Annotated in this window: 115 protein-coding genes (2 of these 115 cut by a window edge); 70 read left to right on the top strand and 45 right to left on the bottom strand. The window is 64.5% G+C overall.

What is annotated here, in order from left to right; translation table 11 throughout:
* Positions 1-256, bottom strand: the 5' portion of a protein-coding gene (locus K414_RS0125250; RefSeq protein WP_027498457.1) for a DUF1206 domain-containing protein. It extends 521 nt beyond the left edge of the window; the window shows 256 of its 777 coding nt (coding positions 1-256); the start codon lies at positions 254-256; its stop codon lies off the left edge, out of view.
* A 499-nt stretch (positions 257-755) separates the two neighbouring features.
* Here K414_RS0125250 and K414_RS0125240 point away from each other — a divergent pair, with 499 nt between their 5' ends.
* From K414_RS0125240 to K414_RS0125220, 5 genes are all read left to right on the top strand, one after another.
* Positions 756-2,411 (top strand): FAD-dependent oxidoreductase, encoded by a 1,656-nt coding sequence (locus tag K414_RS0125240; protein WP_027498456.1) that lies wholly within the window; start codon positions 756-758, stop codon positions 2,409-2,411.
* Positions 2,408-3,841, top strand: coding sequence for an ATP-binding protein (locus tag K414_RS0125235; protein ID WP_027498455.1), 1,434 nt, complete (start codon positions 2,408-2,410; stop codon positions 3,839-3,841). Before K414_RS0125240 ends, K414_RS0125235 begins: the two co-directional genes overlap by 4 nt.
* On the top strand, positions 3,838-4,182 hold the full coding sequence (locus K414_RS0125230; RefSeq protein WP_027498454.1) for a UBP-type zinc finger domain-containing protein: 345 nt from the start codon (positions 3,838-3,840) through the stop codon (positions 4,180-4,182). Before K414_RS0125235 ends, K414_RS0125230 begins: the two co-directional genes overlap by 4 nt.
* Positions 4,183-4,262: 80 nt before the next feature.
* Positions 4,263-4,940 carry a GPP34 family phosphoprotein gene (locus K414_RS0125225; RefSeq protein WP_027498453.1) on the top strand — a complete coding sequence of 226 codons (678 nt, stop codon included), beginning with the start codon at positions 4,263-4,265 and terminating at the stop codon, positions 4,938-4,940.
* A gap of 8 nt (positions 4,941-4,948) precedes the next feature.
* Positions 4,949-5,551 (top strand): DJ-1/PfpI family protein, encoded by a 603-nt coding sequence (locus K414_RS0125220; protein ID WP_027498452.1) that lies wholly within the window; start codon positions 4,949-4,951, stop codon positions 5,549-5,551.
* On the opposite strand, the gene K414_RS0125215 is transcribed toward K414_RS0125220, so the two are convergent.
* Positions 5,531-5,878 carry a DoxX family protein gene (locus K414_RS0125215; protein WP_027498451.1) on the bottom strand — a complete coding sequence of 116 codons (348 nt, stop codon included), beginning with the start codon at positions 5,876-5,878 and terminating at the stop codon, positions 5,531-5,533. The genes K414_RS0125220 and K414_RS0125215 overlap by 21 nt on opposite strands.
* A gap of 79 nt (positions 5,879-5,957) precedes the next feature.
* Here K414_RS0125215 and K414_RS0125210 point away from each other — a divergent pair, with 79 nt between their 5' ends.
* The gene (locus K414_RS0125210) at positions 5,958-6,287 is read left to right on the top strand and encodes a helix-turn-helix domain-containing protein (RefSeq protein ID WP_027498450.1); all 330 of its coding nucleotides are present in this window, start codon (positions 5,958-5,960) and stop codon (positions 6,285-6,287) included.
* Between the two features lie 49 nt (positions 6,288-6,336).
* Here K414_RS0125210 and K414_RS0125205 read toward each other — a convergent pair whose 3' ends face one another.
* Positions 6,337-8,199 carry a BCCT family transporter gene (locus K414_RS0125205; protein ID WP_027498449.1) on the bottom strand — a complete coding sequence of 621 codons (1,863 nt, stop codon included), beginning with the start codon at positions 8,197-8,199 and terminating at the stop codon, positions 6,337-6,339.
* A 289-nt stretch (positions 8,200-8,488) separates the two neighbouring features.
* Here K414_RS0125205 and K414_RS0125200 point away from each other — a divergent pair, with 289 nt between their 5' ends.
* A complete protein-coding gene (locus K414_RS0125200) occupies positions 8,489-9,406 on the top strand; it encodes a serine/threonine-protein kinase (protein WP_027498448.1) in 918 nt (305 codons plus the stop codon).
* Between the two features lie 65 nt (positions 9,407-9,471).
* Here the strand turns inward: K414_RS0125200 and K414_RS0125195 are convergent, their stop codons facing one another.
* Complete coding sequence (locus K414_RS0125195) at positions 9,472-10,953, bottom strand: amino acid permease (protein WP_027498447.1); 1,482 nt, start codon at positions 10,951-10,953, stop codon at positions 9,472-9,474.
* Between the two features lie 406 nt (positions 10,954-11,359).
* Here K414_RS0125195 and groL point away from each other — a divergent pair, with 406 nt between their 5' ends.
* On the top strand, positions 11,360-12,985 hold the full coding sequence (groL, locus tag K414_RS0125190; RefSeq protein WP_008713461.1) for a chaperonin GroEL: 1,626 nt from the start codon (positions 11,360-11,362) through the stop codon (positions 12,983-12,985).
* 66 nt (positions 12,986-13,051) lie between these two features.
* Here the strand turns inward: groL and K414_RS0125185 are convergent, their stop codons facing one another.
* On the bottom strand, positions 13,052-13,405 hold the full coding sequence (locus tag K414_RS0125185) for a VOC family protein (protein WP_027498446.1): 354 nt from the start codon (positions 13,403-13,405) through the stop codon (positions 13,052-13,054).
* A gap of 92 nt (positions 13,406-13,497) precedes the next feature.
* On the opposite strand from K414_RS0125185, the gene K414_RS0125180 reads away from it, so the two are divergent.
* Positions 13,498-14,286, top strand: a complete 789-nt coding sequence (locus K414_RS0125180; protein ID WP_027498445.1) for an RsiV family protein — start codon at positions 13,498-13,500, stop codon at positions 14,284-14,286.
* 30 nt (positions 14,287-14,316) lie between these two features.
* A complete protein-coding gene (locus K414_RS0125175; RefSeq protein ID WP_027498444.1) occupies positions 14,317-15,219 on the top strand; it encodes an alpha/beta hydrolase in 903 nt (300 codons plus the stop codon).
* Here K414_RS0125175 and K414_RS0125170 read toward each other — a convergent pair whose 3' ends face one another.
* From K414_RS0125170 to K414_RS0125155, 4 genes are all read right to left on the bottom strand, one after another.
* Positions 15,220-15,543 (bottom strand): putative quinol monooxygenase, encoded by a 324-nt coding sequence (locus tag K414_RS0125170; protein ID WP_027498443.1) that lies wholly within the window; start codon positions 15,541-15,543, stop codon positions 15,220-15,222.
* A 61-nt stretch (positions 15,544-15,604) separates the two neighbouring features.
* On the bottom strand, positions 15,605-16,630 hold the full coding sequence (locus K414_RS0125165) for an NAD(P)-dependent alcohol dehydrogenase (protein WP_027498442.1): 1,026 nt from the start codon (positions 16,628-16,630) through the stop codon (positions 15,605-15,607).
* 5 nt (positions 16,631-16,635) lie between these two features.
* Positions 16,636-17,415, bottom strand: a complete 780-nt coding sequence (locus tag K414_RS27985) for an iron-sulfur cluster assembly protein (protein ID WP_051365282.1) — start codon at positions 17,413-17,415, stop codon at positions 16,636-16,638.
* A 1-nt stretch (position 17,416) separates the two neighbouring features.
* Positions 17,417-18,460, bottom strand: coding sequence for an amidohydrolase family protein (locus tag K414_RS0125155; RefSeq protein ID WP_027498441.1), 1,044 nt, complete (start codon positions 18,458-18,460; stop codon positions 17,417-17,419).
* Positions 18,461-18,610: 150 nt separating this feature from the next.
* Between K414_RS0125155 and K414_RS0125150 the strand changes: the two genes are divergently transcribed.
* Positions 18,611-20,077, top strand: coding sequence for a GAF domain-containing protein (locus K414_RS0125150; protein ID WP_051365423.1), 1,467 nt, complete (start codon positions 18,611-18,613; stop codon positions 20,075-20,077).
* A gap of 72 nt (positions 20,078-20,149) precedes the next feature.
* Positions 20,150-21,097, top strand: coding sequence for a non-homologous end-joining DNA ligase (gene ligD / locus K414_RS0125145; protein ID WP_027498439.1), 948 nt, complete (start codon positions 20,150-20,152; stop codon positions 21,095-21,097).
* A gap of 68 nt (positions 21,098-21,165) precedes the next feature.
* Here ligD and argG read toward each other — a convergent pair whose 3' ends face one another.
* Positions 21,166-22,581 carry an argininosuccinate synthase gene (gene argG, locus K414_RS0125140; protein ID WP_027498438.1) on the bottom strand — a complete coding sequence of 472 codons (1,416 nt, stop codon included), beginning with the start codon at positions 22,579-22,581 and terminating at the stop codon, positions 21,166-21,168.
* 22 nt (positions 22,582-22,603) lie between these two features.
* Positions 22,604-23,308: a FadR/GntR family transcriptional regulator gene (locus tag K414_RS0125135; RefSeq protein ID WP_027498437.1), complete on the bottom strand. Its 705-nt coding sequence runs from the start codon at positions 23,306-23,308 to the stop codon at positions 22,604-22,606.
* A 102-nt stretch (positions 23,309-23,410) separates the two neighbouring features.
* Between K414_RS0125135 and aspA the strand changes: the two genes are divergently transcribed.
* Genes aspA through K414_RS0125115 form a run of 4 tightly spaced genes read left to right on the top strand, consistent with a single transcriptional unit; the run spans position 23,411 to position 27,580 of the window.
* Positions 23,411-24,850, top strand: coding sequence for an aspartate ammonia-lyase (gene aspA / locus K414_RS0125130; protein ID WP_027498436.1), 1,440 nt, complete (start codon positions 23,411-23,413; stop codon positions 24,848-24,850).
* Positions 24,851-24,854: 4 nt separating this feature from the next.
* Positions 24,855-26,288: an amino acid permease gene (locus tag K414_RS0125125; RefSeq protein WP_027498435.1), complete on the top strand. Its 1,434-nt coding sequence runs from the start codon at positions 24,855-24,857 to the stop codon at positions 26,286-26,288.
* Positions 26,281-27,201: an asparaginase gene (locus K414_RS0125120; protein ID WP_051365281.1), complete on the top strand. Its 921-nt coding sequence runs from the start codon at positions 26,281-26,283 to the stop codon at positions 27,199-27,201. Before K414_RS0125125 ends, K414_RS0125120 begins: the two co-directional genes overlap by 8 nt.
* 58 nt (positions 27,202-27,259) lie before the next feature.
* The gene (locus K414_RS0125115; protein WP_027498433.1) at positions 27,260-27,580 is read left to right on the top strand and encodes a hypothetical protein; all 321 of its coding nucleotides are present in this window, start codon (positions 27,260-27,262) and stop codon (positions 27,578-27,580) included.
* On the opposite strand, the gene K414_RS0125110 is transcribed toward K414_RS0125115, so the two are convergent.
* A complete protein-coding gene (locus K414_RS0125110) occupies positions 27,545-28,351 on the bottom strand; it encodes an MOSC N-terminal beta barrel domain-containing protein (protein WP_027498432.1) in 807 nt (268 codons plus the stop codon). The genes K414_RS0125115 and K414_RS0125110 overlap by 36 nt on opposite strands.
* Before the next feature lie 21 nt (positions 28,352-28,372).
* On the opposite strand from K414_RS0125110, the gene K414_RS0125105 reads away from it, so the two are divergent.
* Positions 28,373-28,945: an isochorismatase family protein gene (locus K414_RS0125105; protein ID WP_027498431.1), complete on the top strand. Its 573-nt coding sequence runs from the start codon at positions 28,373-28,375 to the stop codon at positions 28,943-28,945.
* Between the two features lie 12 nt (positions 28,946-28,957).
* Here the strand turns inward: K414_RS0125105 and K414_RS0125100 are convergent, their stop codons facing one another.
* Positions 28,958-29,560 (bottom strand): hypothetical protein, encoded by a 603-nt coding sequence (locus K414_RS0125100; protein WP_027498430.1) that lies wholly within the window; start codon positions 29,558-29,560, stop codon positions 28,958-28,960.
* A 49-nt stretch (positions 29,561-29,609) separates the two neighbouring features.
* On the opposite strand from K414_RS0125100, the gene K414_RS0125095 reads away from it, so the two are divergent.
* Positions 29,610-31,022 (top strand): glucose-6-phosphate dehydrogenase (NADP(+)), encoded by a 1,413-nt coding sequence (locus tag K414_RS0125095; RefSeq protein ID WP_027498429.1) that lies wholly within the window; start codon positions 29,610-29,612, stop codon positions 31,020-31,022.
* Between the two features lie 162 nt (positions 31,023-31,184).
* Positions 31,185-31,340, top strand: coding sequence for a hypothetical protein (locus K414_RS29230; RefSeq protein ID WP_155288427.1), 156 nt, complete (start codon positions 31,185-31,187; stop codon positions 31,338-31,340).
* 80 nt (positions 31,341-31,420) lie between these two features.
* Here K414_RS29230 and K414_RS0125085 read toward each other — a convergent pair whose 3' ends face one another.
* Positions 31,421-31,627, bottom strand: a complete 207-nt coding sequence (locus tag K414_RS0125085) for a PspC domain-containing protein (protein ID WP_027498428.1) — start codon at positions 31,625-31,627, stop codon at positions 31,421-31,423.
* 281 nt (positions 31,628-31,908) lie between these two features.
* On the opposite strand from K414_RS0125085, the gene ppk2 reads away from it, so the two are divergent.
* From ppk2 to K414_RS0125055, 3 genes are all read left to right on the top strand, one after another.
* Entirely contained in the window at positions 31,909-32,853 is a 945-nt protein-coding gene (ppk2, locus tag K414_RS0125080) for a polyphosphate kinase 2 (RefSeq protein ID WP_045840630.1), read from the top strand.
* Positions 32,854-33,937: 1,084 nt separating this feature from the next.
* Positions 33,938-34,771, top strand: a complete 834-nt coding sequence (locus K414_RS0125060) for an alpha/beta fold hydrolase (protein WP_027498426.1) — start codon at positions 33,938-33,940, stop codon at positions 34,769-34,771.
* 169 nt (positions 34,772-34,940) lie between these two features.
* Positions 34,941-35,915, top strand: a complete 975-nt coding sequence (locus tag K414_RS0125055) for an alpha/beta hydrolase family protein (RefSeq protein WP_343294197.1) — start codon at positions 34,941-34,943, stop codon at positions 35,913-35,915.
* A gap of 2 nt (positions 35,916-35,917) precedes the next feature.
* Here K414_RS0125055 and K414_RS0125050 read toward each other — a convergent pair whose 3' ends face one another.
* Positions 35,918-37,987, bottom strand: coding sequence for a prolyl oligopeptidase family serine peptidase (locus K414_RS0125050; protein ID WP_027498424.1), 2,070 nt, complete (start codon positions 37,985-37,987; stop codon positions 35,918-35,920).
* A gap of 114 nt (positions 37,988-38,101) precedes the next feature.
* Here K414_RS0125050 and lpdA point away from each other — a divergent pair, with 114 nt between their 5' ends.
* The gene (gene lpdA, locus K414_RS0125045) at positions 38,102-39,517 is read left to right on the top strand and encodes a dihydrolipoyl dehydrogenase (RefSeq protein ID WP_027498423.1); all 1,416 of its coding nucleotides are present in this window, start codon (positions 38,102-38,104) and stop codon (positions 39,515-39,517) included.
* Positions 39,518-39,587: 70 nt separating this feature from the next.
* Here the strand turns inward: lpdA and K414_RS0125040 are convergent, their stop codons facing one another.
* The 3 genes from K414_RS0125040 to K414_RS0125030 all read right to left on the bottom strand — a co-directional run bounded on the left by K414_RS0125040 (position 39,588) and on the right by K414_RS0125030 (position 42,076).
* Positions 39,588-40,637 (bottom strand): M48 family metallopeptidase, encoded by a 1,050-nt coding sequence (locus tag K414_RS0125040; RefSeq protein ID WP_027498422.1) that lies wholly within the window; start codon positions 40,635-40,637, stop codon positions 39,588-39,590.
* Positions 40,638-40,754: 117 nt separating this feature from the next.
* Entirely contained in the window at positions 40,755-41,519 is a 765-nt protein-coding gene (locus K414_RS0125035; RefSeq protein ID WP_037219576.1) for a methyltransferase domain-containing protein, read from the bottom strand.
* Positions 41,516-42,076, bottom strand: coding sequence for a carboxymuconolactone decarboxylase family protein (locus tag K414_RS0125030; protein WP_027498420.1), 561 nt, complete (start codon positions 42,074-42,076; stop codon positions 41,516-41,518). Before K414_RS0125030 ends, K414_RS0125035 begins: the two co-directional genes overlap by 4 nt.
* 145 nt (positions 42,077-42,221) lie before the next feature.
* Here K414_RS0125030 and K414_RS0125025 point away from each other — a divergent pair, with 145 nt between their 5' ends.
* Positions 42,222-43,112: an iron-siderophore ABC transporter substrate-binding protein gene (locus K414_RS0125025; RefSeq protein ID WP_202595116.1), complete on the top strand. Its 891-nt coding sequence runs from the start codon at positions 42,222-42,224 to the stop codon at positions 43,110-43,112.
* Positions 43,113-43,159: 47 nt separating this feature from the next.
* Here K414_RS0125025 and K414_RS0125020 read toward each other — a convergent pair whose 3' ends face one another.
* From K414_RS0125020 to urtA, 6 genes are all read right to left on the bottom strand, one after another.
* Positions 43,160-43,828 (bottom strand): GntR family transcriptional regulator, encoded by a 669-nt coding sequence (locus K414_RS0125020; RefSeq protein ID WP_037219573.1) that lies wholly within the window; start codon positions 43,826-43,828, stop codon positions 43,160-43,162.
* Between the two features lie 11 nt (positions 43,829-43,839).
* Entirely contained in the window at positions 43,840-44,532 is a 693-nt protein-coding gene (gene urtE, locus K414_RS0125015) for an urea ABC transporter ATP-binding subunit UrtE (RefSeq protein ID WP_027498417.1), read from the bottom strand.
* Positions 44,525-45,355, bottom strand: coding sequence for an urea ABC transporter ATP-binding protein UrtD (urtD, locus tag K414_RS0125010; protein WP_027498416.1), 831 nt, complete (start codon positions 45,353-45,355; stop codon positions 44,525-44,527). The genes urtE and urtD overlap by 8 nt, the downstream gene beginning before the upstream one ends.
* A complete protein-coding gene (gene urtC / locus K414_RS0125005; RefSeq protein ID WP_027498415.1) occupies positions 45,352-46,443 on the bottom strand; it encodes an urea ABC transporter permease subunit UrtC in 1,092 nt (363 codons plus the stop codon). The genes urtD and urtC overlap by 4 nt, the downstream gene beginning before the upstream one ends.
* Entirely contained in the window at positions 46,440-47,324 is an 885-nt protein-coding gene (gene urtB / locus K414_RS0125000) for an urea ABC transporter permease subunit UrtB (RefSeq protein ID WP_027498414.1), read from the bottom strand. Before urtB ends, urtC begins: the two co-directional genes overlap by 4 nt.
* Positions 47,325-47,396: 72 nt before the next feature.
* Positions 47,397-48,674, bottom strand: a complete 1,278-nt coding sequence (gene urtA, locus K414_RS0124995) for an urea ABC transporter substrate-binding protein (protein ID WP_027498413.1) — start codon at positions 48,672-48,674, stop codon at positions 47,397-47,399.
* A gap of 181 nt (positions 48,675-48,855) precedes the next feature.
* Here urtA and K414_RS0124990 point away from each other — a divergent pair, with 181 nt between their 5' ends.
* The 3 genes from K414_RS0124990 (at position 48,856) to K414_RS27980 (ending at position 50,238) form a co-directional block, all read left to right on the top strand.
* The gene (locus K414_RS0124990; RefSeq protein WP_027498412.1) at positions 48,856-49,068 is read left to right on the top strand and encodes a helix-turn-helix transcriptional regulator; all 213 of its coding nucleotides are present in this window, start codon (positions 48,856-48,858) and stop codon (positions 49,066-49,068) included.
* Positions 49,065-49,586 carry a hypothetical protein gene (locus tag K414_RS0124985; RefSeq protein WP_027498411.1) on the top strand — a complete coding sequence of 174 codons (522 nt, stop codon included), beginning with the start codon at positions 49,065-49,067 and terminating at the stop codon, positions 49,584-49,586. Before K414_RS0124990 ends, K414_RS0124985 begins: the two co-directional genes overlap by 4 nt.
* A gap of 223 nt (positions 49,587-49,809) precedes the next feature.
* Positions 49,810-50,238 carry a hypothetical protein gene (locus K414_RS27980; protein WP_037219569.1) on the top strand — a complete coding sequence of 143 codons (429 nt, stop codon included), beginning with the start codon at positions 49,810-49,812 and terminating at the stop codon, positions 50,236-50,238.
* A gap of 128 nt (positions 50,239-50,366) precedes the next feature.
* Here the strand turns inward: K414_RS27980 and K414_RS0124975 are convergent, their stop codons facing one another.
* From K414_RS0124975 to K414_RS27975, 3 genes are all read right to left on the bottom strand, one after another.
* Complete coding sequence (locus K414_RS0124975; RefSeq protein ID WP_027498410.1) at positions 50,367-52,304, bottom strand: primary-amine oxidase; 1,938 nt, start codon at positions 52,302-52,304, stop codon at positions 50,367-50,369.
* Positions 52,301-53,740, bottom strand: coding sequence for a gamma-aminobutyraldehyde dehydrogenase (locus K414_RS0124970; protein WP_027498409.1), 1,440 nt, complete (start codon positions 53,738-53,740; stop codon positions 52,301-52,303). The genes K414_RS0124975 and K414_RS0124970 overlap by 4 nt, the downstream gene beginning before the upstream one ends.
* A 95-nt stretch (positions 53,741-53,835) precedes the next feature.
* On the bottom strand, positions 53,836-54,498 hold the full coding sequence (locus tag K414_RS27975; protein WP_051365280.1) for a TetR family transcriptional regulator: 663 nt from the start codon (positions 54,496-54,498) through the stop codon (positions 53,836-53,838).
* Between the two features lie 70 nt (positions 54,499-54,568).
* Between K414_RS27975 and mqo the strand changes: the two genes are divergently transcribed.
* Both mqo and K414_RS0124955 read left to right on the top strand, forming a co-directional pair.
* Positions 54,569-55,891, top strand: coding sequence for a malate dehydrogenase (quinone) (mqo, locus tag K414_RS27970; protein ID WP_051365279.1), 1,323 nt, complete (start codon positions 54,569-54,571; stop codon positions 55,889-55,891).
* Between the two features lie 9 nt (positions 55,892-55,900).
* On the top strand, positions 55,901-56,896 hold the full coding sequence (locus K414_RS0124955; RefSeq protein ID WP_237606400.1) for an MBL fold metallo-hydrolase: 996 nt from the start codon (positions 55,901-55,903) through the stop codon (positions 56,894-56,896).
* Positions 56,897-56,922: 26 nt separating this feature from the next.
* Here K414_RS0124955 and K414_RS27965 read toward each other — a convergent pair whose 3' ends face one another.
* Together K414_RS27965 and ramB are read right to left on the bottom strand one after the other, a co-directional pair.
* Positions 56,923-57,696, bottom strand: a complete 774-nt coding sequence (locus K414_RS27965) for an LLM class flavin-dependent oxidoreductase (RefSeq protein ID WP_037219565.1) — start codon at positions 57,694-57,696, stop codon at positions 56,923-56,925.
* Between the two features lie 17 nt (positions 57,697-57,713).
* A complete protein-coding gene (ramB, locus tag K414_RS0124945) occupies positions 57,714-59,126 on the bottom strand; it encodes an acetate metabolism transcriptional regulator RamB (protein ID WP_027498407.1) in 1,413 nt (470 codons plus the stop codon).
* A gap of 148 nt (positions 59,127-59,274) precedes the next feature.
* Here ramB and K414_RS0124940 point away from each other — a divergent pair, with 148 nt between their 5' ends.
* Positions 59,275-59,679, top strand: coding sequence for a hypothetical protein (locus K414_RS0124940; protein ID WP_027498406.1), 405 nt, complete (start codon positions 59,275-59,277; stop codon positions 59,677-59,679).
* Positions 59,680-59,874: 195 nt separating this feature from the next.
* Here the strand turns inward: K414_RS0124940 and K414_RS28745 are convergent, their stop codons facing one another.
* Positions 59,875-60,789, bottom strand: a complete 915-nt coding sequence (locus tag K414_RS28745; RefSeq protein WP_161631825.1) for a DUF559 domain-containing protein — start codon at positions 60,787-60,789, stop codon at positions 59,875-59,877.
* A gap of 532 nt (positions 60,790-61,321) precedes the next feature.
* Here K414_RS28745 and aceA point away from each other — a divergent pair.
* From aceA to K414_RS0124915, 4 genes are all read left to right on the top strand, one after another.
* The gene (gene aceA, locus K414_RS0124930) at positions 61,322-62,611 is read left to right on the top strand and encodes an isocitrate lyase (RefSeq protein ID WP_027498404.1); all 1,290 of its coding nucleotides are present in this window, start codon (positions 61,322-61,324) and stop codon (positions 62,609-62,611) included.
* Between the two features lie 164 nt (positions 62,612-62,775).
* Complete coding sequence (locus K414_RS0124925; RefSeq protein WP_027498403.1) at positions 62,776-63,651, top strand: 3-hydroxybutyryl-CoA dehydrogenase; 876 nt, start codon at positions 62,776-62,778, stop codon at positions 63,649-63,651.
* Between the two features lie 91 nt (positions 63,652-63,742).
* On the top strand, positions 63,743-64,018 hold the full coding sequence (locus K414_RS0124920; protein WP_027498402.1) for a hypothetical protein: 276 nt from the start codon (positions 63,743-63,745) through the stop codon (positions 64,016-64,018).
* Positions 64,019-64,114: 96 nt separating this feature from the next.
* A complete protein-coding gene (locus K414_RS0124915) occupies positions 64,115-65,155 on the top strand; it encodes an NAD(P)-dependent alcohol dehydrogenase (RefSeq protein WP_027498401.1) in 1,041 nt (346 codons plus the stop codon).
* A gap of 79 nt (positions 65,156-65,234) precedes the next feature.
* Here the strand turns inward: K414_RS0124915 and K414_RS0124910 are convergent, their stop codons facing one another.
* On the bottom strand, positions 65,235-66,092 hold the full coding sequence (locus K414_RS0124910) for a polyphosphate kinase 2 family protein (protein ID WP_027498400.1): 858 nt from the start codon (positions 66,090-66,092) through the stop codon (positions 65,235-65,237).
* A gap of 32 nt (positions 66,093-66,124) precedes the next feature.
* On the opposite strand from K414_RS0124910, the gene K414_RS0124905 reads away from it, so the two are divergent.
* Entirely contained in the window at positions 66,125-66,586 is a 462-nt protein-coding gene (locus K414_RS0124905; protein WP_027498399.1) for a PPOX class F420-dependent oxidoreductase, read from the top strand.
* Positions 66,587-66,656: 70 nt separating this feature from the next.
* Here the strand turns inward: K414_RS0124905 and K414_RS0124900 are convergent, their stop codons facing one another.
* A complete protein-coding gene (locus K414_RS0124900; RefSeq protein ID WP_027498398.1) occupies positions 66,657-67,646 on the bottom strand; it encodes an iron-siderophore ABC transporter substrate-binding protein in 990 nt (329 codons plus the stop codon).
* Positions 67,647-67,662: 16 nt separating this feature from the next.
* Positions 67,663-68,208: a type 1 glutamine amidotransferase domain-containing protein gene (locus K414_RS0124895; protein ID WP_027498397.1), complete on the bottom strand. Its 546-nt coding sequence runs from the start codon at positions 68,206-68,208 to the stop codon at positions 67,663-67,665.
* Between the two features lie 72 nt (positions 68,209-68,280).
* On the opposite strand from K414_RS0124895, the gene K414_RS29490 reads away from it, so the two are divergent.
* Entirely contained in the window at positions 68,281-68,454 is a 174-nt protein-coding gene (locus tag K414_RS29490; protein WP_202595085.1) for a hypothetical protein, read from the top strand.
* Here K414_RS29490 and K414_RS0124885 read toward each other — a convergent pair.
* The gene (locus tag K414_RS0124885) at positions 68,451-69,128 is read right to left on the bottom strand and encodes a TetR/AcrR family transcriptional regulator (protein WP_228139367.1); all 678 of its coding nucleotides are present in this window, start codon (positions 69,126-69,128) and stop codon (positions 68,451-68,453) included. The genes K414_RS29490 and K414_RS0124885 overlap by 4 nt on opposite strands.
* A 140-nt stretch (positions 69,129-69,268) precedes the next feature.
* Between K414_RS0124885 and K414_RS0124880 the strand changes: the two genes are divergently transcribed.
* The 5 genes from K414_RS0124880 (at position 69,269) to K414_RS0124860 (ending at position 73,334) form a co-directional block, all read left to right on the top strand.
* Positions 69,269-70,543: a DUF445 family protein gene (locus tag K414_RS0124880; RefSeq protein ID WP_027498395.1), complete on the top strand. Its 1,275-nt coding sequence runs from the start codon at positions 69,269-69,271 to the stop codon at positions 70,541-70,543.
* A 73-nt stretch (positions 70,544-70,616) separates the two neighbouring features.
* Positions 70,617-71,084: a helix-turn-helix transcriptional regulator gene (locus K414_RS0124875; RefSeq protein WP_027498394.1), complete on the top strand. Its 468-nt coding sequence runs from the start codon at positions 70,617-70,619 to the stop codon at positions 71,082-71,084.
* Positions 71,077-71,871, top strand: coding sequence for a heparin-binding hemagglutinin (locus tag K414_RS0124870; RefSeq protein WP_027498393.1), 795 nt, complete (start codon positions 71,077-71,079; stop codon positions 71,869-71,871). Before K414_RS0124875 ends, K414_RS0124870 begins: the two co-directional genes overlap by 8 nt.
* 67 nt (positions 71,872-71,938) lie before the next feature.
* A complete protein-coding gene (locus tag K414_RS0124865) occupies positions 71,939-72,229 on the top strand; it encodes a DUF2516 family protein (protein WP_027498392.1) in 291 nt (96 codons plus the stop codon).
* 73 nt (positions 72,230-72,302) lie between these two features.
* A complete protein-coding gene (locus tag K414_RS0124860; protein ID WP_027498391.1) occupies positions 72,303-73,334 on the top strand; it encodes an alpha/beta hydrolase in 1,032 nt (343 codons plus the stop codon).
* 10 nt (positions 73,335-73,344) lie between these two features.
* Here the strand turns inward: K414_RS0124860 and purU are convergent, their stop codons facing one another.
* Both purU and K414_RS0124850 read right to left on the bottom strand, forming a co-directional pair.
* Positions 73,345-74,229 carry a formyltetrahydrofolate deformylase gene (gene purU / locus K414_RS0124855; RefSeq protein ID WP_027498390.1) on the bottom strand — a complete coding sequence of 295 codons (885 nt, stop codon included), beginning with the start codon at positions 74,227-74,229 and terminating at the stop codon, positions 73,345-73,347.
* 13 nt (positions 74,230-74,242) lie between these two features.
* Positions 74,243-75,085, bottom strand: a complete 843-nt coding sequence (locus K414_RS0124850; RefSeq protein WP_027498389.1) for a class I SAM-dependent methyltransferase — start codon at positions 75,083-75,085, stop codon at positions 74,243-74,245.
* Between the two features lie 58 nt (positions 75,086-75,143).
* Here K414_RS0124850 and deoC point away from each other — a divergent pair, with 58 nt between their 5' ends.
* Positions 75,144-75,794 carry a deoxyribose-phosphate aldolase gene (gene deoC, locus K414_RS0124845; RefSeq protein ID WP_027498388.1) on the top strand — a complete coding sequence of 217 codons (651 nt, stop codon included), beginning with the start codon at positions 75,144-75,146 and terminating at the stop codon, positions 75,792-75,794.
* A gap of 61 nt (positions 75,795-75,855) precedes the next feature.
* On the opposite strand, the gene K414_RS0124840 is transcribed toward deoC, so the two are convergent.
* Positions 75,856-76,602, bottom strand: coding sequence for a DUF2993 domain-containing protein (locus K414_RS0124840; protein WP_027498387.1), 747 nt, complete (start codon positions 76,600-76,602; stop codon positions 75,856-75,858).
* 110 nt (positions 76,603-76,712) lie between these two features.
* On the opposite strand from K414_RS0124840, the gene K414_RS0124835 reads away from it, so the two are divergent.
* The gene (locus tag K414_RS0124835; protein WP_027498386.1) at positions 76,713-77,300 is read left to right on the top strand and encodes a type IV toxin-antitoxin system AbiEi family antitoxin; all 588 of its coding nucleotides are present in this window, start codon (positions 76,713-76,715) and stop codon (positions 77,298-77,300) included.
* A gap of 3 nt (positions 77,301-77,303) precedes the next feature.
* Here the strand turns inward: K414_RS0124835 and K414_RS0124830 are convergent, their stop codons facing one another.
* The 4 genes from K414_RS0124830 to K414_RS0124815 form a co-directional block, all read right to left on the bottom strand.
* Positions 77,304-78,245 (bottom strand): GNAT family N-acetyltransferase, encoded by a 942-nt coding sequence (locus K414_RS0124830; RefSeq protein WP_152530472.1) that lies wholly within the window; start codon positions 78,243-78,245, stop codon positions 77,304-77,306.
* Between the two features lie 26 nt (positions 78,246-78,271).
* Entirely contained in the window at positions 78,272-78,967 is a 696-nt protein-coding gene (locus K414_RS0124825) for a methylase (RefSeq protein ID WP_032386176.1), read from the bottom strand.
* A 77-nt stretch (positions 78,968-79,044) separates the two neighbouring features.
* Complete coding sequence (locus K414_RS0124820; protein WP_027498383.1) at positions 79,045-79,548, bottom strand: DUF2505 domain-containing protein; 504 nt, start codon at positions 79,546-79,548, stop codon at positions 79,045-79,047.
* A gap of 78 nt (positions 79,549-79,626) precedes the next feature.
* Positions 79,627-80,136, bottom strand: a complete 510-nt coding sequence (locus tag K414_RS0124815; protein ID WP_027498382.1) for a DUF2505 domain-containing protein — start codon at positions 80,134-80,136, stop codon at positions 79,627-79,629.
* 57 nt (positions 80,137-80,193) lie between these two features.
* Here K414_RS0124815 and K414_RS0124810 point away from each other — a divergent pair, with 57 nt between their 5' ends.
* The 3 genes from K414_RS0124810 (at position 80,194) to K414_RS27960 (ending at position 84,183) form a co-directional block, all read left to right on the top strand.
* Positions 80,194-81,210: a UDP-N-acetylmuramate dehydrogenase gene (locus tag K414_RS0124810; RefSeq protein ID WP_027498381.1), complete on the top strand. Its 1,017-nt coding sequence runs from the start codon at positions 80,194-80,196 to the stop codon at positions 81,208-81,210.
* Between the two features lie 61 nt (positions 81,211-81,271).
* Positions 81,272-82,822, top strand: coding sequence for an MBL fold metallo-hydrolase (locus K414_RS0124805; RefSeq protein WP_027498380.1), 1,551 nt, complete (start codon positions 81,272-81,274; stop codon positions 82,820-82,822).
* A 122-nt stretch (positions 82,823-82,944) separates the two neighbouring features.
* Positions 82,945-84,183 carry an Ig-like domain-containing protein gene (locus K414_RS27960; protein WP_202595084.1) on the top strand — a complete coding sequence of 413 codons (1,239 nt, stop codon included), beginning with the start codon at positions 82,945-82,947 and terminating at the stop codon, positions 84,181-84,183.
* Between the two features lie 57 nt (positions 84,184-84,240).
* On the opposite strand, the gene K414_RS0124795 is transcribed toward K414_RS27960, so the two are convergent.
* Complete coding sequence (locus K414_RS0124795; protein WP_027498379.1) at positions 84,241-84,996, bottom strand: SDR family oxidoreductase; 756 nt, start codon at positions 84,994-84,996, stop codon at positions 84,241-84,243.
* Positions 84,997-85,328: 332 nt separating this feature from the next.
* On the opposite strand from K414_RS0124795, the gene K414_RS0124790 reads away from it, so the two are divergent.
* The 10 genes from K414_RS0124790 (at position 85,329) to K414_RS0124745 (ending at position 97,757) form a co-directional block, all read left to right on the top strand.
* Positions 85,329-86,654 (top strand): ROK family protein, encoded by a 1,326-nt coding sequence (locus tag K414_RS0124790; RefSeq protein ID WP_027498378.1) that lies wholly within the window; start codon positions 85,329-85,331, stop codon positions 86,652-86,654.
* A gap of 11 nt (positions 86,655-86,665) precedes the next feature.
* Positions 86,666-87,514, top strand: coding sequence for an alpha/beta hydrolase (locus K414_RS0124785; protein WP_037219556.1), 849 nt, complete (start codon positions 86,666-86,668; stop codon positions 87,512-87,514).
* Positions 87,515-87,581: 67 nt separating this feature from the next.
* Positions 87,582-88,910, top strand: coding sequence for a D-inositol-3-phosphate glycosyltransferase (mshA, locus tag K414_RS0124780; protein ID WP_027498376.1), 1,329 nt, complete (start codon positions 87,582-87,584; stop codon positions 88,908-88,910).
* A complete protein-coding gene (locus K414_RS0124775; RefSeq protein WP_032365194.1) occupies positions 88,907-89,413 on the top strand; it encodes a YbjN domain-containing protein in 507 nt (168 codons plus the stop codon). Before mshA ends, K414_RS0124775 begins: the two co-directional genes overlap by 4 nt.
* A 57-nt stretch (positions 89,414-89,470) precedes the next feature.
* Positions 89,471-90,901 (top strand): nucleobase:cation symporter-2 family protein, encoded by a 1,431-nt coding sequence (locus K414_RS27955; RefSeq protein WP_051365276.1) that lies wholly within the window; start codon positions 89,471-89,473, stop codon positions 90,899-90,901.
* Positions 90,902-90,976: 75 nt separating this feature from the next.
* A complete protein-coding gene (locus K414_RS0124765) occupies positions 90,977-92,068 on the top strand; it encodes a BMP family ABC transporter substrate-binding protein (protein WP_237606398.1) in 1,092 nt (363 codons plus the stop codon).
* Between the two features lie 18 nt (positions 92,069-92,086).
* A complete protein-coding gene (locus tag K414_RS0124760) occupies positions 92,087-93,589 on the top strand; it encodes an ABC transporter ATP-binding protein (protein ID WP_027498373.1) in 1,503 nt (500 codons plus the stop codon).
* Complete coding sequence (locus K414_RS27950; RefSeq protein ID WP_037219554.1) at positions 93,582-94,802, top strand: ABC transporter permease; 1,221 nt, start codon at positions 93,582-93,584, stop codon at positions 94,800-94,802. The genes K414_RS0124760 and K414_RS27950 overlap by 8 nt, the downstream gene beginning before the upstream one ends.
* Positions 94,799-96,067, top strand: a complete 1,269-nt coding sequence (locus tag K414_RS0124750) for an ABC transporter permease (RefSeq protein ID WP_027498372.1) — start codon at positions 94,799-94,801, stop codon at positions 96,065-96,067. The genes K414_RS27950 and K414_RS0124750 overlap by 4 nt, the downstream gene beginning before the upstream one ends.
* 100 nt (positions 96,068-96,167) lie before the next feature.
* Positions 96,168-97,757 carry an AMP-binding protein gene (locus K414_RS0124745; protein WP_027498371.1) on the top strand — a complete coding sequence of 530 codons (1,590 nt, stop codon included), beginning with the start codon at positions 96,168-96,170 and terminating at the stop codon, positions 97,755-97,757.
* Positions 97,758-97,933: 176 nt separating this feature from the next.
* On the opposite strand, the gene K414_RS0124740 is transcribed toward K414_RS0124745, so the two are convergent.
* On the bottom strand, positions 97,934-98,899 hold the full coding sequence (locus K414_RS0124740) for a glucosyl-3-phosphoglycerate synthase (RefSeq protein WP_027498370.1): 966 nt from the start codon (positions 98,897-98,899) through the stop codon (positions 97,934-97,936).
* 36 nt (positions 98,900-98,935) lie between these two features.
* The gene (locus K414_RS0124735; protein WP_027498369.1) at positions 98,936-99,958 is read right to left on the bottom strand and encodes an alpha/beta hydrolase family protein; all 1,023 of its coding nucleotides are present in this window, start codon (positions 99,956-99,958) and stop codon (positions 98,936-98,938) included.
* Between the two features lie 260 nt (positions 99,959-100,218).
* Between K414_RS0124735 and K414_RS27945 the strand changes: the two genes are divergently transcribed.
* The 12 genes from K414_RS27945 to K414_RS0124680 all read left to right on the top strand — a co-directional run bounded on the left by K414_RS27945 (position 100,219) and on the right by K414_RS0124680 (position 112,669).
* Positions 100,219-101,226 (top strand): condensation domain-containing protein, encoded by a 1,008-nt coding sequence (locus K414_RS27945; RefSeq protein WP_343294195.1) that lies wholly within the window; start codon positions 100,219-100,221, stop codon positions 101,224-101,226.
* Positions 101,207-101,674: a hypothetical protein gene (locus tag K414_RS29830; protein ID WP_343294194.1), complete on the top strand. Its 468-nt coding sequence runs from the start codon at positions 101,207-101,209 to the stop codon at positions 101,672-101,674. Before K414_RS27945 ends, K414_RS29830 begins: the two co-directional genes overlap by 20 nt.
* Positions 101,671-103,113: an MFS transporter gene (locus K414_RS27940; protein WP_051365275.1), complete on the top strand. Its 1,443-nt coding sequence runs from the start codon at positions 101,671-101,673 to the stop codon at positions 103,111-103,113. Before K414_RS29830 ends, K414_RS27940 begins: the two co-directional genes overlap by 4 nt.
* 91 nt (positions 103,114-103,204) lie before the next feature.
* Positions 103,205-104,413, top strand: a complete 1,209-nt coding sequence (locus K414_RS0124720; protein ID WP_027498368.1) for a lipase family protein — start codon at positions 103,205-103,207, stop codon at positions 104,411-104,413.
* Positions 104,410-106,161: a CocE/NonD family hydrolase gene (locus K414_RS0124715; RefSeq protein ID WP_051365274.1), complete on the top strand. Its 1,752-nt coding sequence runs from the start codon at positions 104,410-104,412 to the stop codon at positions 106,159-106,161. Before K414_RS0124720 ends, K414_RS0124715 begins: the two co-directional genes overlap by 4 nt.
* 94 nt (positions 106,162-106,255) lie before the next feature.
* Positions 106,256-107,395, top strand: coding sequence for a lipase family protein (locus tag K414_RS0124710; protein ID WP_228139284.1), 1,140 nt, complete (start codon positions 106,256-106,258; stop codon positions 107,393-107,395).
* Between the two features lie 158 nt (positions 107,396-107,553).
* Entirely contained in the window at positions 107,554-108,096 is a 543-nt protein-coding gene (locus K414_RS0124705; RefSeq protein WP_027498365.1) for a DUF3558 domain-containing protein, read from the top strand.
* Positions 108,097-108,144: 48 nt separating this feature from the next.
* Positions 108,145-108,513 (top strand): hypothetical protein, encoded by a 369-nt coding sequence (locus tag K414_RS0124700; RefSeq protein ID WP_237606586.1) that lies wholly within the window; start codon positions 108,145-108,147, stop codon positions 108,511-108,513.
* Positions 108,514-108,741: 228 nt separating this feature from the next.
* Positions 108,742-109,905, top strand: coding sequence for a low temperature requirement protein A (locus tag K414_RS27935; RefSeq protein ID WP_051365418.1), 1,164 nt, complete (start codon positions 108,742-108,744; stop codon positions 109,903-109,905).
* Between the two features lie 12 nt (positions 109,906-109,917).
* A complete protein-coding gene (locus tag K414_RS0124690) occupies positions 109,918-110,673 on the top strand; it encodes a phosphoglyceromutase (protein ID WP_027498363.1) in 756 nt (251 codons plus the stop codon).
* Positions 110,674-110,810: 137 nt separating this feature from the next.
* Positions 110,811-111,983, top strand: coding sequence for an ATP-binding protein (locus tag K414_RS0124685; RefSeq protein ID WP_027498362.1), 1,173 nt, complete (start codon positions 110,811-110,813; stop codon positions 111,981-111,983).
* The gene (locus K414_RS0124680; protein ID WP_027498361.1) at positions 111,980-112,669 is read left to right on the top strand and encodes a response regulator transcription factor; all 690 of its coding nucleotides are present in this window, start codon (positions 111,980-111,982) and stop codon (positions 112,667-112,669) included. Before K414_RS0124685 ends, K414_RS0124680 begins: the two co-directional genes overlap by 4 nt.
* A 69-nt stretch (positions 112,670-112,738) precedes the next feature.
* Here the strand turns inward: K414_RS0124680 and K414_RS0124675 are convergent, their stop codons facing one another.
* Positions 112,739-113,536, bottom strand: a complete 798-nt coding sequence (locus K414_RS0124675; RefSeq protein WP_027498360.1) for a hypothetical protein — start codon at positions 113,534-113,536, stop codon at positions 112,739-112,741.
* A 33-nt stretch (positions 113,537-113,569) separates the two neighbouring features.
* On the opposite strand from K414_RS0124675, the gene K414_RS0124670 reads away from it, so the two are divergent.
* Together K414_RS0124670 and K414_RS0124665 are read left to right on the top strand one after the other, a co-directional pair.
* Entirely contained in the window at positions 113,570-114,523 is a 954-nt protein-coding gene (locus K414_RS0124670) for a Ppx/GppA phosphatase family protein (protein WP_027498359.1), read from the top strand.
* On the top strand, positions 114,520-114,619 hold the start of the coding sequence (locus K414_RS0124665) for a hypothetical protein (RefSeq protein WP_027498358.1). The gene runs 1,160 nt beyond the window's last position; 100 of the gene's 1,260 nt are visible here — the first part of the coding sequence; it begins with the start codon at positions 114,520-114,522; the stop codon falls past the right edge of the window. The genes K414_RS0124670 and K414_RS0124665 overlap by 4 nt, the downstream gene beginning before the upstream one ends.

Raw genomic sequence — 114,619 nt, 5'->3', positions numbered from 1 at the left:
TCTTGCCGACGATGGCCTCGACGATGCGCCACAGGGCCAGTGCCACGAACGCGACGACGGCAACCCACAGTGCGATCTTGCCGCCGGGCTTCTCGGCCAGTTCGGCGAGTGCTCCGGACTGGTCGGCGTTACCGCCCTGACCGAACGCCAATCGGATGGCGATGTATCCGATCAGGATGTGCAGCACTCCGCTGACGAAGTGTCCGGCCCGGGCCGCCTTCTCGAATGCACCGTTGTCCTGAACCGAATTGGCCAATGATTTTCCTGTAGCCGATTTGCCTGTTCCCGAATGTCCCGACGTGGATTTTCCCGACGTGTTCACGAACGTTCCCCGATCAGTTGATGTGGGCCGATGTTTACCCCACGGAGTGCGGGGAGAAACGGTCTTTCGGCGCGAAACGCCGTACGAGATCCCAGCCCGGCGTTAACGCCGGGCGGACACTGATCGATGTAGCAAGCGGAGTGTCGGGACCAACGAAGAAATTGTTCGGAGTGATCCACCGTGAAATTACAGTCGATAATGCGTCGTACCAGCAGTGATCTGCCCCTGTTGAAGACCGCCAGGATGAGCGGCAGTCCGCGTACCTGGCCGGCCGAGAAGCTCGAGCGGCTGCTCACCCCGCAAGAGATCGATCTGATCAGGCGCGGCCGAATCTGACCCTGCTGTTCCCAGGCTCGACGCCGTCACTCACCTCCCATAGGGGGTCCGGTGGTGGCATGCTCATGAGGTTGACGAGCACCAGTCCTGGAGGGTCATGAAACCGGTCATTCTCAGCGTCGACGACGATCCCGGAGTATCGCGTTCGGTCGCCCGCGACCTGCGCCGCCGGTACGGCGAGCAGTACCGCATCGTGCGCGCGGAATCCGGTGCCGGGGCGCTCGATGCGCTCAAGGAACTGACGTTGCGCGGCACTCCGGTCGCGATCCTGTTGGCCGACTACCGCATGCCGAATATGAGCGGCATGGAATTTCTCGAACAGGCCATGGATCTGTTCCCGACGGCGCGGCGAATTCTGCTCACCGCCTATGCCGACACCGACGCTGCGATCGACGCCATCAACGTCATCGATCTCGACTACTACCTGCTCAAGCCGTGGGATCCACCCGAGGAAAAGCTCTACCCCGTCCTCGACGCTCAGCTCGAAGCCTGGTGTGCGTACGACCACCGGGCCGTGGAGGACACCAAGATCGTCGGTCACCGCTGGTCTGCGCGGTCCTCGGAGATCAGGGAGTTTCTCGCCCGCAATCAACTGCCGTACCGCTGGTACATGTCCGACGAATCCGAGGGTGCGCGGCTGTTGGCGGCGGCCGGAGTGGCCGACGACCGGCTGCCGGTGGTCATCACCACCGAAGGTGACGCGTTGATCGAGCCGTCCGATGCCGAACTCGGCAACCGCCTGGGGCTGACGGTCTCGCCGTCGGAAGAGTTCTACGACCTCGTCGTCATCGGCGGCGGCCCGGCCGGTCTCGGCGCTGCGCTCTACGGCGCGTCCGAGGGCCTGCGCACCACGTTGATCGAGCGCACCGCGACCGGCGGGCAGGCCGGGCAGAGTTCACGCATCGAGAACTACCTCGGTTTTCCCGACGGCGTCTCGGGTGCACAACTCGCGGAGCGGGCTCGGCGGCAGGCGCTGAAGTTCGGTGCCGAGGTGGTCACCACGCAGGACGTCGTGGCCTTGGAGACCAACGGCGCTGCGCGGACCGTGCGGTTCGCCGACGGCCGCAGCATCAGCGCCCAGACGATCATCCTGTCCACCGGCGTCGCGTACCGCCGGTTGGAGGCCCCCGGAATCGACGACTTCACCGGTCGCGGAGTGTTCTACGGATCGGCGATGACCGAGGCAGCTCGCTGCGCCGAGCAGGACGTCTTCATCGTCGGCGGCGCGAACTCCGCAGGCCAGGCAGCGGTGTATCTCTCACGGGGCGCGAGGTCGGTGACGATCCTGATCCGCGCGGCGTCCCTCGAGGCATCGATGTCGTACTACCTCATCAAGCAGATCGAGGAGAACCCGAAGATCAGCGTTCGGCCGTGTACCGAGGTCGTCGGCGTCTCCGGTGACGGGCACCTCGAGCAGATCGTGCTGCACAACAGGGCAACCGACGAGACGACGACGGTGGACGCGCAGTACCTGTTCCTGTTCATCGGCGCGGCACCGCGTACCGATTGGCTCGACGGCGTGCTCGTGCGTGACGATCATGGATTCGTGGTGACGGGCCCCGATCTGGTGGTCGACGGCCGCGGCCCTGCCGGGTGGACACCCGCGCGGTTGCCGCACCACCTCGAGACGAGCGTGCCGGGAGTGTTCGCGGCCGGTGACGTCCGGTCGGACTCGGCCAAGCGGGTTGCCTCGGCAGTGGGAGAAGGAGCGATGGCCGTGATGTTGGTGCACAGATACCTGGCAAATCCGTGAACGCGCCCCTGTGCGATCCGGAGGAGTTGCGGACGCTGTTCTTGTTCGAGCAGCTCACCGACGCACAGCTCGCCGAGCTGTGTCGAGACGGCCGTATCGAAACGATCGAGCCGGGGCCGGTGTACGCGGAGGGCGACCCAGCGACGTGCTTCTACGTGTTGATCGAGGGCTCGGTGGTGCTTTCGAAGCTCTCGGGCGGGGAAGACCTGGTGGTCAATCGCACCTCGCAGCGCGGGGTGTATGCCGGTGCGTGGCAGGCATATCTGGGTGATCGAGTGCCGCAGACCTATCAGGGTTCGATGCGGGTGACCGCGCAGTCCCGGTTCTTCGTCCTCGATGCCGACTGCTTCGCCTCGATCGTGCGCGAGTGGTTCCCGATGGCCCTGCATCTGCTCGAGGGATTGTTCTTCGGAAACCAGAACACCAAGCAGGTCGTCGAGCAACGAGAACGCCTGTTGGCGTTGGGTTCTCTGTCGGCCGGGTTGACGCACGAGCTGAACAACCCGGCCGCGGCCGCGGTGCGGGCGACGTCCGCGTTGCGGAATCGAGTGGCGCACATGCGACAGAAGCTGGCGATGATCGCCGGCGGGACTCTCGATCGCTCGAGCTTGTCGCATCTGGTCGGACTGCAGAACGAGGCCGTGGAGTTGGTGGCCAAGGCTCCGAAGCTCACCGCAATGGAAGCGTCGGACCGGGAGGACGAGCTCGGAGAGTGGTTCGACGACAACGGAATCGACGGGGGATGGGATCTGGCCCCCACTTTCGTCTCGGCGGGTCTCGACGTGCCGTGGCTGGATCGGGTGTCGGCGACGGTGGGGGATCCGGCCATGCTCGAAGGGGCGATCAGGTGGCTCAACTACACGGTGGAAACCGAGTTGTTGATGAACGAGATCTCGGATTCGACCACTCGGATCTCCACTCTGGTCGGCGCGGCCAAGCAGTATTCGCAGATGGATCGAGCGCCATACCAGACGGTGGATGTTCGGGAACTGCTCGACAGCACGCTGATCATGTTGGGGCGCAAGATCGGTGACGATATCCGCGTGGTGAAGGAATACGACCCGTCGGTACCTCCCATTCCCGCGTATGCCGCCGAGCTCAATCAGGTATGGACCAATCTGATCGACAATGCGGTGCAGGCCATGGAGGGCCGCGGCACGCTCACCGTCCGCACACTTCTCGACGACGATCAGGTGCAGATCGAGGTGTGCGATACCGGACCCGGTGTGCCGGAAAACATTCGGTCGCGAATATTCGAGCCGTTCTTCACCACCAAGGCCGTCGGTGAGGGCACGGGGCTCGGTCTGGACATCTCGTGGCGGATCGTGGTGAAGAAACATCAGGGCGATCTGCGAGTGGTGTCCCAGCCGGGGGACACCCGATTCATCGTGCGGCTGCCCGTTCATCCAGCAATCGAGGAGGCATCATGACAATCGACGGTATCGATCCGACAGTCTCGCCGTCCGGCCCGGGCTGCGCGGAGTGCACGCAGACGCAGGGGTGGTGGGTGCATCTGCGGCGGTGTGCGCAGTGCGGGCACATCGGGTGCTGTGATTCGTCTCCGTCGCAGCACGCCAGCAAGCACGCCGAATCCACTCGGCACCAGTTCGTGCGCAGCTTCGAGCCCGGCGAGGACTGGTTCTACAACTACGAGGACGAGCAGATGTACGACGGGCCCGAACTTGCTCCGCCGCAACATCATCCGCTCGACCAGACGGTTCCGGGCCCTCGCGAACGGGTGCCCTCGAATTGGCAGAGTCTGATCAACTGAGTGGGCTGGGCCGACTGAACAGTCGATTTCGCGCGGATGAACACCGCAAATCGAGTGCGCACTGTGGGTAATCTCGCAGCATGACCTTGATTGCGGAGGACCTGCTGCTGTTGTTGCTCGACGACGAATCGGGCAAGCCATCGGCCGATTCCACCAAGTTGCCCCGTGTTCTCGCGGGTGCGCTGGTCGTCGAGCTCGCCCTGGGCGGGTCGCTCCGCATCACCGGTCCCGGTGAGCAGACCAAGAAGGACCACGTCGTCGTCGCGGGAGATCCGCCCGCGGACCCGTTGCTGCGCCGGGTGTTCGATCTGGTGGCAACGGCGTCGCGGCCGATGAAGCCGCAGAAGGTGATCGAGAAGTCGCAGAAGAATCTGGCGAAGGAACTGGCTGCGCGTCTGGTCGCGCAGGGCTTCGTCACCGAGAAGCAGGACAAGGTCTGGGGGCTTTTCCCGACGACGACGTGGCCGGCTCGCGACACCTCGCGGGAGAAGGTGCTGCGGGATGCACTGCGGAGTGCTCTCGTCGACGGCACAACGCCGACGCCGCATTCGGCTGCTCTGATCTCACTGATCTCGGCAGTCGATCTGACGCACAAGGTCATCGTCGATGCCGACAAGAAGGTGCTGAAGACGAGGGCCAAACAGATCGCCGAGGGTGAGTGGGCGGGTGCAGCTGTCCGCAAAGCGGTCTCGGACGTCAATGCCGCGGTGACGGCAGCGATCATGGTGCCCGTCATCGTTTCGACCACGAGCAGCTGAGGGCGGAAATGAGAAGTATTGCGATTCTGTTGTTCGACGACGTCGAGGTGCTCGATGCCTGCGGGCCGTTCGAGGTGTTCTCGGTGGCCAATCGGGTGGCCCAACGTGCCGGTAGCGCGGTGCCTTTCGACGTGACGCTCGTCGGGCTCGACGACGCAGCGGTACGCGCGCGAGGTGGGATGAGGATCGGCGTCGACACTACGATCGACGATCCACGGACCTACGACCTCGTCCTGGTTCCCGGCGGTGTCGTCGACGCGGTCGAAGCGGACGGCCGGGTGCTTCAGTGGCTGCAGCGACTTCGACCCACCGCAGAAGTTGTTGCATCGGTGTGCACCGGTGCTTTCGTTCTCGCCGCGGCGGGCCTGCTCGATTCGCGTCCGGTCACCACGCACTGGGAGGACCTCGACCTGTTGCGCACGCGCTGGCCCGCGCTGGCCGTGCACGAGGGAGTTCGATACATCGACCACGGTGATCTGGCGACGTCGGCCGGTATCAGTGCAGGCCTGGACCTTGCGCTGCATCTGGTCGCGCGGTGGACGAGCGCCGATCAGGCTCTCGCCACCGCGGGCCAGATGGACTACGACTGGTCAGGCGCTGAGCACCCGTAGGACCAGGGCAACGACGGCGAACACGGCCAGGCCTGCCGCCGGCCCGAATTCCTTGTCCTTGACGCGCAGGTGCGCGACGACTGCTCCGACGAAGTACGCGATGACGCCGATGGCTGCCGCGACCCCGATCGGCCATGCGAACAGGCCGACGAGCAGGCCGATGGCACCGAGGATCTCCGCGTAGGCCAACCACGGAATCTTGTCGGCGGGCACGCCCACCTGCTCGAGCATCGGGACGACGGAGGGGTTGCGCGTCAGCTTCCCGACGGCGGAGAACGTGAGTGCCACGGCCAGCAGCACCGACACGACGACTGTTGCGATGAACATGAACCCTGCTTTCATTTCTGAGGCCACTAGTGAAACAGAAGTGGCAAGGCAGACAGTAGCACTTCGGTACGGTGGGGTCATGCCCGCGAACGAACCCACTCACGAACCTCGTGCCTGCGACGGAGCTCTGACCAAAGCGTTCGGCTTCCTCGGCAAGCGATGGAACGGAATTCTGCTGGCCACCCTGATGAACGGGTCGATGGGATTCGCGGACCTACGCCGGGCCGTCGGTGGCATCAGCGATTCGGTCCTGTCCGAACGGCTCGGGGAGCTGGGCAAAGCCGGCCTGGTCCAGCGAACAGTGGACCATGGACCGCCGCTCTCGGTGCAGTACAGCCTGACGCAGTCCGGAGCGGCGCTGCTGCCGTCCCTGCAAGCACTGACCGACTGGGCTTCGAAAAACCTCTGACCCCCGCGAACGTGTCGCGAGGGCCAGAGATCGGTGGGTGAGAAGGTGTTCAGTCGCCGTTCTTGACGTTCTGGCCTTCGGCCGAATCTGCGAACTCCTGGGTGTCGAACACTTCGCCGCCCAGGGGATCGACCGGTGCGTTGTCACCGGAGTACTCGACCGCACCCGTCTCGGGGTGAATCTCGAGTTGTTCGGTGGGCACCTCGTGCACCGCCAGTACGACGCTGCCGTCCGTGCGCGGCGGCGTCACCCCTTCCCGAGACGGCGCCAGGCCGGAGAACGTCGACGAAATCCCGGCACTCACTCGCTTGCGTGCCGCCGGTGACACCGGTGCCGCCTGAGGCTCGTCCTGCCCCACATCGGGTGTCGCGGTGACGCGCAAGTACCGCGGGGTGGTGGCGACGTCGTAGCGGAAGGCCTTGAGCATCGATATGCATGCGAGCACAAGGATGATCGAGAACGGTACTGCCGTGGCTATCGACATCGTCTGCAGGGCCGTCAACGATCCTGTCCCGCCGATCAGGAGCAGCACCGTTGCTGCCACGCCTTCGAGAATCGACCAGTACACGCGGGTGATCTTCGGGGGCTCGAGGTCACCGCCGGTGGAGAGGATGTCGATGACCAACGAGCCGGAATCGGAGGAGGTCACGAAGAAGAACACGATGACGAAGATCGCCAGCACGCTACTGATCGTAGCCAACGGCAACGTGTCGAGCAGCTGAAACAGACTCGTGTTGGTGTCGACGGCACCGTCGACCAGCAGGTCACCGTTGTCCCGCTGACGCAGAATGCCGGCATCACCGAAGATCGTGAACCACAGCGAACCGATGATGGTCGGTGCCAGCAGCACTCCGAACACGAATTCGCGGATGGTACGGCCGCGTGAGATGCGGGCGATGAACATGCCGACGAACGGTGCCCAGCTCATCCACCAGCCCCAGTAGAAGATGGTCCAGGCACCGGCCCAGCCATCGTCGGAGAAGGGCGACGTGCGCAGCATCAACTCGGGCAACGCCTGGACGTAGCCGCCGAGGTTCTGCACCCAGGACTGCATGAGGAACAGGCTCGGTCCAGCGATCAGAACGAAGACGGCCAGCGCCGCGGCCATTCCCATGTTGATGTTCGAGAGCCATTTGAGCCCTCGTGAGACGCCGGATACGACAGAGAACGTGGCGAGGCCGGTGACGCCGGCGATGATGAGGACCGTCACCCAGTTGTTGGTGTCGACCCAACCCAGGTACTCGAGACCGGCCGAAATCTGCTGCACACCGAATCCGAGCGAGGTGGCCACACCGAACAACGTGCCGATGATGGCGACGGAGTCGATCGCATGGCCGATGCCGCCCTCGATGCGCTTGCGTCCCAGCAGCGGCTCGAGCAACCAGCGCACGGACAGTGGGCGTCCTTTGCGGTACGTCATGTAGGCCAGCCCGAGTCCGACCACGACGTAGATCGCCCAGGCGTGCAGACCCCAGTGGAACAGGGTCAGCTCCATCGCCTGACGGGCGGCCGGGTCGGTGCTGCCGGGAATGCCCCCGGCTTCGGGTGGCGTGACGTAGTGCGAGAGAGGTTCGGCGACGCCGTAGAACACCAGGCCGATACCCATGCCGGCGCTGAAGAGCATCGCGAACCAGGACAGGACGCCGAACTCCGGCTTCTCGTCGTCGCGGCCCAGGCGAATGTTGCCGACCCTACTGAGGCCGCAGTACAGCGCGAACACCACAAAACCGGTGGTGGCCAGGATGTACCACCAGCCGACGCCACTGGTGATGGCGTTGTTGAGCTTGTCGAACGCGTCGGCGGCAGTGCCGGCATAGATCACCGAGAAGGTGATCATCACAAAAATGACGATAGATGCGGGGACGAAAACCGGCTTGAGCAGGCCGCCCCACGCTTCCTTTACTGCTTTCACTTACTTGACTTCCTTACAACTCGAGTCGAGGTGATCGGCTGACCACTATCGGTATGCCGTTCTTTTTCCCTTGTTTTGGTCAAGTACCGGTAATCACCATAAACGACGTCGGCGCGGGCGGCGAAACGTGACCGAGCCGGTGAGCTGGGGAGACAGGCCCGCGTCGAAAGTCTGCCGAGTCGCCGCGAGCACCCGAACGGACTACAGTTCTGTCGATGCTGCGGCCTCGTCCGATCGTCCCTCTCGTGAGCCTGTGGGCTGTGAGTGAGGCTGCGCAGCAGGTGATTCCATGACGCCCGGCCAGCTGCAGCCGGGTGCGGAGTTCGCCGGCTTCCAGGTGCAGCGTCGCCTCGGGGTCGGCGGCATGAGTGAGGTGTACCTCGTACTCGGCCGGGGACACGATCGGCTCGAAGCTCTGAAGATCCTCGACCACGACGCCTCGCGCTCGCCGCGACTGCGCACCAAATTTCGGACCGAGGCCACGGTGGCCGAGCTGCTGGTGCATCCGAACATCGTGTCGGTGCACGAACACGGTGAATTCGAGGGCCAGTTGTGGATGTCGATGCACTACGTCGACGGGTACAGCGCGGCACGGTTGGTCGCTCGCGGTCAGATCGCTCTCGACGTCTCCCGCGTGGCACGCATCGTCGCCGAGGTGGCCAAGGGCCTCGACTACGCCCACTCGAACGGCGTCCTGCACCGCGACGTCAAGCCGTCGAACATCCTCATCTCCACCGAGCGAGTGGACGGGTATGAGCAGGTGTTGTTGTCCGACTGGGGAATTGCGCGTCTGGTCGACGACTCGACGCCGCTGGTCGTCGGCGGAACGGTACTGGCGTCCATCCACTACGCGGCACCGGAACTGCTTCGCGGGGGAGTGCTGAGCGCGCAGACCGACGTCTACGCATTGGGCGCGACGCTGGTCGAGTTGCTGACCGGGCGAACGCCGTACCCGTTGGCCACGCCGCTCGCGATCACGGCAGCCCATCTGTCGGCCGACCCGCCCGCGGTGACGCGGCGCCGCCGGTCACTGCCGCGGGGGCTCGACGCGGTGGTCGCACGCGCGTTGGCCAAGGACCCGGCGGATCGATTCCAGACCTGTGTGGAGCTTGCCGATGCCGTCGCCGCTGCTGTTTCTGCCGGAGTGCCGGAGCCGCCGGCGCGACGCTCACCGTTCACCCGCTCGCGATGGCTCAGGTTTTCTTGAATCCATGAGCAGGGCCCCGCATCGGGTCGATGCGGGGCCCAGGCTCGAGAGGGGGTTGGGAAGGGTCACTCCTCCGGTTCGGTCGGACGGTTGGCCACCACCGGGTACTGGCCGGTGTAGCCCATTCGTTCTTCGGCCACCGAGAGCACCTTGGTGCGCACCAGGAACCAGCCGCCGATCAGTGCGGGGATGATGACGACGAGGGTCGCGATGGTCCACGAGCCGATCGGGGCATCGAAGGCCATCAGGACCAGCACGCCGAACAGGAACACCAGCGTCGCGTAGCTCGTGTACGGCGCACCGAACAGTCGGAACTTGGGCCGCTTCAGGATGCCCTTCTTGGACCAGCGGTACAGCTGAATCTGGCACAGCACGATGGTCGCCCAGCTGGCGATGATGCCCAGTGCGGACATGTTCAGCACGATCTCGAACGCTTCGCCGGGGGCGATGGCGTTGAGGGCGACACCGAACAACGTGATGAAGCAGGTCAGCAGAATGCCGCCGAACGGTACTCCGCCCTTGGTCATCTTCTTGGTGAATTCCGGTGCGCTGCCGTTCATCGCCATCGACCGCAGAATTCGGCCGGTCGAGTAGAGACCGGCGTTGAGGCTGGACAGCGCCGCGGTGAGCACCACGATGTTCATGATGGTGCCCGCGCCACCGAGGCCGATGCTCGAGAAGAACGTCACGAACGGCGAGGTACCGGCCTGATATGCGGTGTACGGCAACAGTAGTGCGAGCAGTACCAGCGAGCCGACGTAGAACAGTGCGATACGGGCGATGACCGAGTTGATCGCCCGCGGCATGATCTTCTCCGGGTTCTCGGTCTCACCGGCCGCGGTACCCACCAGTTCCACTGCGGCATAAGCGAACACGACACCCGAGATGACGATGACCAGGGGCCACGCGCCGGACGGGAACAGGCCGCCGTTGTCGGTGATCAAGCTGATTCCGGGCATCTCGGAACCGACGGGGATGCGGCCGGCCAAGAAGACGATGCCGACGATCAAGAAGGTCACCAGCGCGATGACCTTGATCATGGCCGCCCAGAACTCCATTTCACCGAACCACTTGACCGACACCAGGTTCAGGCTCATCACCAGAACCAGTGCGACCAGCGCGATGGCCCACTGCGGAATCACCTCGAAACTTCCCCAGTAATGCATGTAGGTCGCGATGGCCGTGACGTCGACGATGGCCGTCATCGCCCAGTTGAGGAAGTACATCCACCCGGCGACGAATGCGGCCTTCTCGCCGAAGAACTCGCGAGCGTACGAGACGAAGCTGCCCGACGACGGGCGGTGCAACACCAATTCGCCGAGGGCGCGGAGAATGAAGAAGACGAAAATTCCACAGAGGGCGTAGGCGAGGAACAGGCCAGGCCCGGCACTGGCGAGGCGTCCGCCTGCGCCGAGGAACAGGCCGGTGCCGATTGCGCCACCGATCGCGATCATCTGCAACTGTCGAGGTTTGAGGCCCTTGTGGTAGCCCTCTTCCTCGTGGTCCATCGCCGAGTTGTCGTACGACGTGTCGACCGTATCGGACATATTCGATCCTCACTGTCGCTTTTGCGGGGGTTTGTCCGAATTTTTCGGGTGTCGAAACCGTTGTCGCTCAACGGTATTAGCGTCACGGGTCCGATGCACAGTATTCGGATGTTAACAATGCGTACAGGTGTGAACAGTGTGTGACGGATACCGGCTCGGCCGAGCATCTGCTCGGCACCTGCGTCCCGCGGTGGCGTCGAGCATGGGGGGTGCGGCGGTTCGCCGGCGGCGGACGACCTTGCACTCACCATGGGCGAGTGCTAGAAATGCAGTTGGCACTCTCGACACGTGAGTGCCAGGTCGGGACACGGTGAGGCCGGGGAATCAACGACACCCCTGGTCGTCCGTCGCGGGCACCGAGCTCGGCCAGCAATGTGTCACCCCCAATCCGGAGGATCACTTCGCAATGGCCAAGATCATCGCGTTCGACGAAGAGGCACGCCGTGGCCTCGAGCGAGGCCTCAATGCCCTCGCCGACGCAGTAAAGGTGACGTTGGGCCCCAAGGGTCGCAACGTCGTACTCGAGAAGAAGTGGGGAGCTCCCACGATCACCAACGATGGTGTTTCCATCGCCAAGGAGATCGAGCTCGAAGATCCCTACGAGAAGATCGGTGCCGAGCTCGTCAAGGAGGTCGCCAAGAAGACCGACGACGTCGCAGGCGACGGCACCACCACCGCTACCGTTCTCGCTCAGGCACTCGTCCGTGAAGGCCTGCGCAACGTCGCAGCCGGCGCGAACCCGCTCGGCCTCAAGCGCGGCATCGAGAAGGCTGTTGCAGCCGTCACCGAGTCGCTGCTCGCGTCCGCCAAGGAGATCGACACCAAGGAGCAGATCGCTGCTACCGCTGGCATCTCCGCAGGCGACCCGTCCATCGGCGAGCTCATCGCCGAGGCAATGGACAAGGTCGGCAAGGAAGGCGTCATCACGGTCGAGGAGTCCAACACCTTCGGCCTGCAGCTCGAGCTCACCGAGGGCATGCGCTTCGACAAGGGCTACATCTCGGCGTACTTCGCCACCGACGCAGAGCGTCAGGAAGCCGTCCTCGAAGACGCGTACATCCTGCTCGTCAGCTCCAAGATCAGCACCGTCAAGGACCTGCTGCCGCTGCTGGAGAAGGTCATCCAGTCCGGCAAGCCGCTCGTCATCATCGCCGAGGACGTCGAGGGCGAAGCTCTCTCCACCCTCGTGGTGAACAAGATCCGTGGCACCTTCAAGTCCGTCGCCGTCAAGGCTCCCGGATTCGGTGACCGCCGCAAGGCTCAGCTCGCCGACATCGCCATCCTCACGGGCGGCGAGGTCATCAGCGAAGAGGTCGGCCTCTCCCTGGAGACCGCCGGACTCGAGCTGCTCGGACAGGCACGCAAGGTCGTCATCACCAAGGACGAGACCACCATCGTCGAAGGCTCGGGAGATTCCGACGCCATCGCCGGTCGCGTCAACCAGATCCGCGCCGAGATCGAGAACTCCGATTCCGACTACGACCGCGAGAAGCTGCAGGAGCGCCTGGCCAAGCTGGCCGGTGGCGTTGCAGTCATCAAGGCCGGAGCGGCAACCGAGGTCGAGCTCAAGGAGCGCAAGCACCGCATCGAAGATGCCGTGCGTAACGCCAAGGCAGCCGTCGAAGAAGGCATCGTCGCCGGTGGCGGCGTGGCACTGCTCCAGGCAGCGCCCGCACTCGACAACCTCAAGCTCGACGGTGACGAGGCAACCGGCGTGAACATCGTTCGCGTCGCACTGTCCGCCCCGCTCAAGCAGATCGCATTCAACGCAGGCCTCGAGCCCGGCGTCGTTGCGGACAAGGTCTCCAACCTGCCCGCAGGTCACGGCCTCAACGCCGCGACCAACGAGTACGAGGACCTGCTCGCTGCAGGCATCAACGACCCGGTCAAGGTCACCCGCTCGGCACTGCAGAACGCAGCGTCCATCGCGGCTCTGTTCCTCACCACCGAGGCCGTCGTCGCCGACAAGCCCGAGAAGGCCGGAGCGCCCGCTGGCGATCCGACCGGTGGCATGGGCGGCATGGACTTCTGAGTCCAGCCCCTCGCTGAAAAAGCCCGACTCCCTTTCGAGGGGGTCGGGCTTTTTCGTGTGCTGTAGTCAGTCCCGGTGATACGCGATGTTGACGACGTTGCCGTCGGGAGCGCGAACGAAGAAGCGGCGCACACCCCACGGCTCGGTCGTCAATGGGTGCACGATCTCGTAGCCCAGTTTCTGCGCTTCGGCGTACGCGCCATCGACATCGTCGGTGTGCACCGACATTACCGAATCCTCGGGTGCGCTCCGATCGCTCGTCACCAGCTGAACGCTGACCGGGCGGTCGGGTGACGACAGCCGCGCGACCCACCCCATATCGAACTCCTCGGATTTCAGACCGAGGAACTCGGTGTAGAACGATTTGGCCTCGTCGACGTCCGGAACCCGCAGGTTGGTGATGATGCTCATTGTTTTCATCGAACTCCCTTTCCGAACGTGGGCCGGTCGGAGACCCGGGAGGTTCGACGCTAGCAGCGGAGTTGTCGGCTGTTCGGTGGTTAGTGTGGGGCATGACGCGAATCCGCTCGATGACGGTCGCACTCGCTCTGGCAGCGGCCCTCGCAGGCTGCTCCACCTCGGGGACTGCCACGCCCGTATCTGCACCGACCACAACCGATGTCACCGCCACCACCGAGCGCGCCGAGCCGACGTCTACAACGCCAACCACTACTTCGAGTGCCGCCGAGCCGTACGTTGTCGGCAGCACCCGGGTCACGGGATCGACAGCGCGTGCGACCTACGACGTCGCGATTCCACAGCTGAGCGGCGGCAATCCGGCCGTGACAGCCGAATTCAACGAGTCGATGCGCGCGGCGTTGCAGGATCAGATCGACCGCGATTACGGGAACGACTTCGCCCTCAGCGACGGCTACTCGACGGGTACGACCTATGTCGGGCGGCGCGTGATCAGTGCCGAACAGATCACCGATTGGATCGCCGTACCGCCCGGAGCGCACGGTAATTCACTGCTTGCGACCGTGACCATCGACGTCGACACCGCGCAGCCGATCTCCCTCGACGATGCCTTCACCGATCTCGACACAGGCCTGGCCCGGCTGTCCGAACGAGCAGCGGAGATTCTTCCGACCACCCGCGCAGGCGATAGTTTCGAGCGCTCGGGCATCGAGCCGACGGAGGCCAACTTCGCGAACTGGACGGCATCGCCGGAAGGTGTGAACATTCACTTCGGTGACTACCAGGTGGGTTCCTACGGCATCGGCCTCATCACGATCACCGTCCCGTGGTCCGACCTCTCGGACGTCCTCGCTCCCGGCATGCAAGACGTGCTGGGCAGCTGACCTCCGGCGCGACAATGCGAACATGGACCGATGATGATTCGCGCAGGGGTGCTGGATGTGTCGTTCGACCGCTTCGGTGATCCGGCGGGCCGCTCGGTGGTGCTGTTGCACGGTTTTCCGTACGACCCGCGCAGTTACGACGACGTCGCCAGGCTGCTTGCCGAATCCGGCTACGACGTGGTGGTGCCCTACCTGCGCGGCTTCGGACCCACCCGGTTCGTCGACGCCGACACGATGCGCTCGGGTGAACAGGCTGCGATCGGCCACGACCTTCGTGAGCTGATCCTCGCGCTGGCACTGGACCGACCCATCGTCGCCGGCTACGACTGGGGTGGGCGAGCAGCGTGCGTCGTCGCCGCGCTGTGGCCGGAGCTGGTGTCGGGTCTGGTGAGTGTCTCCGGATATCTGGTGCAGGACATCGCCGCGGCAGTATCCACGCCCGTGCTGCCGCACCTCGAGAAGCGGTACTGGTACCAGTACTACCTGCACTCCGACCGGGGCCGCGCCGGGCTCGCGGCCTACCGCGCGGAGATCGCGCAGACACTGTGGACGGATTGGTCGCCGACCTGGCGGTTCGGCGACTCCGAATTCGCTGCCACCGCAACCTCGTTCGACAACCCCGACTTCGTGGACGTATCCGTGCATTCCTACCGGCACCGATACGGTCTCGAGGGTGGGGACGCCGCCTACACAGCAACGCAGGAGTTGCTGACTCAGCAGCCGAGGATCACGGTGCCCACGGTCGTGATCGATCCGACCGAGGACACCGTCGCCTCGTTGTACGGCCGCCCGGACCACGCGGCGCACTTCACCGACCTGATCGATGTTCGTCAGGTCGATTGCGGCCACAACCCGCCTCAGGAACTACCCGGGCAGTTCGCCGACGCCATCATGACGCTGGGCCAGGTGGTCCGGGATCGCGAAAGGGACTAGCTAGTCGACCGCGAGCTCGCCCAGTTCGTTCCAGTCGGTGCCGTCGACTTCCTGGCTGATGATCTTCGGTGTCTCCTGCAGGTACGGCGGGAGATCCTTCTGGGCCTGCTTGAAGTGATCCGAATTCACGTGCGTAGCACCGGCATCCGGGTCCTTGAACGCCTCCACGAGGACGTACTCGGTGGGGTCGTCGAGGGTGCGCGACCAGAAGTACCAGAGGCACCCCTCCTCGGCCTGGCAGGCTTCGGTGAAATCGCGTGAGATCTCGGGCCAGTTGTCGGCGTGCTCGGGCTTGACCTTGAACTTGGCGGTGATGAAGATCAACGTTGCTCCCTGTGTTCGATGTGACCGTAGTCGGTGTGGTGCTGGGGGGTACTACCCGATTTCACGGTACGAGAATCGCGCGACCGCGAACCCGTCCGTTGTCGAGGTCGTCGATGGCACTCTGGAAGTCGTCCAGTGCGTAGGTCTGCGTGTGCAGGTTCACGGCACCACGGGCGGCGAGTGACATCAAGTCGCACAGGTCGTTGTAGGACCCGACGAGATTGCCGACGATGTTCTTCTCCGCCGACACCAGGTCGATGGTCGGCACGTCGACGTTCTCGCCGTACCCGATGACGTGATAGTCGCCGGCCCGTCTGGTCATCGCCAATCCCTCTGCAGTGGAACCGTTCTCGCCGACGAAGTCGAGTACCACCTCGGCTCCGAAGCCGCCGGTGAGTTCCATGACCTGGTCGACCTGACTGCCGTCGGCGACCACCGCGTGATCGGCCCCCAAGGTGAGCGCGAGTTTCACGGCGTCGGCATTGCGGTCGATGACGATCAGCTCGGCGGGCGACAGTGCCTCGAGTACCTGAATGCCGATGTGGCCGAGGCCACCTGCTCCGATGACGACGCACTTGTCGCGTGGAGTCAGACGCCGGGCCGCCTTCGCGGCCGCGTGATAGGCCGTCAGGCCGGCGTCGGCGAGCGCAGCGACCGCCGACGGTTCGAGCGAATCGTCGATCTTGACGACGGTTCGCGCATTGGTCCGTAGGTAATCGGCGTATCCACCGTTGGTGTCGATACCCGGGAAATCGCTCGTCTCGCAGTGGACGTCGTCGCCCGAGCGGCACGCCCGACACAACCCGCACGTGACGAGTGGATGCAGAATCACCTTGTCGCCCTCGCGGACGTTGGTGACGGCCGAGCCGACGGCGTGGACCCACCCGGCGTTCTCATGGCCGATCGTGTAAGGCAGTGTGACGCCGGACTTCTCGGCCCACTGGCCTTCGAGAATGTGCAGATCGGTACGGCACACGCCGGCACCGCCGATCCTGACGATGACGTCGAGTGGGCCCTGTACTTCCGGAATCGGAACCTCGGTCATCTCCAGATTCTTGTGATATCCGACGACCTGGACGGCGCGCATCGAACTCATGAAACATGCTCCTGTGTAGTGCGGAGGGGGACAGTGAGAGTGGTGAGAGGAACGAACGCGCCCTCTTCGCGGGGGACTTGCTGTTCCTCTGCGCCGGGGTAGCGGGTCTGCAGCAATCCGCGGCAGAAGTGCGCATTACCGTCGATCGAGACGCGGGTGGCGCGGGCGCGTCGCATCACCATCGTCAGGTCGCCGGTGTGCGGGCGACCCGCATGATCTACTAGTGCCGGTGCGGCCGGATCGGTCCGCAGGCCGAGAGCCTCGCGTCGGCGAAGCAGCGCGGTCGAGGTGCGATCATCCGGTAGATCTCCGAGCACCACTGCGGCCAAGTCGTTCTCGGTCGAGTCGGGATTGGCGCGCAACCACGCCATGAGCGACCGTTCCATCGCCGCCACGTACGCCTTGCGACGGAACGTCGCGCGTAGTTCGTCGAGATCCTCCTCGGCCTCGTGTCCGAAGGTGCCGCGGTAGCCGGCGTCGGCGGCGAGGCCGGCATTGATCTTGTCCGAGTCGTGGTGATCGTCGAGTTCGACGAGAACGTGCTCGGTCCACGGCAACGCCGTCAGCACGTCCTTGGAGTCTCCCGCCATCAGATACGCGAAATTCGGTGAGCAGAACGAGGTGGGCAACCGCAGATGAACGTGGACGGTGCCCTCGTCGACGTCGAGCGACCGGACGAAGCCGAGATCGGTGATGGGCTCGTCCAATTCGGGATCCAGGACGACTCCGAGGGCGGTGTACGCCTCGTCCTTCCTGGTGGTCACAGCAGTCGTCACGTCACACCGCCGCAAGGTCGGCGCGTTCGGGCTGACGCGGTCCGGTCTCGGTTTCGTTCGCGTCGGGCAGCTGCAGCTCGGCGGGCACCGGGATGTCGTACAGCTTGGCGGCGTTCAATCCGAGCACCTTCTTCTTCTGCTCGAGTGTGATCGGTGCGTATTCGTCGAGGGACTCGTGGATCTGGAAGTCGACGAACCCTTCGACCAACCACTTGGGCGTCCACAATGCGTAATCGGAGGAGAAGAAGATGCGGTCCTCGCCCAGCCAGTACAGCAGCTCGCCCATGATCTGACCGAAGTACTTCGGCCGCGTGTGCATGAACGGGATGGCCACCGCGAGGCCGGCGTACACGTTGGGTTCCTGGGTGGCGATCCAGCAGAAGTCCTCGAGTCGCGGAAGGCCGCAATGCTCGACGACGAAGTTCAGATCGGTGAAGTCGGTGGCCACGTGGTCGACGTCCGCGACGTCGAACGCATCGCGATCGAGCGGACGGATGGTGGGTCCCTTGTGCACGTGGATGTTCTTGATGCCGACCTCGCGGCACACGTCGAGGTAACGCCGAGTCCAGTCGTCGTCGAGCTTGTAGCCGCGAGAATCGCCGTGCCAGTCGGCGGTGTAGAGCTTGACGCCCTTGAGCCCGAAGCGTTCTGCGTCTGCCCGCAGCTGGTCGAGGCCACGTTCGCCGTTGCGTGGGTCGAAGTGGTGGTTGTAGGTGAGCTTGTCCGGATGAGCTGCAGCGAGCGCCGATGCCTCGTCGGTCTGGCCGAACCCGCGGTGGTAGAACTCGCCCAGGTGAGCGGGCTGGAAGATGGCGTGGTCGACGTATCCGATCTCGAACAGGTCGCGCATCAACCGATCGCCGCCCTGGTAGAGGTACTCCTCGTAACTCCACAGCTCGCTCTCGGGGGAGAGATTGCGGTGGTAGTCGTAGAAGCAGTCGATGAACTGCTTGCCGTGGATGTTGCGTTGGTTCTCCTGCCGCGCATCCCAGAGCGCGACGTGGGCGTCCACGATGAAGTAGTTCTCGCCGTTCTTGCTGTACATGGCTGACCTCCAGAGACTGTGCGTGACGTCTGTCACAAGCGATCTGTGGATGACGGTAGGCGCGGCGAAGGCTCGACGAAGTAGCGCGATGTCTCAATTCGAGACGCTGGTTTCGGATCCATGGCGACCAGCGAATGTAACCTGAATCACATGGCAGATCCCGAGGGTCTCGTACGGGCCCGCTTGCACTCGGAGCCCCTTGCTGCCGTGTCGCATCGGTTGCTCGCATCGTGGCACCGAAGCCAGGAATTCGGAGTGCCACTCGAAGACGTCGTACCCGCATTTTCGGGCACCTACGACGGCGAATCGCTGTTTTACCGATGTGGACGCGAAGTGCTCGACGGACTGCGCGACACGTTGGCGAACGAGCCGGTGTCGATGATGCTGACCGACGCCGACGGTCTGGTGCTCGATCGAGTGAGCGCGGACCGCGAGCTGTTGGCCGCGCTCGACCGTGTGCATCTGGCCCCCGGCTTCTCGTACGGCGAGAACCAGGCGGGCACCAACGGCCTCGCCCTCGCGCTCGCCGATCGAATTCCGGCAGTGGTGCGCGCCTCGGAGCACTACTCGCTCTCGCTCACCGGATACACCTGCGCCGCGGCACCGGTGCTGAACCCGATGACGGGCACCGTGGAGGGCTGCGTCAACCTCACCACGTGGTCGGAGTCGTCGACGGATCTGCTGCTGGCCCTTGCTCAGTCGGCGGCAGGGAACACCGCGGCGATGATGCTCGCGCGAGCGCAGGGACAGCACGCGCGTCCGGCGCCACGTGGGACGGTCTTTCGCGTCGAGGCGTCATCGGGTCGGCCGGGTGCGGGCAGCGTCCCGACGCTGTCGACGCGGTGGAATCAGGCTCTCGCGTCCTCCGAAACAGCTCTGAGCCAACATGATTCGGTCCTGTTGGTAGGAGAACCGGGAACCGGACGTGCCACGATTCTGGCCCGAGCGCTGCGTACCATCCGCCCACGGGGTCGAATTCTGAGTGCCGGAGTTCCGGCGGCACGCGACGTCGACGCCTGGCTGGACCTGTGGACGCCCGAGCTGCCCAAGCCGGACACCGCCGTGATCGTCCGCGACGTGGACCGGCTGCCGGCGCGAGGGGCAGACGCGTTGGCGGAACTGATCTCTCGCGTCGGTGACGGCGTGCCCGTCACCCTGACGGCCTCCGATTACGACGCTGTTCCCGCTGCCCTGGCGCAGCTGGTGCGTTCGGTCGTCGAGGTCCCGCCGCTGCGCGATCGGCCCGAGGACATCGCTCCGCTCGCTCGGCATCTGGCATTGCGGGCACGTGGACGCGAGGTCAGCCTGACCGGGGACGCCGAACGAGCCCTCGTCGGATATTCGTGGCCGGGGAACGTCACCGAGTTGGCGACGGTGATGCACGAGGCGGCGGTCCGCGCCGATGTCGTCGGCGTGAACCACCTGCCGCCCGAGGTGCTTTCGCGGACCACGCAGCGTCTGACACGAATAGAGACGTTCGAACGCGACGAGATGATTCGAGTACTCAGCCGGCCCGGCATCACGATGAATCAGGCGGGCGAGGAGCTGGGAATGAGTCGGGCCACGATCTACCGCAAGCGAGACCGCTACGGCATCACGCTGCGTTCCCACACGTAGCTCCGGTGGACCTGCGAGAAAAACTCCGACTTCCGAGCGCACGCGGCCGCGGGTGCATCTAGTGTCGCTGGTATGGCATCTCCGGCAATAGAACTCGAGGTGGGCACGCGCACGGTGCGCATCTCCAACCCCGATCGGGTGTATTTCCCCGAGAGCGGTGCCACGAAGCTGGACCTGGTGAACTACTACCTGAGCGTCGGCGACGGCATCGTCCGCGCGTTGCGGGAGCGGCCGTGCATGATGCATCGCTTCCCCAAGGGCCTCGCCGGTGAAAAGGTGCACCAGAAGCGGGTGCCGCACGGAGCCCCGCCGTGGTTGGAGACCGTCGAGGTGACATTCCCCCGCTACAACCGTACCGCGGACGAGCTGTGCGTGACCGAATTGGCGCACGTGGCGTGGGCGGTGCAGATGTCGACGGTGGAGTTCCATCCGTGGAACTCGCGCCGCGCCGACGTCGAGATGCCCGACGAATGGCGCATCGACCTCGATCCGATGCCCGACTGCCCCTTCGATCGGGTGCAACGCGTCGCCGGTGTCGTGCAGGACGTGCTCAGTGACCTCGGCGCTGTCGGCTGGCCCAAGACCTCGGGCGGTCACGGCCTGCACATCTACGTTCGCATCGACCCCGTTCACGGCTTCAAGGATTTACGAAGGGCTGCACTGGCATTCGCGCGGGAGGTGGAGCGCCGCGCGCCCGAGGACGTGACGACGACGTGGTGGCGCAAGGATCGCGACCCGTCGAAGTTGTTCGTCGATTACAACCAGAATGCCCGCGACCATACGATCGCCAGCGCGTATTCGGTGCGGGGAAACCCGAAAGCTACTGTGTCGACACCCATTTCATGGGCCGAGGTACCCGACGTCGATCCACGCGAGTTCACGATCTTCACGGTGCCGGCCAGATTCGCCGAACTGGGCGACCTTCATGCGGGTATCGACGACGCGGTGTTCGCAATCGACGAGCTACTCGAATGGGCGGAACGGGACGAGCTTCAGGGCCTGACGGAGCCCGAGGAGTAGCCGAACTCGAAGTTATAGACGGAAATCGGCAGAAATCCGTCCATAACTTCGAGTTCGGCAGCCAGAAGTCAGTCGGTGCCGGACTCGATTGCGGCGTGGTCGAGGGCTGCGGAGTCCACCGAGTTCTCGGCGCTGCTGGCGGCGATGGCGTCGGCTCCACCGGGGGCGAGTTCGCCGATCAGGTCGCCCCAGGCGGTCAGCTGATCCTGGGCGGCGTACTGCTCGAGTTTGCTGCGCGAATCCGCGATGTCGAGGTTGCGCATGGTCAACTGGCCGATGCGGTCGCCGGGGAAGAAGGCCTGCCCCTGGCTGCGTTCCATCGACAGTTTCTCGGGGTGGTAGCTGAAGTTGCTGCCCTGGGTGTCGACGATGGTGAAGTCCTGACCGCGGCGCAGGCGAACCGTCACGCTGCCGGTGACGACGTTGCCGACCCAGCGCTGCAGGCCCTCGCGCAGCATGAGTGCCTGCGGATCGAACCAGCGGCCCTCGTAGAGCAGGCGTCCGAGTCGGCGGCCCTCGTTGTGGTACGAGGCGATGGTGTCCTCGTTGTGGACGGCGTTGACGAGCCGCTCGTACGTGATGTGCAGCAGTGCCATGCCCGGGGCCTCGTAGATGCCGCGACTCTTGGCCTCGATGATCCGGTTCTCGATCTGGTCGGACATGCCGAGCCCGTGGCGTCCGCCGATGGCGTTGGCTTCCATCACCAGGTCGACGGCACTGTCGAAGGACTTGCCGTTGATCCGAACGGGACGGCCACGCTCGAAGTCGACGGTGACGTCCTCGGCTGCGATCTCGACCTCGGGGTCCCAGAAGCGGACACCCATGATGGGCGAGACGATCTCGAGGGACGTTTCGAGGTATTCGAGACGCTTCGCCTCATGGGTGGCACCCCAGATGTTGGCGTCGGTGGAGTACGCCTTCTCGGCCGAGTCACGGTAGGGGAGGGTGCGCTGGGTGAGCCACTGCGACATCTCGTGCCTGCCGCCGAGCTCGGCGACGAATGCCTCGTCGAGCCACGGCTTGTAGATGCGCAACTCGGGGTTGGCGAGCAGGCCGTAACGGTAGAACCGCTCGATGTCGTTGCCCTTGTACGTCGAGCCGTCGCCCCAGATGGAGACGCCGTCCTCCTGCATCGCGCGCACGAGGAGCGTGCCGGTCACCGCGCGGCCGAGGGGAGTGGTGTTGAAGTACGTCTGCAGCGACGATCGGATGTGGAACGCGCCGCAGGTCAGTGCCGCGAGGCCTTCCTCGACCAGCGGTTCGCGACAGTCGATCAGCCGGGCCTGCTCGGCGCCGTACGCAAGGCCGCGGGCGGGTACGTCGGACAGATCCGGCTCGTCGTACTGGCCGATGTCGGCGGTGTAGGCAAACGGGATCGCGCCGTGCTCGCGCATCCACGCCACGGCCACCGAGGTGTCGAGACCACCGGAGAATGCAATGCCGATTCGTTCACCGACCGGGAGGGAGTTCAATACCTTCGTCACGGCCCGCAGCTTAGTCGTACGGTCAGCTGGGCCGATCGGCGAGCGACTCCACTGCACCACGGACGGCATCGAGGTGGGCGGTCATGGCGCGGGCTGCTGCGTCGTACTCGCCGGATCGGATACCGGCGACGATGGCGTCGTGCTCGACGTTGGACTGCTGCTGCCGGTGGGCGACGAGGTTCAACGTTTCGGACTGCCGCGTCAACGCGTCCCGGATGTCGACGACGATCGACTCGAACACGCGGTTTCTGCTGGCCCGCGCGATGGCGGTGTGGAACTGCGCGTCCAACAGGACCCAGGCCTCGTGGTCGTCCTCGGAACGCATCTCGTCGGCGAGGCCGGAGAGCACCGCCAACTCGTCGGCGGTACGTCGTTCGGCCGCCCACCCGGCTGCGGGTACCTCGACGTGGGGTCGGGCCTCCATGAGTTCACGGGCCTCGTAATTGCCGATGTCGAGGTCGCCACCCACTCGATCGCGGACGACGAAGGTGCCGAGGCCCGTCTTGGTTTCGGTCAGACCGAGCGCGTGGCACGAGCGCAGAGCCTCGCGGATGACGGAACGACTGACGCTGTGCCTCGCGGCCAGCGCCGCCTCGGACGGGAGCTTCTGCCCGACGGGGAGCTTTCCCGACGAGATCGCGGCACGCAGGTCGGCGAAGACTGCCTCGGCGGCGCTCATGCGGGCATTGGTGGGCGCACTGACTGCCCAGCTGTCCGACAGGTTCATGTAGTGATCCTATCCCGGGGTTGACCGACGAGGTGTTCTACGCCACACTCTACCTGTCAGACAGCCGGACAGCTGGACACCCCTTGAAGGAGCGCACCCACCGTGGCCGATACCCGCATCGAGAAAGACCTTCTCGGCGAACGCGAGATTCCGATGACCGTCTACTGGGGAATCCATACCCTGCGCGCGCTGGAGAACTTTCCCATCACGGGGCGGCCGATCTCCACCAACGCCCACCTCGTCCGCGGGCTCGCAGCCGTGAAGTGGGCGGCCGCGGCGGCCAATCAGGACCTCGGAATCCTCGACGCCACCCGCGGGGAAGCGATCCGGGCCGCGTGCCAGGAAATTCTCGACGGCCAGTGGCACGAGCAGTTCGTCGTCGACGTCATTCAGGGCGGCGCGGGGACGTCGACCAACATGAACGCCAACGAGGTCATCGCCAATCGTGCCCTGGAAATCCTCGGCCACGCGCACGGTGACTACTCGATGCTGCACCCCAACGAGCATGTGAACGCCTCGCAGTCCACCAACGACGTGTATCCGACGTCGGTGAACATCGCGACCATCTTCGCGGTGCACGAGCTGATCGCATCGATGAAGGTCCTGCGAGATTCGTTCTCCCGCAAAGCAAGCGAGTTCGCCACCGTCGTCAAGATGGGCCGCACCCAGCTGCAGGACGCGGTGCCGATGACACTCGGTCAGGAGTTCGGCACCTACGCGATCATGATCGACGAGGACTGCTCCCGGCTCGAGGAAGCCGCGCTGCTGGTGCACGAGATCAACCTCGGGGCCACGGCCATCGGCACCGGGCTCAATGCTCCTGCCGGATACACCGAGTCGGCCGTCGCGCACCTGCGCACCATCACCGGCCTGCCGTTGGTCACCGCAACGGACCTCATCGAGGCAACGCAGGACGTCGGTCAGTTCGTGCACCTGTCGGGTGTGCTCAAGCGCGTCGCAGTGAAACTGTCGAAGATCTGCAACGATCTCCGGTTGCTGTCCTCCGGGCCGCGCGCGGGCTTCAACGAGATCAATCTGCCTCCGATGCAGGCGGGTTCGTCGATCATGCCCGGCAAGGTCAACCCCGTCATTCCCGAGGTTCTCAATCAGGTTGCCTACGAGGTGATCGGTCACGACGTCACCATCACGATGGCCGCCGAGGCAGGGCAGTTGCAGCTCAACGCTTTCGAGCCGATCATCGTCAAATCCCTGTCCGACGGTATGGCGCATCTGAGTGCGGCCTGCCGGACCGTCGCGCATCGGTGCGTCGACGGCATCACCGCGAACGTCGATCTACTGCGTGAACGGGTGGAGAACTCGATCGGTCTGGTCACCGCGCTCAGCCCGTACCTCGGGTACGTGGAGTCGACGGCCATTGCGCAGGAAGCGCTGGTCACCGGCCGCAATGTCGTCGACCTGGTGCTCGAGAAGGGCCTGCTGGCGCGAGAAGAGCTGGATCGATTGCTGAGCCCCGAGCATCTCGCGAACCTGCGGGTGGCTCCCACCGAGCATTCCGTTGCTCCCGAGACGTCGACGAGGTAATGCGATGAGCACCGAGAACCCGATCCAGAAGCAGGCCTTCCGCGAGGAGGAGCTGGGGTATCGAAAAGAGCTGGCTCCGCGCCAGATTCAGATGATCGCCATCGGCGGCGCGATCGGCACCGGCCTGTTCATGGGTGCCGGTGGAAGACTGCGTGACGCCGGGCCCGCGTTGGTTCTGGTCTACGCACTGTGCGGATTTTTCGCATTCCTGATCCTGCGCGCGCTGGGTGAGTTGGTGATGCACCGCCCGTCGTCCGGATCGTTCGTCTCGTACTCCCGCGAGTTCTTCGGTGAGAAGGTCGCGTTCGCGGCCGGGTGGTTGTACTGGATGAACTGGGCGATGACGGCCGTCGTGGACGTGACGGCAGTGGCGCTGTACATGAACTTCTTCAAGAAGTACTGGGCACCACTGGGCAACGTGGATCAATGGGTGTTCGCGCTGGCCGGCCTGGTGTTGGTTCTCGGTCTGAACCTGGTGTCGGTCAAGGTGTTCGGTGAGCTCGAATTCTGGTTCGCGCTGATCAAGGTCGTGGCCCTGGTGACGTTCCTCGCGATCGGCACCTACTACGTCATCTTCGGTACCCCCATCGACGGTCAGGCTCCGGGTCTGAGCGTCCTCACCGACAACGGCGGTCTCATCCCCAACGGACTGCTTCCGGCGATCGTCGTGATCCAGGGCGTCGTATTCGCCTATGCCTCCATCGAATTGGTCGGTACCGCCGCCGGGGAGACGCAGAACCCCGAGAAGGTCATCCCCAAGGCGATCAACACCGTCATCGTCCGCATCGTCGTCTTCTACGTCGGCTCGGTGCTGCTGCTCTCGCTGTTGCTGCCGTACACCGCGTATCAGGCCGGTGAGAGCCCGTTCGTCACGTTCTTCGGAGCGATCGACGTCGAGGGTGCCGACGCGATCATGAACCTCGTCGTGCTCACCGCGGCGCTGTCGTCTCTCAACGCCGGGCTGTACTCCACCGGTCGCATCCTGCATTCGATGGCGGTCGCCGGTTCGGCACCGAAATTCGCGGCCCGTATGAACAAGCAAGGAGTTCCGTACGGCGGCATCGCACTGACGTCGGTGGTGACGCTGCTCGGGGTCGTCCTCAACGCAGTCGTCCCGGCGCAGGCGTTCGAGATCGTGCTGAACCTTGCTGCGCTCGGCATCATCAGCGCGTGGGCCGTCATCGTGGCGTGCCAGCTCAAGTTCTGGTCTCTGTCCAAGACCGGCGCGGTCACCCGGCCTGCGTTCCGGTTGTTCGGTGCCCCGTACACCGGCTACGCAACGCTAGGCTTTCTGGCGTGTGTACTGGTGCTGATGGCCTTCGACAAACCCGTCGGTACGTGGACCGTCGCGTCCATCCTGCTCATCGCGCCGATGCTGATCGCCGGATGGTACATGTGCCGCAACAGAATTCGAGAGGTAGCCGCCCGTAATGACTAAGGAGTGGAGCCTGCCGGAACGACCCGACAGTGCTGAGTTCGTCGCGTTGTTGACCACCGGTGGGACGATCGCCAGCAGTCGCGACGAGCACGGGGTTTCTCGGCCGGTCGCAGGCGTGGGCGTCGACATGGACGGCGTGGTGGTGCGCGAGGTGATGTCGAAGGACAGCTCCGCCCTGGACCTCGCCGATCTCGACGCCATTCGCACTGCCGTGGTCGACGCGTTGGACGAGGACGGCTGCGCCGGAGTGGTGGTGTTGCACGGCACCGACACCATGGAGGAGTCGGCGTTGTACGTCGACCTGTTCCACGACGACGCGCGTGCGGTGGTGTTCACCGGGGCCCAACGCACCGCCGATCATCCGGACCCGGACGGCCCCGGCAACATCGCCGCCGCGGTGACGGCGGCGCGGTCCGAGCAGGGGGTGCTGATCGCGTTCGGCGGACGAGTACTGCCGGCCCGCGGGGCGATCAAGAAGCACACTTCCGAACTCGACGCCTTTCGGTCGGCAGCAGTGCCGAGGCCGGACCCGCTGCGGTGGCAGCCCGTCGCGGGAGTGCGCGTGGACGTCGTGGCCCTGTACCCGGGCGCGGACGGGGTGCAGATCGATGCCTGTCGCGAAGCCGGGGCGTCGGGCATCGTGCTCGAGGCGTTGGGCTCGGGTAACACCAACGCTCTGGTGGTGCACGCGGTGAAAGAGGCCGTTGCTGCTGGGCTGCACGTGGTCGTCACGACGCGGGTGCCGTTCGGTGAGACCTCGCCGACGTACGGCGGCGGAGGCGGCGGCCACGATCTGCTCGACGCCGGTGCGGTCTTCTCCCGCGAACTCCGGGCCGGACAGGCGCGCATCCAGTTGGCGGCGCTGGTCGCCACTGGAGCTACTGACGTGGTCGTCCACAATTCGTTCGCCTAGGCGGAATCCCGCCTACGGAGGCGAACAGTGGACACTCAGCGCACCAGGGAGGCGTGACGTGAGCACGATCGAGATCGAATTCGCTCCACATTGGGTGAACGCGTCCTTGGTGCGCACGCTGGCGCGGCCGTTCGTGACGATCGACGGCGTGGAGCATCGCCAGTCGTGGTCGGAACCGTCGACCTACGAGCTGGCACCGGGTGGCCACGAGCTCACCGCATTCATCCGCTATCGCGGCACGACATCCGCACTCGGCATCGGACGGCGACGCGTCGAACTCGGTGCAGAACAGCATCTTCGGCTGCGAGCTCGAAACGGTTGGGCGAACCACATGCCGTTCGAGTTACAGCTCCGACTCGCCCCAGGTCTCGACGCGTAGTTCGTCCCCGACCGAGATGGTTCCTTCCTCGATCACCGAGAATTTCGAACCGAAGGCGACGCCCTTCTGCCGGGCCCGGCGGTAGGTGCCGAGAGTGCGCAGAGGTTCGGGTCCGGTGCGAACACCGGTGCTCTGCTCCACCGTGGTGACGGCGCAGCGGATCGCCAGCTTCGTGTACGTCAATCGTGCGTCGCCGATCGAGATGTTGCGCACTTCGTCCTCGACATGAGCGTCCTGCGAGCCGTCGACGACGATGTTGGGCCGAAATCGGTCGATCGGCAGCGGGGCGTCGAGGCGGGAGTTCAGACCGGCCAGTGTGGCGGTCGAGAGGATGTGGACGGCGGCGCTGTCGGCGAAGTGGGCCGAGCCGGGGCGGATTCCGTCGGTGACGCGGCCGTGATCGCGGGGCGCGGCGACGAGGCGGGAGGGCTCGCCGATGACGTCGGTGAGCCAGGCGGCGATGTCGTCGCCCTGGTCGATGCCCCGCAGCGGCGTGCCGAACATCGTGACCCCGCGGTCCGCGGAATCACGATCGACGACGGCGGTGACGCTTCCTGCGCTTTCGTGTCGCAGTGTCAGTGAGCCGTTTTCCACCGAGCATCGAACGACGGCCAGCACGGGATCGGTGCGTTGGCTGCGGAACGAGCCGTCCGCGTCGACGATCATGAACGCTCGGTCGTGTTCGAGACCGGCTGCGCTCACCCGGGCCGAGTCCAGTGCCGTACCGGCACATCCTTTGACGGGATAGGTCACCAGAGACGACACGCGCACCCGTCGAGGATACTGGGACACATGACTCGTGCTCTGTTGGTAGTCGATGTTCAGAACGATTTCACCGAGGGTGGTGCTCTGGCCGTGGTCGGCGGTGGGGAGGTGGCGCGCAGGATCAGCGCGTACCTCGCCCGGAGCGGCGACGACTACGACCTCGTGGTGTCCTCACGCGACTGGCACGACGGCGACAGCGACAACGGTGGACATTTCGCCACCGACGCTGCCCCGGACTTCGTCACCACGTGGCCGGTGCACTGCGTCGCGGGAACGGTCGGCGCGGAATATCACCCGGATTACCGAACCGGCAGCGTCGACGTGCATGTCTACAAGGGGCAGGGCAGACCGTCTTACTCGGCGTTCGAAGGCGTCACCGAGGACGGAACATCCCTGTCAGAGATCCTGAATTCCAACGAGGTGACGGCCGTCGACATCGTCGGTCTCGCCACCGATTACTGCGTGCTGGCGTCGGCGAAAGATGCAGTGGCACAGCACCTGGACGTTCGGGTTCTCACCGATCTGGTGGCCGGGGTCGCTCCCGAGACCTCCGCAGCGGCTCTCGACGAACTCCGCGAAGTCGGAGCAGCAGTGGTGTGAAACAGAAGTGGTCTACGAGTCGATCGTGGTGGTGATGGACGTGACCGACGGTGCCGCGGGGGTGCTGCCGAAACCGAACGTCACCGGGGGAGTGACGGGCGTCAGCGAGCCCAGGTCGTCTCCTTGCCAGGATGCGACGACGTCGACGACGCGGTGCTGGTGCCTGGCTCCGTAGTATTCGCGCCGGCCTCCGCCGGCGCTGCCGCGAGTACGCACTCCGCGCAGTATCACTCGGGCGATGGGGTCGCTGATCGTGCAGAACCACGGTGCGGTGGACACGGCGTCGGGGACGAGGCTCAGGGCGCGGCCGAGAACCGTCGGTCCGGCCACTCGGATGCGTACCGACAGATTCCCGGCGACGACGGACCGCCACCCGTCGGGCTGTTCGGAGAAGGTGACCGGTACCAGCTCGGTGGAATCGAACGAGTATGTCGCCGTGACGAATTCACGTACCGCCTCGTTCGGGGCCACGAGTAGGCGTCGACCGTCCGCGAATTGGACCATCACATCGGTGAATTCGCCGAGGGGCGAGCGCGTCCAGTGTCCGACGACGATGCGCACTCCCGACGTCGTACCTACCCCGGAGATCTCTCCGTGAAACCGTGATCTGGTCATCTTCGTGCACTCTCACCTAGGTAGCACTATGCGGTGCATAGTGGAGGTCATGGCGTCCTCGCAACCCACTGTATTCGTCCTGTTCGGCGCGACCGGAGACCTCGCGAAGCGAATGGTTCTGCCGTCGTTCTACCAACTCCACGTCGAAGGCCTGCTGCCGGAGAAATGGATCCTGATCGGCAACGGTCGCAAGGATTCGTCCGACGACGAGTTCCGCGACCACGTGAAAGATGTGCTCGACGAGTTCGCCGAGAACGTGGCCGACGACGATTGGTCGGCGTTCTCGAAGCGAATCCGTTTCGCGGGCAACGGCTTCACCGTCGACGATCCCGGCAAGCTCCCTGACGTCGTCGCCGACGCCAGGAAAGAGATCGGTGACGACGCACAGCTGGTGCACTACATCGCGCTGCCGCCGAGCACGTTCGTCGATTACACGAAGGCCCTCGGTGCACACGATCTCGCCGAGGGTTCCCGAGTGGTGTACGAGAAGCCCTTCGGCACCTCGCAGCACAACTTCGAGGAACTCGACAAGGCCGTGCACGAGGTCGTGAAGGAGGAACAGGTCTATCGCATCGACCATTTCCTCGGTAAGGAAGCAACGCAGAACCTGCACGTGTTGCGGTTCGCCAACGGCATGATCAGCGGCATCTGGAACTCCGAGCACGTGGAGCATGTGCAGATCGACGTGCCCGAGACACTCGACATCGACGACCGCGCCGAGTTCTACGACGAGACCGGTGCCGTTCTGGACATGCTGGTGACCCATCTGTTCCAGGTGGCCGCCGAGGTGGCCATGGAACCCCCTGCATCGTTGAAGGCCGAGGATCTGCAGTCGGCTCGCGAAACGGTCATCGGGCAGTTCCGTCCACTCGACACCGACGAGGTGGTTCTGGGGCAGTACGACGGCTACCGCGACGTCGACGGCGTTGCCGAGGATTCGACGGTCGACACGTTCGTGGCCGCGAAGCTGTGGGTGGATACCGATCGCTGGCGTGGGGTGCCGTTCCTGCTTCGTACCGGCAAGATGCTCGGTGCCGGAGCGCAGCGGGTGTCGCTGGTGTTCCGCAAGCCCGCCGACAGTCCACTGTCGACGCTGCCCGAAGACGGCGCGGTGCTCTCGTTCGACCTGTCCGGTGACGGCAGCATCGATATCGCCATGACGGTCAAGGAACCCGGACCGGATTTCGACCTGTCCGTCGGGCATCTGTCGTTGCCGCTGAAATCGGTGCCCGACGCGGAGCCGTTGAGCCCGTACTCCCGTCTGATCCTTGATGTACTGAACGGGGACCGATCGCTGTTCACCAGACCCGACGGCCTGGCCCACGTCTGGGAGGTGGCGGCGCCGCTGTTGAACGATCCGCCCGCGGTGAAGAACTATGCGCCGGGCTCGATGGGACCGACGGAAGCCGACGATCTGGCTGCGCCCTGCGGTTGGTTGATCACCGGGAAAACCGAGGACTGATCACCGGAACGGTGAAGAACCGGGTCGGCTTTCGAGCCCCGAAACAGCCGGTGGGTCCTTTTTGTCCGAAACGATGGAATGGATCGCGTCTGGAACGTTATGTTCCTGTGGCCTGGTCACCTTCCGACTCGGGCCACGACGTGTCTTTCGAAAGGCTTACCCATGCTCCTCGATCTCCTCACCGGCCTCCTGCCCATCCTCGGCGGCGGCGAAGACGGTGGCATCACCGGACCCATCACCGGTGGCCTCACCGATGGTCTCGGTGAACTCCTCGACGGACTGCTCGGCGGAAGCACCGGTAGCTTCGGCTCCAGCTAGGCCCCATTCCGCGAAGTCCGACGGCAAGGCCCCGTTCCTCCACCGGCGAGGATGCGGGGCCTTTCCGCGGTCGCGGGAGCTCACGGGCGGCGCGGCATCAGCATCAGGGCCGCCAGGTAGATCAGCACGACTGTGCCACCGCTGAGCACTGCACCGGCGACAGTGGCGACGCGAACGAGGTTGACGTCCCAGCCGAAGTAGTCGGCTATACCGCCGCAGACGCCTCCGATCATCTTCTGCGAGTTGGACAGGGTGAATTCTCTGGGGGAATTGCTCTCGAATGTCATGGTGAGAAGTCTGCGTCGCCGACGCCTGTGGGCACATCGGGGCTTTCACCCATATCGACCCGGAGAATCGAACGATCGAGAAACGGGTCGATATGCAAGTTCGGTGACTTTTACGACGCAGACGCTCGACCTGTTGTCGGCGCGAGGATTACGGTCGGATGTGTCGGTCGCTTCCGGTCCGTCCCCCTTGCAGACCGGAAGCGTGTCCGATGCGTCCGGTTGCGCTCGGTGTTCACCGAATCGCCATGGACCGGTCACCGATGAGCACTAACTTTCGGCGCATGACCGACTTCGATCTCCGCAACGGCGTGGCTGCACGCAAGAATCTCAGCGACGTGCGGGACATCACGACCGCCGTGGATCTTGCCGATACTTCGGGGTTCGTCGTCGACGACTCCGATGACGACGACCCGGTGCTGCTGACGGTACCGGGCGGTCACGTCGTCGACACGTGGCGGGAGAACTACCCCTACGACGAGCGTATGACCCGCGCCGAGTACGAACTCGAAAAGCGGCTGCTGCAAATCGAACTGCTCAAGCTGCAGATGTGGTCCAAGGACACCGGACGACGCCACGTCATCATCTTCGAGGGTCGCGACGCCGCCGGTAAGGGCGGCACGATCAAGCGGTTCATGGAGCACCTCAATCCCCGCGGCGCACGCGTCGTCGCGTTGGAGAAGCCGTCGGTGCGGGAGTCGACGGAGTGGTATTTCCAGCGGTACATCGGGCATCTGCCTGCGGCCGGCGAAATTGTGATGTTCGACAGGTCTTGGTACAACCGTGCCGGTGTCGAACGGGTCATGGGGTTCTGCACCGAGGAGCAGCATGCACAGTTCGTTCGGCAGGCACCGCTGTTCGAGCAGATGTTGGTGGACGAGGGCATCAGCTTGACCAAGTTCTGGTTCTCGGTGTCGCAGCACGAGCAGCGCACTCGCTTCGCGATCCGGCAGGTGGATCCGGTACGGCAGTGGAAACTGTCGCCGATGGATCTTGCGTCACTGGACAAGTGGGATGCGTACACCGCTGCGAAGGAAGAGAACTTCCGCGCCACCGATACCGACGTAGCACCGTGGACCGTGGTGAAGAGCAACGACAAGAAGCGCGCGCGGATCAACGCGATGCGGTTCGTGCTCAACAAGTTCGACTACGCCAACAAGGACTCCGAGATCGTGGGCGAAACAGACCCGTTGCTCGTCGGTCGCGCGAAAGACGTGCTCGGAGAATAATTCTGGGCTACATACCGGGGTCTGCTCGGTGAACGTCCTGCGTCGCTTCGGTATCCGCGCAGTGAGTTCGTGCCGCGTTGTGCACCGCGACGGTGGTTGCGGTAGGAAAGTGGTAGGCCGTATTACCTACGGCTGTACGAAGAGACGAGCATCAGGAGTTCTCATGGGTTCAGCTGCGCAGTTCATCACCGACATTGCAACCGGAGTCTACGACGGCATCGTCGACGCGATCGTCGAGCAGATCGTCGGCGTGCTGACGTCGGGTAGCGCCGCGTAATTCGTCGGTCCACGAGTCGCGGTCGCTGTCGGGGGCGGCCGCGACTTTTCGTCTCCGTGACCGTTTTGTAACAGCTCACCAAGATTTCTGACTTTTCGATGCCAATGCGTGTACGAAACGTTATCCGTTCGGGTAGAAATCTTCATGCAGAGGTAATCGAGTGACGACCGTCACGTTCGATCTGCACATCCCTCGAACAACAAGGAGCCTGTCGCATGTCCGCTGAACTCGGTGACCTCTTGGCAATCTTCATCCAGCTCTTCTCGGGTATCAGTTCTTCCTCCGACTGACATCCCGGCTCCGCGCCGTAGGCCTCGGCCAGGACGGCAGACCGGAGCCCAATCGATGAACAGTAAGGCTCGCGACGCCGCGTCGGCGGCGAATCCCCCTCTCTCGAAGGAGTTTTGATGGAATTTCTCTCGCTGTTGCTGCAGTTGCTCGCTGTCGGCAGCTCCGAAGGAACAGGTTCGGTCGTCAACATCCCCGGCACGCTCCCCAGCTGAAGCGCGACCCCGAAGCCGGGCCCGACTACCGTCGGGCCCGGTTTTCGTGGTTTCGAAGTGTCATTCGGTCGACCGAAATATCCTCCAGCGGTCGATGATTCGCCGCCGACCGGGTAGACCTGAACCTCATCCTCGATGCGCTCGGTATCGACGGTAATAGAGGTGGTGCCATGCTCGAAGCCGTAGTCGGATTCATCAACAGTCAATTGTTCTGGTTCAGCTGGTCGACCGGTAGCTACCACCCGATCATCCTGTGAGGTAGTGCCCTGGGGAAGGTGCGGTCGCACCGTCATAGGGTTGGCCGATGCAGACGGTTCCGATTCAGATGCCCGACGGTTCGACGGTGCCGGTGACGCTGTTTCCGAGTGAGGGCCGAGACGATGCGCCCGTCATCGTCGTTCTCCCGGGTCTCGGCATCCCCGGCGGCTACTACCGGCTGTTCGCCGAAGCGCTCGTCGCCCGCGGATTCCATGCTGCGATCGGCGATCTTCGGGGCCAGGGGGACAGTAAGCCGAAGCCGAGTTCGTCGAGCAGGTACGGATATCAGGAATTGGTCTCGGTCGACTTTCCGGCGATCTTCGAGGTGGTGCGCGAGCAGTTCCCCGCCGCGACCCCGTATCTGCTGGGCCACAGTATGGGCGGACAACTGGGCGCGATGTACGCCGCCCGAATTCGAGGCAGGCTCGGTGGCTTGATCCTGGTGGCGTCCGGGTCGCCGTACCACCGCGGTTTCGGCACCACTCGCGGGGTCCCGCTGTACTTCGGCGCGGCGGCGATGGCGATCACCAGCAACATCGCCGGGTTCTGGCCGGGGGACCGCATCGGGGTCGGCGGATTCGGTCGTCAATCACGAGTGTTGATCGACGACTGGTCGAGGTTCGCCCGAACGGGCTCGATCGAGCCGGCCGGTGCCGATATCGACTACGAGGAACGGATGGGCCGGCTGACCCTACCGGTGCTGGCAGTGACCATCGAGGGCGACGATCTGGCCCCCAAGGGTTCGATGGAGAATCTGACGGCCAAGCTTGCCAACGCCGACATCACCACCGAACACATCGACGAGCCGCTGGGCCACAACGGGTGGATCCGCAATCCCACCGCGGTGGCCGACCTGGTCGAGCGGTGGATGCACCGCTGACACAACCCCGTGCCGAACGATACGGTCGTTTGGACTAATTCATGCGATAAGTTCCAACTCCGCGCCCGTTCTGGTGTACAACGCTAGTGACTCAACTTCTGTTCTGCCGAAGATAGCGAGCACGTGTATGAACGGCCTGGGGGCTACAGCTCGTCGGATCGGTAGGGCTGTGCTCGTGGCCGCGTGTATCGCTGCGTCGGCCGCGCAGGGCACGGCCCTCGCCGCGCCCGACGCGTCGACGTCGTACGTGGTGCGTACGGAGGAGACCGATGCCGTCGCCATGACGGCGTTCGTGTACTCGGCCGCGATGGAGCGGATCATCCCCCTGAAGATTCTTCGATCGCCGGACCGTGCGGAACCGAGCCCTACCGTGTACCTGCTCAACGGCGCGGGCGGTGGGGTGGACGGTATGGACTGGTACACCCAGACCGATGTCGTGTCGTTCTTCGCGGACAAGAACGTCAATGTGGTCACTCCCGTCGGTGGGGCCTATTCCTACTACACGGACTGGCAGCACGACGATCGCGTGCTCGGCCGCAACAAGTGGGAGACCTTCCTGACCCGCGAACTGCCTCCACTCGTCGACCAGCTGCTGAAGACCAACGGCCGCAACGTCATTGCCGGAATCTCGATGGCTGCTACGTCGGTGCTCAATCTGGCGGCGCACAACCCCGGTCTCTTCCGGGCGGTCGGCTCCTACAGCGGGTGCGCCTCGACCACCGATCCGCTGGGCCGCGCGTACGTCAAGACCGTTGTATCGATGGCGCTCGGAGCCGACGTGAAGAACATGTGGGGCGCGGACGACGACCCCGACTGGGTGCGTAACGACGCCGTCGTCAACGCCGACAAGCTGCGCGGCACCGCGCTCTACATCTCCAACGGCAGTGGCCTGGCGGGGGCATCGGACACCTTCGACGGAACCAACCCCAACGGCCCCGGTTTCGTGCTGCTGAACCAGATGGTGGTGGGCGGTGCCATCGAGGTCGCCACCGGCGACTGCACCCGTCGACTGAAGAGCGCGCTCGAAAAGCTGAACATCCCAGCCCATTTCGAGCTACGGGAACGCGGCACGCACTCCTGGGGATACTGGCAGGACGATCTCCACAATTCCTGGCCGATGTTCGAGCAGGCTCTGGCCGACTGACATCACCGGCTCTCGAGGTGCCGCCACAGGAACTCGTACGTCAGTGCGGTCTTGAACGCCAGCTGCGCATTGTCCGACGCCCCACCGTGGCCGCCCTCGATGTTCTCGTAGTAGCTCACGTCCTGACCGAGCTCGGCCAGCCGCGCAGCCATCTTGCGCGCGTGTCCGGGATGGACTCGATCGTCTCGGGTGGACGTGGCGATGAGTATCGGTGGGTACTTCCGCTCGGACGCGGCCACGACGTTCTGGTACGGGGAGTACTGCGAGATGAACTCCCATTCGGCGGGGTCGTCGGGGTTGCCGTACTCGGCCACCCAGGACGCTCCCGCGAGCAACAGGTGGTACCGCTTCATATCCAGTAGCGGGACCTGACATACCAACGCCCCGAACAGTTCCGGGTACTTCGTTTCCATGATGCCCATCAGCAGGCCGCCGTTGCTGCCGCCCTGGGCGGCCAAGCGGTCGGCGGTGGTGATCCCTCGGGCCACCAAATCGCGCGCGACCGCGGCGAAGTCCTCGTGGACCAGATGCCGGCCCGCTCGCAACACCTGGGTGTGCCAGGACGGTCCGTACTCGCCGCCGCCGCGGATGTTGGCAACGACGTAGGTGCCGCCGCGTTCGAGCCACGTTCGACCCATTGCTCCGCTGTAGCCGGGCGTCATCGAGATCTCGAAGCCGCCGTAGCCGTACAGCAGTGTCGGGCCGGGGCCTGCGTCGCCGCGTCGGACGACGAAGTAGGGGATCGCAGTGCCGTCGTCCGACTCCGCGAAGAACTGTTGCACGGTCATGCCGTCCGCGTCGAAGAAAGCGGGAGCCTGCTTCAGTACCTCCAGCGCGCCGCCGACGGTGCCGACCAGCAGCGTCGCCGGGGTGAGGTAACCCGAGGAGCCGAGGAAGAACTCGTCCCCGTTCTCCTCGGCGTCCGTACCGATGATCTCGGTCGACGCCAACTCCGACAGCCCGTCGACGGTGGCCGTGTCCCACTCCGTCGTGCGCGTTTTGCGCCCCTCCAGGTACGCAAAACGCGCACGAGGGGTGAGCACATGCAGACGAGTGCGGACATCCTGCAGCGTCACCAGCAGCAGATGATTCTCGGTCCAGGCGTACTGATGCAGGGATGTGTGCTCGTCGGGAGTGAACAGAACCGTCAGAGATGCTGTGCCGCTCATGAATTCGTCGAAGTCGGCCGCGAGCAGAGCGCCCGCCGGATGGGTGACACCGTCGTAGGTCCACTCGGTCATCGTCCGAACCAGCAGCCAGTTCTCGTGGACCGACGTCGATGCGTCCGTCGGCGTCGGAATGCGGGTCACCGCCGTACCGTCGAGCACGTAGGTCTCGGAGTTGTAGAAGTCGGTGGACCGCTGCACGAAGTCGCGCTCGAATCCCGGCGTGCGGTCGTGCCACGCGGAGATCGAGATGTCCTGGGATTCGCCCTCGTAGACGGTCTCCGCGTCGGCGAGCGGGGTGCCTCGGTGCCATCTCTTGGTGATCCGCGGATAGCCGGATTCGGTCAGGGATCCCGGTCCGAAATCGGTGCCGACGAACACGGTGTCGGCGTCGATCCAGCCGATGTCGGTCTTGGCCTCGGGCAGCGTGAAACCGCCGTCCTCCGCAGCGCGGAACGTGCGGGAGTCGAGATCGAACTCGCGTACCACCGTCGCGTCGGCACCGCCTCGGGACAGCGTCACCAAAGCGCGCAGCTGGTGGGGGCGCAGTACCTGAGCGCCGCCCCATACCCAGTTCTCGCCCTCGTCGGCGGCCAGGGCATCGAGATCGAGCAGGACGTCCCATGCGGGTTCGTCCGTGCGGTACTCGTCCATCGTGGTGCGCCGCCACACCCCGCGGATGTGCTCGGCGTCGCGCCAGAAGTTGTAGAGGAACTGCCCGCGCCTGCGTGCGTACGGGATCCGCGCATCGGTGTCGAGAATCTCGCGTACACCCGCCACGGTGGCGTCGAAACGCTCGCCTGCCAGCGCCTGGATCGTCACCTCGTTCTTCTCGCGTACCCACGCGAGTGCGTCGTCGCCGGTGACGTCTTCGAGCCAGAGGTACGGGTCGTCCGAGAAAGCCATGGCACAGTTCTAGCAGCACACGTGCGGTCGGGTGCAGGACGCGTGCGAGGCTACCGGCTGGTAACGAAGACCAGGTCGAGACAGTGTCGGAGGGCACGACTACGCTGGGGACTCGTGACCTCACACTATGACGTCGTTGTCCTCGGAGCCGGTCCCGGTGGGTACGTCGCTGCTATCCGCGCGGCACAACTCGGACTCAGCACTGCCATCATCGAGAAGAAGTACTGGGGCGGTGTGTGCCTCAACGTGGGCTGCATCCCCTCGAAGGCGCTTCTCCGTAACGCCGAGCTGGCGCACCTCTTCACCAAGGAGGCCAAGCTGTTCGGTATCTCGGGTGAAGCATCCTTCGACTTCGGCGCAGCATTCGACCGCAGCCGCAAGGTCGCGGACGGACGCGTCAAGGGCATTCACTTCTTGATGAAGAAGAACAAGATCCCCGAGTACGACGGCCAGGGCACGTTCACCGATGCCAACACCATCGAGGTCGAGCTGACCAAGGGTGGCACCGAGACGATCACGTTCGACAACGCGATCATCGCGACCGGCAGCACCACCAAGCTGCTCCCGGGAACCGAGCTGAGCAAGAACGTCGTCACGTACGAAGAACAGATCATGACCAAGGATCTGCCCGGTTCGATCCTCATCGTCGGTGCCGGTGCCATCGGCATGGAGTTCGGCTACGTGCTCAAGAACTACGGCGTCGACGTCACCATCGTCGAGTTCCTCGATCGCGCGCTCCCGAACGAGGACAAGGACGTCTCGAAGGAAATCGAGAAGCAGTACAAGAAGCTCGGTGTCAAGGTCATCACCGGCGCAGGTGTGCAGAGCATCGACGACGACGGCTCCAAGGTCACCGTCGAGATCAAGCACAACAAGTCCGGTGAGAGCGAGACCTTCACCGTCGACAAGGTGATGCAGTCCGTCGGTTTCGCTCCTCGCGTCGAGGGCTTCGGTCTCGAGAAGACCGGTGTCGAGCTCACCGATCGCGGTGCCATCGGCATCACGAACACGATGCAGACCAACGTCCCGCACATCTACGCCATCGGCGACGTCACCGCCAAGCTCCAGCTCGCCCACGTGGCGGAGGCGCAGGCCGTGGTGGCTGCCGAAACCATCGGCGGCGCAGAGACATTGCCGATCGACGACTACCGCATGATGCCGCGCGCCACGTTCTGCCAGCCGCAGGTCGCCAGCTTCGGTCTGACCGAGGACCAGGCCCGCGAAGAAGCGCAGGCTCGTGGATCCGACATCAAGGTCGCGAACTTCCCGTTCGCCGCCAACGGCAAGGCACACGGCCTCGGCGACGCGACGGGCTTCGTCAAGCTCATCGCCGACACCGAGCACGGCGAGCTGCTCGGTGGCCACCTCATCGGCCCGGACGTCTCGGAGCTGCTGCCTGAGCTGACCCTGGCCCAGAAGTGGGACCTGACGGTCAACGAGCTGGCCCGCAACGTCCACACGCACCCGACGCTGTCGGAGGCACTGCAGGAAGCGATCCACGGCCTCGCAGGCCACATGATCAACTTCTGATCTCTGCTGTAGAACGACGAACGGCGGCGACCACCTCGGTGGTCGCCGCCGTTCGCTTCGTTCTAGGGTACTAGGACTTTCGCCAGTGGTCGAATCGGCCCTTGATGTCCGACGCCACGTCGCCGATTCCGTTGCCGACGGCGTCGACGGCACCGGTGAAGCCGCTGCCGATGTCGCGGACCGTCTTGATCAGCGGGTCCTCCGACGTGTCGAAGTTGTTCTTGTACGTGCGGGCCGCGTTACGGAATTCCTCCGACACCTTGGCCTCGTGGTCGGTGGACCGGCGTGGGTAGTCGCCACGAAGGACCGCCGCGTACTCGCCGCTGTCGACCCACTTCTTCAGTTCCGCAGCTCGCAGCACCGAGAACGGGTGCGAGAGGAGCTCGAGATTGAGCAGCTTGAGCACGCCGTCGCGCAGGTCTCCACTGGCCTCGTACTCGGCGGCCTGAGCGAGGAAGGCGTCGACGTCGATTTCACTGATACGTGCGCCGCCCGCCAACTTGAGCTGCACGCTGATCGCGGTGTACACGTCCTGTCCGCACAGCAAACCTGCTCTGTCGCCAGACAATTCGGACTTGCGCTGCCATTCCATCAGGCCTGCGATGACTGCGCGCAAGGCCCAGCCGCCCACCGGAACCCAGCCGACCGTGCCGGCGAGGCGCATCAGGTGCATGAGAACGGTGCGGTACACCGCGTGGCCGGACAGGGCGTGGCCCAGTTCGTGGCCGACCACGAATCGCTGTTCCTCGTAGGTCATGATGTCGAGCATGCCGGTGGTCAGGACGATGAACGGTCGATCCATCCCGATGGTGAACGCGTTGACCATCGGCGACTGAACCACGAACAGCTCCGGAGTTTCCTCCGCGCCGAGAATCTGCACACAATCGGCTCGAAGATCGTTCAGATCCTTGAACTGGCGTTCGTCGACGCGCACCGCGGTGGCCAAGTACATCAGGCGGTGCTGTCTCTCGCGCAGCAGTCCGGACAGCGTTCGCAGCACCGTGTCGAAGCCCTTGAGGGTACGAAGAGTGACCAAGGCTGCTCGGTCCGAAGGGTGTTCCCAAGTGCGAGAGGAGATATCGGGAAACTCGATACGAGTACGGTCCGGTGCGTGTGTCACTGTGTGGCTCCCAGTCTGATCGGTCTGTTTGCCAAAGTATCAGTAAAAAGCCCTTCCGGTTCGTTCTTGACCACGGTCAGGTCTCGCATTGCCGGGGGTACAGCAGGGTCGGTAGCGCTAATTCTTGGTGGCACTGACGAATTGGGCGAGACCGCGGATGTCCTGCTCGATGTCGGTCATGCCCGCAGCAGCGAACATCTCGGTGAACTGCCCCTTCGGGAACATGCGTACCCCGACGGCGGCAGATCCCAGGCCGACGACGGTACGCAGCGGTGCCAGGCCCAGTTGACAGCTGGTCATGATGGCGATGCGTCCACCCGGTCGCAGGACGCGGATGAGCTCGTCGACCACCTGCAGTGGATGTGGCACGAGATACAGTGCGGCATAACAGCATACGGCGTCGAATGTCGCGTCGGCGTACGGGAGGTCGGCCGCATCGCCGCGAACGTATGCCGCACGCGGCCCCCGATTGTCGCGCACTGCGCGAGCGATCATGGCCTCGGAGATATCGAAGCCGACGGCGATACCGTCCTCGGTCAGCTGCTCCGACAGGAACCTGGTGAAGTTGCCGGGGCCGCAGGCGACGTCCAGGACTCGCTGCGGCCCGCGTAACCGCAGATCGGCGACGGCCTTGGCGCGTTCGGCGGACATGGGCAGCCCGCCGATGCCCATCATCGATACTCCGAACGGGCGCCAGATGTTCTCGTAGATCGCCGCGACACCGCGGTTGTTCATCGCTCGGCTGGCCATCGTGGGATTGGGGGCTTTGGCGTCGCCCATGAGTTCGACGTAGCCGCCGTCGATCCGGGCGCTCGTGCGCACCGACTCCGGTTCGATCATCGCCAGAGCGCGGCGCAGTGCAGTCTCGGGTGTCTCGTTCATCGTCGTGGCGGCCGGTCGCCGTAGTCGCGTTCGACGCGGAGGGTGCCCAATGTGGTTGCGAGCCCGTCGTATTGGGTGACCAGCAAGACGAATTCGATGAGGCGACGTTCGTCGAACTGGGTCGCCAGTTCGGACCACGTGGCGTCGGTGAGCGTCTTGGTCTCGATCAGCTCGTCGACGGCAGTGAGGATGGTGCGGTAGCGAGTCGACAGCCCAGGGGCGTGCGGGCCGGTCATGATCAGCTCGAGCAGGTCTCGGTCGATGCCGGCTCGACGGCCCAGGCGGATGTGGTGGTCCATCTCGTATGCCGATTCGCGCAGGTGCGCCACCCGGAGAATCACCATTTCCGATTCCTTGCGGGATATCTTTCCGCCCGGCATCAGATGGCCGCTGTAGAACAGCCACGCCCGGTACAGGCCACCGGTTCGACCGAGAGTGGTGAACAGGTGGGGGTTGGGGACTCCCGCGCCCTTGGCGATGACCTTGCAGATGACCCAGTTGACGGGGCCGAGGGTGCGGGCGGTACCGGACGGAATGCGTGGAGTGGTCACGATCACATCTTACCGACTGGTAGCTCCGCCGTCCGGGGACGCGGCGGGGTGATGATCTGGAGGGTAGGCTAACCTCCTTTGTGTCTCGCATTGTTCTACCCGGAGGTCCCTCGAAGTGGTGCAGTTCAAGCTCGGTCTGACAGCGTTGGCCATCACCGCGCTCGCGGTGGCGGCAGGAGCGACGGCATGCTCGTCGGCCGATACCGCCGACGGGTCCGCCGGCGAAGCGACTCGAACGGTCGAGACCGTTCGAGGCTCGATCGACGTTCCCGACAATCCTCTGCGGGTCGTCACCCTGGAACCGGTGGAACTCGACACCACGGTCGCGCTCGGCATCGTGCCCGTCGGCACGGCGGTGCTCAGCGAAACCGCCGGTGTGCCGCCCTATCTCGGTACGGAAGCGGCCGGCATCGCCACGGTCGGCACCGTGGCCGAACCGACCATCGAGGACATCGCGGCCGCGCAACCCGACCTCATTCTCGGGACGGAGACTCGGCACGCGCAGTACTACGACCAACTCTCCGCCATCGCGCCGACGGTGTTCATCGCCTCCCAGTCCGATCCGTGGCGCGACAGTGTCCGATTCGTCGGGCGCGTTCTCGGCAAGGAGGCGAAGGCAGAGGAACTGCTCACCGCATACGACGACCGGTGCGCCGAGATCGCCGAAGAGCACGACACCGCCGGGAAGACAGCGCAACTGATCAGGCCGCGCAGTGGTGAGCTGACCCTGTACGGGCCGTCGTCGTTCGCCGGAAGCACGCTCGAATGCGCCGGATTCACCACCCCGCCGCGGCCGGAATGGGCCGACGAGATCTCGGTCGACCTCTCGCCCGAGCTCGCGGCTCAGGCGGCAGCGGACCTAATCGTCGTCACCGCCGACAACCCGTCGGACCCCGCCGCCATCCCGTCGTCGATCACCGACAACGCTGCGACACTGCCCAATCCGCATGCGGTGGACCTGTCGTACTGGATCACCGGCGTCGGGCCCATGGGCGGACAGACCGTGCTCGACGACATCGATCGTATTCTGTCGGCTGACTAGTTGGGTCGTTCCGCAGGCTCCACTCCTGTCGGATGCCAGCTGACGCGTCAGATTCGGACCGCGCCGGCCAGTGCCGCGGCCTGACGGGCGCGCTCGACCACTCGGTCGCGGGACGAATCGATATGTGCGACAAGCGTATCCAGCGCCGTGTCCAGCTGCCCGGCCAGTAGGTGCTCGACGATCGCGAGATGTTCATCGATCGCCGAGACCACGGCCGAGGCGTCGAGACCACCGAGAATACGCACGGGCCGCACCTTGGCGTTGACGGCGCACAGGGCCTCGGTCAGAGCCGCATTGCCCGACGCGGCCGACAACGCGACATGGAACTGCTCGTCCATGGCGACCATGTCGTCGGTGGTCTCCGGTGGGTGCGCACGCAACCCGGCCCACGTCGCCGCCAACGCCGACAAGGCAGCCCGATCGAAGGACTGCGGCGTCGAGCGAGTGATTCCGCGGGACTCGAGAGTCGACCGCAGTTCGTACAGATCCGGTAGATCGCCGAGCCGGGGACGATAGGGATGCAGACCGGCCTCGTCGCGCACGACCAGACCGTCGGCTTGCAGACGTGCCAGCGCCTCCCGCACAGGAGTGCGTGAGACGCCGTACAGCTCGGCGAGACGCTCCTCGCCGAGCCGTTCCGTGGAGCCGATCGCACCGGAGATCAGATCCCGGCGCAGTGACGAATAGACCTTCTCGCGAAGGTCCTTGCGCGGCACGATACGCCCGGTCAGATCGCCATGGCTGCGCGCACGTCGGCCTCGGAATCGGATCCGCCCACACCGGTGGACGTGATCCGGCCGGCCTCGAGAATGTAGTACTTCTGGGCAGATTCCAATGCGAAGCCGATGTGCTGCTCCACCAACAGCACTGCGAGACCGCCGCGGCGGGTGAGCTCGATGACGGTGCGCTCGATCTCGGCGACGACAGACGGCTGAATGCCCTCGGTCGGCTCGTCGAGAATCAGCATCCGCGGTTCGGTGATCAAGGCTCTCGCGATGGCGAGCTGTTGGCGCTGGCCGCCGGACAGCAGGCCGGCTCTGCGATTCAGCAATTCCTTCAGCGCCGGAAAGAGGTCGAGTGCCTCGTCGATCAGTGCCTTGCCGCGCTTGCGCCCGTCGGCCACCACCTGCAGGTTCTCCGCTGTCGTCAACTGACCGAACGACTGCTGGCCCTGTGGCACGTACGCCAGACCCCGGGCGACGCGGGCGCTGGGCCGCAACGCACTGACGTCCTCACCGTCGAACATAACCTTGCCCGAGTTCACTTTCAACAGCCCGACCGCCGCGCGCAGCAGCGTCGTCTTGCCCGCACCGTTGTGGCCCATCACCGCCGCGACACCGTCTGCCGGAACCGTCAGCGACGCACCGTGAACGACCTCGCTGCGGCCGTAACCTGTTCTGACGTCGACCAGTTCAAGCATGATCGGCTCCCTCTTCTGCGATGTGCTCGAGTTCCTCGCCCGCCGCGGCGGTGCCGAGGTAGACCTGCTGAACCTTCGGATCGGCCTGCACCTCGGCCACGGTGCCCTCGGCCAGAACGCGTCCGGCCGCCAGTACTGTCACCGAGGTCGCGAACATCCGCATGAAGTCCATGTCGTGCTCCACCACCACCACGGTCCGTTCACCGCCGATGCGTTGCAGCAGCTGGCCCGTTTCCTCACGTTCCTCGTGGCTCATGCCGGCGACCGGCTCGTCGAGCAGAAGCACATCGGCGTTCTGAACCAACAACATTCCGATCTCGAGCCACTGCTTCTGGCCGTGCGCCAGAATTCCTGCGGCCTTGTCTCTCTGGGCCGTCAGACCGATCGTCTCGAGGGCCTCCTCGATCTGCGGCAGAACCGATGCCCGACGGCGCAGCATCGTCAGCACGGATCGTCCGGACCCGGCGGCGATGTCCAGGTTCTGCAGCACCGTCAGATTCTCGAAGATGCTGGCCGTCTGAAAGGTTCGACCGATACCGAGCCGGGCGATCTGATGCACCTTCTTGCCCAGCAGTTCCACTCCGGACTTGGTGACCGAGCCGGTGGCCGGAACGAGACCGGTGATGGCGTCGATCAGCGTGGTCTTGCCGGCTCCGTTAGGGCCGATGAGGAAGCGAAGATCGCCCTGCATCAGCGTCAGATCGACGTTGGTGTTGGCCTTGAAGCCGTCGAAACTGACTGTCAGATCGCGGACTTCGAGGTACTGACTGGACATGCCGGCGTTGCCGCCGAACGTGGGCTGCGGGCCTTCGACATGGATCATCGTGCGAGCTCTTTCTCTGGTTCCGCGCTGGCCTCCGGGACCGATTCGGGCTCTTTCTTTCGCTTGCGCAGTGCGAAGAGTCCGGCGATGCCGGCGGGGAAGAATCCGACGACCACGACGAACAGCAGACCCTGCGCGTACGTCCAACCGGACGGGAACTGCTCGGACAGCGTGGTCTGCGCCCACGCGACTCCGAGCGCGCCGAGAACCGGGCCGAGCAGAGTGGTGCGGCCGCCGATGGCGACGCCGATGAGAAACGCGATGGACGGAACGATGCCGACGTCGTTGGGGGAGATGATGCCGACGATCGGGACGAACAGCGCACCGGCGAGACCGGCGAAGAACGCTGCGGCGACGTACGCGACGATCTTCACGTTCGCCGGGTCGTAGCCGAGGAAGCGCACTCGCTCTTCCTGATCGCGGACGGCCACCAGTAGTTCGCCGTAGCGCGAGTACATCAGCTGGCGGGTGATGGCGACGACGACGAGCAGTACGCCCGCAGCGATGAAGAACAGCATCTGCTTGTTGGCGGGGTCGTTGAGGTTGAACCCGAAGAACGTGCGGAACCTGTTGAGCCCGTTGGATCCACCGGTGGTCTGCTGTCCGATGAGCAGGATCGCGAAGGCGGCGGCCAGTGCCTGACTGAGGATCGCGAAGTACGCGCCCTTGACGCGACGCTTGAACACGCCGAGGCCGAGCACCAGCGCCACCAGTGCCGGCACGAACAGGATGCCCAGGATCGTCGTGATGGGCGAGGTGAACGGCAGCCAGTACGAGGGCAATTCACGGATACCGGCGATGGACATGAAGTCCGGTACCGCGTCGCCGCGCAGATCGGCGTCGGAGATCTTCAGATGCATGGCCATGATGTAGGCACCGATGCCGAAGAAGACACCCTGGCCGAGGGTGAGCATTCCGCCTCGGCCCCAGGCCAATCCGATACCGACAGCCACGATTGCGTAGCAGATGAACTTGCCCAGCAGATTCAACCGGAAGTCGCTGAGGACAGCGGGCGCCACAGCGAACAACAGGATTGCGGCGAGCGCGAAACCCAGCAGAGCGCCGCGCTTGGCGATGAACTCGCTCATACCAGGCTCCTTGTCTTGACGGCGAACAAGCCCTGCGGGCGGGCCTGGAGGAAGATCACGATGAGGACGAAGACGATGACCTTCGCGATCGAGGCCGTCGTGCTGTATTCGATGAACGAGTTGAGAATCCCGAGGGCGAAGGCGGCGATCACCGCGCCCTTGATCTGGCCGAGTCCACCGACGACGACCACCAGGAAGGCGTCGATCAGATAACTCTGTCCCACAGTCGAACTCGTGGATCCGATCAGAGTCAGTGCCACGCCCGCGACACCCGCCAAACCGGAGCCGAGGAAGAACGTCGAGATGTCGGTCCGGCGGCTCGAGATGCCCGAGGTTTCCGCGAGATCGCGGTTCTGCACCACCGCGCGGATGCGTCGGCCCATGGCGGTTTTCTTCAGCGCGATCGACAGTGCGACAACGGCGACGACCGCCAGCACGAGAATGAAGATTCGGGTCTTGGGCACCACGGCACCGAGGATGTCGACGCCGCCGCTCAGCCATTCCGGTGAGACGACGTTGACCGCCGGGGCACCGAAGATGTCGCGAGCGAGCTGTTGCAGGATGAGCCCGACGCCGAACGTGACGAGCAGGGTGTCCAGTGGACGGTGGTACATGCGCTGGATCAGCGTCACCTCGAGCAGCACACCCATTGCGCCGCCGACGAGGAAGCCGACGATGAGCGAGATGAACAGTGATGCGCCGCCGGTCGAGACGATCTGCTGCACTACGTAGGCCGTGTACGAGCCGGCCATGATGAACTCGCCGTGTGCCATGTTGATGACGCCCATCTGACCGAACGTCAGTGAGAGCCCGAGGGCGGCGAGCAAGAGAATGGATCCGATCGACAGGCCGGTGAACAACTGTCCGATCACGACGTCCATGGGGGAGCTCCTTCGGAGCATGTGAGTGGAACTTCGTAGCAGGCTACGAAGTTCCACTCACATGGGTGGTGGTCAGTTGAGGTCGGAGGCCCAGTCGTAGGTCTCGAGGAACGGGTCGGGAGCGATGGCCTCGGGGGACTCCCACACCGTGTAGATCAAGCCGTCGGGCCGGATCTCACCAATGCGGGCGGTCTTGGAGATGTGGTGGTTGTCGCCGTCGATGACGACCTCGCCCTCGGGAGCGGCGAAGCTGACACCGTCGGCTGCGGCCTGAATGTCGGCCACCGCGAACGAATTTGCCTTCTCGACGGTGTTCTTCCACAGGTAGACCGAGGTGTACGCGGCTTCCATGGGGTCCGAGGTGGGCTTGTCGGCACCGTACTTCGCCTTGTAGTCGGCGACGAACTTGGTGTTCTCCGGGCTGTCGACGGTCTGGTAGTAGTTCCAGGCAGTCAGCTGGCCCGCGATGTTCGCGGCTCCGATGCCCGCCACCTCTTCCTCGGCGATGGACACCGAGATGACCGGCATGTCAGCAGCTTTCAGGCCGGCGTTGGTGTACTCACGGAAGAATGCAACGTTGGAATCACCGTTGAGCGTGTTGAACACGGCATCGGCGTCGGCGGAGCGCACCTTGTTGACGATGGTGGAGAAGTCCGTCGAACCGAGCGGGGTGTAATCCTCGCCCTTTATCTCGATACCGTTGGCGGCCGCATACGCCTTGATCTCGCGGTTGGCGGTCTGCGGGAACACGTAGTCGCTGCCCACCAGGTAGAGGGACTTGACGCCCTTCTCCTTCAGGTAGTCCAGGGCCGGGATGATCTGCTGGTTGGTGGTGGCTCCGGTGTAGAAGATGTTCTTCGACGCCTCGAGGCCCTCGTACTGCACGGGGTAGTAGAGGAGAGCGTCGTTGTCCTCGAACACCGGCAGCATCGCCTTGCGCGACGATGACGTCCAGCCACCGAAAACGGCTGCGACACAATCGCTGCTGATCAGCTTCTCGGCCTTCTCGGCGAACACGGTCGGCTCGGATGCGCCGTCCTCTGCGACGACCTCGATCTGCTTTCCGTTGACGCCACCGGCCGCGTTGATCTGCTCGACGGCCAGTGCGATCGAATCACGCACTGTCACTTCGCTGATCGCCATCGTGCCGGACAGGGAGTTGAGCGAGCCGACCTTGATGGTGTCACCGGAGGTGTCCACACACGAGGTGGACAAGCCTCCGCCGCCCTCGGCGGTGGTGGTGTCGCTCGCCTTGCTACCGCAGGCAGTGGCAACCAGGCTCAATGCAGCCAGTGCTGCGGGAACGACCATGACGCGCTTGACGGACATGCGCTTCGAGACAGCAGGCATCTACGGCCCTTTCGGAAAGTGTGTATACGGAGATGTATTCGCGATTGCGAACAGTAAAGGCAACTTATTGCGTTGGTATTTTCTGCGGTGACGAGTCTGTTTCTCGCGTTACGAGTAGGTAAAGGCGAGCGAATGACAAGACTGCTTGACATTTCATGCCAAGCAGAGTTGACTTTTTGTCATGCCCGGATCCAACAACGTTCGCGCGCATCGCAAACAGGCACGCATCACGCAGGCCGAACTCGGCACCATCTGCGGAGTCAGCCGGCAGAGCATCGTCTCCGTCGAGGGCGGCGACTACGCACCGAGCGTGTACCTGGCACTGCGACTGGCCCGAGCACTCGACACGACAGTCGAAACACTGTTCGGCGACGACGAAGGGAAACGAACATGAGCGCATTCACCAAAGCTGCCCGCTTCGTGGGAGACCTGGACGACGACTTCTACGCCGACGAATTGCAACGCGACATCTGGAACGAGGCCTCGGCCGTCGGATTTCAGTCCCTGCTGTGGATCGGAATGATCGCCGGCGCTGTACTGCCCTTCGCGGCGGGTGTCACCGGGGCCTGGGTGGCATTGGGAATCTTCGTGGCTCTGACGGTCGTCGCGAACGTGGTGTTGGCATACGCCCGCGCGCGGGGGATCGACATGTACACCTCGCAGGAACTCCGGCGCGCTCGAATCGCATTGGCGGGCGTGCTGCTTTTTCTCACCGGCGGCGGCGCAATGATTCGTCTGCTTGCTCATTACGGTGGCGGTGACCTCGGGTCTGTCGCGATCGGAGCCGCAATAGGTGCACCCGTGGGCCTGGCTGCCGTAGTCGTGGGTGTGAAGATGCATCAGCTCCGGCAGCGAAAGGCCGAGCATGCCGCCGAGCTGGCCGAGCAGCGGGCTTTCGATACGGACGAATGAATTGGGTCTCGAATGTGTCGCACGATCTGTTACAGGGTGCAAGGATGCGTAAAGGCTTCGGTTGGACCGTCTCCGTTTCGCAGATTTGCAGGCCGGAGGGTATGTTCTGACTGATGACATCGCGATTTCCCGGTGTTGCGGCTGTAGGGGTGCTGTTCGGCGGCGGTTTCGGTAACGCGGACGGATGCACGTTCGATGTAAAGGGAGGCTCGGGTGGACGGCGATGACGACGTGTAATACCAATCCGTCCTCCGTCGCGCCACGAAGTACCAACGAGACCGTGTCGGGCGTCCACCCTCCGGTGGAGCATGCAAACAGGGAAGTCGAGACCGTGCGCAGAGAAAAGAGCTACCTCAGACTCGTAGGGTCGAGCACTCCCACGATCGAGGTTCTGGGCGGCCCCAGAACCATCACCGTCGATGTGGACAACGTTTTTCCGGGTCAGGTATGCGAGGTCCTGCACAACGGCATGCTGTCGCTGAGCCCACGCGTCGTCGTGGAAGACAACGCGACAAGCATCTCCATCACCACGTTCGCGCTCAAGCCGGGTGAGTACAACGTCTCGCTGCGTCTGGACGGACGCCTGGATTGCGTCACCGAATCGCAGACTGCTGTCGTCGGCGAGCAGTTCGAGGTCCGACGTAGTTCGTAGGCCGGACACAGCTCCTAGGCGGGACGCAAGGCCCGGTCATTTCAACACAGCGAAGCGGCGCGTAGCTCAGGTGAGCTACGCGCCGCTTCGCTTCGTTGTCGGTCCTCGCTGCCGTCAGGTCGCGCCAGTCAGTGACAGGTGCTGCCGGGATCGGTGTGGCAGTGCTTCGGCTCCGATGGTGCGACGTCGAGCGAGGGGTTGCGGTCGAAGAAGCCGAAAGGCTTGAGCCAGAACGAGACGGTGTCGGACGGCATCACCGGCCAGTCCTCGGGCCTGGTGATGTGATGGATGCCGAAGGTGTACCAGACCACCACATCGGTGTTCTCGATCGAACGGTTCTTCTCGGTCCACTCGGGGAGGCCATGGTCGACGCCACTCTGATTGACGAACTCGCCACTGGGCCAACGCTCGTCGGGTGAATTGGGCGTGACCCATACGGTGTGACCGATCACCTGGGAACGCTGGAAGATCGGCGACGCCGGATCGAACATCGCCGGAATCGCCGAGCCGGGCACCAACTTGTACGCGGGCCGGGTGCCGAGACCGTTGGTGACGTTGTCGTTGACCACCTTCCACGCCTTCTGCGTGTTCCAGTCGTAATCCTGCTTGCCCTCGGACTCGGTGGTGAGCGGGGTGTTCACTTGCGTCAGGGCCAGGCCGTACGGATTGTCGGGACCCATCGGAACCATCTGGGTCTGGCTGGAATAGACGGTGTTCTCGGTGCCGTCGATGTCCAGGTCGAGCCGGGCGACCAGGAAGTGCTGGTGGTACGGCGCATACGTGCGATTGTCGATCAGCGTGCCCGACGGATGGGTGCCGCCCTCGTCGAAGTGGGTGACGACCATGATGCCGGTGGCGCGCACCTCGCACTCGATGTTGCCGTCCTGGTAGAAGCGCCAGTAGACGAGATACTCGTAGTTGGCGACGGTGGCGTGAAAGCTGACGGTGAGACGGCGCATGCGACGCACCTCCGCCCCGGCGTCGTGATCGACGTGCTTCCACAGCACCGCGTTGTCTTCCTCGTGGATGCAGATCGCGTTGGTGATCGTGTACGGCTCGCCTTTGCTGTTGTGCAGCACGGCATCGAGGTACCGGATCTCACCGAGGCAATCGCAGCCGAGCTCGAGCGAAGTCGTCATGAAGCCCAGGCCCCATTCGCCGATGTCGAATGCGGTGCGCCGATAGTGATCCTCGGTGTGGTCACGATACGGAACGATCATCTCCGCGAACGACATTCGGTTCGCGACGGATCGCACGTTCCCGTTGTCGTCGTAGGTGACGGCGTGCAGCGTCATGCCCTCGCGGTAGTTGAACCCCACACGCAGCGACCAGTTCTGCCACGTCAGCTTGTTGCCGTCCAGTTCGAACGACGGGCCGTCCGGCTGGGTGATCTCGAGCGGCTTCAGCGGCGGACGGCTGCTCGCGTTCCTGATCCGCTCCGGGATGTGGCGAGGGACGTACTCACCCATGATCTGCGGCCGCTCGACGCGGTAGGTGTCCTCGATCTCGAGCAGTTCCATCGTGTTGGCGTCGATGACGCAGTGGAAGCCGCCCACCGGCCCCGCGTACGGATTGGCACCCTCTGCGGCTTTGACCCACGTGTCGGACCAGCCCAGGCGTCGACCCTTGTACTTCTCGGGCGTCACCGCCTCGCCGTACGTCCAGGTGTCCATGAACACCAGATCGAGATCGGTGATGCCTCGATCGGCAAGCGCGGCAATCACATCGGGGTGTGCACGCAGCGCCGCGTCGGCCTCTTCCCACTCGTCGACGGTGAAGTTGGGCTGCACGTCCGGGATGTGGGTCCAGGATTCGGTGCTCCTGTTGTCCAGTGACACCACGGCTTTGAACGTGCTGTTCTCGGCGCGGTTCAGCACCACAGAGACTGCGCGACGGGCGGGGACGGTACCGTCCGCATCGAATGCGGCGACCTCGGACTTGGACGGTTCGATCGTCTCGATCGAGGCGAATCGCCACCCGTCGCCGACACCGTGTTCCCGGCCCAGAACCTCGGCGACGGTAGAGAACTCGTCGCTCGAGAGTGGGTCCAGGGGATGGAATGTCATCGAAGAGTCTCCGTCGAGCTCATCACGTGCTTGATGCGGGTGTAATCGTCCACGCCGTAGGCCGAGAGGTCCTTGCCGTAACCGGAGTACTTGAAGCCACCGTGCGGCATCTCGGCCACCAACGGGATGTGGCAGTTGACCCAGACGGCACCGAAGTCCAGAGCCGCCGAAATGCGAAGCGTGCGAGCATGATCGGACGTCCAGACGCTCGACGCGAGACCGAAGTCGACGTCATTGGCAAGTTCGATCGCCTCTGCCTCGTCGGAGAACTTCTGCACCGTCAGCACCGGGCCGAACGTCTCCTCCTGCACGATGGGATCGGCTTGCTGCACGCCCGTGATGATCGTGGGCTCGTAGAAGAATCCCTTGTCGCCGATGCGCTTTCCGCCGGTGACGATGGTGGCGTGCGCGCCGATACCGTCGACCTTGGAGCTGACCTGGCCGAAGTGGTTGACGTTGTTCAGTGGGCCGAGGAAGGTGTCGGGGTCGTCGGGCAATCCGACCTTCAGTGTCTTCGCCTTGGCGACGAGTGCGTCGACGAGCGAGTCGTGTACCGACTCGTGTACCAACACGCGAGTGACCGCCGTGCAGTCCTGGCCGGCGTTGAAGAACGCGGCCTCGGCAATGCCGTCGGCGGCCTTGGTGATGTCGACGTCGTCGAACACGATGGCCGGTGCCTTGCCGCCCAGTTCGAGGTGCGCGCGCTTGAGCTGCTTGGCAGCGGCGACGGCGACGGCGATGCCTGCCCGCACCGAACCGGTGATCGAGACCAGGCCGGGCGTCTTGTGTTCGACGATGGCTGCGCCGGTGCCGCCGTTGCCGAGAACGATGTTCAGCACGCCGTCGGGGACGATGCCCTTCGACAATTTCGCCAGCACGAGGGTGCTCTCGGGGGTGGTGTCGCTCGGCTTGAGAACGACGGTGTTGCCGGCCGCGAGGGCAGGCCCGATCTTCCAGATCGCCATCATGAACGGGTAGTTCCACGGAGTCACCTGCCCCACGACGCCGATCGGCTCGCGGCGTACGTACGAGGTGAACCCGTCCATGTACTCGCCGGCCGACTTGCCTTCGAGCATCCGTGCTGCCCCGGCGAAGAACCGAATCTGATCTGCTCCGACGGTGACTTCCTCGGCGGAGATGGTGGCCTTTGGCTGACCGGTGTTACGACTCTGCGCCTCGACGATCTCGTCGCTGTGAGCCTCGATGGCATCGGCGAGCTTCAGCAGCACCTTCTGCCGCTCACTCGGAGTCGTCTTGCCCCAGGTCTCGAAAGCTTTGGCGGCAGCCGACATTGCGGCGTCGACATCGGCAGCATCGGAAATCGGGGCTCGAGCGACCACCGACTCGTCCACCGGACTGACGACATCGAGCATCTCGGTACCCGAGGGGGTCACGAATGCCCCGTCGATGTAGTTCTGCAGGACAGGCACCGTCATCACAACCCCTAGCGTCGACTATTTCGGTTCTGCAAAGCCTGCACCCACGGACGAGACTTTGCCACCCGACAAGATGTACACGACGATGCGAGTAATCAGGACGAAACGTCAGTCTCCTCGGCCAGCGCCCTGACACCGGCGATGTAGGTGTCCAGCCCGAGCTTCTCGAACGCCGTCCGCGCGCTGACGTCGCTCAGGTACGAGGCTGCGGCGAGGATATTGGGAAACTCGTCGGGATGGAGGGAGTCCATCGTTTCCGCCACCTCGTGTTCGACGTGTGCCCGCCGCTCCGGCTCGACTTCGACACCCGTGAACAGCGGCTCCGTGATCAACGAAATGGCGACTCGAACGCCGTGACGGGCCAGCTGGGTGGCGTCGGACAGGGAGAAGCCGGCCTCGCCGAGAAGTTTCAGGCTGAGCTCCATCGCCGCTCTGCTGTTGGGGGAGAACAGCATTCGTGGAACGACGATGGTCGCTGCTCCGGGATGTGCGCGCAAGGCTCGCATGAAGTCCTCGAGCACGGTGCGCAGTTGTTCCCACCACGTTGCCGTGGGATCGACGGTGATTTCGAGATCCTGGCAGACGCGGTCGCCCATGGCGTCGAGCAGTTCGTCCTTGTTCTTCACATGCCAGTAGATCGCCATGGGAGAGACACCGAGTTCGGTGGCGATCTTGCGGATGGTGAGCGAGTCGAGTCCGCGTCGGTACGCGACTTCGAGCGCGGCGTCGACGACGGCAGTCCTGGTCAAGCGAGGCACCGGCAGAACTATACAGGCGTACGAGTTGGTGTTAGCGTGACTTGTACTTAGTACGAGAGAGGGGTGCACGATGGATGACGTCATCCTCGTCGGCGGTGGGGTGATGAGCGCGACGCTCGGCACGCTGCTGCAACGTGTGGAGCCGACCTGGTCGATTCGGGTCCTCGAACGATTGCCCGAGGTAGCGATGGAAGCCTCCGACGGGTGGAACAATGCGGGGACCGGCCACGCCGGCCTGTGCGAAACCAACTACACGACGGAGAGAGTCGACGGCTCCGTCGATATCGACCGGGCCGTCGCGATCGCCGAGCAGTTCGCCGTGACGCGACGCTTCTGGTCGACGCTGGCCGACACCAGCTTCGTACGTTCGGTGCCGCACATGACCCTGGTGCAGGGGGCGGAGAACGTCCGATCGCTGCAGGCCAGGCATCGAGCGTTGACCGCGCATCCGCTGTTTCGAGCCATGGAGTACACCGAAGATGCTGCGGTACTGGACGAGTGGGCACCGCTGGTGTCGGCGGGACGAACAGGCGACTGGGCCGCCACCCGAGATGCGACCGGAACCGACGTCGACTTCGGTGCACTGACGCGGCAGTTGCTGGGGGACATGAGTGGACGTGGTGCGCGCGTGGAGACCGGGCGGGAGGTGACCGGGATGAGTCAGGAACGGGACGGATCCTGGTCCCTGCGAGTGCGCGGTGGCCGATCGATCGAGCGCGCGCGCTTCGTGTTCGTCGGTGCCGGTGGCTGGGCTCTGAAGCTGTTGCGCACAGCCGGGATTCCCGAGGCCCGCGGTTACGGACTACTACCGATCAGCGGGCAGTTCTTGCGTTGTGATCGGCCCGAGGTGGTCGACAGACACGACGCGAAGGTCTGTGGAACTCCGCCCATCGGAGCGCCTCCGATGTCGGTGCCCCATCTCGACACCCGCATCGTCGACGGGCGGCGGTCCATACTTTTCGGACCGTACGCCGGCGCGAATCCTCGGTTTCTGAAACATGGATCGTGGCTCGACTTCCCGACGTCGATCGACCGGCACAACATCGGGTCACTGCTGTCGATGGCAGGCAACAACACGCCGTTGATAGGTCTGCTGCTGTCGGAATTGACGGCCACCCGAGCCAAGAAGATCGCTGCGTTGCGCCAATTCGTACCGAATGCCGACCCGTCGGACTGGTCCGTGGTCCCCGCCGGACAGCGCGCCCAGATCGTCGTGAACGGGCAATTGCGTTTCGGCACGGAGGTGATCGCGTCGCGGGACGGCTCCATCGCCGCCGTGCTCGGCGCATCGCCCGGCGCCTCCACCGCTGTTCCCATCATGCTGGAGGTATTGGGTCGATGTTTTCCGGAGCGCCAGTGGAATGGTGGACTGCAGGAGATGCTCAGCGGATAGCCTGTGGCAGTGCGAAACACCGAGGTGGGATACCAGCAGATCGCCGACGATACCTGGGCCTTCATGCGTCCGCCGGGCAGTTGGGGTCAGACCAACACCGGGCTCGTCGTGGCACCCGGCTCGGCGTCGATGCTGATCGACACCGTCTGGGACGTGAACTGGGCCGAGAGGGTTGCCGCCGACACGGCCGAGTTGGTTGCCGCCGCACCGATCACCGAGGTCCTCAACACGCATTCGGACGGTGATCACTGGTGGGGTAACGACAGCGTGCCCGCCTCCGCACGCATCACCACCAGTGCGGCGTCGCTGCACGCGATGAAGGAGGAGACCCCGCCGAAGGGAGTATCCGCATTCGCGTCCTTCGGCAAGGCGGTCGGCGGGGTGCCGGGACCGATCGGTGCGATGGGCTCCTACATGAACCGTGTTCGCGGCGATGCGCTGTTTCCGTCGGCGCTGCCCCGGCTGCCTGATCACACCTTCGAAACCACCGAAACCATCGATGTCGCAGGACGACTGGTTCACCTGCGCTACCTCGGTCCGGCGCACACCGAGGGCGATCTCATCGCTCACCTCCCGGACGTGGGGGTCGTGTTCGCAGGCGACCTGCTCTTCATCGACGCCACCCCGGTGCTCTGGCACGGCCCTCTGCAGAACTGGATCGACGCCCTCGACCACCTCCTCGAACTCGACGCCGACGTGTACGTTCCCGGCCACGGACCCCTGTGCGGCACCGACGAAATACGCGCCGTGCGCAGCTACTGGACCTGGGTCGGCGAGGCCGGACGAGCGTGCTTCGACGCGGGCCTCGGCTCCACCGAGGCCGCCCTGAACCTGCTCAAATCACCCGAATTCGGCCATTACGCGCACTGGGATTCGCCGGAGCGACTCATCCTCAGCATGAGCACGCTCTACCGCCTGTGGCGAGGCGAACCCGCTGCGCCACCCACGCTGACGCGTCGAGCACGCGCATTCGCCGACGCGGGACGCTATCTGCGGGAGCGCTAGTGTCAGCCTTTCGCTGAGACTGCTGGTTACCGGGCTCCGAACTCCTTTGTCAAGGACGCGGCGTGCGCGAACAGTGGGGTCGGATCCGGTTGTTCTGCAGTCGGTTCCAGTACGACAGTTGTCGCGCCCGCATCGATCCAGCGCTGCAGATTGCTCATGGCGGCATCGGAATCGGATCCGACGGCGACATAGACGACGATGTCGTGACCCGGCCCCGCGGCGATATGCCCGACGGCAGTCCGCAGCTGATCCGGGTCCGTCTCGCTCGTGAGAATGGTGCCGACGCTCCTGCGGCCGCTCAGAGCAAGGGTTTTCGGGCCCGTGGCCCCGACAAGAAGCGGAGGTGCCTGCAGCGGAGGCCAATCGAGCTGCACATTGTCGAGCGAGACGTACCGACCCTGCGTGGTGACGCTCTCGCCCGCGAGGAGAGCGGTGAGGGCTGTCATCTGCTCGTCGAGCAACGTCAGCGGAGACTGCACTCGTGCGCCGATCTGGTCCATCCACGACTGGACGCCGTGGCCGAGTCCCACGCGGAGCCGGCCCGGATGGACCCGAGCGACGGTCGCGATCTCCATGGCCGTCGACGCCACGTTCCGCATCGGAGTGGGCAACACCCCGATGCCGACGTTCACGCGATCGGTGCTCGCGAGAATCAGTGCAGCAGTGGACAGCCCGCCGGAGAAGAAGCAGTCTTCCCACAGCCAGACCTCGTCGACGCCCGCAGCATCGGCTGCGCGAGCCGCGTCGACCAGCGCCTCCGGGGCGATCTCGGGCCGGAGTACAACGCCGATTCGGGTCATGGGAATTCTCTTTCTACTCAGCGAACGAGGTACGGGGACACCGAGCTTCGGTGCTCGTCTATGTCGAGATCCTTGCCCAGCGGCGGAAACGCACGCTGCGGGCAGTTCGAGCGTTCGCAGACCCGGCAACCCGCTCCGATTGGAGTTGCGACCGCCGAGCCCTGCACGTCCAATCCATCGGCATAGACGAGCCGTCCGGCATGGCGCAGTTCGCAACCGAGGCCGATGGCAAAAGTCTTGCCGGGCTGACCGTATCGAGCGGCGCGGCGTTCCACCGTCCGCGCGATCCACAGGTAGTTTCGGCCGTCGGGCATCTCGGCGATCTGCGTCATGATCTTGCCGGGATACGCGAACGTCTCGTACACGTTCCACAGCGGGCACGTGCCGCCGCTGGAGGAGAAGTGAAACCCGGTGGCGGACTGTCGTTTCGACATGTTGCCGGCGCGATCGACCCGAACGAACGAGAACGGAACACCGCGCATCTCGGGGCGCTGCAGCGTGGACAGTCGGTGGCAGATGGTCTCGTAACTCACCGAGAAGAAGGCCGACAGCCGCTCGATGTCGTATCGGAAATCCTCGGCGACGTCGTGGAACTGGTGATACGGCAACACCGTCGCGGCCGCGAAATAGTTGGCGAACCCGAGCACCGCCAGTTTCTTCGACGCCTCGCTCGTGAAGTTTCCCTCGTCGGCCATCTTGTTCAACAGATCACCGCATTCGAGATACGCGAGCTCGGCGGCGAACTTGAACACCTTCTGCCCGCCGGAGAGGTGAGGAGAAATCTCCAACACCCGCGTCTGCGGGTCGAACCGATGCAGCACGTTCTCACCGAGGTCGATGCGATTGACGATCTGCACGTCGTGCACCGTGCGCAACCGCTTCGCGATCTCACCGCCCACGTCGGCGCGATGGAACCGGATCCGCGATGTCAATGCCTCTGCGGCGGTATCCAATTCGTGCAGATAGTTCTGTCGTTGATAGAAGTAGTCGCGCACCTCTTCGTGCGGCTTGCTGATGGAGCCGCTGCCACTGCCGTCGGAGAATCGTTCCTCGGTCGCTGCCAACAGCTGAGCCGTCGTATTGCGGTATCGGCGATGCATATTGACCATTGCCCGAGCCAGCTGTGGGTGCGAGCTGACCATCTGCGCGATCTCGTGCGGATCTGCGTCGATGCCCATGTCCTGATCGAGTGCGACCTCGCGCAACTCGGCAACCAACCTGGTGTCGTCCTCGGAGGAGAAGAACGAGGTGTCGACGCCGAAGACCTCCGAGATGCGCAGCAGTACCGGAACCGTCAACGGGCGTACGTCGTGCTCGATCTGGTTGAGATAGCTGGCCGAGATGCCGAGCTTCTGCGCCAGAGATACCTGGCTCATGCTGCGTTCGCTGCGGAGCTGCCGAAGGCGAACGCCGACGAAAGTCTTGGACACGGTTGCCAGGCTACGCCTGCGAAGAATTGCCTTAACACCGTTCGCAACTAGCTGCTGGGTCACGATTCGGTGACCGTCGGGAACATTAGCCGAAGTAAAGGCGTATACCGATATACGAGCTATTCATCACGCACCTCGAGGAGCGGTCATGTCCAATCGTCAGCGCACATCGGAAATCGTCAGGGACGTCGTCGTCTTCGTCACCGGGGCCGTTCTGGTCGCCTCCACCGTCTGGCTTCCCGTCCAGGGCGACCAAGAAGTCACCGGAGCCATCCTGGTGCTCGGCATCCTCGCGGCATCGTCGGCGCTCTGGGCAATCGGATCCGCGTCCAGACAGAGCCACTGGACTCACGTCGGCCTCGGTGTGTTGCTTGCCGTCTCGCCCGCGTTGATGGTCTTCCCCTCCGGATTGCTGGCCGCGGACCTGTTCGCCATCGTCGGCGGACTCGTGATCGCCGCCATGGGTGCGTTGGGAGTCATCGCATCGCGCCGGGCACCGGTCACCTCGCGAGTAGTGGCCTCCAGCGACGAGCGCACCGGCGTTCGCATCTGAGCCTTCTCTGCAACTGATGCTCCACTGACTGGGGCGGGCGCGGTAAATCCCGTGCTCGCCTCGGGAAGCGGAGCATCTTATGCATTCAGCGCCGGGTCGGCCACTGCGACCGGCCTGATGCAACTGGTGCTCCACTCCCTGGGGCGGGCACGATGAATTCCGTGTGCGGCCCAGCGAGTGGAGCATTGTGTGCAGTCATCGCCGCGATGCCCGGCGCCGCCTGACAACCGACGCGATTTCGGCAGCCACGTCGTCAGGCGCGGTGAGCACATCGAACGCCGAGTAGTGCAGCACCAACCAGCCATCGAGGATCAGCGCGTTCTGTCGTCGGCGATCCTTGCTGAATACGGCTGCTGCACTGTGGAATTCGCGACCGTCGACTTCGACGATCGTTCGGCTGCGGCGGTCGACGAAATCACACACGAACGGACCGACTGCAGCGTTCATCTCCTGGCGCAGGCCGAGTCGATGCACTGCGCGGCCCAGGGCGCGCTCGGGCTCCGACGCAAATCTCGATACCGCGAGCCGCACCTGACGAGCCAGCTCGACGTTCCCGTGCCGACCCGGGAATCGGTCGAGTAGGCAGAGCAGCAAAGCCGGGTCCATTCCGAACTTCAGGCGCTCGTCGATCAGCAACTCGGCATCGGGGCGGGGGAGTAGCGCCAGGCAATCGAGCATCGTCTGCGCAGAGATGGTGCAGGGCAGCGCCGCGACCTCGTCGACAAGCGTGGAATCCATGTCGCGACGGTGCAGCCGAAGCCACGACGGAGGTCGTAGCCGCGCAGTTCGAGGGACGGTGGCGTCGAGCATTGTCGGTTCGGTGGTCCAGCCGCGCAGGTACGCGGCCGATCGATGACTGAGGACGGCGTCGGGTCGCCACAGCGTGATCGCCAGACAACGGTCCATCGTCGACGGCTCCCCGCGCATATGGACCGTCGGCAGGACGCGCGTGAAGCGACGCGAGATGGTGCTGGGGTGAATCCCTGCGGCGACGAGATCCCCCCAAGTGGTGGGAGTGGAGCCTGCGGGGGTGGGAGTGGAGCCTGCGGAATGACCTGCGGGGGTGGGAGTGGAGCCTGCGGAACGACCTGCGGGGTTGTGGTGTGTCACGGCTGCAGCATCGGTGCGTCGTTGTGGGGCGTTGATCGGTCGACCTGGGGAAATGGAATGGCCTGTGCATGGCCGATGGCTTGTGGATGGTGCAATTCCTGCTCCACTCGACGCACTCGCACGGGGGATTCTCCAACGAGAGATCGCGAGTGGAGCACCTTGTGCAGCGTCCACATCGTGAGACAAAGCGTGTGTGACGTCCATCACTACCAGGCTGTTTTCTGACTCGATTCAGACGCTCGATTCAAACCGTACAAGCGTCCCGTAAAGAATTTTGTTCATTCCGTTCACCAACTGGGGATTCGTCGCTACCGACGAGTAACCACGCTGCCCGATCGGCGAGGTATGCGAGCCCCGAAAATTCGCAGACTTAGCAAAGGGCTCTGGAAAGCTAGCCAAGATTGGCACTAACAACTGGTAGACGCCTGTTTTCGGGTGTGCCATTGTTTTGGAGTACACCAGAAGGGCCTGGCAACGATGTGAAGATTCGTCTCGCGGCAGGCCGAGAAGCAGAGAAGAGACTGGAGCTCCGATGTCGACCACCGGCACCCCGAAGACCACCGCCGAGATTCAGCAGGATTGGGACACCAACCCGCGCTGGAAGGGCGTCACCCGTAACTTCACCGCGCAGCAGGTCTCCGACCTCCAGGGCACTGTGGTCGAAGAAGCCACACTCGCTCGCCGCGGCAGCGAGATCCTGTGGGATCTCGTCAACAACGAGGACTACATCAACTCGCTCGGTGCCCTCACCGGCAACCAGGCCGTGCAGCAGATTCGCGCCGGCCTCCAGGCGATCTACCTCTCCGGCTGGCAGGTCGCCGGCGACGCCAACCTCTCGGGCCACACCTACCCGGACCAGAGCCTCTACCCGGCCAACTCGGTTCCGTCGGTCGTCCGTCGCATCAACAACGCGCTCCTGCGCGCCGACGAGATCGCCAAGATCGAGGGCGACACGTCCGTCAAGAACTGGGTTGCACCCATCGTGGCCGACGCCGAAGCAGGCTTCGGTGGCGCACTGAACGCCTACGAGCTGCAGAAGGCCATGATCGTGGCCGGCGCTGCCGGTGTGCACTGGGAAGACCAGCTCGCATCGGAGAAGAAGTGCGGCCACCTCGGTGGCAAGGTGCTCATCCCCACCCAGCAGCACATCCGCACCCTGACCTCCGCCCGTCTGGCCTCGGACGTTGCCGACGTCCCCTCGGTCATCATCGCCCGCACCGACGCCGAGGCAGCCACGCTGATCACCTCCGACGTCGACGAGCGTGACCGCGAGTTCCTCGACGGAACCCGCACCGCAGAAGGCTTCTTCGGCGTCAAGAACGGCATCGAGCCCTGCATCGCTCGCGCCAAGGCCTACGCACCGTACGCAGACCTCATCTGGATGGAGACCGGCGTCCCGGACCTCGAGGTCGCCAAGAAGTTCTCCGAGTCGGTTCGCAGCGAATTCCCGGACCAGCTGCTGGCCTACAACTGCTCGCCTTCGTTCAACTGGAAGGCACACCTGGACGACGCCACCATCGCGAAGTTCCAGAAGGAACTCGGCGCCATGGGCTTCAAGTTCCAGTTCATCACCCTCGCGGGCTTCCACTCGCTCAACTACGGCATGTTCGACCTGGCACACGGCTACGCCCGCGAAGGCATGACCGCGTTCGTCGACCTGCAGGAGCGCGAGTTCAAGGCTGCCGAAGAGCGTGGCTTCACCGCCATCAAGCACCAGCGTGAGGTCGGCGCCGGCTACTTCGACCGCATCGCCACCACCGTCGACCCCAACACCTCGACGGCTGCACTGAAGGGATCCACCGAAGAAGGCCAGTTCCACTGAGCTAGCCCGCCTCCCCGGAACTTCAGCGCACTAGTCAGGCGGCCCCAGCGTTTCGCTGCGGGCCGCCTGATTTGTATCGCCTGGGTTCTGGGCGTACCCCGGAAGGGTTACCCTCATCTCGCTTTAAGCTGTTGTGGTGCAACATTATTCGCTAGGAGTTTGCTGTGACGGTGGAGAGGGTGGGGATCGTCGGAGCCGGACAGATGGGTGCGGGAATCGCAGAGGTCTGCGCCCGCGCGCACGTCGACGTGGCGGTCTACGAACAGACTCGCGAACTGGCGACGGCCGGCCGCAGCCGCATCCTGCAATCACTGAACCGCGGAGTGAGCAGCGGCAAGATCACCGAGCGCGAACGAGAACACGCCGCCTCCCGGTTGCGGTTCACCTGCGACCTCGGGGACTTCGCAGACCGCCAACTCGTCGTCGAAGCAGTCCTCGAGGACGAAGAGATCAAGGCGGCAATATTCGCAGAACTCGACGCGGTGGTGTCCGACGCGAATGCCGTGCTCGCGTCCAACACCTCGTCCATTCCGATCACGACGCTCGCGTCGGCCACCACGGCACCGCAACGCGTCGTCGGACTTCATTTCTTCAATCCGGTTCCGGTATTGCCGCTCGTCGAGCTGGTCACCACGAGCACAACGTCCGATGCGGTGGCCGACCGCGCCGAAGCCTTCGCCGGAGATGTTCTCGGCAAGCAGGTGGTGCGATCCGCGGATCGCTCGGGCTTCGTCGTCAACGCACTTCTCGTTCCGTATCTGCTCTCGGCGATCCGCATGGTCGAGTCGGGATTCGCCACCAAGGAAGACGTCGACAAAGCGACTGTTCTGGGTTTGGCGCACCCGATGGGACCGCTCGCCCTCGCGGATCTCGTAGGTCTCGACACCGTCAAGTCCATTGCCGACTCCATGTATTCGGAATTCGACGAGCCGCTGTTCGCGGCACCGCCGTTGTTGCTGCGCATGGTCGAGGCGGGACAGACGGGCAAGAAGACCGGGGCCGGGTTCTACCGCTACGAGAACGGCCGCGTAGCAAAGTAGTGGGCGTCTCGGGCGGGTCGCCGCGCAGCGGCCTGCCGAGCGCTATTGTCGGTCTGCCGGTGCAAATCCATCGATCCCAGGGAGCATGTCAGTGAGCAAGTCCAAGAAGTCGAACGGTCTGGTGCCCAAGGCATTCGGAATCGGGTTGGCCGCTACAGGCGCGGCCCATTTCGTCGTGCCGGAGGCCTTCGAGGGAATCACCAAGCTTCCGTTCCCCAAGGACACTCGAACCTGGATCAGTCGTAACGGGGCCACCGAACTGGCCGTCGGCGTGGCGATCGCGTACCCCAAGACCCGCAAAATCGGACTGGTCGGTCTGGCAGCGTATGTTGGATGGCTCGGCGTCAATATCGCCAAGAACAGCTGACGTTACTGTTGCGAACGACTCGTTCGGAGCAGGAATAGCCTGGTCGTAGCGGTAGCTGTGTTGCGCTTACACAGATGCGTAGGTAGCAATGTAGATATGACTTCAGCTACCGCTTACCAGGCCACCGCTCCGGACGCCCCGCTCGAGAAGGCGACGATCGAGCGACGCGCAGTCGGACCGCACGACATCCTCATCGACGTCAAGTTCGCGGGCATCTGCCACTCCGACATCCACACCGCCCGAAACGAGTGGGGCGGCACCACGTACCCCGTCGTTCCCGGACACGAGATCGCCGGCATCGTGGCCGAGGTCGGCTCCGAGGTGACCACCCGCAAGGTCGGCGACCGCGTGGGCGTCGGCTGCTTCGTCGACTCCTGCGGCAAGTGCGAGGCATGTCTCGACGGCGACGAGCAGTACTGCACCAAGGGCGTCGTCCAGACGTACAACTCCACCACCTACGAGGGTGAGTTCACCAACGGCGGCTACTCCACCCAGATCGTCGTCACCGAGAAGTTCGTCCTCGGAATCCCGGAAGGCGTCGAACTCGACGTCGCAGCGCCGCTGCTGTGCGCAGGCATCACGCTGTACTCGCCCCTCAAGCACTGGGGAGCCGGCCCCGACAAGAAGGTCGCCATCATCGGAATGGGCGGCCTCGGACACATCGGCGTCAAGATCGCTCACGCCATGGGCGCGCACGTCACCGTGCTGAGCCAGACGGATGCGAAAGAAGCAGACGGCAAGGCCTACGGTGCCGACGAGTACTACGCCACCAAGGACACCACCGCGCTCAAGGATCTGCAGGGCAAGTTCGACCTGATTCTCAACACCGTCTCGGCCAACCTGCCCATGGGCAAGTACCTGGGACTGCTGGCCCGCAACGGAACCCTCGTCGAGCTCGGTGTTCCCGAGAAGCCCCTCGAGGTGCCTGCATTCAACCTGCTGGCCAACCGTCGCTCGTTCGCCGGTTCCATGGTCGGCGGCATTGCCGAGACCCAGGAAATGCTGGACTTCTGCGCCGAGCACCACATCGGTGCCGAGATCGAGGTCATTCCGGCCGAGAAGATCAACGAGGCATACGACCGCGTCGTCAAGTCCGACGTGCGCTACCGCTTCGTGATCGACGCAGCCACGCTGTAACTATCTCCTTGGACGCGTGAATGGTCCATTGACCTGCCCAGACGGGGGTCGATGGACCATTCACGCCTTCGAAGGGGGTTCAGCTCTCGGCCAGCCGCTTCTTCTCGTGTTCGACATCGAAATCGGCTGCGGGCCAATCGAGATCGAGCTTTTCGAGCGCGTCGATGAGAATTTCCGTGACGGCCAGTCTGCTGTACCACTTGCGGTCGGCCGGCACGACGTACCACGGTGCGTGGTCGGTATCCGTGCGATCGAGAACCCGCTGATACGCGGCCCGGTACTGCGGCAGGAAACCACGCTCGGTGACGTCACCCGGGTTGTACTTCCAGTGCTTCTCGGGTCGATCCAGCCGCTCCTGCAATCGCTTCTTCTGTTCGTCGGCCGAGACGAACAAGGCCACCTTGACAACGACCGTGTCCTCGTCGACCAACTCCTTCTCGAAGGCGTTGATCTCGTCGAATCGCTTCTCCCACACCTGCCGTGGCACGAGGTCGTGGACCGCGACGACGAGAACGTCCTCGTAATGGGACCGATCGAACACCCCGATTCGGCCTGCGCGCGGAAGAGCTTTGCGGATGCGCCACAGGTAGTGGTGTTGCTTCTCCTCCTGGGTCGGCACCCCGAACGACGCGAGGTCGACGCCCTGCGGATCGACCATCCCGATGACGTGCTTGACCATGCCGCCCTTGCCTGCAGTGTCCATGCCCTGCAGCACGAGCAGAACCGACTTGGTGCCGCCTGCGCGCCCGTGGGCATAGAGCTTTTCCTGGAGCGCCGCCAGCACCGCACCGCGCTGCTCGAGGACGTCGTTGCCGTGTGCTTTCGCGCCGTCGAACCCCGGAGTGGCGGTGAAATCGATGTCCTCCACACGAGGAGAGGCACTGGCGCGCAGCACATCGACGGGAGAGAGCGTCCACAGTTTCGACTTGTCGGCCATAGGCGGAAGACTACTTCTCTACCATGGGATTCATGGCCCCTACCATCGCAAAAGCCGAGACTGTGTCGCGTGAGCAACTGCTCGAATTCGTATCTCCGCGGCACCACCACACCCTGATCACGCGTAAGCGCGACGACGGTCTGCAGGTCTCCCCGGTGTCCGCAGGCGTGGACTCGGAAGGCCGCATCGTCATCGCCACCTACCCCGAGCGCGCCAAGGTGCACAACATCCGCCGCACGCCGGCCGTCACCGTGTTGGTACACAGCGACGACTGGAACGGCGACTACGTCCAGGTCGACGGGACGGCCGAGATCATCGATCTCCCCGACGCCGTCGAGCCTCTGGTGGAGTACTTCCGCAGCATCGCCGGCGAGCACTCGGACTGGGACGAGTACCGCGCAGCGATGGTGAAGCAGGGAAAGTCGTTGATCCGCATCACGATCGACACCTGGGGCCCGATCGCCGCGGGTGGCTTCCCGCCCGGGAGAGTGTGACAAGCCCCCGGGAAGAGTGTGACAAGCCCGCCCGGGAAGAGTGTCGCAAGCCCTCCCGGGCGGGTGTGAGCTAGGCCTTCAGTGGTGCTGCGAACAGTGGCACTGCGTTGTCGAGTGCATATCGGGTTCCCGCGACGGAGGCGGCCGAGAATGCGTTGGACAGGTCGGTGTCACCGAGCACGACGAGGCGTCCGTCGCGGGCCGACGGCAGTCCCTGGATGAGCGGGTTCTCGGTGATGACCTCGGGTCCGCTGCCGATGGGGAACATGACGGTCAGGTCGGCGTCGAGGTTCGCGATGTTCTCCTCGGAGAGGTCGACGCTGAATTTCCCGGGTTGGGCGAGGTTCTGGATGGCCGGGGCGTTCGTCAGTCCGAGTGCTTCGAGGAAGTCGACTCGGGTGTCGCCGCGTACGTAGGCCCCGCTCTGGCCGCTGTACAGCGTGCCGACGGCGACGGACTTGCCGGCGAATTCCGGGTTGGCAGCCACGGTCTCGGCGAATTGGGTCTTGGTGTCGTCGATCAGCTTTTTGCCTTTGTCGACTTTTCCGAGTGCCTCGGCGACGATCTCGGTCTGCCCGTCCCATGTGGTGCCGTAGGCGACGTCGGTTCCCGGAGGGGCCGCGACAGTGGGGGCGATGTCGGACAGCTGGTCGTACATGGCCTTGTCGTTGGTGCTCCTGGTCCACAGGATCAGGTCCGGTGCCAGGGCGGCGACCGATTCGACGTCGATGTCGTAGGTGGCCAGGATCGTCGGGTCGGTGTCGTACTTTTCGGTGACCCAAGGGCCGAGGCCGTTGCCTCCGACGCCGAGCCAGTCACTGGCTCCGACGGGCTGCACGCCGAGAGCCAGTGCGGTTTCGGCGTCGGACCAGCCGAGCGCAACTACTCGCTGGGGATCGGCCGGCACCTCGACCTCCCCGAACATGTCGGTGACTACCGTGCCCGCAGCAGCCGAGTCGGCCGAGTCACCGCCGTCGGAACTATCGGATCCGCACGCGGTCAGGGTCAGAGCGAGGGCCACGGCTGCCGCAGGCAGGGCCAGAGATCGAGAAATGCGCATAGGGCACGCTAACCTATCAAGCGCGGAAGTGCTCCACGATCTTCGCGCAGAAGGCCGGCAGGTCGTCGGGGTTGCGGCTCGACACCAGATTGCCGTCCACGACCACTTCCTCGTCGACGACAGTCGCACCGGCGTTACGAAGGTCGGTCCGAATGCTCGGGTAGGACGTCAGCGTGCGGCCTTTCAGTACGTCTGCTTCGGCCAACGTCCACGCGCCGTGGCAGATGACTCCGACCGGTTTGCGCGCCTGAACGAACGCACGCACGAACTCCACTGCGTCCGCATCCACGCGCAGTTGATCGGGATTCGTGGTGCCGCCGGGCAGGATCAACGCGTCGAAGTCGTCGACCGATACCTCACCCGCGATCTTGTCGACACTGAACGTATCGCCTGCGTTCACGTCGCTGTTCATGGCTTGGATGTCGCCGTGATCGAGCGACACCAATGTGACTGTGCCACCGGCATTTTCGACGGCTTCACGGGGCTGCACCAATTCGACCTGCTCGACACCGTCGGTGGCGAGAACGGCAATGCGGCGTCCGGACAATGTTTCGTTGTTCATGCTCGTTCGGATTACCGGCGCGATCGAGTTTCAAACGAGAACCGTGTGCGCGGCAGTGGTACGAATGGACACATGAGTGAATCACCGATCGAATCTCCGACCGAGGATCGCGTCGAGCAGAATCTGCCGATCGCGGACGAACCCGACGAGCCGGATGCGGGCGATCTCCCCGTCGAGGCCGACGCCACGGACGTCATCGAACAACGCACCGAAGTTCCGATCGACGACGAATACGACGAGCGCTAGGACTTACCCGGCTCGTCGTCCACCAGAGGATGCGGCTGCGACTTGAACTTGGCCGGTGAGCCGTCGGCCATGGCCACGCCGTGGATGCCGCCCCACATCATCATGCAGAGGTAGTCGATCAGGTCGTCGGCGGACATGGATTTGTTCGAGATCCACCAGTGCGTGGCCAACTGGACTGCGCCGACGATGGCGAACGCCCACGGCACCGAGCCGCCCGAATCCATCTCGCGTTGGCGCAGCCGCTCACCCAACACGGTGGAGAGGAGTTCGGCGATCATGCGCTCGGACTCGGCCACCACGTCCCGGTTGTTGCCGGCGTTGTTGGCCATCACGTAGAGGTACACCTCGGGATCGGTGGCCACCGTCTCGACGTAGGCGGTCACCACCACCCGGGTCAGCTCGTACTCGTCGAGCTCGTGGGAGATCGCGGAGTAGATGCGCGGCGCGAGGGTGGTTTCGACGTACCGGGACATCGTCGCGCTGGTCAGATCGTTCTTGTCGGTGAAATACCGATAGAGCACCGTCTTCGAGATACCGATCTCCGACGCGATCTCGTCCATCCCGATCTCGCGACCACGCAGCCGGATCGCGGCCAACGTACCGTCGACGAGCTCCTCGCGTCGGGCGATCTTGTGCTCTCGCCATCGACGCTTGCGGCCGTCCGGCTTCTCGATCTTGGGCTTGTCCGCGTCCGCCTCGGGGGCGTCCTCCGAGGCTGCCGCCGCACTATTTTTCACCACGTCACCCACCTTATGCGTCGGGTACGACACAGGAGGGGGCCGTGCCCGGTTGATCGGTTGCGATTCTGGGCACAATGTCGGGTGTGCAGCTCATGAACTTCGACGACGAGACCAAGCGTCGCGACCTCCGCAAGATGAAAACCGTCGCGACGGGATTCCTCGTCTTCGCCTCGATCGTCTATCTCTTCTGCCGCTGGCAGGAATCCACCGGGGCCGGGGCATGGGTGGGGTACGTCCGAGCGGCGTCGGAGGCAGGCATGGTGGGCGCGCTGGCGGACTGGTTCGCAGTGACGGCCCTGTTCAAGCATCCGCTGGGCATTCCGATTCCGCACACGGCCCTGATCAAGAAGAAGAAGGACCAGCTCGGTGCCAGCCTGAGCTCGTTCGTCGGTAGCAACTTCCTCGCGCCCGAGGTCGTCTCGGAGAAGGTCGCGTCGGCTCAGGTGCCGTTGCGGCTCGGCACCTGGCTCGCCCAACCCGACAATGCGGAACGGGTGGCGGCCGAGGCGGCAACGGTGCTGCACGGCGTGGTCGACGTGCTCAACGACGAGGACATCACCGCCGTCATCGACAGCACCATCGTGCGCCGACTGGCCGATCCGCAATGGGGGCCGCCGATCGGCCGCATCCTCGACGAGCTGCTTCGCGAGAATCGTCAGCTGCCGCTGATCGACATGCTGGCCGAGCGGGCTCATCAGTGGGCACTGGGCAGCCAGGAGATGATCGATCGTGTCGTCGCCCGGGACTCGCCCAACTGGTCGCCGAAGTTCGTCGACACACTGCTGGGGGAGAAGGTCTACAAGGAACTCGTCGAGTTCACGTGGAAGATCCGCTCCAATCCCGAACACGAGGTGCGCCTGGCGGCGAACAAGTTCCTCGTCGACTACGCCAATGATCTGCAGAACGATCCGGCCACCATCGAGAAGGCCGAGAAGCTCAAAGCGCAGATCATGGGCCGCGAGGAGATCACCGGGCTCGCCGCGTCGACGTGGAAGGTGGCCAAGCGTCTGATCACGGAGTCGGTGGACGATCCGACGAGTACTTTGCGCAACAAGATCAAGGAGAACACGGCCAACTTCGGCATTCGACTGCGCGACGACGACGAATTGCGCGGAAAAGCCGACGGTTGGCTGCTGGGTGGGGCCCGTTACATCGCTGCCAACTACGCCGACGAGATCACGACGATCATCGGCGACACCGTCGCGCGCTGGGACGCCGAAGAAGCAAGCAGGAAGATCGAACTGCAGGTCGGACGAGACCTGCAGTTCATCCGGATCAACGGCACCGTCGTCGGTTCCATCGCAGGCCTGGCGATCTACACCGTCTCCGATCTGATCTTCGGACACTAGTGCTAGCAGAGTGCTTGCAATAGTTAGCACCCTTCGGTACCGTCCAGTAGGACACCGAAACCAGGAGGCCGAGATGGCCGAGAACGAGGGGGATCTGGTCGCCAAAGCGACCGAGGCGACGCAGGTGGTCGCCGAGGCCGGAGACCTTGTCGCCGCAGTCGTCACGACTGCAGCCCAGGACATCGGAAGCTACATCCGGTCCCAGCGAGAAGCCGCACAGGTATCCATGCGGCAGCTCGCGAGCAGGGCCGGAGTGAGCAACCCGTATCTGAGCCAGATCGAACGCGGACTACGCAATCCGTCCGCAGAAGTGCTTGCGCAGATAGCCAAGGGTCTGCGCGTCTCCTCCGAGGTGCTGTACGTCCGGGCCGGGATCTTGGAAGCGCGTCCCCACGGTCCGGTGCGCGAAGCTCTGCTCGGCGATGAGCACATCACCGAACGGCAGAAGCAAGTGCTGATCGAGATCTACGACTCGTTCTGTCGTGAGAACGAGTCGACGCAAGAGCCCGAAACCGACGAACAGGAGACACCAGATGTCTGATTCCAAGAACTTCGAGAACGTCAAGACTCCGATCTACGCAGCTGTCGGTGCCGGCGACGCAGTCGTCCAGGCCGTCGCAGACGTCGTGGCACAGGTGCGCTCGCGCGCCGAGAGCCGGACCAGCGAGGTCAACGCTCGCATCGCAGACCTCTCCGAAGAGGTCACCGAGGGCGTCGAGTCGCTCCGCGAGCGCCTGACGAACCTGCCCGCAGAGCTGCCCGACGAGATCGCCGAGCTCCGCGAGCGCTTCACCCCGGACGAGCTTCGCAAGGTAGCCGAGGCGTACCTCAAGGTCGCGTCCGACCTGTACACCTCGCTCGCCGAGCGCGGCGAAGAGACCGTCGAGCGCATCCGCCGCACCCCGGCAGTCGAAGAAGGCCTCGAACGCGCCAACTCCGCCGCCAACGACGTCGTCGACCTCACCGAGCACGCTCTCGGAACTGTCGCATCGCAGACCCGCGCGGTCGGCGAGCGCGCCGCAGCTCTGGCCGGCATCGCGTCGGACAAGGTTCGCGAAGGTGCCGACGAGATCTCCGAGGCCGCCGACGAGCTCGCCGAGAACATCGACGAAGCCGGCGACGAAGCCAAGGACAAGGCCGTAGAGGCGTCCGACAAGGTGAGCGGCGTGGCAGGCAAGGTCGAATCCAAGACCCGCGGCACCGCCGACGCACCGATCAAGAAGGCTGCTCCGGCACCGGCCAAGAAGGCTGCCCCGGCACCGGCCGCCAAGAAGACCGCACCGGCACCGGCTGCCAAGAAGGCTCCGGCCAAGAAGACCACCAGCTAAAGCACTCGTAAAGAAAACGACCCCTGCACCGCACGGTGCAGGGGTCGTTTCTCGTACACTGGGCGACGTGATTGCGAGCAGCTTCTCCCAGACGATCTTCCTGATCCTGCAAATCATCTCGATTGCAGGGGCTGCGTACGCAATCTTTCACGCGCTACGCCAACGTGCCGACGCTTTTCCGGCCACCGGCAAGCTGACCAAGAACGCCTGGCTGGGCATTCTGGCCGTGGGACTGCTGCTGACGCTGATCGGCCCGATCGTCATCATGTTCTGGATCATCGGAGTCGTCGCGATCGCGGTGTACCTGGTGGACGTGCGTCCCAAGATCGACGGCATTCAGCGCGGACCGCGCTGGTAGAGGGGCTTCGACGCCCGTTCGGCGCTGGGCGTAACCTCTACCGCACCCGCTCGGGGGTCACAGGTAGAGGGGAATATCAGTGGTTTCACGCAAGGTAATCGAACGTTCGCTGCTCGGACTCGGAGGCATCGCCGCTGCCGCGAGCATCGGGGCCTTCGTCGTTCGGCGACGTCGACTGCATTCGTTCACCAAGACCACGGACGTGCAGCCGGACGAGTTGCTGCAGCATCCCACGGCCGAGCCGACCGTCACCGAAGTCGTCACCGACGACGGCGCACACCTGCACGTGCGCAGCTACGGTGACCCCGATGCCGAACCCGTCCTGTTCAGTCACGGTTGGACCTGCTCGGCCGATTACTGGTTTCCGCAGATCAATGCGCTCGCAGGTCGCTACCGCGTCATCGTCTACGACCAGCGCGGACACGGGCGCAGCGACGTCGGAACGCGCCCGCTGAGCCCCGACGTACTGGCCGACGACCTGTCGGCCGTTCTCTCGGCCACCGTCACCGAGGACAACAAGACCGTCCTGGTGGGGCACAGTATGGGCGGCATGTCGATCATGGCGTGGGCCGGAAATTACCCCGATCAGGTCGACCGCCTGGTCAGCGCCGTGCTGCTCGCCAGCACGGCGACGGATTCCCTCGTCCGAGAGACCACCGTCATCCCGTTGCCGCAGCGCTTCCCACGGGTACCCGCTCCGGTGGGACGCGCTGTGCTGAGCTCGGCGCTACCGCTACGGCCATCCCCGGTGACCCGCCAAGCCATCAAGTACATCTCGATGGCTCCCGGTGCCACGCCCGCCGAGGTGGCGTTCTGCGAGAAGATCGTGCTCGAGTGCGCGCCGCGTACCCGGGGTATCTGGGGCGCTGCGTTGAGCGACCTCGACATCCGCGAGGCGCTCGAGAACATGTCCGTGCCCACCAGCGTGCTCGTCGGATCTGCGGATCGACTGACCCCGCCCGTGCACGCGCGCAAGCTCGCCCGAGCACTCGACGACCACGATCACCTGAGCCGACTGATCGTGATCCCCGGAATCGGCCACATGAGCTCGGTGGAAGCGATCGACGACTTCAACGCCGAAGTGGTTCGCCTGCGGAACCTGTGACCCGAACGGTCTAGCTGAACACCACGGTCTTGCGTCCGTGCACCAGGACGCGATCCTCGAGGTGCCAGCGCAAACCGCGGGAGAGCACCAGCTTCTCGATGTCGCGCCCCTGACGCACCATGTCGGCCACCTCGTCGGAGTGGTCGACGCGGATGACGTCCTGCTCGATGATCGGACCTGCGTCGAGCTCGGCCGTCACGTAATGGCACGTCGCGCCGATGAGCTTGACGCCACGGGCGAACGCCTGGTGGTACGGCCGAGCACCGACGAACGACGGCAGGAAGCTGTGGTGGATGTTGATGGCGCGACCGGCCCAGTGCTCGCAGAGCGACTCGGGCAGCACCTGCATGAAGCGCGCCAACACCACCGCGTGCGGGTCGTAGGAGTCGACGAGCGAGCGGACTTCCTCGAAGGCCGGTCCGCGCTCGGACGGGTCCTTCGCGAACTCGACGTGATGGAAAGGTGTTCCGTGCGCCGCAGCAACGGGCTCGAGCGACCTGTGGTTGCCGATCACCGCCGAGATCTGTGCGGGTAGCTCCCCGCCGGCCGCGCGGCCCAGGAGATCGTGCAAGCAGTGTGCTTCCTTGCTCACCAGCAGTACGACTCGCTTGGGTGCGCCCGAATCATGCAGTGCCCATTCGGTTTCCGGGCCGAGCTCGGCAGCCACCTCGGCGAAGCGGGCACGCAGATCCTCGACACTCATGCTCACCGACGAGGCCCGCACGGCCTGACGCGTGAAGAACCAACCGGTATCTGGATCGGCGTGATAGGCGGCCTCGACGATCCAGCCGCCGACCTCGGCGAGGAACGTGGAGATACGGGCGACGATGCCCGTCTTGTCTGGGCAACCGAGGGACAGAACGTAGCGGCGATCCTCGGACACGGAAGAACTCATGAGGGCAATTCTCTCAGGGCGCTCGCAACCCGGTTGCCACCAGTGTCCCGAGATCGATCGAATCGATGCCGCGCTCGGTCAGCGACGCGAACAAGTCCGCTCGAATCCGCCCGACGGCTGCGTCGTCGAACGGGGTGAGGGCACCGCGCAGAGCACTGCCCAACACGAAGCTCCACACGAACGACTCCGTGGCGGGTACATGATTGCTCAGCTCGGATACCTGGACGTCCGTCGTACCCGCCGCCGCGAGCCACGTACCGAGCAGATCGGCCGTCTCCATGCGCCGGATCGGGTGCTTGTCGTACCCCTCCTGCGCACGGCGGCCCACCTGCTCGGTGGACGGAGAATGTGCTGCGATCACCTCGAAGTACGCACGGGAGAACGCCTCGATCGCGCCCTGACGCCACACCGTCACCCCTACGCCGCCACCCGGCCGGACCAGCGAGACCAGACGCGAGAAGTCCCGCTCGGGATCCGGCAGGAAGAAGATGCCGTACGAACACGCCAGGGCGTCGTATCCGGCGTCGGGAACGGTCGACGGCGGTTCCCAGGCCGTGGCGTCGGCGACGACGAAGTCGATGTTGCGCAGGGCGCGCTCGGTGGCGTTCACCCGGCCCACCTCCAGCAGGTCGTCGGCGAGGTCGACGGCATGGACCAGGCCGTCCGGGCCGACAGCTGCCGCGGCGGGGAGCGCGGACGCTCCCGTGCCGGAACACACGTCCAGTACGGCGTCGCCGGATCGCAGCCCCAGAGCGAATGTCAGCGACTGCCCGGCCGGGCCCCAGACCAGCGGCGTCACCGCGTCGAACTCCCTGCTGGTGGCGTTGAACGTGTCGGCGAGCGAGGCTGCGTCCATAGCCGAGAATGGTAGACCGGCAGGGCCGCGACATGCGGTGCTGTGAAAAGCTGGGTTCATGACACTCACCCGCGCCGCCCTCGCCGGAATGGTCGATCACACCCTGCTCAAGCCGGAGGCCACGGCCGCCGATGTGGAGGCCCTCATCGAGGAAGGCCGCGAGCTGGGAGTGCTCGCTGTGTGCGTCTCCCCGTCGATGCTGCCGATTCGCGCCGAGGGAATGCTCACCGCTGTGGTGGCCGGATTCCCGTCGGGCAAGCATCATTCGCTGATCAAGGGATCCGAGGCGCGACTGGCGGTGCAGCAGGGTGCCGACGAGGTCGACATGGTGATCGACGTCGGCGCGGCCATCGCGGGGGACTACAACGCCGTACTGGCCGACATCGTGACCGTCCGCGAAGGCATCGGCGACGCCGTACTCAAGGTGATCATCGAATCGGCAGCGCTGTCCGACGAGGCGATCGTCGAAGTGTGCCGCGCCGCCGAGAAGGCCGGAGCTCACTTCGTCAAAACATCCACCGGATTCCATCCCGCAGGCGGCGCGAGCGTCGAGGCGGTGCGGCTGATGGCCGAGACCGTCGGCGGACGATTGGGCGTCAAAGCCAGCGGCGGCATCCGCACCACGGATGCTGCCCTGGCCATGATCGACGCCGGTGCCACGCGGTTGGGGCTATCGGGGACCCGCGCGGTACTCGACGGGTTGAACTAGAGCGACTGCGTCGCACGTGCACGGAAACTCGTAGTGGGCTACGAGTTTCCGCTCACGTGGGTTACGCGACCAGGGAGCAACCCTCAGGCGTCTGCTGATTCTGGTTCTGCTGGGTGGCCGGGATGGTGTACTGGCCACCTTCGAGGGCGAGCTCGATGCCGGAGTCGGTGACGGTCAGCGACGTCGGAGCCATGTCCAGCGGGTACGCCTGCAGGCTGTCGGTGAGCACGCCGACGACGGAATCGACCAGATCGGTGGGGATTCCCAGGCCCAGAATCGATGCGTCGACGGTTTGGACGTCGACCTTGCCGCCCGTGACCTGGGGCTTGACGGTCAGCTTCGCAAGCGCGCCGACGGCGAACTCCAGGGTGCCCGCCGACGCGTCGGACGTGACCCCGGAGACGATGGCACCGATGCCCTGGCTCTGCAGGGTGCGGGTGATGCCGTCGGTCGACCACGAGATGTCGGCACTCGAGCTACCGATGGTGCCGCCGGAGTCGGCGCTCTGGGTCAGATTCAGATCGTTCGCCTCGGCGTGCACGACCATGCCCTCGGCAGGGCCGAATCGAGCATCGTCGCTGTCGACGGTCACCGACGAAACCTTCTTGTCGACCAAGGACAGCAAGACCGGCTTGAAGCCGAGACCCACCTCCACCTGGCTGCCCAGCTCGGACTCGAGCTGGCCGGCGAGGCAGGATTTGATCTGCTGCCGAACGAACAGTTCTCCGCCGATGACGGCGACGAGGAGGACGACAACAACGGAGACTGCGATCAGCGGTACTGTGCTGCGCCTGGCTGAGGATGTCATTCCCGGCAGTCTTCCCGAAGTTTCTGAGCAAGCTCTGTGAAACTCGCCGAGTCCGGGGATTCGATTCGAAAGTTTGTGATGTGTAACACATTCTGACGTACTCTTGCTGCATGAGCACGATAGGACCGAGTGTGCAGGAGCTGCACTCGCTCGCTACCCGGCAGGACGGCTACTTCACCGCCGAACAGGCCGGTGAACTCGGCTTCGACTCTGCGATGGTGCGCGTCAACCTGGCCACGTCCACGTGGACTCGCGTCGAGCGCAACCTGTTTCGGCTCGGGCAGTGGCCGCACAGCGAACTCGAAGTGTTCGCCATGTGGTGCGCGTGGTTCGGCGGCGAGGCAGTGATCTCACACCAGAGCGCCGCCGAATTGCACGGTTTCGGACACCTGCACCCGCAGTTCGTACATCTCTGCGCGTTCGGAGACCTACGACTCACCGACACTCGCCTGGCAGTGCATCGACTGCGGCTCGAGCCGCGTGACGTCGAATCGGCCGGCACGTTCAACATCACCACTCCCGTACGCACGGTCCTCGACCTCGCCGCAGGTGGCATCTCGCAGATCACCCTCGACGAGGTGGTGGGCGACGCCGTGGCCATCGGTCGCGTCGACCCGCAGGCGCTGTACTCCGAGGCCGGCAGCAGCACCGATCGAGTGGCCGAACGCGTCGAACTGGCGCTGTCCGCCTGTACGTGATCGCTAGCCCGCGTGCACGATGCGGGTGCGGGTGACGACGAAGCCTGCGCGCTCGAAGGCTGCTCGCATGGGTGCGTTTGCTGCATCGGTGGTTCCGACTATGCGGTGCTGCCCGTCGTCGTGGTGTATCCGGACCATCTCGGACAGTAGATCGTCGACATAGCCCTGACCACGATGCTCGGGGAACACCCCGAGATAGCTAATGGCCGCGTCGTAGGCATTTCTGGTCGGGACGACGAAGCCCACCGTCGTGCCGTCGAGTCGGCCGGCGATCTGCCAGGACTCCCGCCGCCCCGGTAGCGAACCATAGAAGACGAGATCGTCCGCGGCGAGTGTGGCGACGCCGTGCTCGGCGACCATCTCTCGAGTATGGGAGTCGAGGCTTCCGGCTGCGACGGCTTCGAACACCTCGAGGAATTCTGCATCGGTGCCCGCCGAGAAGTGCAGTCGGGTCGACGTCTCGGGCGGCGGGGCGTCAGCCGTCCGGGCGAACGAGACGCGTTCGGTCGTGCGGGTGAATCCGCCTCCGTACGCAGCCGATGCGCGCCACGCCAACGCCCGCGACAGGGAGTCGTCCATCGAGTTCCCCACCGGCACATCGACATTGAACTCCAGTGCGATGCTGTGATCGAACGCTGCACGGGCGGCACCGACCAGGGCGGCGCCGACGTCGTCCGGTCTCTCCTCGTCCGGGGCGACCGACAAGCAGTCGAGGGTGACCGGGCTCGTTGCGTCGGAACGGCCCCACCACACCGCGCGCCCGACCGGACGGCCGGCGCGTTCGGCGAGCCATATCCACTCGAACCGGTAATTGCCCGATGCCATGTCCTCGTGGAGGCGAGTCGAATCGACCCACTCGACTGGATCCACAGTGCGCCACTGCTCGAGTATTTCGAGGTCGTCGCGCACACACGGCCTCACCGTGAGAGCGTCAGGTGTGTTCATGCGTATTTCCTTCGCAGCAGGATCGGTCACGTCGGGGCGACCGTCGACCAGGGCACTGTGAGCACGTTGTCTCGCATGCGGCGGCGGGGGAGTGCGACCGGGAGTCCCTGCTCTGCAAGCACTTTCAATGCCGCCCGCCAACGCAGGCGGGGTCCGAACGGGGCCAGTGGTGCCGAGACCGACCATGCGCGGTCGGCTCGGCGGAGCACATCGTGGATCAGCTCGCCCTCGATGTTGCGGTGTATCAACACTTTCGGAAGCCGCTCCGCGATGTCCGACGGCATCTCGACATCGAACGGGTCCCAGGCCAGAGTCAGAGATCGTGGCCCATCGGCGTCGAGCAGCACCCACGCGCAGCGTCGACCGAGTTCGTCGCAGGTGCCGTCGACCAACAGGCCGCCGGGTGCCAGGCCCGACAGAATGCGGTGCCAGGCACCGGGAACCGCGTCCTCGGGATATTGCCGCAGCACGTTGAAGGCCCGCACCAGATTCGGTCGCAGTCCGGCCAACTCGAAGCCGCCACGGGCGAATTCGACGCCGCCGCTTCCTTCGACCACCCGCGCGGGATCGATTTCCAGACCGGTGACTCGGAGATCGGGCCTGACGGTTCGAAGTCGGCCCGCGAGTTCGAGAGTCGTGTTCGGCATCGCCCCGTACCCGAGGTCGACGACGAGGGGGTCCGGTGATTCGCGCAGGACGCGTCGGACATCGGGATCGTGCATCAACCACCGGTCGCTGCGACGCAACCGATTGATGCCGGTGGTGCCGCGGGTGATGACACCCTCAGGCTTGTTCAGGGCTAGGCGTTCTTCTCGAGCCAGGTGGCGGTCACTTCGCCCTCGCCGCGCCACAGGTCGATGAGGTTGACGAGCATCAGTTGTTCGAGTTTGCCGCCGATGAACGGCAGGAACACCTTGGCCTCGGAGGACGTGCGGAGCGTCGAGCCACTGTTGGTGGGGAACAGTGACGTGGTGCCCTTCAGTGAGCCGGGTCCGGCCGGAATCGACGCGTCGTAGTGCCCCGCCGTGGTTTCCCCGTACGCGTCGAAATGCACGTTGCGGGTGATGACCATGTCTTTCTTCATCACCGTCTGTGCGATGTCGGGCAATTCGGTACGGGGGATGACGTGGTGCATCACGATGTCGATTCCGGCGTCGGACACCTCGAAGCTCTTCAGCTCGTTCTCCGAATACTTACGCATCTCCTCGATGCGCGCGTCCCAGTGCTCGCGACTGGACAGCGCTGCATAGACCTGCTGCGTCGAGTGGGTGAACCGGGCGGAGTAGTTCATTCGGCGAGCCATAGTGCGCCAGGTTACCCAGGAGCGGAGCCTGCGGAGCGACCAGGTTACCCAGGAGTGGAGCCTGCGGAACGACCAGGCTCAGCTGCTTGCTTGCGCCGCGATCCAGTTACCGGTGAAGTCCTGCTCGTTGTCGATGAGCGAGAGGACCTGCTCGCTGATCATCGCTTCGATCTTCCCGCCGAAGATGGGGACCTTGACCTCGGTGGTGCCGGCCAGAGCGACGGTGGTCGTCTCGCCCCTACCGTCGAGGGTGGTGGTGCCGGTGATGCGCGCGGGTGCTCCTTCGACGGTGGCTCCGAAGGTGCCCGCGGCATGGGTGCCGTCGAATCGTCCCCAGCTCTCGGTGCGTTCGATGATGAGGTCGCCCTTCTTGAAGGCGGTCACCGCGGACGGCAACTCCTCTTCGGGGACAGACTGGGTCATGACGACGTCGATGGTGCCGTCGCCGACGGTGACGCTCTTCAAGCTGGCACCGGGGCCGCCGATCTGCTCGATGCGGTCCTTCCAGTACTGCTCGGAGGTCAGCGCTGCGTGGACCTTGTCGGCGGAGGCGGGCACAGTCGAACTGTGCTCAATAGGGCGAGGCATCCCCGCAGGTTACCGGGTGACTCTCGCGTTCGTGTGCGACCGGTAGCGTGGGAGTCCGTGCCTACTGCAATTTCCGAACTCACCACCATCCGGGTGGGCGGCCCAGCCCGTGAATTCTGTGTCGCGACGACGGGTGACGAACTGGTGTCTGCCGTGCGCGACGCGGACCGGGCGGGAACAGACGTGCTGGTCGTCGGCGGGGGATCGAACCTGGTCGTCGGCGACGACGGGTTCGACGGTCGGGTGATTCGGGTGACCGGTTCGCGACTGGACATCGACGGAGAGATCGTGACCGTCGATGCGGGCGTCGAGTGGGATGCCGTCGTGCAGGCGACGATCGATGCAGGTCTGTCCGGGATGGAGGCACTCTCGGGGATTCCTGGAACGACCGGCGCGACGCCGATTCAGAACGTCGGGGCCTACGGTGCGTCGACGTCGGAATTGCTGCACAGTCTCACCGTCTACGACCGGCAGACCCAGGAGACGTCGGTGTGGACGCCGGAGCAGTGCGGATTCGGAACGCATCGCTCGTCGGTGTTCAAGCGATCGTCGCGCTACGTGATTCTGGACGTGACGTTCGCGCTGAAGAAGACCACCGAATCACTGCCGGTGCGCTACGCGGCGTTGTCGGAGCGGCTCGATGTGCAGATCGGCGACGTCGTTCCGGTGCCCGACGTACGCGCAGCGGTGCTCGCGCTGCGTGGTGAGCGTGGAATGGTGCTGGACGCGGCCGATCACGACACGTGGAGCGTGGGGTCGTTCTTCCTCAACCCGGTGTTGCCGGAGGTGCCGGAGCAGGCAACCCACGCGCCGAGCTTCCCCGACCCGGCCGGCACCAAGATTCCGGCGGCCTGGCTCATTCAGAACTCGGGATTCCCTCGGGGCTACGGCACCGAGTTCGGCCGCGGTACCGCGGCCCTGTCGACCAAACATGTACTCGCGATCACCAACCGGGGCGGGGCCACCGCGTCGGACATCATGGCTCTTGCCGCGCACGTCCGAGACGGTGTGCGAGAGAAGTTCGGGGTCACGCTGACCCCCGAGTGTGACCTCGTCAACTGCGCTCTGGGTTAGGGACGCTTGAAACGGCGCATACGATGGAGATTCGAGAGTTCGGCTCGTAGGAGGTAAGTCAGTGCAGGTCACCAGCGTGGGGCACGCGGGATTCCATATTCGGACCGAGGCGGGGAGCATCCTGTGCGATCCGTGGGTGAACCCGTCCTTCTACGCGTCGTGGTTCCCTTTCCCCGACAACTCGGGCCTGGACTGGGACGAGTTGGGTGATTGCGATTACCTTTACGTCTCGCACCTGCACAAGGATCACTTCGATCCCCGCAACCTGGCCGAACACGTCAACAAGGACGCGACGGTCCTGCTGCCGGACTACCCGGTGCTCGATCTCAAGCACGAGCTGGAGAAGCTCGGCTTTCACAAGTTCTACGAGACCACCGACTCGGTCAAGCACACGCTGACCGGGCCCAAGGGCGATCTCGACATCATGATCATCGCGCTCCGCGCGCCTGCCGACGGCCCGATCGGCGATTCCGGCCTGGTGGTGTCCGACGGGAAGACCGTCGCGTTCAACATGAACGACGCGCGGCCGGTGGACCTGGACATGATGACCGAGCAATTCGGTCCGGTCGACGTCCACATGCTGCAGTATTCGGGCGCGATCTGGTACCCGATGGTCTACGACATGGTCTCGCGCGCGAAGCGGAACTTCGGCATCCAGAAGCGTCAGCGACAGATGGATCGTGCGCGCCAGTACATCGAGCAAGTCGGCTCCACGTGGGTCATTCCGTCGGCGGGCCCGCCGTGTTTCCTCGACGACGAACTGCGCTCGCTCAACGACGTCTACGGCGACCCGGCCAACGTGTTCCCGGACCAGATGGTGTTTCTCGAGCAGATGCGACTGCACGGGCACGACAAGGGTCTGCTGATGATTCCGGGCACGACGGCCACGTTCGAGGGTTCGGATCTGAAGTCCCACGAGCATCCCATCCCCACGGCCGACGCCGAAGCCATCTTCACCACCGGCAAAGCCGACTACATCGAGGCCTACGCCCAGCGTCAGGCGTCGGTCATCGCAGCCGAGAAGGCAGGCTGGGCACCGGCCGAGGGCGAGCCGCTGCTCGAGCCGCTGCGCGGACTGTTCGAGCCGATCATGGCGCAGACGGATCTGATCTGTGATGGCATCGGCTACCCCGTCGGGATCACGATGGGTGACGAGACGGTTGTGCTGGACTTCCCGAAAAGGATTGTCCGAGAGCCTATCTCGAACGAGAAGTTCCGATACAGCTTCACGATCCCGCCGGAACTGGTGCGCACGGCAGTGCGTGATCAGGAGCCGGACTGGGTCAACTCGATCTTCCTGTCCACCCGGTTCCGTGCTCGACGGGTCGGCGGGTACAACGAGTTCCTGTACACGTTCTTCAAGTGCCTCACCGACGAACGCATCGCCTACGCCGACGGCTGGTTCTCCGAGGCGCACGACGACACCGCCACCATCACGATGGGCGGCTACGAGATACAGCGTCGCTGCCCGCACCTGAAGGCGGACCTGACGAAGTTCGGCATCGTCGAGGGAAACAAGCTCACCTGCAACCTGCACGGCTGGGACTGGAACCTGGACTCGGGCCGCTGCCTGACGTCGAAGGGACACGAGCTGCGCTCGCAGAAGCTCTGACTCGTCGTCGACGGTTCGCTGTGAGACTGCCCCCAAAAACAGTGGGAAATGTGGGGTAGTTCGCAGACGCAGGTACGTTGGACAACGTGCATGAGCAGGTAGAACAGACAAAACGGACGCGCATGGTGTGGTTGGTCACCGTGCTCGTCGCACTGGTTGCTTTAGTACCCGGCTGCACCGTCGGATCGGGCGCCAAGAGCCCCGGTGCTTCGGCACCGACGACCGAGGCAGCGCCCGTCGCGCAGATCACGCAGAACCCGGCCGAAGGTGCCACCGACGTCAGCCCGGTGGCACCGATCTCGGTGTCGGTGACGAACGGAACGCTCACCCAGGTCGAGCTGACCAACCCGGACGGCAAGGTCGTTGAGGGTGCGCTGGCGCCCGACAAGGCGTCCTACGCCGTCACCGAGCCACTCGGGTACGGGGTGAAATACACGTGGTCGGGTTCCGCCGTCGGTGCGGACAACAAGACCGTGCCGATCGAGGGCAGCTTCACCACCGTCGAACCGGACAGCCGTACCTCGGTGAGCACCAACATCGGCGACGGCCAGGAAGTCGGCATCGCAGCGCCGATCATCCTGCAGTTCGACTCGGCGATCGAGGACAAGGCAGCCGTCGAGAAGGCGCTGACCGTCACCACCAACCCGCCGACGCCCGGTGCCTGGGCGTGGTTCCCCGACGACAACGGCTCGCGCATCCACTGGCGTCCCACCAACTACTGGACGCCCGGCACGACGGTCTCGGTAAACGCCAAGCTCTACGGCGTGAACTACGGCGACGGTGCCTACGGGGCCGACGACGTCACCCTCAACTTCAGCATCGGACGCAGCCAGGTCGTCGTCGCCGACGCCACCAGCCACCGCATGCAGGTGGTGCGCGACGGCGCGACGATCATGGACATTCCCGTCAGCTACGGCGAGGGTAACGAGGACCGCAACGTGACCCGCAGCGGCATCCACGTCGTCACCGAGAAGCACGAGGACTTCCTGATGTCGAACCCGCCGTTCTACGAGAACGTGCGCGAACGCTGGGCGGTGCGCATCTCGAACAACGGCGAGTTCATTCACGCCAACCCGCTGACCACCGGCGTGCAGGGCGCATCGAACGTCACGAACGGATGTATCAACCTCTCGACCGAGGACGCGCAGCAGTACTTCGGCACGGCGATGTACGGCGATCCGGTGGAGGTCACCGGCACCCGCATCGACCTCTCCGCAGCGGACGGTGACCTGTACGACTGGGCCATCGACTGGCCGACGTGGGAGTCGATGTCGGCGCTCCCTGCCGGCGGAGCAGCCGCAACGACGACGCCTGCGACAACGGCACCCGCGACGACAACGGCACCTGCGCCCGCTGGGTAGAGCGCTGCGCATGTGAGTGGAACCTCGTAGCCCACTACGAAGTTCCACTCACATGGGTTACTTACGGGAGAAGCGCCCCGGACCGGCCTGATCGCGTGGCTTGATGATGATCTGGTCGAGATTGACGTGCGACGGGCGGGAGGCGACGAAGCCGATCACTTCGGCGATGTCGCTTGCGACCAACGGCGTGATGCCCTGGTAGACCGCGTCGGCCTTGGCCGCGTCGCCGTCGAAGCGGACGAGTGAGAATTCGGTTTCCACGGCACCCGGTGCGACCTCGGTCAACCGCACCGGTTTGCCGAGCAGCTCGCCGCGCAGCGTCCGATGCAGTACGGCCTGAGCATGTTTGGCGGAGGTGTATCCCGAGCCGTTGTCGTAGGCCTCGAATGCCGCGACGGAGGTGATGGTGACGATCAGGCCGTCGCCGGAATCGATCAGCTTGGGCAGCAACGCTTTCGTGACGCGGAGTGTGCCGAGAACGTTGGTCTCCCACATCCAGCGCCAGTCGTCGAGGTCGGCGTCGATCACCGGGGCCAATCCCTTTGCGCCACCGGCATTGTTGATCAGGACGTCGACGCGGGGGATGACGGCGGTGAAGGCGGCCACCGAATCCTCGTCCGTCACATCGAGTTCCAGGGCGGTGCCGCCGATCTCCGAGGCCAGTTCTTCGAGTCGGTCGAGCCTGCGTGCGCCGATGACGACGTGGAATCCGTCGGCGGCGAGCTGGCGCGCAGTGGCCGCGCCGATGCCGGAACTCGCTCCGGTGACGACGGCGATGCGGGTATCGGGTGCGATGTGTTCGGGCGAGGTCATGGAGAAATTCTAGTTCGGGAGAAACAGCGCATCCGGACGGGCCCAATTGGACAATCGGGCTTCGAGTGCTAATTTTGGGTTCATGTCCGCCAGCGAGACCACCGCGATGCGGGTCACCTATGTGACCGCGTCCCTCGGGTCTCGCCTCCCGCTTCCTCGGGAATCGTGTTGTCTCGGCCAAGGAACCTGTCTCTAGCCTTCTCGCGCTACGGGCAGTCGATTCGCGTGACGTGGACCTCCCCGGTCTGCCTCACCCCTTGACCTGCATCACTTCGCTCTTTCGTCGACGTTGCACACGAGACGAAGGTTTTCACTGCTGAGGAACACGACGGATGTCCGTATCCACGCTGCACCACCACTCTCGCCCCACCGCGCTGCGCTCGCCGGCGCGGTCCACCTCCCACACCCCGCTGCGATCGCGAGTCCAGCTCGTCGCGCCCGATCTTCGGATTGCCGACAGTCCCGCGGCGTCGGTACTGCGGGTCGCATGCGTCGAGGGCCCGATCTCGCGTGACAGTGCCGCACGCACAACGGGTTTGAGCATTGCCACGGTCAATCGTCAGGTCTCTGCTCTGCTCGGCGTCGGATTGCTGCGCGAGCGCGCGGACCTCACGGCCGCCGGTGCGATCGGACGCCCCCGCGTGCCGTTCGAGGTCAATCACGAGCCGTTCTCGACCATCGGGATCCATATCGGTGCCGTCGTCACCGGGATCATCGTCAGCGACCCGCGCGGAAAGATCCTGGGGGCTGTGGAGATTCCCACGCCCAGCGGGTCCGCCGATGCGGCGCTAGCCTCGATCACCCGCAGCGCCGGGGCCTTCGCCGGCAGATGGCATCGGCGCACCCCACTGTGGGTGGGGGTTGCCCTCGGCGGCCGTGTCGACACGACGACCGGCACCGTTGATCATCCGCGTCTGGGCTGGGAGAACGCCCAGGTGGCGGGCGTCATCGGCGGTGGGTTGGGGCTACCGATCTCTGTTTCCGGCCACGTCGAAGCGATGGCGGCGTCGGAACTTCTGCTCGCGCCCCGCGTATTGGACGCCGCTGCTCCGCCGAGCAGCACCGGCACCTCGCTCTACTTCTATGCACGCGAAAGCGCAGGCATGGCGCTGACGATCGACGGCCGCGTGCACACTCCGTCCAGCGGACCCGGGTCGATCGCTCACCTGCCCACCGGCTCGTCGGTGCTGTGCAGCTGCGGCAACCGGGGCTGCCTCGAAGCGGCCGTCAGCGATCGCGCGATCGTGACCGCGGCGATCGACCGCAAAATTTTCGCGAGCGTAGCCCGCGGAGCGACCCATACGACTGCCCCGCAACCCCGGCCGACTATCTCCGCTGTGTACCGAGCCGCGACCGACGGCTCGGAGGCGGCCCGGGAATTGCTCGTCGAACGGGCCGTCACGTTGGGTCGGACGGTCGCCCTGTTACGCGACATGTTCAATCCGGATCGAGTGGTACTTGGTGGCCAGGCGTTCACGGCGTATCCCGCCGGGATTCCGCACGTGGGGGAGGCCTTCGCGGCCAATTCGACGTTGCCGCGCAGGGACATTCGGGTCACCGGATTCGGCGACCGGGTGCAGGAATTCGCCGCAACGGTGGTTTCGCTCAGTTCCCTGTACTCGGATCCACTGGCCTCGATGCGCCGAGCAGCCGCGTAAGTTGACCCCACATGAGCACCCCTGCAGCAGGACCGGTTCGGCAGGCCACCGGCATCGACGGAACGAACATCGTCTACCGGGTCACCGGTGACCCGGCGGCGAGACCGCTGGTTTTGCTGCACGGGTGGGCGCAGAGTTCGGCGTGCTGGGGCGACGGGCTGCTGGCCGATCTGTCCTCGCGCTACCGCGTCGTTGCTGTCGACCTGCGTGGCCACGGTTACTCCGATGCCCCCGAGGCCGGATACGACGACTCGAAGGTCTGGGCCGGGGACGTGGCCGCGGTGCTCGACGCCGAGAACATCACGGCAGGCGCAGTGCTGCTGGGGTGGTCATACGGCGGGCTGGTGATCTGCGATTATCTCGCGACCCACGGCTCGGACGCGATCGCGGGCATCGTGCTCGTCGGCGCGATCACGAGTATCGGCAGAGGCGAGGCAGGCGGACGGGTGGGTACGGCCATGCGGGCGGCGATCCCCGGGGCGATGGCCGAAGAACCGCGTATCGCGATCAAGGCACTGGGTAGTTTCGGTAACGCGTTGACGGGTCCTGTGGAAGGAAAAGGCACCGAGGCGCAGGCCCTGTTCGGGTTGACCCTGTCCACCCGGCCGCGGGTTCGCGCCGCGTTGTTCGATCGCACCGTCGGCCACGACGAGCTGCTGCGCAACCTCGATATCCCCGCCTTCGTGCTGCACGGAACCGACGACACCGTCGTCGATGTCTCGGCCGGTCGGCACGCCGCGGACCTCATTCCCGGAGCCGGCGCGTCGTACTGGGACGGCGTCGACCACGGCCCGTTCGTCGCCGATCCTGAGCGCTTTCTCGGCGAGGTGAGCGAATTCGTCGACGGTCTGGACGGGTGAGCAAAAGCGCAGGCCGTGCGAAGCGGCAGACGTGGCGACGTAATGTGGAGGCGTGCACGCTGAAGAAGTGACTGGACGCCGGCTGAACAGGGTCGCTGTGTTGTCCTTGCATACCTCCCCGCTGGCGCAGCCCGGAACGGGCGATGCCGGGGGAATGAACGTCTACGTACTGCAGAGCGCCAAGCAGTTGGCCGAACGCGGCGTCGAGGTCGAGATATTCACCCGCGCGACGTCGTCGAGCGATGCGCCGGTCGTCGAGGCCGCTCCCGGGGTGCTGGTACGCAACATCGTCGCGGGGCCGTTCGAGGGTCTGGACAAACACGACCTGCCCACTCAACTGTGTGCGTTCGCGGCCGGGGTGCTCCGCGAGGAAGCTCGGCACGAGCCCGGCTACTACGACCTGGTTCATTCGCACTACTGGCTGTCGGGTCAGGTGGGGTGGTTGGCGCGTGATCGCTGGGGAGTGCCGTTGGTGCACACGGCGCACACCCTCGCCGCCGTCAAGAACGCGTCCCTGGCTCAGGGCGATGCACCCGAGCCCGCGGCCCGTCAGATCGGTGAGCAGCAGGTGGTCGCCGAGGCCGATCGATTGATCGCCAACACCACCGAGGAAGCGAAATCGCTCGTCGAGATCTACGGGGCTCGGCAGGAGTCGATCGACGTGGTTGCCCCGGGAGCCGATCTGGCGCAATACAATCCGGGAGACAAGCGGGCTGCACGTGCCGCACTCGGACTCTCGCAGGACGAGGCCGTAGTCGCGTTCGTCGGGCGGATCCAACCGCTCAAGGCCCCCGACGTTCTGGTCGCTGCGGCTGCCGAAGTGCTGCAACGACATCGGAGCATGCCGCTGCGGATCCTGATCGTCGGCGGACCGTCCGGCAGCGGGTTGGACCGACCCGACAGTCTGATCGATCTGGCCGATACGCTCGGGATCACCCCGCACGTGACGTTCATGCCGCCGCAGCCGTCCGCTCGCCTGGCGCAGGTGTACCGAGCCGCCGATCTCGTGGCGGTGCCGAGCTACAACGAATCGTTCGGCCTGGTGGCGATCGAAGCCCAGGCCTGTGGAACACCGGTCGTCGCAGCAGATGTCGGCGGGCTCGGTGTCGCTGTGCGATCCGGTGAAACCGGGCGACTGGTGCAGGGACACCGCATCACGGACTGGGCCGACGCATTGGCGTCGATGCTCGTCGATCGAGCGGCGTTGTCCGAGATGGCAATTGCCGCACCGCTCCATGCGCGAAACTTCTCGTGGGAACACACCGCGGACGGCCTGATCGAGAGCTACCGGCAGGCCCGATTCCACTTCGATCGAGGCGAGGCACCGAGTGAATTCTCACCGCGACGAGTCCGAGGATTGTCGAAATTGCGCAGATCGGGAGCAGTGACCGCATGAGCGAAACCGCCGAACTGATCGACCGGGTCCTGAAGGATCGCGAACTGGACTACACGCGGCGCGGCGAGGTGTTCACCGTCGAACTGCCCGGCGAACGCAAACTGAAGACGACGACGATGTTGACCGTCGGACACCACGGGGTGCGCATCGAGGCGTTCGTCTGCCGCAAGCCCGACGAGAACTTCGAGGGCGTCTACAAATACCTGCTGCGTCGCAACCGCCGGCTGTACGGAGTGCATTACACGATCGACAAGGTCGGTGACATCTACTTGGTGGGCCGAATGTCGTTGCGCGCCGTCGACGGTGACGAACTCGATCGGATCTTCGGTCAGACCCTCGAGGCCGCCGACGGCGACTTCAACGTGTTGCTCGAGCTGGGTTTCGCGGAGTCGATCAAGCGCGAATGGGCCTGGCGTGTGTCACGCGGTGAATCGCTCGCGAATCTGAAGGCGTTCGAGCACCTGGTGGCCAGTGGCAGCAGCGACGAGCCGGAACATCCGTAACTCGCCGGAAACGGCTGGGTATTGCCCTTGGTAACGTCCGGTTCCTAGCCTGAGGTCATGACCAGGCCCGAGGACACTCGCCCGCCGCTGCTGCAGATGTTCGGTTACGGCATGCAGCACATCCTGTCCATGTTCGGCGGTGTCATCGCCGTCCCGATCATCGTGGGCGGAGCAGCGGGACTGTCCGGGGCCGATCAAGCGCTGCTCATCTCGTGCGCGCTGTTCGTCAGTGGCGTCGCGACCGTGCTGCAGACCGTCGGAGTGCCCTTCTTCGGCTCGCAACTGCCGCTGGTGCAAGGCATCTCGTTTGCATCGGTGTCGACGGTGCTGACCATCATCGGCAGCGCGGAGGACGGTAGAACCGGGCTCCGCACGGTCCTCGGGGCCGTCCTGGTGGCCGCGCTGATCGGTTTGGCCATCGCCCCGTTCTTCTCGAAGATCGTCCGCTTCTTCCCACCCCTGGTGACCGGAAGCATCATCACCGTCATCGGGCTGTCGCTGATGCCGGTCGCCGCACGCTGGATCACCGGCCAGGAAATGGTGGGCGGTGCGCCGAACCCCCAGTACCTGGACCCCGGCAACATCGGACTGGCGATGTTCACCCTGCTCGCGGTGCTGGTGATGACCAAGATCAAGGTGCTCTCGCGCCTGTCCATCCTGCTCGGGCTCGTCGTCGGGACGATCGCAGCACTGATCGTGGGCAAGACGGACTTCGGCGGCGTCGGGGATGCCGCGGTGGTCGCGGTGCCCACCCCGTTCGCCTTCGGCTCGCCGATCTTCGCCGTCGGCGCGATCGTGTCGATGACGATCGTGATCCTGGTGGTGATGGTGGAGACCACGGCCGACATCCTGGCCGTGGGAGAGGTCGTCGGAACCGACGTCGACTCCCGACGTGTAGGCGACGGATTGCGCGCAGACATGGTCTCCTCGGCCGTCGCCCCCATCTTCAACACGTTCCCGGCGACGGCGTTCGCGCAGAACGTGGGTCTGGTGGCGATGACCGGTATCAAGAGCCGCTTCGTCGTGGCCCTGGGCGGCGGCGTGCTTGCGCTGCTGGGCCTTTCGCCGATTCTCGCGGCGGTCATCGGTGTCGTGCCGCTGCCGGTACTCGGAGGTGCCGGCATCGCGTTGTTCGGAACGGTCGCCGCCAGTGGAATCCGCACTCTCGGCAAGGTGAACTACGACAACAACTCCAACGTGGTGATCGTGGCGGTGACCTTGGCGTTCGGCCTGATTCCCGTTGTTGCGAGCGATTTCTGGGACGAATTCCCGGACTGGTTCGTCACCGTGTTCCACTCCGGAATCAGTGCCGCAAGCATTGTGGCAGTGGTGCTCAACGTATTCTTCAACGTATTCAAGCCCGGTGCGCCGTCGAATCCATCGGTGGTGGCAGCGGGCCCAGCAGTGATGGTGCGCGAGGACGAGGCCCGGGTACTCGGCGACGGCGGGACCTTGCCCGGCAAGGCCGCGCCCGACGAGAACACCTGAGTGAAATCCTGCGCACCCAGGTTCGCGCGGGTACCGTCCCGAAACAGACGAAACACATCGATATTGGAGGACATCTTGTCATTCGTTACCCGCACGAGTACGCGGAAGGCAGCACTCGGCGGCGTCGCGTCGCTCGGTGCCATCGCCCTCATCGCAGGCTGTGGATCCGCACCCGAGAACGAAGGATCGGGCGGGAGCGGCTCGAGTGACTTCCTGCCCTGCATGGTCTCCGACAGTGGCGGATTCGACGACAAATCCTTCAACCAGCTCGGATTCGAGGGACTGACCGAGGCCGCAAGCGAGCTCGGCGTCGAGCCGCGCACCGTCGAGTCCGCGTCGCCCACCGACTACGCCCCCAACATCAACAATCTCGTGGATCAGGGCTGCAACCTGATCGTCACCGTCGGATTCGACCTCGCCGACGCCACCAAGGTCGCGGCCGAGGCCAACTCCGACATCGATTTCGCGATCATCGACGACTCCACGATCGACCTCCCGAACGTCAAGCCGCTGACCTACGACGCGTCGCAGTCGGCATTCCTGGCCGGCTACGCCGCCGCCAGCTACAGCAAGACCGGAGTGGTCGGCACCTTCGGCGGCTCACAACTGCCGACCGTCACCATCTTCATGGACGGTTTCGCCGACGGCGTGAACTACTTCAACGAGCAGAAGGGCAAGGCGGTCCGGGTCATCGGCTGGGACGTGCCGTCCCAGAACGGCTCGTTCACCGGTGGATTCACCGCCAACGAGGTCGCCAAGAACACCGCCCAGGGCCTGATCGACCAAAATGCAGACGTTATCTTCCCGGTCGGTGGACCCATCTACCAGAGTGCGGCACAGGCCATTCGGGATTCCTCGCGTCCGGTGGCACTCATCGGTGCCGACGCGGACGTGTTCGAGTCGGACCCGTCGGTCGGCGATCTGCTGCTCACCTCGGTGACCAAGGGCCTCAAGACCAGTGTCGACGAGGTAGTGGCCAACTCCGGTGCAGACAAGTTCGACAACAGCCCGTACGTGGGCACGCTCGAGAACGACGGCGTCGGCATCGCGCCGTTCCACGACTTCGAGTCCCAGGTCGACCCCGCGCTGCAGGGCGAACTGGACACGATCAAGGCCGGCATCGTCGACGGGTCCATCACCGTCGAATCGCCGTCGGCACCCAAGTAGCCTCGGTCGTAAAGGGATATGAAGCTCGAACTTCGCGGTATAACCAAACGATTCGGCTCGTTGATCGCCAACGATCACATCGATCTGACGGTCGAATCCGGCGAGATCCACTGCCTCCTCGGTGAGAACGGTGCAGGCAAGTCCACGTTGATGAACGTGCTCAGCGGCCTGTACCGCGCCGAGGAGGGCCAGATCCTGCTCGACGACGTCGAGCAGAACTTCGCCGGACCGGGCGAGGCGATGACTGCAGGAATCGGCATGGTGCATCAGCACTTCATGCTCATTCCGGTGTTCACCGTGGCCGAGAACATCGTGCTCGGCAACGAAACCACCTCGCTCGGTGGACGACTTGACCTCGTGGCAGCACGAAAGCTGGTACGAGAAATATCCGCGAGGTTCGGCTTCGACCTCGACCCCGATGCTCTCGTCGACGATCTCCCCGTCGGCGTGCAGCAGCGGGTCGAGATCGTCAAGGCGCTCTCTCGAGAAGCCAAGGTGCTCGTGTTCGACGAGCCGACGGCCGTGCTGACGCCGCAGGAAACCGACGATCTGATGCGGATCATGCGGGAACTTGCGGCGTCGGGCACCACCATCGTGTTCATCACCCACAAGCTCCGTGAAGTACGCGAAGTAGCAGACAAGATCACCGTCATCCGGCTCGGCAAGGTCGTCGGCGAAGCGAAGCCGACGGCAGGCAACACCGAACTCGCCGCGTTGATGGTGGGACGTGATGTGCAGCTGACCGTTTCGAAGGAACCGGCCGAGCCGGGTGCTGCAGCATTGGTCGTCGAGAACCTGTCGGTGTTCGACGCCCAGGGCAACAAGACCGTCGACGACATCAGTCTCGAGGTCGCCGCGGGAGAAATCCTCGCCATTGCCGGCGTGCAGGGCAACGGGCAGACCGAATTCGTCGAGGCGCTACTCGGCTTGCAGGAGAACGTATCCGGAAAGATCGCCCTCGACGGTCGCTCTCTCGTCGGGGCGACAGTTCAGCAGGTGCTCGACGCCGGCGTCGGGTTCGTGCCCGAGGACCGGACCGTCGACGGCCTGGTGGGGGAGTTCTCGATTGCCGAGAACCTGATGCTCGACCGCTCCATCAGCGAGCCGTTCGTGCGGCGCGGAGCGGTACAGCGGGACTATCTCGACACGTTCGCGTCGGAGAAACTGACCGAATTCGACGTGCGGGCACCGGGAATCGGAACCGCCGTCGGACGCCTGTCCGGTGGTAACCAGCAGAAGGTGGTACTCGCACGCGAACTGAGCCGCGATCTGCGACTGTTCGTCGCCGCGCAGCCCACTCGCGGAATCGATGTGGGATCCATCGAATTCGTACACAAGCGCATCGTCGCCACCCGGGATTCGGGGATCCCGGTCATCGTGGTGTCGAGCGAACTGGACGAGGTCGCCGCACTGGCCGACCGCATAGCCGTCATGTATCGAGGAGCAATCGTGGGAATCGTCCCCGGGGATACGTCCCGCGAAACACTCGGATTGATGATGGGCGGCGAGCGCGGTGAGTGAGACCGAGCAGCCGTCGAAAGCTCATGTCGTACTTCGGCAGATCTTCACCGGCAGAGCCATCATCTCGGTTCTCGCGGTCCTGCTTGCGCTGATCGTCGGTGCCGTCCTCATTGCCGCGACCAATTCCGGCGTCCAGGAATCGGCAGGCTACTTCTTCTCCCGTCCGTCGGACATGCTGACGGCGATCTGGGATTCGGTGTCCGGCGCGTATTCGTCGCTGTTCCAGGGGTCGGTGTACAACTTCCGTCGTCCCGGGTTCGAGAACGGCATCCGGCCGTTGACCGAGACGTTGACGTTCGCGACACCGCTCATCGTCGCCGGACTCGGTGTGGCCCTTGCCTTTCGGGTCGGTATGTTCAACATCGGTGGTCGTGGCCAGATGCTGATCGCCGCCGCATGTGCGGGCTGGGTCGGTTTCGGGGTGAGCCTGCCCGCCGGCATCCATCTGCTGGTGGCCGTTGTCGCAGGCGTTGTCGGCGGCGCGGTCTGGGGTGGCATCGCCGGATTTCTCAAGGCCCGCACCGGTGCCCACGAGGTGATCGTCACGATCATGCTCAATTACGTTGCGTTCTATCTCATCTCGTACCTCCTGCGTACTCCCGGTGCGCTGCAGGCTCCGGGATCGAACAACCCCAAGACGGCCCCCATCGAATCGACGGCCGTGTTCCCGAAGCTGTTCGGCGACAAGTACAACCTGCATCTCGGATTCGTGCTGGTGATCCTCGTGACGGTCGCGGTGTGGTGGCTGCTCGAACGATCGAGCCTCGGATTCCGGTTCCGTGCCGTCGGTGAGAACCCGCACGCGTCACGCGTCGCCGGAATGAACGTCAACCGCATCTACCTCTACGCGATGATCCTGTCCGGAGCTCTCGTCGGCCTGGCCGGTGTCGCTCAGGTGCTCGGTACGGTCACCACCGGCTTCAGTGCCGACATCGACGCCGGTATCGGATTCGACGCCATCACCGTGGCCCTGCTCGGGCGATCCAAACCGTGGGGCGTCTTCTTCGCGGGAATCCTGTTCGGCGCGTTCAAGGCCGGCGGGTTCGCCATGCAGGCGGCCGAGGGCGTACCCATCGACATCGTGCTCGTCGTGCAGTCGGTGATCGTGCTGTTCATCGCCGCACCGCCGTTGGTGCGAGCGGTGTTCCGATTGCCCAAACCCGGTGAAGAGAAACTCGCCAAAGCCGAGACCGCGAAGGTGGGTGCACTGTGACCACCTCCGTCGACTCACCCGCAGAGACGGTCCTCGGTCGTAGTTGGAAGGTGCCCACGATCCTCGGGGTCGTGACACTGCTGGCGTTGGTGCTGTTCGTGGTCCGAAAAGGCTCAGGAACCAGTACATTCGCGCTGGCCTCGGAAGACGACTTCTTCGCACTGCCCGCCGTCGGCGTACCGTCGTACGGTGCAGGCCTGGTCGTGGTCGTATTGCTGGCCGTCATCACCGGCTACGCGGCCCTGTTGGCGTCGCGTTACCGGTCGACGCCGCTGTGGCTGCTCGCCGTGTTCGCAGTGTTGTTCGTGTTCGGATTTCTCGCGTGGGCCGCGGACGGGGAGACGATCCCCGTACCCGGATTGCTCATCGGCGCAGTCGCTTTGAGCACACCGCTGATCTTCGGTGCGATGGGCGGAGTGATCTCCGAGCGTGTCGGCGTCATCAACATCGCCATCGAGGGGCAGCTGCTGGCAGGGGCTTTCGTCAGCGCCGTCGTCGCGTCGATCACCGGTTCGACCTACGTGGCCTTGCTCGCCGCTCTGGTCGCAGGCGCACTGACGGCGTCTCTGCTGGCCGTGTTCTCGATTCGCTACTTCGTCAATCAGGTCATCGTCGGTGTGGTGCTCAACGTGCTTGTCGTCGGACTGACGAGCTTCCTGTACTCGGTGGTGCTCACCAAGAACGCCGAGACGCTGAATTCGCCACCGCGCTTCGCGCGCATCGACATTCCGGTGCTCTCGCAGATTCCGATCCTCGGTCCGGTGCTGTTTCGACAGACACTGATCGTCTATTTGATGTACATCGCCGTGGCCCTGGTGTTCTTCGGTCTGTTCCATACCAAGTGGGGTCTGCGACTACGTGCCGTCGGTGAGCATCCGCAAGCCGCCGACACCGTCGGAATCAACGTGGCCCGAACGCGGTTCTGGAACGTCTGCCTCGCCGGTGCCATCGCCGGGCTCGGCGGTGCGTATTTCACGCTCGGGTCCGTCGGAGCCTTCGGCAAGGAGATGACCGCAGGTGCCGGCTACATCGCACTCGCCGCGGTCATCTTCGGCCGATGGGATCCGGTGCGCGCCACCCTGGCCGCATTGCTGTTCGGATTCGCGTCGAATCTGCAGAACGTACTGGGCATCATCGGGTCCCCGGTGCCGAGCGAGTTCATGCTGATGCTGCCGTACGTGGTCACCATTTTCGCCGTCGCCGGCCTGGTGGGCCACGTGCGAGGACCGGCCGCGGCGGGCAAACCGTACGCGTCCAGGAGTTGACGGTTTCGCCATCTGACTCAGCGGTAGGGTCGTAAGTCTGATGTGACCGCTTTCACTGTAAGGTTCGATCATTGTTGCCGCAGTTTTTCGAAGGAGAGCCATGAGCTTCCGCAGTCCCTTTCCCGACGTCGAGATCCCGAATCTGAGCGTCTACGACTTCCTGTTCGGGTCCATCGCCGAGTCCGATCTGGACAAGCCTGCGCTCATCGACGGCACGTCGGGTGACGTCACCACCTACAAGAGCCTGATCGGCCAGGTCGACGCGATCGCCGGGGCGCTCGCTGCCCGTGGGCTCGAGGTCGGCGACGTCGTCGGACTGCATTCGCCGAACGTCCCCGCATTCGCGTCGGTGCTGCACGGCATTCTGCGTGCCGGCGGAACTGCGACGACGATCAATGCGCTCTACACCGCCGAGGACATCGCCAAGCAGCTCACCGGCTCGGGCGCGAAGTTCCTGTTCACCGTCTCCCCGCTGTACCCGCAGGCCAAGGCCGCCGCGGATAAGGTGGGCATCGACGCCGATCACGTCATCGTGCTCGACGGCGCCGCGGGCCACCCGAGCCTGCGCGACCTGCTCACCCAGGGCGCACCTGCTCCCGAGGTCTCGTTCGATCCGGCCACGCACGTTGCCGTGCTGCCGTACTCGTCCGGCACGACGGGTGTGCCCAAGGGCGTCATCCTCACGCACCGCAACCTCGTCGCCAACGTGGCCCAGATGGAACCGCGCGTGGGCATCGACAGCAACGACGCGATCCTGGCGCTGCTGCCGTTCTTCCATATCTACGGCCTGACGGTGCTGCTCAACATCGCCCTCAAGCTGCGCGCGCACCTGGTGACGATGCCGAAGTTCGACCTCGTCGAGTTCCTGCGCATCATCCAGGACCAGAAGCTGACCTACCTGTTCATCGCCCCGCCGGTGGCCGTCGCGCTCGCCAAGCACCCGATGATCGATCAGTACGACCTCTCGAGCGTGCACACCATCTTCTCCGGCGCGGCCCCGTTGGACGAGGAGCTCGGCAAGGCCGTCGCCAAGCGCTTGAACACGCGGGTGCGTCAGGGCTACGGCATGAGCGAGCTCAGCCCGGTCAGCCACGCGATCCCGTTCGATCGCGACGACATGCCGCTCAGCTCGGTGGGCCAGCCACTGGCCAACACCGAGAACAAGCTCGTCGACCCGGGCACGCTCGAGGAAATCGAGCTGCCCACAGAGGGATTGAGCAAGCCGGGCGAGCTGTGGGTCAAGGGACCGAACGTGATGGCGGGATACCTGAACAATCCCTCCGCCACCGCGGAGACCCTCGACTCCGACGGTTACCTGCACACCGGCGACATCGCCGTCGCCGACCACGAGGGCGTCGTCTACATCGTCGACCGCCTCAAGGAACTGATCAAGTACAAGGGCTACCAGGTGCCCCCGGCGGAGCTCGAGGCGCTGCTGCTCACGCACGAGGAAATCGCCGACGCGGCCGTCATCGGTGTTCTCGACGACGAGGGCGAGGAAATCCCCAAGGCGTTCGTCGTCCGCCAGCAGGGTGCCACGATCGACGAAGAGGGCATCATCGCGTTCGTCGCCGAGCGCGTCTCCCCGCACAAGAAGGTTCGACGCGTCGAGTTCATCGACATCGTGCCGAAGTCTGCGGCCGGCAAGATTCTTCGTAAGGATCTGCGGGCAGCGGAGGCTGGAAAGTAAAACTCCGTTCCACGACAACACCCCGTCTCACACTCAGTGGGGCGGGGTGTTGTGTTGTGGCGCAGGGGTTTCGATAGTGCACACCCCTTTTTCCGACCGCGCGACCCTCCTCGGGCGCAAACATGGGCGCTCAGTCGGTAGCAGGGGCGTGAGGTTGTCGTGAAACCGCGCTCGAATCAGCCGGGTGCACTCATCGCCGGGCATCGGGTGAGGCGGTTGTATTCGTCCAGGGTGGTCAGTGGGGGACGGTCGACGAGAGACAACGGTGCCACGCTCATCGAGAGCTGAGTTCCGGTGGTGGAGAACGTGGTGAACCCGGCTCCGGAATCGCTCAGGCCCAGGCGCGAGAACATCGTGGCGATGATCTGCCGACTCATGACAGCCAACTCCGACGTCGGCCGATTTCGATGCCGTCGGGTTCCCAGTCCGACCTGGCCGATCGCGCCGATACCCAACCGGTCGCACGTATCGAGCAGTACACCGATCTCGACTCCGTAGCCGGGGGCGAACGGAAGTGCTTCCAGGAGGCGACGAGTCGCGGCGTATTCCCCGCCCAACGGTTGGAAGACGCCGGCGAGTTCGGGCCGAAGCGCCGTCAGTAGAGGACGTACCGTCAGCTGCGTGACGCGGCCGCCGCCGTCCTCGTCGGTGGTGTCACCGATCGTCAGCGGCCGACGGTAGAAGCCTTTGACCAACTCGACGTCGTCGGACATGACCAGTGGACCGACGAGGGAGGGAACGAAGTGCGAACCGGGATCGACCAGATCGGAGTCGACGAACACCACGAGGTCGCCCGAGGTGGCGGCCACTCCGCGCCACAGCGCTTCACCCTTGCCGCGAACCACGGGTGTGCCGGGTAGGGCGGCCTCCCTGGAGACGACGGTGGCACCGGCGCAGCGGGCCCGCGCCGCGGTGCGGTCGGTCGATCCCGAATCCAGCACCACCAGCTCGTCGATCAGGCTGCCCAGATGGGGAGTCATCGAGGCGATGACGCCGGCGACGGTCTCTTCCTCGTCGAGAGCGGGCAGCACGACCGAGACGGTCCGGCCACGTTTGGCCCGGATGATGTCTGCCAGTGGCCACGGTGAGCGGGCCCAGGTGGCAGCCAGAGCCGGAGTGCCCGCAACGTCGGTTCGGTTCATCGCTTTTCCTTCGTCATCGCTCGAGGAGTGCACGGCTCAGGACGGGCCGGTCGGCAGCCCCAACGACGGTGCGATCACCGACCACGAATCGTGCAGATCCTGTTGCCAGTAGGCCCAGGAATGGGTCCCGTTGGGTCGGAAGTTGTAGGTGGCCTCGATGTTCAACTCCTGCAACCGTTTCTGCATCTGTTGCGAGCACACATCGGTCGTCGCTTCGATCACTGCGCCGACGGCGAGTTGTTGGGCGAGCTTGCCGTAATCGCTGCCGATACCGGGGCCGCCCGGCACGTCGAACGCACCGGGCGCTCCCGTTCCGGACGAGATGTAGACGGCCATGCCGCGCAGCCCCTCGGCATTGACGTAGGGGTCGTTGGCAATCCAGTCGGCGCTGCCCTGTGGTCCCCACATGTTGGCGGTCGACCCACCGCCGCGGGCCTCGACGACGGACCTGACGTACATGGCACCCACCGGGTCGCTGGTGCGTGCGCATCCACTGAACGCGGCGACGGATCGATACACCGAGGGATGGGCGATGGCCAACTGCAGAACGGACGTGCCTGCCATCGATATACCGGCGACCGCATTGGCCCCGTTGCCGTCGAGCAGAGCATCCATCACCGGAGGAAGTTCGCGACCGAGAAAGGTGGACCACATGTTTCGGCCCAGTACCGGATCGTCGTGCAACCAGTCGGTGTAATAGCTCGCAGCGCCGCCCCGCGGAACCACCACGTTGACGTTCTTGTCTCCGAAGAAGCCGGCGATGTCGGTCTGATCGAACCAGCTGCTTCCCCCGTCACCGCCCGCCGCTCCGTTAAGTAGATAGAGCGTGGGTGAACCGGGCTGCGCCGACCGAAATACGTCGAGCTGGATATCGCGGTCCATGGCTGCCGAATGCACCCATACGATGTCTCGTCGGTCGGCAACTCCCTCGACGCCGACCACCGACGAGACGGTGTCGGCGGAAGCCGACCCCGCCGTAGTCGATAGGAGAACGACGACGGTAGCGAGCACACTCAGCGCCGACAAGGTCGCCTGACCGAGGCGAAATCGACTGGGCATCAACGGTTCCTGACATTGTGGGAGCCACGCACGACTAACCTCCGGCGAGCGCGATGTGCCTTTGGACGGTAATGCGAATCACTGGTGCCGACAACAATGTTGACGATCCTTCAGTTCTGACACAGATATCCCGCGAATCGTTGTCAATTTTCCAAAATGCTCGTCGACGGGGTTTCTCGGCCTCTGCCCGGGTGATGCACTGGCCCCTCCGACGCACCTCGCCGCGTCGAATCGCTCTGTCTCCTTCGAAAGGTTGTGTCGTGGTCGCATTCGGACTCATCGACGAGTGGAAGCCCGCTCCAGGACCGCTCACCACGTGGTCACCCACCGTCGCCTCACGAGCTGCTGCCGCGGCTGCGCCCGTTCACCCGGCACCGCCCTCGCACATCCAGCAGGCGTATCTCGAAGCCGCCTACCGCAACCGGGGATCGTCGTTCCGATTCTCCCGGCTGTGCCTGGTGACGTTCAAGATCGAAGGCACGCTGGACCGCACCGCGATGGGACGAGCATTCAACACGTTCGTCACCCGACACGATTCGTTCCGTAGCTGGTTCTCGACGACGGCCGAGGGTTCGACGCGCCACCTCGTCGACGTCGCCGACATCGCGCTCGAAGCGACCGATTTCGGAACGCCTGCGGACTCCGAGGCCATTCGGCGTCACGTGCAGGACAGCACGCCCGGTCCCGAGAGCTGGGACTGCTTCTCGTTCGGAACGATCGAACACGACGATCACTTCGTGGTGTACGCGGCGGTCGATCACCTCGACACCGACGGCATCTCGCAGGCCCTGACCTACTACGAACTGCGCCAGCTCTATCGCAACGCGGTGACGGGGGAGTCCGACGGCCTGTTCACCCCGGGCAGCTACCTCGAGTACTGCCAGCGCGAACGCCTCGAGAGCGACGCGACAACTCTCGAGAGCCCTGCGGTTCGGACCTGGATCGACTTGGTCACCGACAACGGGGGGCGATCTGCCGACGTTCCCACTTCCGTTGGGACGCAGCAGCATCGACTACACGCGGACCTCGCACAGCTCGTTCCCGTTGTTCGACGGTGCCACCGCGCAGGCAGTCGACGAGGCGTGTGCAGCCGTGGGAGTCAAGTTCATCGGCGGAATCTTCGCCGCCGCAGCGCTGGCGGAGTACGAGCTCGCCGGCCGGGGCAGCTACCTCGGTCTGACGCCCAAGAGCACGCGGGCGACCCCCGGCGAATTCGCGTCGATCGGGTGGTATTCGAGCCTGATTCCGGTGCAATTCGACCTCGGTGAGCAGCCGACGTTCCGTACCCTCGCAGTGCTCGCACAGGCAGCATTCGACTCCGGAAAGTTGCTGGCGAACACCTCGTACCACCGGGTGCTCGAGCTGGCCTTGCCGGAACACGGAATCACGACGCAGCCGGGATGGACCGCGCCGATGATCTCGTACGTCGACGTTCGCAAGTTGCCGGGCGAAGCCGAATTGGATGCGGCGGGAGCGGGTCTGTACGGCAACCGCGGCAGTTCCGAGGAAGTCTTCATGTGGATCAACCGCTTCGAGGACCACACCGGCGTCGAGTTCCTGTACCCGGGCACCGACGAGGCCGATCGTTCGATCGACCTGTACTTCTCCAAGATCTCCGAAATCTACGCCGCCGTGGTCGACAAGGGCGACTACATCCCACAGCCACCCGAGGCTCACGTGTTGGCCCACGAGCTTCCGGACGTCAGCAGGGTATGACGCTCCCTCGCCGCGGGTCGTGGCTGACGCTGGGTGCCTGCCTGCTGGCCGTCACGATGCAGATGATCGACGTCACCGCCGTCACCGTGGCGTTGCCGACGATCGCGCGTGACCTCGACGCGTCGGGCACTCAGCAGGTCTGGATCCCGACGGCATATCTGCTCGCCTTCGCCTGCGCGCTGCTCACGATGGCGCGCGCAGGTGAGGTGTTCGGGCGCAGAACGGTATTCGTCACCGGCACTGCACTGTTCGCCGTGACGTCGGTGCTCTGCGCCTACGCGCCCACCGTCGAACTGCTCGTCCTCGCCCGCGTGCTGCAGGGGCTCGCGGGAGCGGCGATGTCGGCGCAGACGGTGGCGATCGTGACAGCGGCCTACTCCGGCACGCGGCGCACCACCGCGTTCGCGCTGTACGGTGGCACCGCGGGGCTGGCCGGACTCGCCGGGCCGTCCATCGGCGCAGCGCTGCTGCACCTCGATATCCTCGGAACCGGTTGGCGGGCACTGTTTCTGATCAACGTCCCGATCGCGGCAGCGGCGATCGTTCTCGGCCGCAGGTTCGTGGCATCGGGTACCGAGCAGGTCCCGGCCGGACACGGCGGGCGGTTCGACCCGGTCGGTGCCGTCCTATGGTCGATCGGGGCCCTGCTGATCGTCTGTCCCGTCATGATCAGCTCGAGTGTCGCCGCAGCGTTGCCCGCGGTTGCGCTCGGTCTGACGACACTGGCCGGGTTCGCGATGTGGGAGCGTCGTCGACGTGCTGCAGGAGCACACGTCATGGTGAACATCGGCGTCTTCGGTGAGCGAGGATTCTCCGTGGGATGCGCCGTATCGGCTCTCGTGTACGGGACCTTCACCGGGTTCGTTCTGACGATGTCGGTGACACTGCAATCCGGATTGGGTGAGAGCGCGTCGACGGTGGGAGCGATCACTGTTCCCTTCGCGCTCGGGGCGGTGCTCGCTTCCGTGGCCGCGCCGATCTCGTTCCACCACTGGGATTCTCGCGTCGTTGCGGCCGGCGCGGCCGCTATGGGACTGGCTCTGCTCGTTCTCGGCGTCACCACAGAATACCTGGACCGTGCCGGCTTTCCCTGGTGGGCGGTCGTGCCGCTCGGGGTACTCGGCGCGGGTCTCGGGTCGGTGATCGCGCCGTTGCAGAGCACCATCGTCGCGGGGGTGGCCCCGCACGCCATCGGCTCGGCCTCGGGAATTCTGCCGACCGTCCAACAAGTGGGATCGGCTGTGGGAACCGCGGTGACCGGGGCCCTGTACTTCGGTCTGCTTCCTGCGGAGCCGGTTGCCGCGGACTATCTGGCGTCTCAGCGGACGGTGTTGTTCGGGCTGGCCGCGACCATGGTGGTGGCCACCGCAGTCGCGGCCGCGCTGCCCCGCGGCGTCATCGAACGCAGCTCGTCGATGGTTTCCCAGGGTGTGCCGTGAATATTTCTAAGTGATTGTCCCGCAACAGTATCCGTCAATATCTCACCCGGACCAGGAGTTCGGGCCGATCGAAATCGAGAAGAGTTACACCATGCTTCGCACCCTCGTGACCTCGACACTCGTCGTCGGGCTGATGTCGCTGTTGTTCGTAGCTGCTCCCCATGCGTCGGCCGCGCCCGGTGATCCGGCCCCGGTACCCGGCACGTTGTATGCGGCGGCTGCGGACCTGAACGGGAAGAACAACGGCGATGTCGTTGCCAGTCGGCGGTTTTCGAGCCCCCTGTATCCCGGTGCCGACATCTGGCAGCTCCAGTACCGGTCGTCCGATTCCCGAGGCGACGCCATCGCCGCAGTGACAACCGTTCTGGCACCGACGAACCGCGCACCCGGTGGGCCTCTACTGTCGTATCAGCCGTTCGTCAATGCGCTCGGATTGCAGTGCGCACCGTCGGAGTCCCTGTTCGGTGCCGACCCGACGACCGGTGTGCAGGAACGTGAATTTCTCAACCTCGCGCTGATGCGTGGATGGACCGTGGCGGTACCGGACCACCTCGGGCCCAAAAGTGCCTACGGCGCAGCCAAGTTGGGCGGACAGATCACGCTCGACGGCGTCCGCGCCGCACAGCGCGTGCCGGAACTCGGTTTGGCAGCGAGCCCGGTAGGTATGGCCGGTTACTCCGGCGGCGGTATGGCGACGGCGTGGGCCGCGGCGCTCGCTCCCAGCTATGCACCCGAGCTGAACATCGTGGGCGCCGCAGCCGGAGGTGTGCCTGCGGATCTGGACAACATCGCTCGCGCGTTGGGTTTTCAGCCCCATCAGGCATTCGGTCTCGCGTTCGCGGCCGCCCTCGGACTCGAACGCGAATACCCGGATCGCCTGCCGATCACCGCGCAGCTCAATCCCACCGGTCTGGCGTTGAAGGATCAGGTGTCGAATGCGTGCACGCCGGTGATCCTTGCGACCGGAGCCTTCAAGAGTGCGCTGGCGGTCTCGACCACTACGTCGTTGGTGGACAGCCCCGAGGCGCAGCAGATCATCGACGAGAACAGTCTGGTCAAGTACGCCGGTGTGCCGACGGCACCCACGCTTCTGTGGGGAAGCGACAACGATCCGCTCATTCCGATCGGTGCGTTGCGTGACACTGCTGCTCGGTACTGCGCGAGTGGTGCCACCTTGCAGTTCGACGTCGTCCATGCACCGCAGCACATCCAGGCGGCGTTCGAGGGTCTTCCCGCGGCACTGACATTCCTGGACAACAGGTTTCGGGGTGTCGCGCCGCCGACGAACTGCATCCGATGAGAAGACTGGCAGCCGTCATCGCTGCTGTGACGACGACTCTGGTCGCGGCTTCCGCGCCCGGATATGCAGCGGAGCTTCCGGTCCTGGCACCGCAGACGCTCGGCGACTTCTCGGTGCAGACTCGGTACTTCGACGTCGCAGTGGGGCCCGAACACGACCAGCACTGCACCGTCGTCGGGGATGTGTACGTTCCTGTCGGGCTAGGACCGGACCATCGAGCCCCAGCCATTCTGACCAGCAACGGTTTCGGCGGATCCAAGGACGACCAGGCCGGTGCCGCTGCCAGATTCGCCACTCACGGCTACGTGGTTCTGACGTACTCGGCTCTGGGTTTCGGCGGCTCGACGTGCAAGATCTACTTCGCCGATCCCGATTACGACGGCATGGCCGCATCGGCTCTGATCGGCTATCTCGCCGGTGAGAGCGGCGGGGTGTTCACCGATCCCGCACGGACGGTTGCCGCCCCGGCACTCGACGTGGTTCGGCTCGACGCTCCGGGTGACCCGCGCGTCGGCTACCTCGGCGGTTCCTATGCCGGCGCAACGGGATTGGCGACGGCGTCGGTCGATCGACGATTGGACACCGTCGCGTCGATGATCACCTGGAACGATCTGGCGCGGTCGTTGGCACCGGACGGGGCCGGCCGCAGATCCGTCGGGCCGGTCAAGAGCGTGTTCGGTTCGGCATTTCTGGCCGCCGGTGCCGTTCTGACCGGACCGGGCGGATACGCCGTGGATCCGGCACGGGCACAGGGGTGCCCGAACTACGCCCAGTGGGTGTGCGACGCCGCGTCCGCCTTCACGGCCAATCGCGAACCCGACCCGGGAACTCTGGCGGCGATGCGTCATGTCTCACCGGTGGACTATCTCGATCGAGTCGATGTGCCGGTGTTGCTCACGCAGGGGCAGAAAGATTCGCTGTTCAGTCTCGACGAGGCCGCAGCTACATTCGAGGCCCTGCGGGCGCGGGGAGTGGAAACGTCCATGGTCTGGCACTCGTGGGGACACAACGATCGCAAGGGTTATCCGGGTGAGTTCGACATCAAGGCCCCCGACCCGTTCACTCAGCACGAAGCGGCACTGGTGGGCAATTGGCTCGACCGACACCTCAAGGATCGTGACGTCGACCCAGGACCGGCTTTCACCTACTTCCGGGACTGGGTGCCCTACACCGGCGTCGCGTCGCCGGCCTACGTCGAATCCGAGACATTTCCCGTCGGTGCTCGCCGCACGTTCCGTTTGTCGAATGAATCACTGGCGGAGGGGGATTCGTCGAACGAAGTGTGGACGCAGACGATTCGGGGTGCAGGTGCGTCGATGCCCACCACGTTCGGACTGCCGAATCTCGCGGCCGAGTTGCCCGTGCCGCGGGTCTCGCTACCCGGCTCTGCCGCGAACTGGACGACGCCGCCACTGACCGAACCCATCGACGTCGTCGGCGCACCGGAACTGTCGATCGGTCCCACGGTGTCCGGTCCCGCGACCGTCTTCGTCACCGTGCTCGACGTAGCACCCGACGGTGCGCGAAGCCCGATTCACGGACTCCTTGCACCCGCCGTACTCACCGGATCCGGTGAACCGGTGACCATCTCGCTGCCCAGCATCGTCCATCGATTCGACCGCGGTCATCGCGTCGCCGTCGAGATCACCGCGACGGATCCGTCCTTCGCAGGTGGGCCGGGCCCAGCGGACGTCACCGTGTCCTCGACGGATCCGATCAACCAGTTCTCTCTTCCCGTAGTCCCGTGATCTTCGACTTTGCTCACCCGAAAGGCTCGCTGTGATCCGAAAATTCTTTACCCTGGGGTCCATCCTGGTGGCGCTCTGCGCGTCCCTGTTCGCAGTGGGCACAACAGCTTCGGCGGCTCCCGCGCCGACGGCCCCGGATCCGGACGTCTTCTACGCGGCACCGGCCGACATCGCCGATCACGCGCCAGGTGACATCCTGGCCAGCCGACGGGCCGACGCCTGGATGTACCCCAACACCGACATCTGGCAACTCAAGTATCGGTCCACCAACTCCGCAGGTGCACCCGTCGCCGCGGTGACGACCGTGCTGATGCCGCGAGGCAAAGGCGCGGGAACCCCACTGGTGTCCTATCAAGCCGTCATCAATGCTCTGGGCGTCAAATGTGCACCGTCGCATGGTCTTTTCACGTACGAGATCGGTGAAGCGCCGAGCCTGTACGTCGGTATGGTCGCCCGCGGGTGGGCGGTTGCGGTGCCGGATTACCTCGGCCCGACCGGAGCCTACGGAGCCGCGGAGTACGAAGGTCGTTTGACGCTCGACGGTGTGCGGGCCGTGCAGAACTTCGAGCAGTTGCCGCTGAAGGACAGTCCCGTTGCTTTGCTGGGTTACTCGGGAGGTGCACTGGCGACCTCGTGGGCCGGTGCCATGGCACCCACCTACGCGCCGGAGCTGAACATCGTGGCCAGCGTGCACGGTGGAACCCCGGCCGACCTGGGATTGATCGCACAGAACCTGGGTTACAGCGCGATTCCGCACCCCGCCTTCGGAATGGCACTCGCGGCATCACTGGGACTCGAACGTGAATACCCGACCGAATTCCCCGTCTCGGAGAACCTGAATGCAGCGGGCCTGGCCCTGCGAGATCGCGTGAGCAACGAATGCAGGCGCCCCATCATCATCGGCGGAGCGTTCAAGAGCGCAAGAGATCTGTCGAACGTCGACATCGCGTCCCTGCCCTCTGCGCAGGCGGTACTGAAGAAGAACAGTCTCGTCGACTACGACGGCGTCCCCACGGCCCCGGTGTACATCTGGCACGGCATCAACGACTTCATCACCCCCTACGCGCCGGTGAAGGAGACGGTCGACCGCTACTGCGCAGCCGGGGCAACCGTGCAGTTCCGGGCGTATCCACTCGCCGAGCACTTCAGCGGATCGATCGTCGGACTGCCCGAGGCCTACGCGTACGTGGACGCACGATTCCGAGGAGAGCCGGCACCGTCGAACTGCGGCTGATGTCCGCTCGGTAGTGACCTCACACCGCATTTGTCGACTGCGCGCCCTTGCTCCTCAGAGAGTGGGGGCGCGCAGTCGGTAGTAAGTGTGTGAGGTTGCCGGGGAACCGAGTCGGGGCTCGCCGCGTCCAACCAGTTGTGAGAGCAACAGGGCGCTGGGTGACGGGTGTGGTCGGACTGATGATGCTGGTCGCCGGATGTGGTGAGTCGACGCCGAGTGCACCGAATGCTGCGTTGCCGACGTCGACCAGCGTTGCGCCGATCGCCACCGAGCCCTGGGATCCATGCACCATCCCGGACAATGCCGTCGAGGCCGCGGGATTGGATGTGGGGAGCAAAACCACGAACCTGTTCGGAGACGCCCCGCTGTCGAACGACTGGAAGACGTGTATTTGGACAGACCCTGACCCTGGGTCGTGGTACTTCCTGGGCGCGTTCTCGGGCTTCCACTCGCTGGACGATCTGGAGGCGAACGACCGCTTCAATCAATTCTCGAAGGTCGACGGTCTCGGCGGATACCAGTTCTTGCGCGCTGACCGTCCGGTCGGACGGAGTTGTGGCATGGCATTCGAGGTGGAGAAGGGTCTGGTGTATTTCGTCCTCGACACAATGGGTTCCGAAGACCCGCAGGGTGACCCGTGCGTGGAGATCATGCGGATCGCAGGCTCTCTGCGTTCGTCGCTGCCTCCGGCAACAAATTGACGGATGGGGGATCTGGTGGGGACTAACGTCAATAGTCTTGCAGTGTCGATGCAGCAGTGGCGCAACCTGTCCGAGCAGGCGGCCGCGGGGGCGCTCGAGATTCCGGAGGGCGTGGCGTTCCAGTGCGACCAGGCGTGCGCCGAATATCTCAGACACCTGAATGGCATGTTGCAGAAGACGGAGTTTCTCGTCGATCTCGACGCATTCGGAACGCTTCCTTCAGCTCGACAGCTGGGTCGCAAGTTCAAGCGACTGGCCGATGGTGAGGAACGGTCGGCGGCTGTCGCGATCAGGCAACACATCGAGGTCATCGAATTGATGCGCTCGGTGTTTCGGCGCTATTTCGTCGACACCGAAGAGGTTGATCAGAGCGTGGGCGCTCGGGTCGGCGAGATCGGGGCGGCGCTGGGGGAGTAGTCCCGCAACCTCACACCCTTTCTCCGGACCTCGCACCCCCGCTATGCGCGGAACCCCGGCGCGCGGTCGGCACAAAGGGTGGGAGGTTCCGTGCATTGCCAACGCCATACCGTCGACCCTGCCCGAAATGTCCGTAAAGGCAACTACGGCAACGCAATCACGACAACATTCGCGAATCGGATGCCTTACTCTGCCTTCGTGAATCTTTCCACGGCCCGGCTGGTACAGATGCGTCCGCGCGATCCGAACGAACCGCATCGCGCGGCGAGTCCACTCGAATTGTTCTTCGACCTCGTGTTCGTCGTGGCCGTCAGTATCGCGGCGGTGCAACTCCATCACGCGCTCACCGAGAACCATGTCGCCGACGGTCTGCTCAGCTACGCCCTCGTGTTCTTCGCGATCTGGTGGGCGTGGATGAACTTCACGTGGTTCGCCACCTCCTTCGATACCGACGACTGGCTGTATCGAACGCTGACCGTCGTGCAGATGGCCGGTGTGCTGGTGCTCGCCGCCGGAGTCGAATCGGCGTTCGTGGACAAGGATTTTGCGGTCGTGGTGCTCGGTTACGTCGTGATGCGCGTAGCGATGGTGACGCAATGGGTTCGAGCGTCTCGGACCGGTGACTACAAGAAGACCGCACTGACATACGCGACAGGCATTGCGGGCGTTCAAGTTCTGTGGATTCTCTGGCTGGTGCTGTTCGACGGCACAGCCGCCGTCGTCCTGTTCTTCGTGTTGGCAGCCGCGGAAATGGCGGTTCCACTGATCGCCGAACGCAGCGGGTCGACGCCATGGCACCCGCATCACATCACCGAACGCTACGGGCTGTTCACGCTGATACTGCTCGGCGAGAGTCTGCTCGCATCGGCCAACGCCATCATCGAAGCGCTGCACGACGAGACGGCGCTGGCACCCTTGATCTCGATTTCCGTCCTCACCCTCGTCGTCACCGCGAGTCTGTGGTGGATCTACTTCTGGCCGCCGCACCACCGGGCCATCGGAAAGTTCGGCAACTCGCTGATCTACGGCTACACGCACTACTTCATCTTCGCCGCGGCGGGCGCGTTCTCGGCCGGCATCGAGGTCGAGATCGACGTGCTCACCGAACACAGCAAGCTCGGCGACGTCGCCGCGTCGTTCACCGTCACGGTCCCGATTGCGATATTCGTCCTCGGAGTGTGGCTGATCGCCATCCGCGCCCACGCGGATCGCGTCGTCAACATCGCGGTTCCGGTCGGTGCCGTGCTCGTGTTGTTCGACCCGATCATTCCCATCCCGATCACCCTCACCGCGGTCGTCATGATCGTCGTCGTCGGCGTGCTCGTCGCACGCGGGCCACGACCCCCAGCGTTAGGTCGTTCCGCAGGCTCCACTCCCCAGCGTCCAGCATGAGAAACTGACCACATGAGTATCGGAACCCTGATTCTGCTTCGTCACGGCGAGAGCGAATGGAACGCGTCCAACCAGTTCACCGGCTGGGTCGACGTGCGACTGACCGAGAAGGGCGAGGCCGAGGGCAAGCGCGCCGGCCAGCTCCTCGCCGAGGCGGGCGTACTGCCCGACCTGCTGTACACCTCGCTGCTGCGCCGCGCGATCAGCACCGCGAACCTCGCGCTCGACGCGGCCGAGCGGCATTGGATCCCCGTCGTGCGCGATTGGCGTCTGAACGAGCGGCACTACGGCGCACTGCAGGGCTTGAACAAGGCCGAGACCAAGGACAAGTACGGCAACGAGCAGTTCATGCTGTGGCGTCGTAGCTACGACACGCCGCCGCCCGCCATCGAGGCAGGCAGCGAGTTCAGCCAGGATGCCGATCCCCGTTACGCCGACCTGGACAGCGTTCCGCTGACCGAATGCCTCGCCGACGTCGTCGAACGGCTCATCCCGTACTTCGAGGAGACGATCGTCGCCGATCTGAAGGCCGGCAAGAACGTGCTCGTCGCCGCACACGGCAACTCGCTGCGTGCACTCGTGAAGTACCTCGACGAGATCTCCGACGCGGACATCGCCGAACTGAACATCCCCACCGGCATCCCGCTGCAGTACGACCTCACCGAGGTCGACGGCAAGCTGAAGCCGACCAATCCGGGTGGCACCTACCTGGATCCGGAAGCAGCGGCTGCGGGTGCGGCTGCCGTGGCAAACCAGGGCGGTAAGTAACTCCGCCACGCACAAACCGGCAGTTTGTCGAAACTGCAGGTGAACGAACGAAGAACACTGCCGACGAGGGCTATGACGACCAGGGAAATGCCTGCACCCTGCGTATGTGAGCCGTCCATCGAACGTACGATTCCGGTGTGAGTGTTGCATCGGCCGTACTACTGGCAATTGCCGCGGCCTTCGTGGGATACCTCGTCGGCGGTGTTCTGATCCCGTACCTCAACACTCGACACTCGGAGCGTCGCCGCGCCACCTCCGGATTGACGATGTCGCAGGTCCTGGACCTGATCGTGCTGGCGTCGGAGAGCGGTATCGCCGTCGTCGATCAATTTCACGACGTCGTGTTGTCGAATCCTCGGGCCGAGGAGCTCGGCCTGGTGCGTAACCGTTCCATCGACGAGCGGGCGTGGGCCGCGGCGACGAAAGTGCTGTCCGACGGCAATCCCGTCGAAGTCGATCTCAGTGCCAAGGCCCCCCGGCCCGGCCGCGACAAGATCGCCGTCCGGTGCGTCGCGAGACTGCTCAGCAAAGAGGACCGACGGTTCGTCGTTCTCTTCGCCGACGACGATTCCGAGCAGGTACGGATGGAGGCCACGCGTCGCGACTTCGTGGCCAACGTCAGTCACGAACTCAAGACACCGGTCGGTGCCATGAGCCTGCTGGCCGAGGCGCTGCTCGAATCCGCCGACGATCCCGACTCCGTCCGGCACTTCGGCGGCAAGGTCGTCGCCGAATCCAAACGCCTGGGCAACATGGTGACCGAGCTGATCGCACTGTCGCGTCTGCAGGGGGCCGAGAAACTGCCCGACCTGGAAGTGGTGGACGTGGACACCGTCGTCAACGAGGCGATGGACCGGTCCAAACTCGCTGCCGAGAACGCGGGCATCTCCGTCACCACCGACCACCCGAGCGGGCTCGAAGTACTCGGCGACCAGGCGCTACTGGTGACGGCGCTCGCCAATCTCATCCAGAACGCGATCGCGTACTCCTCCGACGGTTCGCCCGTTTCGGTCAGTAGGGCATTGCGCGGCTCCAACGTCGCGTTCGCCGTCACCGACCGAGGAATCGGTATCGCCAAGGCGGACCAGGAACGCGTCTTCGAGAGATTCTTCCGCGTCGACAAAGCTCGGTCGCGGGCCACCGGCGGGACAGGCCTCGGCCTTGCCATCGCCAAACACGTCGCAGCCAACCACAACGGCAGCATCTCGCTGTGGAGCAAGCTGGGCACCGGATCCACCTTCACCCTCCAGATCCCCGCGTACTTCGAAGAAGAAGACGACGCCGCGGTTACAGAAAGAGAGAATCAGTGACCAACGTTCTGATCGTGGAAGACGAAGAGTCGTTGGCCGATCCACTGGCCTTCCTGCTCCGCAAAGAGGGGTTCGAGGCCACCGTCGTCGGCGACGGACCGTCGGCTCTGGCCGAATTCGATCGTGCCGGCGCGGACATCGTGCTGCTCGACCTGATGCTTCCCGGAATGAGCGGCACCGACGTGTGCAAGCAATTGCGTTCGCGCTCAGGCGTTCCCGTGATCATGGTGACCGCGCGTGACAGTGAGATCGACAAGGTCGTGGGGCTCGAACTCGGTGCCGACGACTACGTCACCAAGCCGTATTCGGCTCGTGAGCTGATCGCTCGTATCCGCGCCGTACTGCGCCGCGGCAGTGACGCCGAGGTCGATGGCGGCACCGACACCGGAGTGCTCGAAGCCGGGCCGGTGCGGATGGACGTCGAACGGCATGTGGTGATGGTCGGATCCGATCAGATCACGTTGCCGCTCAAGGAGTTCGACCTGCTCGAATACCTGCTGCGCAACTCCGGCCGGGTCTTGACCAGGGGCCAGTTGATCGACCGAGTGTGGGGTGCGGACTACGTGGGCGACACGAAGACTCTCGACGTGCACGTCAAACGACTGCGGTCGAAAATCGAGACCGACCCGGCCAAGCCGGAGCATCTCGTCACCGTGCGCGGTCTGGGCTACAAGCTCGAGGGGTAGAGCCTGCGGCATGTGAGTGGAAACGCGTAGTGGGCTACGAGTTTCCACTCACATGCGGCGCCAGCCGCACTATCGGCGCTGGGCCTCACGAGTGGCCGGATGTACGGCAATCAGACCGAGGCCACGACGACGCTTGCACAGGGACGCCAACTCCTCGTACGCGGCCTTGCCGAGCAGCTCGGTCAATTCCGGCTTGTACGACTCGAACACCTGCTTGGCTCCGACGTGCGCGTCGGGTGAGCCGGAGCAGTACCAGTGCAGATCGAGTCCGCCTTCGCCCCAACCGCGTCGGTCGTACTCGCCGATGGTGGTCTTGAGAATCTCGGAGCCGTCGGGACGCGTCACCCAATCCTGGGTGCGCCTGATGGGCAACTGCCAGCACACGTCGGGCTTGACCTCGAGCGGCTCGATGCCTTTGCGCAGCGCCATCGAATGCAGTGCGCACCCGATGCCACCCTCGAACCCGGGTCGGTTCTGGAAGATGCACGCACCCTTGTAGCGGCGCGTACGCAAAGATTGTTCGTCGTCGAGATCGTCGTACTCGACGTATCCCTTCTTGCCCAGACCCTTGTCCATCAGCTGCCAGTCCTGCGGCGTGAGCAACTTCACCGACTCGTCGAGCTTGCGTTTGTCGTCCTCGTCGGACAGGAACGCGCCGTGCGAGCAGCATCCGTCGTCGGGGCGACCCTCGACGGTGCCCTGGCAGGCGGGGGTGCCGAACACGCAGGTCCAGTTGGACAACAGCCACGTCAGATCGGCGGCAATGACATGTTCGGCATTGTCGGGGTCGGGAAACTCGACCCATTCTCGCGGGAAATCCAACTCGACCTCTGCAGCGAACGACTGCTGCTCACGACCTGCTGTCACAAATGACGACGGTAGACCCAGTACCGTGGGGTTGTGCGATTAGGGGTGCTCGACGTCGGTAGCAACACGGTGCATCTGCTCGTAGTGGACGCACACCGTGGCGCACACCCGACGCCGATGAGCTCGAGCAAGGCGACGTTGCGCCTGTCGGAGAACACCGACGCGTTCGGCAACATCACTCCTGCAGGTGCCGATCGGCTCGTCGACGAGGTGCGTGAGTTTGCCGCCATCGCCGCCCGGTCGGGTTGCAGTGAACTGATGGCGTTCGCCACCTCTGCGGTGCGCGACGCCTACAACTCCGACGACGTTCTCGCGCGTGTTCTCGCCGAGACCGGAGTGGCCCTGGAAACTCTGTCGGGCGTGGACGAGGCCAGATTGACGTTCCTGGCCGTGCGCCTCTGGTACGGCTGGAGCGCCGGGCGCATCCTCGGACTCGACATCGGCGGCGGATCGCTGGAACTGACCAGCGGCAGCGACGAGAATCCCGACGTGGCGTTCTCCCTGCAGCTCGGTGCCGGCCGCCTCACCCGGGACTGGCTCGACGAGGATCCTCCGGGAAAGCGTCGTATTGCCGTTCTTCGTGACTGGTTGGATGCCGAACTCGCGACACCGGCCAAAGAACTGTTGGCTGCGGGCGATGCGGACCGCGCGGTGGGAACGTCGAAGACATTTCGTTCGTTGGCTCGCTTGACCGGTGCTGCGCCTTCCGCGGCCGGTCCGCGAGTGACGAGAACGCTGACGGCGAGCGGTCTGAGGCAACTCATCGCGTTCATATCGCGGATGACGGCCGCCGACCGTGCAGAATTGGAAGGCATCAGTGCCGACAGGTCACCACAACTGGTGGCCGGGGCGCTGGTAGCGGAGGCGAGCATGCGGGCACTGTCGGTGGAATCACTCGAGATCTGTCCGTGGGCGCTGAGGGAAGGTTTGATTTTGAGGAAGCTGGACACCGAAGCCGACGGCGATCTGGTGGGGAGTTCGAGATGAGCGACGCCAACCCGGAAGACACCGGGCAGATCTCGGTCGCCGAGCTGTTGGCCAGAAACGGCCAGAAGACCAACCTGACTGCAGGAGGGCGACGCA

The sequence above is a fragment of the Rhodococcus sp. JG-3 genome (assembly GCF_000482405.1).
Lineage (GTDB): Bacteria > Actinomycetota > Actinomycetes > Mycobacteriales > Mycobacteriaceae > Rhodococcoides > Rhodococcoides fascians.
The sequence above is the reverse complement of the archived record's forward strand: the minus strand, read 5'-3'. Positions and strand labels throughout refer to the sequence as shown.

What these genes read in the sequence shown, in the direction of transcription:
- K414_RS0124840 (WP_027498387.1), bottom strand. Translation starts at nt 76,602, where the DNA reads ATGACATCCTCAGCCAGGCGCAGCACAGTACCGCTGATCGCAGTCTCC.
- K414_RS0124820 (WP_027498383.1), bottom strand. Translation starts at nt 79,548, where the DNA reads ATGGCTCGCCGAATGAACTACTCCGCCCGGTTCACCCACTCGACGCAG.
- K414_RS0125200 (WP_027498448.1), top strand. Translation starts at nt 8,489, where the DNA reads ATGACGCCCGGCCAGCTGCAGCCGGGTGCGGAGTTCGCCGGCTTCCAG.
- K414_RS0125215 (WP_027498451.1), bottom strand. Translation starts at nt 5,878, where the DNA reads ATGTTCATCGCAACAGTCGTCGTGTCGGTGCTGCTGGCCGTGGCACTC.
- K414_RS0124915 (WP_027498401.1), top strand. Translation starts at nt 64,115, where the DNA reads ATGACTTCAGCTACCGCTTACCAGGCCACCGCTCCGGACGCCCCGCTC.
- K414_RS0124785 (WP_037219556.1), top strand. Translation starts at nt 86,666, where the DNA reads ATGAGCACCCCTGCAGCAGGACCGGTTCGGCAGGCCACCGGCATCGAC.
- K414_RS0124790 (WP_027498378.1), top strand. Translation starts at nt 85,329, where the DNA reads ATGTCCGTATCCACGCTGCACCACCACTCTCGCCCCACCGCGCTGCGC.
- K414_RS0124880 (WP_027498395.1), top strand. Translation starts at nt 69,269, where the DNA reads ATGTCGGGTGTGCAGCTCATGAACTTCGACGACGAGACCAAGCGTCGC.
- K414_RS27955 (WP_051365276.1), top strand. Translation starts at nt 89,471, where the DNA reads ATGACCAGGCCCGAGGACACTCGCCCGCCGCTGCTGCAGATGTTCGGT.
- deoC (WP_027498388.1), top strand. Translation starts at nt 75,144, where the DNA reads ATGACACTCACCCGCGCCGCCCTCGCCGGAATGGTCGATCACACCCTG.
- K414_RS0124985 (WP_027498411.1), top strand. Translation starts at nt 49,065, where the DNA reads ATGAGCGCATTCACCAAAGCTGCCCGCTTCGTGGGAGACCTGGACGAC.
- K414_RS0125095 (WP_027498429.1), top strand. Translation starts at nt 29,610, where the DNA reads ATGGCGTCCTCGCAACCCACTGTATTCGTCCTGTTCGGCGCGACCGGA.
- K414_RS0125100 (WP_027498430.1), bottom strand. Translation starts at nt 29,560, where the DNA reads ATGACCAGATCACGGTTTCACGGAGAGATCTCCGGGGTAGGTACGACG.
- urtA (WP_027498413.1), bottom strand. Translation starts at nt 48,674, where the DNA reads ATGCCTGCTGTCTCGAAGCGCATGTCCGTCAAGCGCGTCATGGTCGTT.
- K414_RS27965 (WP_037219565.1), bottom strand. Translation starts at nt 57,696, where the DNA reads ATGACCCGAATCGGCGTTGTACTCCGGCCCGAGATCGCCCCGGAGGCG.
- K414_RS0125035 (WP_037219576.1), bottom strand. Translation starts at nt 41,519, where the DNA reads ATGAACGAGACACCCGAGACTGCACTGCGCCGCGCTCTGGCGATGATC.
- K414_RS0124870 (WP_027498393.1), top strand. Translation starts at nt 71,077, where the DNA reads ATGTCTGATTCCAAGAACTTCGAGAACGTCAAGACTCCGATCTACGCA.
- urtE (WP_027498417.1), bottom strand. Translation starts at nt 44,532, where the DNA reads ATGCTTGAACTGGTCGACGTCAGAACAGGTTACGGCCGCAGCGAGGTC.
- K414_RS27935 (WP_051365418.1), top strand. Translation starts at nt 108,742, where the DNA reads ATGCGTCCGCGCGATCCGAACGAACCGCATCGCGCGGCGAGTCCACTC.
- K414_RS0124720 (WP_027498368.1), top strand. Translation starts at nt 103,205, where the DNA reads ATGCTTCGCACCCTCGTGACCTCGACACTCGTCGTCGGGCTGATGTCG.
- mqo (WP_051365279.1), top strand. Translation starts at nt 54,569, where the DNA reads ATGGATGACGTCATCCTCGTCGGCGGTGGGGTGATGAGCGCGACGCTC.
- K414_RS0124690 (WP_027498363.1), top strand. Translation starts at nt 109,918, where the DNA reads ATGAGTATCGGAACCCTGATTCTGCTTCGTCACGGCGAGAGCGAATGG.
- K414_RS0125225 (WP_027498453.1), top strand. Translation starts at nt 4,263, where the DNA reads ATGACCTTGATTGCGGAGGACCTGCTGCTGTTGTTGCTCGACGACGAA.
- K414_RS0124740 (WP_027498370.1), bottom strand. Translation starts at nt 98,899, where the DNA reads ATGAACCGAACCGACGTTGCGGGCACTCCGGCTCTGGCTGCCACCTGG.
- K414_RS0124905 (WP_027498399.1), top strand. Translation starts at nt 66,125, where the DNA reads ATGGCCCCTACCATCGCAAAAGCCGAGACTGTGTCGCGTGAGCAACTG.
- K414_RS0125165 (WP_027498442.1), bottom strand. Translation starts at nt 16,630, where the DNA reads ATGCGCGCCGTCCAGGTCGTCGGATATCACAAGAATCTGGAGATGACC.
- K414_RS0124835 (WP_027498386.1), top strand. Translation starts at nt 76,713, where the DNA reads ATGAGCACGATAGGACCGAGTGTGCAGGAGCTGCACTCGCTCGCTACC.
- K414_RS0125120 (WP_051365281.1), top strand. Translation starts at nt 26,281, where the DNA reads ATGACTAAGGAGTGGAGCCTGCCGGAACGACCCGACAGTGCTGAGTTC.
- K414_RS0125195 (WP_027498447.1), bottom strand. Translation starts at nt 10,953, where the DNA reads ATGTCCGATACGGTCGACACGTCGTACGACAACTCGGCGATGGACCAC.
- K414_RS0124775 (WP_032365194.1), top strand. Translation starts at nt 88,907, where the DNA reads ATGAGCGAAACCGCCGAACTGATCGACCGGGTCCTGAAGGATCGCGAA.
- K414_RS27980 (WP_037219569.1), top strand. Translation starts at nt 49,810, where the DNA reads ATGACGACGTGTAATACCAATCCGTCCTCCGTCGCGCCACGAAGTACC.
- K414_RS0124830 (WP_152530472.1), bottom strand. Translation starts at nt 78,245, where the DNA reads ATGAACACACCTGACGCTCTCACGGTGAGGCCGTGTGTGCGCGACGAC.
- K414_RS0125210 (WP_027498450.1), top strand. Translation starts at nt 5,958, where the DNA reads ATGCCCGCGAACGAACCCACTCACGAACCTCGTGCCTGCGACGGAGCT.
- K414_RS0124940 (WP_027498406.1), top strand. Translation starts at nt 59,275, where the DNA reads ATGTCCAATCGTCAGCGCACATCGGAAATCGTCAGGGACGTCGTCGTC.
- groL (WP_008713461.1), top strand. Translation starts at nt 11,360, where the DNA reads ATGGCCAAGATCATCGCGTTCGACGAAGAGGCACGCCGTGGCCTCGAG.
- K414_RS0125185 (WP_027498446.1), bottom strand. Translation starts at nt 13,405, where the DNA reads ATGAAAACAATGAGCATCATCACCAACCTGCGGGTTCCGGACGTCGAC.
- K414_RS0125050 (WP_027498424.1), bottom strand. Translation starts at nt 37,987, where the DNA reads ATGGCTTTCTCGGACGACCCGTACCTCTGGCTCGAAGACGTCACCGGC.
- K414_RS0124895 (WP_027498397.1), bottom strand. Translation starts at nt 68,208, where the DNA reads ATGAACAACGAAACATTGTCCGGACGCCGCATTGCCGTTCTCGCCACC.
- K414_RS0125220 (WP_027498452.1), top strand. Translation starts at nt 4,949, where the DNA reads ATGAGAAGTATTGCGATTCTGTTGTTCGACGACGTCGAGGTGCTCGAT.
- aceA (WP_027498404.1), top strand. Translation starts at nt 61,322, where the DNA reads ATGTCGACCACCGGCACCCCGAAGACCACCGCCGAGATTCAGCAGGAT.
- K414_RS0124700 (WP_237606586.1), top strand. Translation starts at nt 108,145, where the DNA reads ATGCAGCAGTGGCGCAACCTGTCCGAGCAGGCGGCCGCGGGGGCGCTC.
- urtC (WP_027498415.1), bottom strand. Translation starts at nt 46,443, where the DNA reads ATGAGCGAGTTCATCGCCAAGCGCGGCGCTCTGCTGGGTTTCGCGCTC.
- urtB (WP_027498414.1), bottom strand. Translation starts at nt 47,324, where the DNA reads ATGGACGTCGTGATCGGACAGTTGTTCACCGGCCTGTCGATCGGATCC.
- K414_RS0124825 (WP_032386176.1), bottom strand. Translation starts at nt 78,967, where the DNA reads ATGCACGATCCCGATGTCCGACGCGTCCTGCGCGAATCACCGGACCCC.
- K414_RS0125180 (WP_027498445.1), top strand. Translation starts at nt 13,498, where the DNA reads ATGACGCGAATCCGCTCGATGACGGTCGCACTCGCTCTGGCAGCGGCC.
- K414_RS0125105 (WP_027498431.1), top strand. Translation starts at nt 28,373, where the DNA reads ATGACTCGTGCTCTGTTGGTAGTCGATGTTCAGAACGATTTCACCGAG.
- urtD (WP_027498416.1), bottom strand. Translation starts at nt 45,355, where the DNA reads ATGATCCATGTCGAAGGCCCGCAGCCCACGTTCGGCGGCAACGCCGGC.
- K414_RS0124850 (WP_027498389.1), bottom strand. Translation starts at nt 75,085, where the DNA reads ATGGACGCAGCCTCGCTCGCCGACACGTTCAACGCCACCAGCAGGGAG.
- K414_RS0125085 (WP_027498428.1), bottom strand. Translation starts at nt 31,627, where the DNA reads ATGACATTCGAGAGCAATTCCCCCAGAGAATTCACCCTGTCCAACTCG.
- K414_RS27940 (WP_051365275.1), top strand. Translation starts at nt 101,671, where the DNA reads ATGACGCTCCCTCGCCGCGGGTCGTGGCTGACGCTGGGTGCCTGCCTG.
- K414_RS0124815 (WP_027498382.1), bottom strand. Translation starts at nt 80,136, where the DNA reads ATGCCTCGCCCTATTGAGCACAGTTCGACTGTGCCCGCCTCCGCCGAC.
- K414_RS0125150 (WP_051365423.1), top strand. Translation starts at nt 18,611, where the DNA reads ATGGCAGATCCCGAGGGTCTCGTACGGGCCCGCTTGCACTCGGAGCCC.
- K414_RS0124760 (WP_027498373.1), top strand. Translation starts at nt 92,087, where the DNA reads ATGAAGCTCGAACTTCGCGGTATAACCAAACGATTCGGCTCGTTGATC.
- K414_RS0124910 (WP_027498400.1), bottom strand. Translation starts at nt 66,092, where the DNA reads ATGGCCGACAAGTCGAAACTGTGGACGCTCTCTCCCGTCGATGTGCTG.
- K414_RS0124990 (WP_027498412.1), top strand. Translation starts at nt 48,856, where the DNA reads ATGCCCGGATCCAACAACGTTCGCGCGCATCGCAAACAGGCACGCATC.
- K414_RS0124875 (WP_027498394.1), top strand. Translation starts at nt 70,617, where the DNA reads ATGGCCGAGAACGAGGGGGATCTGGTCGCCAAAGCGACCGAGGCGACG.
- K414_RS29490 (WP_202595085.1), top strand. Translation starts at nt 68,281, where the DNA reads ATGAGTGAATCACCGATCGAATCTCCGACCGAGGATCGCGTCGAGCAG.
- K414_RS0125230 (WP_027498454.1), top strand. Translation starts at nt 3,838, where the DNA reads ATGACAATCGACGGTATCGATCCGACAGTCTCGCCGTCCGGCCCGGGC.
- K414_RS0125240 (WP_027498456.1), top strand. Translation starts at nt 756, where the DNA reads ATGAAACCGGTCATTCTCAGCGTCGACGACGATCCCGGAGTATCGCGT.
- K414_RS0124975 (WP_027498410.1), bottom strand. Translation starts at nt 52,304, where the DNA reads ATGACATTCCATCCCCTGGACCCACTCTCGAGCGACGAGTTCTCTACC.
- K414_RS0125135 (WP_027498437.1), bottom strand. Translation starts at nt 23,308, where the DNA reads ATGAACCTGTCGGACAGCTGGGCAGTCAGTGCGCCCACCAATGCCCGC.
- K414_RS0124715 (WP_051365274.1), top strand. Translation starts at nt 104,410, where the DNA reads ATGAGAAGACTGGCAGCCGTCATCGCTGCTGTGACGACGACTCTGGTC.
- K414_RS0125125 (WP_027498435.1), top strand. Translation starts at nt 24,855, where the DNA reads ATGAGCACCGAGAACCCGATCCAGAAGCAGGCCTTCCGCGAGGAGGAG.
- K414_RS29230 (WP_155288427.1), top strand. Translation starts at nt 31,185, where the DNA reads ATGCTCCTCGATCTCCTCACCGGCCTCCTGCCCATCCTCGGCGGCGGC.
- K414_RS0124795 (WP_027498379.1), bottom strand. Translation starts at nt 84,996, where the DNA reads ATGACCTCGCCCGAACACATCGCACCCGATACCCGCATCGCCGTCGTC.
- K414_RS0125060 (WP_027498426.1), top strand. Translation starts at nt 33,938, where the DNA reads ATGCAGACGGTTCCGATTCAGATGCCCGACGGTTCGACGGTGCCGGTG.
- K414_RS27960 (WP_202595084.1), top strand. Translation starts at nt 82,945, where the DNA reads ATGGTGTGGTTGGTCACCGTGCTCGTCGCACTGGTTGCTTTAGTACCC.
- K414_RS0124900 (WP_027498398.1), bottom strand. Translation starts at nt 67,646, where the DNA reads ATGCGCATTTCTCGATCTCTGGCCCTGCCTGCGGCAGCCGTGGCCCTC.
- K414_RS0124735 (WP_027498369.1), bottom strand. Translation starts at nt 99,958, where the DNA reads ATGCCCAGTCGATTTCGCCTCGGTCAGGCGACCTTGTCGGCGCTGAGT.
- K414_RS0125175 (WP_027498444.1), top strand. Translation starts at nt 14,317, where the DNA reads ATGATGATTCGCGCAGGGGTGCTGGATGTGTCGTTCGACCGCTTCGGT.
- K414_RS0124745 (WP_027498371.1), top strand. Translation starts at nt 96,168, where the DNA reads ATGAGCTTCCGCAGTCCCTTTCCCGACGTCGAGATCCCGAATCTGAGC.
- ligD (WP_027498439.1), top strand. Translation starts at nt 20,150, where the DNA reads ATGGCATCTCCGGCAATAGAACTCGAGGTGGGCACGCGCACGGTGCGC.
- K414_RS0124970 (WP_027498409.1), bottom strand. Translation starts at nt 53,740, where the DNA reads ATGACGGTGCCTGTCCTGCAGAACTACATCGACGGGGCATTCGTGACC.
- K414_RS0125155 (WP_027498441.1), bottom strand. Translation starts at nt 18,460, where the DNA reads ATGTACAGCAAGAACGGCGAGAACTACTTCATCGTGGACGCCCACGTC.
- purU (WP_027498390.1), bottom strand. Translation starts at nt 74,229, where the DNA reads ATGAGTTCTTCCGTGTCCGAGGATCGCCGCTACGTTCTGTCCCTCGGT.
- ppk2 (WP_045840630.1), top strand. Translation starts at nt 31,909, where the DNA reads ATGACCGACTTCGATCTCCGCAACGGCGTGGCTGCACGCAAGAATCTC.